Source organism: Solirubrobacter soli DSM 22325 (assembly GCF_000423665.1).
Classification (GTDB): Bacteria; Actinomycetota; Thermoleophilia; order Solirubrobacterales; family Solirubrobacteraceae; genus Solirubrobacter; species Solirubrobacter soli.
Genome location: NZ_KE384070.1, coordinates 498042 through 611020 on the forward strand (window position 1 = coordinate 498042; position 112979 = coordinate 611020).

At 72.0% G+C, this 112979-nt stretch carries 105 protein-coding genes, 1 tRNA gene and 3 pseudogenes (2 of these 109 cut by a window edge); 55 read left to right on the plus strand and 54 right to left on the minus strand.

Annotated elements, in window-relative coordinates; translation table 11 throughout:
- The 13 genes and pseudogenes from G569_RS66585 to G569_RS65720 form a co-directional block, all read left to right on the plus strand.
- A pseudogene (locus G569_RS66585) lies at positions 1-640 on the plus strand (sirohydrochlorin chelatase) (its annotated part extends 83 nt beyond the left edge of the window); the annotation flags it as partial.
- A 183-nt stretch (positions 641-823) separates the two neighbouring features.
- Positions 824-1597, plus strand: coding sequence for an energy-coupling factor ABC transporter ATP-binding protein (locus tag G569_RS66590; RefSeq protein WP_371683505.1), 774 nt, complete (start codon positions 824-826; stop codon positions 1595-1597).
- The gene (locus tag G569_RS54190; RefSeq protein ID WP_084286049.1) at positions 1594-2304 is read left to right on the plus strand and encodes a precorrin-3B C(17)-methyltransferase; all 711 of its coding nucleotides are present in this window, start codon (positions 1594-1596) and stop codon (positions 2302-2304) included. The genes G569_RS66590 and G569_RS54190 overlap by 4 nt, the downstream gene beginning before the upstream one ends.
- On the plus strand, positions 2301-3020 hold the full coding sequence (gene cobA, locus G569_RS54195; protein WP_037501571.1) for a uroporphyrinogen-III C-methyltransferase: 720 nt from the start codon (positions 2301-2303) through the stop codon (positions 3018-3020). The genes G569_RS54190 and cobA overlap by 4 nt, the downstream gene beginning before the upstream one ends.
- Positions 2996-3637, plus strand: coding sequence for an energy-coupling factor ABC transporter permease (locus tag G569_RS0135155; protein WP_028066889.1), 642 nt, complete (start codon positions 2996-2998; stop codon positions 3635-3637). The genes cobA and G569_RS0135155 overlap by 25 nt, the downstream gene beginning before the upstream one ends.
- Entirely contained in the window at positions 3634-4425 is a 792-nt protein-coding gene (gene cobM, locus G569_RS0135160) for a precorrin-4 C(11)-methyltransferase (protein ID WP_028066890.1), read from the plus strand. The genes G569_RS0135155 and cobM overlap by 4 nt, the downstream gene beginning before the upstream one ends.
- Positions 4422-5540: a precorrin-6y C5,15-methyltransferase (decarboxylating) subunit CbiE gene (cbiE, locus tag G569_RS0135165; protein ID WP_028066891.1), complete on the plus strand. Its 1119-nt coding sequence runs from the start codon at positions 4422-4424 to the stop codon at positions 5538-5540. The genes cobM and cbiE overlap by 4 nt, the downstream gene beginning before the upstream one ends.
- A 44-nt stretch (positions 5541-5584) precedes the next feature.
- Complete coding sequence (locus G569_RS61785) at positions 5585-6139, plus strand: cobalamin biosynthesis protein (RefSeq protein ID WP_211233174.1); 555 nt, start codon at positions 5585-5587, stop codon at positions 6137-6139.
- Positions 6136-6702 carry a precorrin-8X methylmutase gene (locus tag G569_RS0135175; protein WP_028066893.1) on the plus strand — a complete coding sequence of 189 codons (567 nt, stop codon included), beginning with the start codon at positions 6136-6138 and terminating at the stop codon, positions 6700-6702. The genes G569_RS61785 and G569_RS0135175 overlap by 4 nt, the downstream gene beginning before the upstream one ends.
- Positions 6699-8171 (plus strand): bifunctional adenosylcobinamide kinase/adenosylcobinamide-phosphate guanylyltransferase, encoded by a 1473-nt coding sequence (locus G569_RS59640; protein WP_053227448.1) that lies wholly within the window; start codon positions 6699-6701, stop codon positions 8169-8171. Before G569_RS0135175 ends, G569_RS59640 begins: the two co-directional genes overlap by 4 nt.
- Positions 8165-8869 (plus strand): adenosylcobinamide-GDP ribazoletransferase, encoded by a 705-nt coding sequence (locus G569_RS59645; RefSeq protein ID WP_053227449.1) that lies wholly within the window; start codon positions 8165-8167, stop codon positions 8867-8869. The genes G569_RS59640 and G569_RS59645 overlap by 7 nt, the downstream gene beginning before the upstream one ends.
- Positions 8866-9057 carry a CbtB domain-containing protein gene (locus G569_RS0135190; protein WP_028066895.1) on the plus strand — a complete coding sequence of 64 codons (192 nt, stop codon included), beginning with the start codon at positions 8866-8868 and terminating at the stop codon, positions 9055-9057. The genes G569_RS59645 and G569_RS0135190 overlap by 4 nt, the downstream gene beginning before the upstream one ends.
- Before the next feature lie 26 nt (positions 9058-9083).
- Positions 9084-9617 (plus strand): annotated as a pseudogene (locus tag G569_RS65720) (CbtA family protein); the annotation flags it as partial.
- 54 nt (positions 9618-9671) lie between these two features.
- Here G569_RS65720 and cobF read toward each other — a convergent pair.
- Positions 9672-10367, minus strand: a complete 696-nt coding sequence (cobF, locus tag G569_RS0135200) for a precorrin-6A synthase (deacetylating) (RefSeq protein ID WP_028066896.1) — start codon at positions 10365-10367, stop codon at positions 9672-9674.
- On the opposite strand from cobF, the gene G569_RS54210 reads away from it, so the two are divergent.
- A complete protein-coding gene (locus G569_RS54210) occupies positions 10368-11063 on the plus strand; it encodes a precorrin-6A/cobalt-precorrin-6A reductase (protein ID WP_064750515.1) in 696 nt (231 codons plus the stop codon).
- On the opposite strand, the gene G569_RS59650 is transcribed toward G569_RS54210, so the two are convergent.
- Positions 10984-12336, minus strand: coding sequence for a plastocyanin/azurin family copper-binding protein (locus G569_RS59650; RefSeq protein ID WP_084286053.1), 1353 nt, complete (start codon positions 12334-12336; stop codon positions 10984-10986). The genes G569_RS54210 and G569_RS59650 overlap by 80 nt on opposite strands.
- Here G569_RS59650 and G569_RS54220 point away from each other — a divergent pair.
- The 3 genes from G569_RS54220 to rpiA are packed head-to-tail and all read left to right on the plus strand — an operon-like array spanning position 12318 to position 14936.
- Positions 12318-13268, plus strand: coding sequence for an SGNH hydrolase domain-containing protein (locus G569_RS54220; protein ID WP_037501216.1), 951 nt, complete (start codon positions 12318-12320; stop codon positions 13266-13268). The two genes, G569_RS59650 and G569_RS54220, sit on opposite strands and share 19 nt — an antisense overlap.
- Before the next feature lie 4 nt (positions 13269-13272).
- Positions 13273-14301 (plus strand): M42 family metallopeptidase, encoded by a 1029-nt coding sequence (locus G569_RS0135220; RefSeq protein WP_028066898.1) that lies wholly within the window; start codon positions 13273-13275, stop codon positions 14299-14301.
- Positions 14298-14936 carry a ribose 5-phosphate isomerase A gene (gene rpiA, locus G569_RS0135225; protein ID WP_028066899.1) on the plus strand — a complete coding sequence of 213 codons (639 nt, stop codon included), beginning with the start codon at positions 14298-14300 and terminating at the stop codon, positions 14934-14936. The genes G569_RS0135220 and rpiA overlap by 4 nt, the downstream gene beginning before the upstream one ends.
- Here rpiA and G569_RS54225 read toward each other — a convergent pair.
- From G569_RS54225 to G569_RS0135245, 4 genes are read right to left on the minus strand one after another with little or no spacing between them, the layout of a single operon-like run.
- On the minus strand, positions 14933-16075 hold the full coding sequence (locus G569_RS54225; RefSeq protein ID WP_037501219.1) for an AlkA N-terminal domain-containing protein: 1143 nt from the start codon (positions 16073-16075) through the stop codon (positions 14933-14935). The two genes, rpiA and G569_RS54225, sit on opposite strands and share 4 nt — an antisense overlap.
- A gap of 7 nt (positions 16076-16082) precedes the next feature.
- Positions 16083-17003, minus strand: a complete 921-nt coding sequence (locus tag G569_RS54230) for a radical SAM protein (RefSeq protein ID WP_053227450.1) — start codon at positions 17001-17003, stop codon at positions 16083-16085.
- Complete coding sequence (locus tag G569_RS54235) at positions 17000-17725, minus strand: isocitrate lyase/PEP mutase family protein (protein WP_053227451.1); 726 nt, start codon at positions 17723-17725, stop codon at positions 17000-17002. Before G569_RS54235 ends, G569_RS54230 begins: the two co-directional genes overlap by 4 nt.
- 47 nt (positions 17726-17772) lie before the next feature.
- Entirely contained in the window at positions 17773-18501 is a 729-nt protein-coding gene (locus G569_RS0135245) for an SDR family NAD(P)-dependent oxidoreductase (protein WP_169542311.1), read from the minus strand.
- 28 nt (positions 18502-18529) lie between these two features.
- Between G569_RS0135245 and G569_RS0135250 the strand changes: the two genes are divergently transcribed.
- The 3 genes from G569_RS0135250 to G569_RS0135260 are packed head-to-tail and all read left to right on the plus strand — an operon-like array spanning position 18530 to position 20918.
- Complete coding sequence (locus tag G569_RS0135250; protein WP_028066901.1) at positions 18530-19699, plus strand: Tm-1-like ATP-binding domain-containing protein; 1170 nt, start codon at positions 18530-18532, stop codon at positions 19697-19699.
- Positions 19696-20517, plus strand: a complete 822-nt coding sequence (locus G569_RS0135255) for a phosphoenolpyruvate hydrolase family protein (RefSeq protein ID WP_028066902.1) — start codon at positions 19696-19698, stop codon at positions 20515-20517. Before G569_RS0135250 ends, G569_RS0135255 begins: the two co-directional genes overlap by 4 nt.
- On the plus strand, positions 20514-20918 hold the full coding sequence (locus G569_RS0135260) for a cupin domain-containing protein (protein WP_028066903.1): 405 nt from the start codon (positions 20514-20516) through the stop codon (positions 20916-20918). Before G569_RS0135255 ends, G569_RS0135260 begins: the two co-directional genes overlap by 4 nt.
- Here the strand turns inward: G569_RS0135260 and G569_RS0135265 are convergent.
- From G569_RS0135265 to G569_RS0135280, 4 genes are all read right to left on the minus strand, one after another.
- Positions 20902-21681, minus strand: coding sequence for a TIGR03619 family F420-dependent LLM class oxidoreductase (locus G569_RS0135265; protein ID WP_028066904.1), 780 nt, complete (start codon positions 21679-21681; stop codon positions 20902-20904). The two genes, G569_RS0135260 and G569_RS0135265, sit on opposite strands and share 17 nt — an antisense overlap.
- A gap of 71 nt (positions 21682-21752) precedes the next feature.
- On the minus strand, positions 21753-23669 hold the full coding sequence (locus G569_RS54240) for an ArnT family glycosyltransferase (protein ID WP_053227453.1): 1917 nt from the start codon (positions 23667-23669) through the stop codon (positions 21753-21755).
- A gap of 63 nt (positions 23670-23732) precedes the next feature.
- The gene (locus tag G569_RS0135275) at positions 23733-24479 is read right to left on the minus strand and encodes a hypothetical protein (protein WP_157592528.1); all 747 of its coding nucleotides are present in this window, start codon (positions 24477-24479) and stop codon (positions 23733-23735) included.
- Positions 24467-24958, minus strand: a complete 492-nt coding sequence (locus G569_RS0135280; RefSeq protein WP_028066906.1) for an RNA polymerase sigma factor — start codon at positions 24956-24958, stop codon at positions 24467-24469. Before G569_RS0135280 ends, G569_RS0135275 begins: the two co-directional genes overlap by 13 nt.
- 46 nt (positions 24959-25004) lie before the next feature.
- On the opposite strand from G569_RS0135280, the gene G569_RS0135285 reads away from it, so the two are divergent.
- Both G569_RS0135285 and G569_RS0135290 read left to right on the plus strand, forming a co-directional pair.
- Entirely contained in the window at positions 25005-25220 is a 216-nt protein-coding gene (locus G569_RS0135285) for a DUF2283 domain-containing protein (protein WP_028066907.1), read from the plus strand.
- On the plus strand, positions 25217-25741 hold the full coding sequence (locus G569_RS0135290) for a DUF6882 domain-containing protein (protein WP_028066908.1): 525 nt from the start codon (positions 25217-25219) through the stop codon (positions 25739-25741). The genes G569_RS0135285 and G569_RS0135290 overlap by 4 nt, the downstream gene beginning before the upstream one ends.
- Here the strand turns inward: G569_RS0135290 and G569_RS0135295 are convergent.
- From G569_RS0135295 to nthA, 4 genes are read right to left on the minus strand one after another with little or no spacing between them, the layout of a single operon-like run.
- Positions 25723-26706 (minus strand): hypothetical protein, encoded by a 984-nt coding sequence (locus tag G569_RS0135295; protein ID WP_028066909.1) that lies wholly within the window; start codon positions 26704-26706, stop codon positions 25723-25725. The genes G569_RS0135290 and G569_RS0135295 overlap by 19 nt on opposite strands.
- Complete coding sequence (locus G569_RS54245; RefSeq protein ID WP_053227454.1) at positions 26703-26984, minus strand: nitrile hydratase accessory protein; 282 nt, start codon at positions 26982-26984, stop codon at positions 26703-26705. Before G569_RS54245 ends, G569_RS0135295 begins: the two co-directional genes overlap by 4 nt.
- The gene (locus G569_RS0135305; RefSeq protein ID WP_028066910.1) at positions 26981-27583 is read right to left on the minus strand and encodes a nitrile hydratase subunit beta; all 603 of its coding nucleotides are present in this window, start codon (positions 27581-27583) and stop codon (positions 26981-26983) included. The genes G569_RS54245 and G569_RS0135305 overlap by 4 nt, the downstream gene beginning before the upstream one ends.
- Complete coding sequence (nthA, locus tag G569_RS0135310; protein WP_028066911.1) at positions 27580-28167, minus strand: nitrile hydratase subunit alpha; 588 nt, start codon at positions 28165-28167, stop codon at positions 27580-27582. Before nthA ends, G569_RS0135305 begins: the two co-directional genes overlap by 4 nt.
- 56 nt (positions 28168-28223) lie before the next feature.
- On the opposite strand from nthA, the gene G569_RS54250 reads away from it, so the two are divergent.
- The 4 genes from G569_RS54250 (at position 28224) to G569_RS0135330 (ending at position 30376) form a co-directional block, all read left to right on the plus strand.
- The gene (locus G569_RS54250; RefSeq protein ID WP_053227455.1) at positions 28224-28535 is read left to right on the plus strand and encodes an STAS domain-containing protein; all 312 of its coding nucleotides are present in this window, start codon (positions 28224-28226) and stop codon (positions 28533-28535) included.
- Positions 28536-28629: 94 nt separating this feature from the next.
- Complete coding sequence (locus G569_RS0135320; RefSeq protein WP_028066912.1) at positions 28630-29160, plus strand: YceI family protein; 531 nt, start codon at positions 28630-28632, stop codon at positions 29158-29160.
- A 4-nt stretch (positions 29161-29164) separates the two neighbouring features.
- Entirely contained in the window at positions 29165-29719 is a 555-nt protein-coding gene (locus G569_RS54255; RefSeq protein ID WP_037501229.1) for an NADPH-dependent FMN reductase, read from the plus strand.
- A gap of 66 nt (positions 29720-29785) precedes the next feature.
- Entirely contained in the window at positions 29786-30376 is a 591-nt protein-coding gene (locus G569_RS0135330; protein WP_028066913.1) for a TetR/AcrR family transcriptional regulator, read from the plus strand.
- Here G569_RS0135330 and G569_RS54260 read toward each other — a convergent pair.
- A complete protein-coding gene (locus tag G569_RS54260; RefSeq protein ID WP_037501233.1) occupies positions 30373-30645 on the minus strand; it encodes a cupin domain-containing protein in 273 nt (90 codons plus the stop codon). The two genes, G569_RS0135330 and G569_RS54260, sit on opposite strands and share 4 nt — an antisense overlap.
- 245 nt (positions 30646-30890) lie before the next feature.
- On the opposite strand from G569_RS54260, the gene G569_RS0135340 reads away from it, so the two are divergent.
- Positions 30891-31094, plus strand: coding sequence for a cold-shock protein (locus G569_RS0135340; protein ID WP_028066915.1), 204 nt, complete (start codon positions 30891-30893; stop codon positions 31092-31094).
- A gap of 54 nt (positions 31095-31148) precedes the next feature.
- Here the strand turns inward: G569_RS0135340 and G569_RS59655 are convergent, their stop codons facing one another.
- Positions 31149-32324 (minus strand): alpha/beta hydrolase, encoded by a 1176-nt coding sequence (locus tag G569_RS59655; protein ID WP_028066916.1) that lies wholly within the window; start codon positions 32322-32324, stop codon positions 31149-31151.
- 228 nt (positions 32325-32552) lie between these two features.
- Here G569_RS59655 and G569_RS0135350 point away from each other — a divergent pair, with 228 nt between their 5' ends.
- Positions 32553-33044: an RNA polymerase sigma factor gene (locus G569_RS0135350; protein WP_037501236.1), complete on the plus strand. Its 492-nt coding sequence runs from the start codon at positions 32553-32555 to the stop codon at positions 33042-33044.
- Here G569_RS0135350 and G569_RS54270 read toward each other — a convergent pair.
- Positions 33026-34045: a helix-turn-helix domain-containing protein gene (locus G569_RS54270; RefSeq protein ID WP_053227456.1), complete on the minus strand. Its 1020-nt coding sequence runs from the start codon at positions 34043-34045 to the stop codon at positions 33026-33028. The genes G569_RS0135350 and G569_RS54270 overlap by 19 nt on opposite strands.
- Positions 34046-34118: 73 nt before the next feature.
- Between G569_RS54270 and G569_RS54275 the strand changes: the two genes are divergently transcribed.
- The 4 genes from G569_RS54275 to G569_RS59665 all read left to right on the plus strand — a co-directional run bounded on the left by G569_RS54275 (position 34119) and on the right by G569_RS59665 (position 37306).
- On the plus strand, positions 34119-34580 hold the full coding sequence (locus G569_RS54275) for a rhodanese-like domain-containing protein (RefSeq protein WP_064750516.1): 462 nt from the start codon (positions 34119-34121) through the stop codon (positions 34578-34580).
- On the plus strand, positions 34520-34954 hold the full coding sequence (locus tag G569_RS59660; RefSeq protein WP_053227457.1) for an FHA domain-containing protein: 435 nt from the start codon (positions 34520-34522) through the stop codon (positions 34952-34954). Before G569_RS54275 ends, G569_RS59660 begins: the two co-directional genes overlap by 61 nt.
- Before the next feature lie 65 nt (positions 34955-35019).
- Positions 35020-35985, plus strand: a complete 966-nt coding sequence (locus G569_RS0135370) for a GlxA family transcriptional regulator (RefSeq protein WP_084286059.1) — start codon at positions 35020-35022, stop codon at positions 35983-35985.
- 64 nt (positions 35986-36049) lie between these two features.
- Positions 36050-37306: an alpha/beta fold hydrolase gene (locus tag G569_RS59665; protein WP_053227458.1), complete on the plus strand. Its 1257-nt coding sequence runs from the start codon at positions 36050-36052 to the stop codon at positions 37304-37306.
- Here the strand turns inward: G569_RS59665 and G569_RS64935 are convergent.
- A complete protein-coding gene (locus tag G569_RS64935; RefSeq protein WP_064750517.1) occupies positions 37303-39024 on the minus strand; it encodes a calcium-binding protein in 1722 nt (573 codons plus the stop codon). The two genes, G569_RS59665 and G569_RS64935, sit on opposite strands and share 4 nt — an antisense overlap.
- A 59-nt stretch (positions 39025-39083) precedes the next feature.
- Positions 39084-40784: a glycerol-3-phosphate dehydrogenase gene (gene glpD / locus G569_RS0135390; protein ID WP_028066919.1), complete on the minus strand. Its 1701-nt coding sequence runs from the start codon at positions 40782-40784 to the stop codon at positions 39084-39086.
- 19 nt (positions 40785-40803) lie between these two features.
- On the opposite strand from glpD, the gene glpK reads away from it, so the two are divergent.
- Both glpK and G569_RS63290 read left to right on the plus strand, forming a co-directional pair.
- Entirely contained in the window at positions 40804-42276 is a 1473-nt protein-coding gene (gene glpK / locus G569_RS0135395; RefSeq protein WP_028066920.1) for a glycerol kinase GlpK, read from the plus strand.
- Positions 42277-42349: 73 nt separating this feature from the next.
- Positions 42350-44083: a PKD domain-containing protein gene (locus tag G569_RS63290; RefSeq protein WP_157592531.1), complete on the plus strand. Its 1734-nt coding sequence runs from the start codon at positions 42350-42352 to the stop codon at positions 44081-44083.
- Here the strand turns inward: G569_RS63290 and G569_RS0135405 are convergent.
- Positions 44080-44451 (minus strand): VOC family protein, encoded by a 372-nt coding sequence (locus G569_RS0135405; RefSeq protein WP_028066922.1) that lies wholly within the window; start codon positions 44449-44451, stop codon positions 44080-44082. The two genes, G569_RS63290 and G569_RS0135405, sit on opposite strands and share 4 nt — an antisense overlap.
- 25 nt (positions 44452-44476) lie before the next feature.
- Positions 44477-45145, minus strand: coding sequence for a hypothetical protein (locus tag G569_RS0135410; RefSeq protein ID WP_028066923.1), 669 nt, complete (start codon positions 45143-45145; stop codon positions 44477-44479).
- Positions 45146-45218: 73 nt separating this feature from the next.
- Between G569_RS0135410 and G569_RS63295 the strand changes: the two genes are divergently transcribed.
- Complete coding sequence (locus tag G569_RS63295; RefSeq protein ID WP_157592532.1) at positions 45219-45395, plus strand: hypothetical protein; 177 nt, start codon at positions 45219-45221, stop codon at positions 45393-45395.
- A gap of 103 nt (positions 45396-45498) precedes the next feature.
- On the opposite strand, the gene G569_RS0135420 is transcribed toward G569_RS63295, so the two are convergent.
- Together G569_RS0135420 and G569_RS66180 are read right to left on the minus strand one after the other, a co-directional pair.
- A complete protein-coding gene (locus G569_RS0135420) occupies positions 45499-46200 on the minus strand; it encodes a hypothetical protein (protein WP_028066924.1) in 702 nt (233 codons plus the stop codon).
- A complete protein-coding gene (locus G569_RS66180; protein WP_306765348.1) occupies positions 46193-46321 on the minus strand; it encodes a hypothetical protein in 129 nt (42 codons plus the stop codon). The genes G569_RS0135420 and G569_RS66180 overlap by 8 nt, the downstream gene beginning before the upstream one ends.
- 104 nt (positions 46322-46425) lie before the next feature.
- On the opposite strand from G569_RS66180, the gene G569_RS0135430 reads away from it, so the two are divergent.
- Positions 46426-47157: a hypothetical protein gene (locus G569_RS0135430; RefSeq protein WP_157592533.1), complete on the plus strand. Its 732-nt coding sequence runs from the start codon at positions 46426-46428 to the stop codon at positions 47155-47157.
- Here the strand turns inward: G569_RS0135430 and G569_RS59670 are convergent, their stop codons facing one another.
- The 4 genes from G569_RS59670 to G569_RS0135450 form a co-directional block, all read right to left on the minus strand.
- Complete coding sequence (locus G569_RS59670; RefSeq protein WP_053227459.1) at positions 47158-49443, minus strand: bifunctional diguanylate cyclase/phosphodiesterase; 2286 nt, start codon at positions 49441-49443, stop codon at positions 47158-47160.
- Between the two features lie 83 nt (positions 49444-49526).
- Positions 49527-50207, minus strand: coding sequence for a hypothetical protein (locus G569_RS59675; RefSeq protein ID WP_053227460.1), 681 nt, complete (start codon positions 50205-50207; stop codon positions 49527-49529).
- Positions 50194-51396, minus strand: coding sequence for an alpha/beta fold hydrolase (locus G569_RS0135445; protein WP_028066926.1), 1203 nt, complete (start codon positions 51394-51396; stop codon positions 50194-50196). Before G569_RS0135445 ends, G569_RS59675 begins: the two co-directional genes overlap by 14 nt.
- Positions 51393-52412 (minus strand): alpha/beta fold hydrolase, encoded by a 1020-nt coding sequence (locus G569_RS0135450; RefSeq protein ID WP_028066927.1) that lies wholly within the window; start codon positions 52410-52412, stop codon positions 51393-51395. The genes G569_RS0135445 and G569_RS0135450 overlap by 4 nt, the downstream gene beginning before the upstream one ends.
- Positions 52413-52434: 22 nt before the next feature.
- Between G569_RS0135450 and G569_RS0135455 the strand changes: the two genes are divergently transcribed.
- Positions 52435-52956 (plus strand): GNAT family N-acetyltransferase, encoded by a 522-nt coding sequence (locus G569_RS0135455; RefSeq protein WP_028066928.1) that lies wholly within the window; start codon positions 52435-52437, stop codon positions 52954-52956.
- 83 nt (positions 52957-53039) lie between these two features.
- Positions 53040-55295 carry a xanthine dehydrogenase family protein molybdopterin-binding subunit gene (locus tag G569_RS0135460; protein WP_028066929.1) on the plus strand — a complete coding sequence of 752 codons (2256 nt, stop codon included), beginning with the start codon at positions 53040-53042 and terminating at the stop codon, positions 55293-55295.
- Here the strand turns inward: G569_RS0135460 and G569_RS0135465 are convergent.
- On the minus strand, positions 55279-56538 hold the full coding sequence (locus tag G569_RS0135465; protein ID WP_037501242.1) for an aminotransferase class V-fold PLP-dependent enzyme: 1260 nt from the start codon (positions 56536-56538) through the stop codon (positions 55279-55281). The two genes, G569_RS0135460 and G569_RS0135465, sit on opposite strands and share 17 nt — an antisense overlap.
- 38 nt (positions 56539-56576) lie before the next feature.
- Positions 56577-56858 carry a hypothetical protein gene (locus G569_RS54305; RefSeq protein ID WP_037501245.1) on the minus strand — a complete coding sequence of 94 codons (282 nt, stop codon included), beginning with the start codon at positions 56856-56858 and terminating at the stop codon, positions 56577-56579.
- Positions 56859-56929: 71 nt separating this feature from the next.
- Here G569_RS54305 and G569_RS0135470 point away from each other — a divergent pair, with 71 nt between their 5' ends.
- A complete protein-coding gene (locus G569_RS0135470; RefSeq protein WP_028066931.1) occupies positions 56930-57865 on the plus strand; it encodes a LysR family transcriptional regulator in 936 nt (311 codons plus the stop codon).
- On the opposite strand, the gene G569_RS0135475 is transcribed toward G569_RS0135470, so the two are convergent.
- Positions 57843-58367 carry an adenylate kinase family protein gene (locus tag G569_RS0135475; protein WP_028066932.1) on the minus strand — a complete coding sequence of 175 codons (525 nt, stop codon included), beginning with the start codon at positions 58365-58367 and terminating at the stop codon, positions 57843-57845. The genes G569_RS0135470 and G569_RS0135475 overlap by 23 nt on opposite strands.
- Before the next feature lie 2 nt (positions 58368-58369).
- Here G569_RS0135475 and G569_RS0135480 point away from each other — a divergent pair, with 2 nt between their 5' ends.
- Entirely contained in the window at positions 58370-59281 is a 912-nt protein-coding gene (locus G569_RS0135480) for a homocysteine S-methyltransferase family protein (protein ID WP_028066933.1), read from the plus strand.
- On the opposite strand, the gene G569_RS0135485 is transcribed toward G569_RS0135480, so the two are convergent.
- Positions 59278-59496, minus strand: a complete 219-nt coding sequence (locus tag G569_RS0135485; RefSeq protein ID WP_028066934.1) for a hypothetical protein — start codon at positions 59494-59496, stop codon at positions 59278-59280. The two genes, G569_RS0135480 and G569_RS0135485, sit on opposite strands and share 4 nt — an antisense overlap.
- Positions 59497-59513: 17 nt before the next feature.
- On the opposite strand from G569_RS0135485, the gene G569_RS0135490 reads away from it, so the two are divergent.
- Genes G569_RS0135490 through G569_RS54315 form a run of 4 tightly spaced genes read left to right on the plus strand, consistent with a single transcriptional unit; the run spans position 59514 to position 63943 of the window.
- Positions 59514-60173 carry an RNA polymerase sigma factor gene (locus G569_RS0135490; RefSeq protein WP_028066935.1) on the plus strand — a complete coding sequence of 220 codons (660 nt, stop codon included), beginning with the start codon at positions 59514-59516 and terminating at the stop codon, positions 60171-60173.
- Complete coding sequence (locus tag G569_RS0135495) at positions 60170-60433, plus strand: zf-HC2 domain-containing protein (RefSeq protein ID WP_211233175.1); 264 nt, start codon at positions 60170-60172, stop codon at positions 60431-60433. The genes G569_RS0135490 and G569_RS0135495 overlap by 4 nt, the downstream gene beginning before the upstream one ends.
- Before the next feature lie 34 nt (positions 60434-60467).
- Entirely contained in the window at positions 60468-63200 is a 2733-nt protein-coding gene (locus G569_RS59680) for an EAL domain-containing protein (protein ID WP_053227462.1), read from the plus strand.
- Complete coding sequence (locus tag G569_RS54315) at positions 63197-63943, plus strand: pyridoxamine 5'-phosphate oxidase family protein (RefSeq protein ID WP_084286062.1); 747 nt, start codon at positions 63197-63199, stop codon at positions 63941-63943. The genes G569_RS59680 and G569_RS54315 overlap by 4 nt, the downstream gene beginning before the upstream one ends.
- Positions 63944-64028: 85 nt before the next feature.
- Here the strand turns inward: G569_RS54315 and G569_RS54320 are convergent, their stop codons facing one another.
- The 11 genes from G569_RS54320 to G569_RS0135565 all read right to left on the minus strand — a co-directional run bounded on the left by G569_RS54320 (position 64029) and on the right by G569_RS0135565 (position 76821).
- Entirely contained in the window at positions 64029-64799 is a 771-nt protein-coding gene (locus tag G569_RS54320) for a G1 family glutamic endopeptidase (protein ID WP_053227463.1), read from the minus strand.
- Positions 64800-65018: 219 nt separating this feature from the next.
- Positions 65019-65888 carry a dimethylarginine dimethylaminohydrolase family protein gene (locus G569_RS0135520; protein ID WP_028066937.1) on the minus strand — a complete coding sequence of 290 codons (870 nt, stop codon included), beginning with the start codon at positions 65886-65888 and terminating at the stop codon, positions 65019-65021.
- Between the two features lie 10 nt (positions 65889-65898).
- Positions 65899-66474 carry a CAP domain-containing protein gene (locus tag G569_RS59685; protein ID WP_053227464.1) on the minus strand — a complete coding sequence of 192 codons (576 nt, stop codon included), beginning with the start codon at positions 66472-66474 and terminating at the stop codon, positions 65899-65901.
- 369 nt (positions 66475-66843) lie between these two features.
- A complete protein-coding gene (locus G569_RS0135530) occupies positions 66844-68187 on the minus strand; it encodes a hypothetical protein (RefSeq protein WP_157592535.1) in 1344 nt (447 codons plus the stop codon).
- Between the two features lie 100 nt (positions 68188-68287).
- Entirely contained in the window at positions 68288-69556 is a 1269-nt protein-coding gene (locus G569_RS54330; RefSeq protein WP_169542312.1) for a glycerophosphodiester phosphodiesterase, read from the minus strand.
- Between the two features lie 53 nt (positions 69557-69609).
- Positions 69610-69912 (minus strand): hydroxyisourate hydrolase, encoded by a 303-nt coding sequence (uraH, locus tag G569_RS0135540; RefSeq protein ID WP_028066988.1) that lies wholly within the window; start codon positions 69910-69912, stop codon positions 69610-69612.
- The gene (ade, locus tag G569_RS54335) at positions 69909-72020 is read right to left on the minus strand and encodes an adenine deaminase (protein ID WP_053227465.1); all 2112 of its coding nucleotides are present in this window, start codon (positions 72018-72020) and stop codon (positions 69909-69911) included. The genes uraH and ade overlap by 4 nt, the downstream gene beginning before the upstream one ends.
- The gene (locus G569_RS0135550; RefSeq protein ID WP_028066939.1) at positions 72017-74164 is read right to left on the minus strand and encodes a molybdopterin cofactor-binding domain-containing protein; all 2148 of its coding nucleotides are present in this window, start codon (positions 74162-74164) and stop codon (positions 72017-72019) included. Before G569_RS0135550 ends, ade begins: the two co-directional genes overlap by 4 nt.
- Positions 74161-75441, minus strand: a complete 1281-nt coding sequence (locus G569_RS0135555; RefSeq protein ID WP_211233176.1) for an 8-oxoguanine deaminase — start codon at positions 75439-75441, stop codon at positions 74161-74163. Before G569_RS0135555 ends, G569_RS0135550 begins: the two co-directional genes overlap by 4 nt.
- Positions 75442-75473: 32 nt before the next feature.
- A complete protein-coding gene (locus G569_RS0135560; RefSeq protein WP_028066941.1) occupies positions 75474-75932 on the minus strand; it encodes a (2Fe-2S)-binding protein in 459 nt (152 codons plus the stop codon).
- Positions 75933-75996: 64 nt separating this feature from the next.
- Entirely contained in the window at positions 75997-76821 is an 825-nt protein-coding gene (locus G569_RS0135565) for an FAD binding domain-containing protein (protein WP_028066942.1), read from the minus strand.
- A 39-nt stretch (positions 76822-76860) separates the two neighbouring features.
- Between G569_RS0135565 and G569_RS0135570 the strand changes: the two genes are divergently transcribed.
- From G569_RS0135570 to G569_RS0135580, 3 genes are all read left to right on the plus strand, one after another.
- Positions 76861-82386 (plus strand): ATP-binding protein, encoded by a 5526-nt coding sequence (locus tag G569_RS0135570; RefSeq protein WP_211233177.1) that lies wholly within the window; start codon positions 76861-76863, stop codon positions 82384-82386.
- Positions 82387-82447: 61 nt separating this feature from the next.
- On the plus strand, positions 82448-82804 hold the full coding sequence (locus tag G569_RS0135575) for a VOC family protein (RefSeq protein WP_028066944.1): 357 nt from the start codon (positions 82448-82450) through the stop codon (positions 82802-82804).
- A 10-nt stretch (positions 82805-82814) separates the two neighbouring features.
- Complete coding sequence (locus tag G569_RS0135580) at positions 82815-83780, plus strand: ArsR/SmtB family transcription factor (protein ID WP_028066945.1); 966 nt, start codon at positions 82815-82817, stop codon at positions 83778-83780.
- Here G569_RS0135580 and G569_RS0135585 read toward each other — a convergent pair.
- Both G569_RS0135585 and G569_RS0135590 read right to left on the minus strand, forming a co-directional pair.
- Entirely contained in the window at positions 83764-84201 is a 438-nt protein-coding gene (locus G569_RS0135585; RefSeq protein ID WP_211233178.1) for a hypothetical protein, read from the minus strand. The genes G569_RS0135580 and G569_RS0135585 overlap by 17 nt on opposite strands.
- 101 nt (positions 84202-84302) lie before the next feature.
- Positions 84303-84497 (minus strand): hypothetical protein, encoded by a 195-nt coding sequence (locus G569_RS0135590; RefSeq protein WP_028066947.1) that lies wholly within the window; start codon positions 84495-84497, stop codon positions 84303-84305.
- Positions 84498-84637: 140 nt separating this feature from the next.
- On the opposite strand from G569_RS0135590, the gene G569_RS0135595 reads away from it, so the two are divergent.
- Positions 84638-84710 (plus strand) — tRNA-His (locus G569_RS0135595).
- Between the two features lie 623 nt (positions 84711-85333).
- Here the strand turns inward: G569_RS0135595 and G569_RS0135600 are convergent.
- Positions 85334-87076 (minus strand): hydroxysqualene dehydroxylase, encoded by a 1743-nt coding sequence (locus G569_RS0135600; protein ID WP_028066948.1) that lies wholly within the window; start codon positions 87074-87076, stop codon positions 85334-85336.
- Positions 87077-87239: 163 nt separating this feature from the next.
- Here G569_RS0135600 and G569_RS0135605 point away from each other — a divergent pair, with 163 nt between their 5' ends.
- From G569_RS0135605 to G569_RS0135625, 3 genes and pseudogenes are all read left to right on the plus strand, one after another.
- A complete protein-coding gene (locus tag G569_RS0135605) occupies positions 87240-88196 on the plus strand; it encodes an NAD(P)-dependent alcohol dehydrogenase (protein WP_028066949.1) in 957 nt (318 codons plus the stop codon).
- Positions 88197-88715: 519 nt separating this feature from the next.
- Positions 88716-89300, plus strand: a complete 585-nt coding sequence (locus tag G569_RS54345) for a DUF2515 family protein (RefSeq protein ID WP_371683506.1) — start codon at positions 88716-88718, stop codon at positions 89298-89300.
- 261 nt (positions 89301-89561) lie between these two features.
- A pseudogene (locus G569_RS0135625) lies at positions 89562-90255 on the plus strand (VOC family protein).
- Between the two features lie 41 nt (positions 90256-90296).
- Here G569_RS0135625 and G569_RS0135635 read toward each other — a convergent pair.
- The 5 genes from G569_RS0135635 to G569_RS0135655 all read right to left on the minus strand — a co-directional run bounded on the left by G569_RS0135635 (position 90297) and on the right by G569_RS0135655 (position 97952).
- Complete coding sequence (locus tag G569_RS0135635; RefSeq protein WP_211233179.1) at positions 90297-93020, minus strand: helix-turn-helix transcriptional regulator; 2724 nt, start codon at positions 93018-93020, stop codon at positions 90297-90299.
- Positions 93021-93093: 73 nt separating this feature from the next.
- Positions 93094-93558, minus strand: a complete 465-nt coding sequence (locus G569_RS0135640; protein ID WP_028066953.1) for a hypothetical protein — start codon at positions 93556-93558, stop codon at positions 93094-93096.
- Positions 93559-93659: 101 nt separating this feature from the next.
- A complete protein-coding gene (locus tag G569_RS0135645; protein WP_028066954.1) occupies positions 93660-94517 on the minus strand; it encodes an alpha/beta fold hydrolase in 858 nt (285 codons plus the stop codon).
- Between the two features lie 5 nt (positions 94518-94522).
- Positions 94523-95089, minus strand: a complete 567-nt coding sequence (locus tag G569_RS0135650) for a hypothetical protein (protein ID WP_028066955.1) — start codon at positions 95087-95089, stop codon at positions 94523-94525.
- 235 nt (positions 95090-95324) lie between these two features.
- Positions 95325-97952 carry a helix-turn-helix transcriptional regulator gene (locus tag G569_RS0135655; protein WP_037501258.1) on the minus strand — a complete coding sequence of 876 codons (2628 nt, stop codon included), beginning with the start codon at positions 97950-97952 and terminating at the stop codon, positions 95325-95327.
- 82 nt (positions 97953-98034) lie between these two features.
- Here G569_RS0135655 and G569_RS54350 point away from each other — a divergent pair, with 82 nt between their 5' ends.
- Positions 98035-98916 (plus strand): MBL fold metallo-hydrolase, encoded by an 882-nt coding sequence (locus tag G569_RS54350; RefSeq protein ID WP_053227468.1) that lies wholly within the window; start codon positions 98035-98037, stop codon positions 98914-98916.
- Here the strand turns inward: G569_RS54350 and G569_RS0135665 are convergent.
- Positions 98913-101669, minus strand: coding sequence for an ATP-binding protein (locus G569_RS0135665; protein WP_037501260.1), 2757 nt, complete (start codon positions 101667-101669; stop codon positions 98913-98915). The two genes, G569_RS54350 and G569_RS0135665, sit on opposite strands and share 4 nt — an antisense overlap.
- A 67-nt stretch (positions 101670-101736) precedes the next feature.
- Here G569_RS0135665 and G569_RS0135670 point away from each other — a divergent pair, with 67 nt between their 5' ends.
- The 3 genes from G569_RS0135670 (at position 101737) to G569_RS0135680 (ending at position 108528) form a co-directional block, all read left to right on the plus strand.
- Positions 101737-104466 (plus strand): helix-turn-helix transcriptional regulator, encoded by a 2730-nt coding sequence (locus G569_RS0135670; protein ID WP_053227470.1) that lies wholly within the window; start codon positions 101737-101739, stop codon positions 104464-104466.
- The gene (locus tag G569_RS54355; protein ID WP_053227471.1) at positions 104459-107191 is read left to right on the plus strand and encodes a helix-turn-helix transcriptional regulator; all 2733 of its coding nucleotides are present in this window, start codon (positions 104459-104461) and stop codon (positions 107189-107191) included. The genes G569_RS0135670 and G569_RS54355 overlap by 8 nt, the downstream gene beginning before the upstream one ends.
- A gap of 116 nt (positions 107192-107307) precedes the next feature.
- The gene (locus G569_RS0135680; protein WP_084286069.1) at positions 107308-108528 is read left to right on the plus strand and encodes an epoxide hydrolase family protein; all 1221 of its coding nucleotides are present in this window, start codon (positions 107308-107310) and stop codon (positions 108526-108528) included.
- Between the two features lie 55 nt (positions 108529-108583).
- Here the strand turns inward: G569_RS0135680 and G569_RS0135685 are convergent, their stop codons facing one another.
- From G569_RS0135685 to G569_RS0135695, 3 genes are all read right to left on the minus strand, one after another.
- Positions 108584-109285: an alpha/beta fold hydrolase gene (locus G569_RS0135685; RefSeq protein WP_028066960.1), complete on the minus strand. Its 702-nt coding sequence runs from the start codon at positions 109283-109285 to the stop codon at positions 108584-108586.
- Positions 109286-109379: 94 nt separating this feature from the next.
- Positions 109380-112097: an ATP-binding protein gene (locus tag G569_RS0135690; protein ID WP_028066961.1), complete on the minus strand. Its 2718-nt coding sequence runs from the start codon at positions 112095-112097 to the stop codon at positions 109380-109382.
- A 21-nt stretch (positions 112098-112118) separates the two neighbouring features.
- Positions 112119-112979, minus strand: partial view of a catalase family protein gene (locus G569_RS0135695; protein WP_028066962.1) — the 3' portion only. It continues 258 nt past the right edge of the window; the window shows 861 of its 1119 coding nt (coding positions 259-1119); the start codon falls outside the window, past its right edge; it ends in the stop codon at positions 112119-112121.

A 112979-nucleotide genomic window follows, 5' to 3' on the forward strand; every position in this document is an offset into this window, starting at 1 on the left:
GCGGGCGGCCGCGGCCGATCTGCCCGTCGGGTTCGGGTTCATCGAGCTCGCCGAGCCGCTGGTCGACGCCGGCATCGACGAGCTGGTCGCCCGCGGGAACACGGACGTGGTCTCGATCCCGCTGGTCCTGCTCGCCGCCGGCCACCTGAAGAACGACGGCCCGGCCGCGCTCACACGGGCGCGGCAGCGGCACCCGGGCGTCGCGTTCCGGATGGGGCGGGACCTCGGCATCGATCCCGCCGTGCTCGCCGTCGCCGAGGACCGGGCGCGCGAGGCACTCGGTGACTTCGATCCCACGACCTCCGCGGTCGTGCTCGTGGGGCGCGGCTCGAGCGACCCCGATGCCGGGTCGGACCTCTACAAGGTCGCGCGGCTGCTGGCCGACGGGCGCGGGCTCGGTCTGGTCGAGCCGGCGTTCGCCGGGGTGACATGGCCGAGCGTCGCCGATGCCCTCGAGCGCTGCCGCCGGCTGGGCGCGACGCACATCGCGGTCGTGCCGTTCTTCCTGTTCACGGGCGTGCTCGTGCCGCGCATCCAGGCGCAGGCGGCGGAGTGGGCGGCGGCGCACCCGGAGCTCACGGTGGTGGCGGGCGAGCACCTCGGCCCGGACCGGCGGCTCGCGCGGCTGGTCCTCGAGCGCTACCGCGAGGCGCTGACCGGGCCGGTGCGGATGAACTGCGACCTCTGCACCTACCGCGTGCGGCTGCCCGGCTACGAGGACAAGGTCGGCACGCCGATCTCACTCACGCCGCACGGCGACGGGCCCGCGCGCGGGTCGCGCCGCTCGCGGCGGGCGACGCGCGCCCCGCTGGTCGCGCCGGAGATCCGCCGGCCGGCGCTGCGGCCCGCACCGCGGGCGACAGCGGATGGGCCGCCCGCGCTCGCATTGACGCAGCTCGCGTACGCGTACCCGGACGGGACGAGCGCGCTCGCCGGGGTCGATCTGGAGATCGCTCGCGGCGAGCGGGTGGCGGTACTGGGGCCGAACGGGGCGGGGAAGACGACGCTCGCGCTCGCCGCGTGTGGGGCGCTGGACGACGTGGCCGGCGGCGTGCGCGTCGGTGGCGAAGCGCTGGAGCGAAAGGCGCTGCGTCGCCGCGTCGGCATCGTCTTCCAGGACCCCGACGACCAGCTCTTCATGCCGACGGTCGAGGCCGACGTCGCGTTCGGTCCGGCCAAGCAGGGGCTGCGCGGCGACGAGCTGCGCGCCCGCGTCGGCGAGGCACTCGACGCGGTGCGCGGGACCGAGCTCCGCGACCGGGCGCCGCACTCGCTGAGCGCGGGTGAACGGCGGCGTGTGGCGATCGCGGGCGTGCTCGCCTGCCGCCCCGACGTGCTCGTGCTGGATGAGCCGACCGCGGCGCTGGACCCCGCGGGCCGCCGCGAGCTCCTCGACGTGCTCGTCTCACTGCGCCTCGCGCTCCTGCTGATCACCCACGATCTCCCCTACGCGCTCGAGCTGTGCCCGCGCGCCGTGGTGCTGGATCGCGGCCAGCTCGTCGCCGACGGCGCCACTCGCGAGGTGCTCGCCGACGAGGGTTTCATGCGCGCGCATCGGCTCGAGCTTCCTGCCGGCTTCAACCCCCTCGTCGCATGACGCTGTCGATCGTGGGACTGGGGCCGGGCGGCCCGGAGCACCGCACCGCGGCGGCGGAGCGCGCCATCCGCGAGGCCGACGTCGTAATCGGCTACGGCCCGTACGTCGACCAGTGCGCTGACCTGCTCGACGACCAGGAGATCGTGCGCGGGCGGATGGGGGAGGAGACGGCGCGCGCGGCCGAGGCGGTCGAGCGCGCCGCCGCCGGCGCGCGGGTCGCGCTGGTGTCGTCCGGCGACGCGGGCGTGCACGGCATGGCGGCCCGGACGCTCGCGGCATCGCCCACCGGGTTGCGCGTCGAGGTCATCCCCGGCGTCACCGCGGCGCTCGCCGTCGCGGCGCGCGTGGGCGCGCCGCTCGCGGACGACTGGGCGACGTTGTCGCTCTCCGACCTCCACACCCCGTGGGCGACCGTCGAGAAACGGCTCACGGCGCTCGCCACGTCGGGGATCGCGCTCGCGCTCTACAACCCGCGGTCGCGCACACGCGTCGAGCCGTTCGAGCGCGCGCTCGCGATCCTGCGGGCGCATCGCGCGGGCGACACGCCCGCGGTCGTCGCCACCGACGTCGCGCGAGCGGACGAGCACATCGTCAGCACGACCCTCGAAGCGCTCGACCCGGGCACGGTGACGATGCGGTCGCTGGTGCTGATCGCGGGGGAGACCGCGGAGTGGGCGTCGTCGCACCTGATCGCGAGGCGCGGATGACGGTGCATCTCGTCGGCGCCGGGCCGGGTGACCCGAGCCTCCTCACGCTGGCGGCCGCTGAGCGCATCCGCACGGCCCAGGTCGTCGTCTACGACCGGCCGTCGATGGACGCGATCGTCGCGCTCGCGCCGCCGGACGCCGAACGGCACTGCGTCGGCCGCGCACCCGGGCGAAAGGCGTTGCCGCAGCATGAGGTGAACGCCCTGCTGATCGAGCTCGGCCGGACAAGGGACGTCGTGCGGCTCAAGAGCGGCGACCCGTTCGTGGCCTCGCGCGGGGCGGAGGAAGCGGTCGCCCTCATGCACGCCGGCATCGAGGTGGACATCACGCCGGGCGTGTCGGCGGGGCTGGCCGCGCCCGCCGCGGCAGGCATCCCACTGATGCTGCGCCAGCTGTCGGTCACGGCGACGTTCGTCGACGGCAACGACGACGACGAGCACGCCGAGCCGCCGGACTGGGCCGCGCTCGCCCGCCTCGGCGGGACGCTCGTAGTCCTCACCGGCCGTGGCCATATTCGCCGCACAGCAGCAGCGTTGATCGCGGGCGGACGTGACCCGCAGACGCCCGTCGCCGCGATCAGCGCCGCCGCACGCTCAAGCCAGCAGGTGCTCCGCGGCACGCTCGAGGACCTTCCCGCCCCGTTGCCCCCGCCCGTGACCTTCGTCGTCGGCCCCGCCGCCGCACTCGAGCTATGCACATCCCCGACGGCTTCCTGACCGGCGAAGCAGCCGCCCTCGGTACCGCCACCGCCGTGGCGGGCCTGGCCGTGTGCCTGCGCGGGGCACGCCGGTCGATGCGCGAGAAGGACCTCCCGCTCGCGGGCCTCGCGGCAGCGTTCTTCCTCGTCGCCGAGGCGCCGATGGTGCCGATCACCGTCGGCACGCAGGGCCATCTGCTCGGCGGTGCGCTCGCCGTCGTGCTGCTCGGGCCGTGGGCGGGGGCGCTGACGATCGCGGTCGTGTGCGCGATCCAGGCGCTCGTGCTCGGCGACGGCGGCATCACGACGCTCGGCCTGACGATCACGAACCTCGCGCTCGTGCCGGCCTTCGTCGGCTACCCGCTGTTGCTGGCGCTCCGGCGCCCGCTCGGTGTGGCACCGGCGGCGGGCGTGACCGCCGCCGTATCCGTCCTGCTGGCCGCCTCGATCTTCCTGCTCGAGGTCGAGCTGGGCGCGGCGGTCGAGATCGACCGCACCACGATCGCGGTCTCGATCCTCGGCTCCTACGCGGTGATCGCCGCCATCGAGGCCGGGTTGACGTTCCTGATCGTGCGCGCGCTGCTGGCCGTGCGGCCGGACCTCGTGCGGGCGGCGCCGAGACGGGTGGCGGCATGAACGGGCGGGTGTGGTTCGTCGGCGCGGGCCCGGGTGCGGCCGACCTGCTCACGCTGCGCGCGGCCCGCGTGCTGGGGGAGGCGGACGTCATCGTGTGGGCGCGCTCGCTCGTCGATCCCGCCGTGCTCGAGCACGCGCGACCGCAAGCGGAGCTGATCGCCTCCGACGACAAGACCTTCGAAGACGTCCTCGCGATCTATCGCCGCGCGGCGGAGCGCGGTCTCGGCGTCGCGCGGGTCCACTCGGGCGACCCGACCCTCTACGGCACGCTGAACGAGCAGCTCCGCGCGTGCCGCGAGCTCGGCCTGACGTGCGAGATCGTCCCCGGCGTGTCCTCGCTCGGTGCCGCCGCGGCGGCACTCGGGCAGGAGCTGACGATCCCCGACGTCTCCCAGTCGCTGATCCTCACCCGCCGCGCGCAGCGCACGTCGATGCCGCCCAACGAGGAGCTGAAGGCCTTCGCCGCCCACGGGACGACGATGGCGCTGTTCCTCTCGGTCCGCCGTCCGCGCGAGTTGCAGGCCGATCTCCTCGCGGGCGGCTACGCGCACGACACGCCGTGCGCGGTGGTCTACCGGGCGAGCTGGCCGGACGAGATCGTGATCCGTTGCCCCTTGAACGAGCTCGGCGAGCGCGTGCGGGCCGCGAAGATCACGACCCAGGCGCTCGTGCTCGTCGGCCCGGCGCTCGGCGTCGAGGCGGGCCGCTCGCACGTCTACGACGCCGGCTACGGCCACCGCTTCCGCCCGCTCGGCCGGCCCGACCGCTACCGGAAGAAGGGCGCATGATCACGGTGCTCGGGGTCTCCGGCGGGCGCGTCCCGCCCGGAACGGAACCGCTGCTCTCGGCGGCCGATGTCGTCGCGGGCGGCCGCGCGGTGCTCGACGAACTGGCGCCGCCCACCGCTCGCCGCGTCGTCCTCGGCAAAGGGATCGAGGCGACGGTCGCGGCGCTCAAGCAGGAGACCGGGCGGGTGTGCGTGCTGGCGTCGGGCGACCCCGGGTTCTTCGGGATCGTGCGCGCGCTCGGCGACGCGCCGCTCGAGGTGCATCCCGCGCCCTCGTCGGTCGCTCTGGCGTTCGCGCGGCTCGGGATCCCGTGGGACGACGCGCTGGTCGTGTCCGCCCATGCGCGCGACCCGCGGCCCGCGATCCACACCGCGCTGCGCCACCCGAAGGTGGCGATCCTCACCGACGACAACGCGGCGGCGATCGTCGAAGCCCTCGACGGTCGCCGCGTGACGGTGGCGGAGGCGCTCGGCACGCCGGACGAGCGGATCGGGAGCGAACCGCCCTTCGCGCGGCCCAACGTCGTGATCGTGGAGGGGGACGAGCGGGCGCCGCGGGCGACGAGCTGGGCGCTGCCCGAGGACGCGTTCGACCACCGCGCCGGGATGATCACGAAGGCCGAGGTGCGGGCGGTCGCGCTCGCCGCGCTCGGCCCGGGCACCGGCGACCTCGTCTGGGACGTGGGCTGCGGCAGCGGCTCGGTGGCGATCGAGTGCGCGCGCCTCGGCGCGGCGGTGATCGCGGTCGACGACGACCCGGAGGCGATCGCGCTGACCGCAAGCAACGCGGCCGCCCACGACGTCCCGGTCCGCACGGTCACCGGCAGCGCGCCGGCGGCACTGCGCGACCTCCCGGACCCGGACGCGACCTTCGTCGGCGGCGGCGGCGCGGACCTGCCCGCGATCCTCGACCACGTCGCGCCGCTCACGCGTCGCGCCGTCGTGGTGACGATCGCGCTGATCGACCGCGTCGCCCCGACGATCGATGCCCTCGCCGGCCACGGCCTCCAGGTGAGCGCGACGACGCTGCAGGCGAACCGCGTCCGCCCGCTCGCCGGCGGCCACCGCCTCGCGGCCGAGAACCCCGTGACCGTCGTCGTGGGGAGGCGCGCGTGAAGCCGGGCGGGGCGGTGGGGCACGGCGTGCGGGCCGTAGCAGCTGTGCGCGGCGCGGTGCCGGCGGGCGCCGCGGCGGCGCCCGAGCCCGGCGTGGCGCCGGCGGGGGCGGCGGGTCGCGTCGCCGCCCGGACACGCGGTGTGACCCGTTTCGCCCGCGAAACGCCCGTTTCTGCGGGTTCGTGCGGTTTCGTGCACGTTTGGGCTCGAGAGACAAGCACGCGTGTTCATTCCGGGGCCCGGCTCGTGGTCGGCGCGGGGTGCAGCCTTGGGTGCGCGCCTGAGGAGCTTGCGGCGCTCGTCGACGAAACGCTCGACGGGCTCGACGGGATCGTCGTCGCCGTGGCCAGCGTGGACCGGCGCAGCACAGAGCCGTGCGTCGTCGCGCTGGCGGAGCGGTTCGGTGTGCCGCTGCGGACATTCGGTGCGGCGGAGCTGAAACGCGTCGTCGTGCCCACACCGTCGCCGGTGGTCCTCACCCACGTCGGCACGCCGAGCGTCGCCGAGGCGGCCGCGCTGCTCGCCACGCGTGGATCCCTGATCGTCCCCAAACGGCGTTCGGCGCACGCGACATGCGCGATCGCGGAGGAATCACGTTGACCCGAGCGATCCATCCGATCGAGCAGGAGAGCTACCGGATCCTGCGCTCTCGCATCGACCTCGGCCATCTGCCGCCGCTGTCGCGGGCGGTCGCCGAGCGGGTGATCCACGCGGCGGCGGATCTCTCGTTCGGCGACTCGCTGCAGCTCGACGAGGACGCGCTGCAGCGAGGCCGCGAAGCGCTCCGCAGCGGCGCGCCGATCTACACCGACGCGCGGATGGTCGCGGCGGGGATCACCACGCGCCAGGCGATCGTCCCCGCCCCGCTCAGCGGTGGTCTCCCCACCCGGACGGCGGCGGCGATGCGGCTAGCGGCGAGCGAAGCACCCGCCGGCGCGGTGTGGGTCATCGGCAACGCACCCACCGCGCTCCAGCAGCTCATCGAGACGCCGCCGGATGACCCGGCGTTGATCATCGGGCTGCCGGTCGGCTTCGTCGGCGCCGCCGAGGCGAAGCAAGCGCTGCACGCCTCGCCGCTGCCGTCGATCTCCAACCGGGGCGAGCGGGGCGGGTCGGCCGTCGCGGTCGCCGCCGTCAACGCCCTCCTGTACTTCGACGCATGAGCCTGACCCTCGTCATCGGCGGCCGCCGGAGCGGCAAGAGCGCGGTCGCGGAGCGGCTCGCGGGCGACGGCGGCACGTACATCGCCACCGGCGCCGACACCGACCCGGAGATGGCCGCGCGCATCGACGCCCACCAGGCCCGGCGCGGCCCGCGATGGACGACGATCGAGGCCGCGGACGAGCTGACGATCCCGCGCGGCACCGTGCTCCTCGACGGCCTCGGCGCGTGGATCGCGGGCGTGATGCACCGCCACGACGCGTTCCACACGCCGGCGCCCCAGATCGACGCGATCGTCGCAGCCGGGATCGCCGCGCTCACGCAGGAACGCGACGACCCGCTGATCGTCGTCTCGGAGGAGGCGGGACTGGGACCGGTGCCGGTCGAGCCCGCGACGCGCCGGTGGCTGGATCTGGCCGGCGACGCGACGCAGCGACTCGCGAAGCACGCCGACAAGGTCCTGCTCGTGGTCGCCGGACGCGTGCTGCCGCTTCCGACCGAACCGGCGAGGCCCACGCGGGTCGTGCACGGCGACAAGCTGGTCCGTCCCGGCGACGAGGACTTCGCCGTCAACGTCGTCGACGCGCCGCCGCCGGAATGGCTGACCGACGCCGTCGCGAACGCCTGGGCGTGCATCGGCTCCTATCCGGACGAGCGTGTCGCGACCGCCGCGGTGGCCCAGCGCCATGGGGTGGACGCGCGCAACGTGCTGCTCCTCAATGGCGCCGCCGAAGGCTTCTGGCTGCTCGCCGCGGCGCTCCCGCCCACGGCGACGACCGCCATCGTCACACCCGTGTTCGGGGAAGGGCCGGCGGCGCTCAAGGCCCACGGCCACACGCCACGCCTCATTCGACGCGACCCGAACGACGGCTTCGCGCTGCCGCCGCTGCCGGACGCCGACATGGTGCTGGTCACGAACCCCTGCAACCCCACCGGCGTGCTCCACCACCTAAGGCCTCAGCGCGGCCTCGTGGTCGACGAGTCGTTCATGGACTTCGTCGACGGCCCGCACCCGAGCCTCGCCGGGCACCCGGACACCGTGGTGCTCAGGAGCCTGACCAAGCTCTACTCGGTCGCGGGCCTGCGGGCGGGCTACCTGATCGGGCCGCCGGACCTCGTCGAGCGGCTTCACGCGCGGCGTCAGGCCTGGCCCGTCAACGGTCCCGCGCTCGCCGCGATCACCGCCTGGGCGACACGTGCGCCCGACGCCGACGAAGAACTCGTCAAGACGATCGCGCAGCGTCGCGAGCGCCTGACGCGGCGACTGAACGACCTCGGCATCCACACCTACGAAGCCACCGCGAACTTCGTCCTCGCGAAGGTCGAGCCGCACGTCGCGCAGCGGCTCAGAGACCAGCGCATCGCCGTGCGTCCCACCCAGGATCTCGGGCTCGACGACGAGCACATCCGGATCGCCGTCCGCGACGACGCCGCCACTGACCGCCTGATCGAGGCCCTGAAGCGATGCTGACCGCGGTCGCCTTCCTCACGCGCATCCCGGTCCGCGGCGGCTCGGACCTCACCCGCGCCGCGCTGTTCTTCCCGCTCGTCGGCGCGCTCGTCGGCGGCATCGCGGCGGGAACGCGGGCGCTCGCGGACCAGGCGCTCCCGCCGCTGCCGGCGACGCTGCTGGCCGTCACCGCCGCGATGATCGTCTCCGGCGCGTTGCACGAGGACGGCCTGGCCGACGTCGCCGACGCGCTCGGCGCCCACACGACGCGAGAACGGCGCCTGGAGATCCTCAAGGACCCGCGGGTCGGGACGTTCGGGGCGCTCGCGTTGATCGTCGCGATCGGCATCTCCACCACGACCATCGCGACGCTCGATACGGCAGACGCCGTGAAGGCCCTGATCATCGCGCACACGCTCAGCCGCTGGGCGATCCTGCCCGTCTCCAAGCTGCCGCCCGCCAAACCGGGCGGCTCCGGCTCCCTCCTGCGGGTCACCACCCCGGGCCTGATCGCGGCGACGGTCCTCGCCGCCGTCATCGTGACCCCGCTCGGCGGCGCACCCGCCCTGCTCGCGGCGGCCATCGCGGCCGCCGTCACCGGCTTTGTCCTGCACCACACGCTCGGCGGCATCACGGGCGACGGCTATGGCGCCACCGCCAAAGTCGCCGAGCTCGCCGCCGGCACGACCGTCGTAGCCCTAACAGGAGGTACCGCATGACCGACGTGACCGCGCCGCCCGCCACCACGCAGGCCCCGTCGATCCCGATCGACGACATCGCGCCCTACGCGATCTTCTTCGCGCTGATCGCGGTGCTGCTCTTCTACTTCGTGGGAGCCAACGAGGGCGCCACCGTGCACGAGTGGCTCCACGACGGCCGGCACCTCCTCGGCTTCCCCTGCCACTGATGGTCCGCGGACTCCTGATCCGGGGGATGCTCGTCGGGCTCGCGGCGGGCATCCTCGCGTTCGTGTTCGCCAAGCTCTTCGGCGAGCCCCAGGTCGACAAGGCGATCGCCATCGAGGGGCCGACGGGCGAGGCGCCGCTGGTGAGCCGCGGGGCGCAGTCGACCCCGGGCCTGCTGACCGCGACGGTCGTGTACGCGACCGCGCTCGGCGGGATCTTCGCGCTCGTGTTCGCGATGGCGTGGAACCGCACGATCAAGGCGAATCCGAAGCGCACGGCGGCGGTGCTGGCGCTCGCCGGCTTCACCGTGATCTTCCTCGTCCCGTTCCTGAAGTACCCGTCCAACCCGCCCGCCGTCGGCGACCCGGCGACGATCGGGGAGCGCACGCAGCTCTACTTCACGATGCTCGCGATCTCGATCGCCGCCGCCGTCGCCGCGGTACGCCTGCGACGCGTCGTGGCGTTCCTCGCACTGGTCGTCGTCGCGTATGTCGTCATGCCCGGCGTGAACGAGGTGCCGAACGGCTTCCCCGCCGATCTGCTGTGGGATTTCCGGCTCGCCACGGTCGGGATGCACGCGGTGATCTGGGGGACGCTGGGCTTCGTGTTCGGAGCGCTAGCGACGAAGCAGATAGGTGTCGAACATCCAACCCTTGCGGGCACGGGCCTCGGCGCGCACCCGCACGATCTCGTCAGCGACCTCGCTCAGCCGTCCCGCGATCAGGATCTCGTCGGGGGTGCCTAGGTAGGCGCCCCAGTAGATCTCCCAGTCGCCCTCCAGAGCCGTGAACGCCAGGCCGGAGTCGAGCATCACGACCACGTCGCGCGCGCCGTCGGGCAACCCGGCGGCGACGCGCCGGCCGGTGGTGATCAGCACGTCGCCCGCGACGCGGTTCAACACCACGCGATGCCGCGCCGCAAGCGCTGACACCGCGCTGATCCCGGGGATGACCTCGTACGGGACCGCGAGGCGCTCCATCAGGTCGATCATGCCGTCGTACAGCGACGGGTCGCCCCAGACGAGGAAGGCGCCGACGCCATCGGTCTCGAGCAGCCCCGCGACGAGGTCGGCACGGGCGGCGCGCCATGCCTCGACGTCGCGGCCGCGGGGCGGGTCGTCGGCGACCACAAAGCGAAACGGACGCTTTACGTATCGATCGACGATCTCACGACGCAGCGCGACCAGATCGTCCTGCTCGGCGGCCTTCTCCAGGACGAAGAAGACGTCGACCGAATTGAGCGCCTCGACCGCCTGGGCCGTCACGTACGACGGGTCACCCGCGCCGATGCCGATGAGCAGGACCTTCTCCATATGCGGGTGCTGATCCTAGGCGGGACGACCGAGGCGAGAGAACTCGCCGAGGCGCTGCACGCCCGCGGCGACGAGGTCACGACGAGCCTCGCCGGGCGCACCGAACCCGCGGCGCTGCCGGGCGTGACGCGAATCGGCACCTCAGACCTCACCGGCTTCGACGCCGTCGTCGACGCCACCCACCCGTTCGCCACCCGCATCTCCGAGAAGGCCAAGGGTGCGCTGCGCCTCGAGCGTCCCGGGTGGGAGCCGAAGGCGGGGGAGATCTGGGTCGCGAGCGTCCCCGATGCCGCGGCGCATTGCGACGGCAGACGCGTCCTGCTCACCACCGGCCACACAGACCTGCACGCGTTCGAGGAAGTCGACGCCTTCATCGTCGTCCGGGCCATCACGCCACCGGACACGCGCCACGCCGCGCTCCTCGCCCGCGGCCCGTTCACGCTGCAGCAGGAGCGCGAGTTGATGCGCGAGCACGCGATCGACCTCCTCGTCACCAAGGACAGCGGCGGCCCGGCGCCCAAGCTCCAGGCCGCCCGCGAGCGCGGCGCCACGATCGTCATCGTCCGCCGCCCGCGACCACGCCCACCCGGCGCGGTCGCGACCGTCGAAGAGGCGCTCAGTCGACTACGTCGACGACCTGGTGCATCGCCAACGGGTGCAGGTAGCAGAACAGCTCGTAGCGCCCCGCGCGCGTGAACTGCGTCGTGAACGTCCGCCCGCCGGAGAGCGTGGGGCTGCCCTGCAGCATCGGCCCGCTCGCGAAGGTCACGTTGTGGGCGATCTTGTCGTCGAAGCTCCAGGTCAGCTTCGACCCGCTCTTGAGCTGCACGTACGGCGGGTCGAACGCGTTGTCCTTCAACGCGACCGTCGCGGGATTCCCCAACGGCGTCAGCGGCCACGGCAGGGACGTCAGCTCGTGCGTGTGGCCGTCGTCGCCGAGGACGTTCAACGGCACGGAGACGTCCGGCGGGTCGAGCCGCACCGGCCGGTCCTTCACCAGCTGCTGCGCGTCCGCCGGCAACGGCGCACAGTCCTGGACCGCCGGCGCCGCGTGCTTCGCCAGATAGATGTGCATGATCGACATCACCCGCGTGTGCGGCTTGGAGGAGTCGTAGATGCCGGTGAGGCGCAAGGTCTCACCGCGCCGCACCTGGATGCCGGTCGCCGAGAGGAAGTAGCGCGTGTCGATCGGGCCGGGCTCGTGCAGGATCGGGCGGGCCGTGTAGTACAGGTCGTCGGGCATGCCGTAGCGCGGCGTCGTGTCCAGCAGCCGGCGTCCGCCGCACTCGGGCTGCGAGAGGAACATGTCCTTGGAGCCGCCGTGCAGGTGGCCGCCGACGGCGACGATCCGCGCGTCGAACGGGACCCGCCAGTCGTACGTGCGGGTGTCGAGGCCGCCGGGTCCGCCGCCGCCCCACACGGGGTAGCTGACGGCGTCGCCGCAGCCGTTGGCTCGTACCCACAGCGGGATCACGGGCTCGAGCTTGCGCGACGTCTCGATCGTCACGGTGTACTCGACGCGCACCTTCAGCGACCGCAGCGAGTGCGACATGAGCATCGCGTTCATCTTCCAGCGCTCGCCCTTGGCCGTCGGGTAGCCGTAACCGGCGGGGAGCCGGAGCTGCTGGAGCTCCTCGCCGCTGCCGTAGAACGCCTCCTGCGACTTGCCCGCGCAGACCGACTGCGACGCGGGGCGGATGCGCTTGTAGAAGACGACGTGGTGCAGCATCAGGTCGCGGATCGTCACCGGCTTCCCGCGCTCGTCGACGAGCCGGGCGTCCATCCCCACGACGTAGCCGTCGAGCTTCGGGGTCGGGACCCAGAGCTTCGGGAACTCGACGTTGAACCCCGCCATCGCGACGGGCGCGGACCGCAGGACGACGGTCTTGCGGGCGGCCTGGGCGGTGCCTTCAAGCGCGCCCGCCAGGATGCCTGCAAGGATCAGGAGCAATGCGGTTCGGCGGAGCATCGCGCGTACCCTACGGCGTCGTCGTGACGGTGGCGGCGCTGCTTGTCGGCTGCGCGACAGCCCACGCGGCGGCGCCCCGCTGCTTCGGCGCGGCGGCGCGCGATCCCCTCAAGCCGTGCACGAACCCCGAGCTGAGGCTCTCGGTCACGCCGACGCCGGACGACGCGCTGCTGGAGGCGAGCGCCGCGTGCGCGCCCGTCACCTCGAAGGCGCCGCCCTCGCGCTGCCTGTTCGGGACGCCCAAGGCGAAGGCACGCCGGACCGTCGCCCTGATCGGCGACAGCCACGCCGTCCACTGGCGCGCCGCCCTGCAGCACGTGTTCAAGGTGCACCGCTGGCGAGGCGTGACGCTCTACCGCAGCCAGTGCCCGTACACCGGCGCCCGCACGAGCCTCCCCGAGCCCGACGGCTCCGAGTGCGAGCAGTTCAAGCGCGACACGCTCGGCTACCTGACCGCGCATCCCGAGATCGACACGATCTTCGTCTCCGGCAACACGGGGGCGGGCGTGGTCGTCCCGAAGGGCCAAGAGCGCTTCGAGGCCAAGACGAACGGCTACATCGCCGCCTACACGGGCCTCCCGGCCTCGATCCGCCACGTGATCGTCCTGCGCGACCCCCCGCACAACCGCGAGTCGACCAACGCGTGCGTGGCCCGCGCGGTCGAGCGCCGTAAACCGCCCGGGACGACGTGTCAGGTCCCGGTCGCGACCGCGCTCGCGCCAGATCCGGCGATCGAAGCCGCGACGCGACTCAACGATCCGCGGGTGCAGACGATCGACCTGACGCCGTTCATGTGCGATCGCGCCAACTGCTTTCCGGTGATCGGCGGCGCGCTCGTGCACAAGGACGTCGGGCACCTCTCGACGACGTTCTCGACGACGCTCGGCCCGTACGTGTTGCGCGAGGTGAACGCCCACATGGCAGAGTGGTGACCTCATGGAGGAGTTGCTCGCCGAACTCTGCGCGGTACCCGCGCCATCGGGCGCTGAGCATGAGCTCGCCGCGCTCCTGACCGCCCGCTGGGGACCGCGCTGCGCGGAGCTGCGCCGCGACCCCATCGGCAACGTGATCGCCCGCGTCGGCGGCTCCGGCCCGCGTGTGCTGCTGCAGGCGCACATGGACCAGGTCGGCTACGTCGTGCGCCACATCACCGACGACGGCTTCGTTCTGCTCGACACCGCTCAGGGCGACCGCCGCACGGGCCCCGAGCGTCGCCACCCCGTCGGGCAGCCGGTTCGCATCCTCACCCGTGGCGGGAGCTGGCTCGACGGCATCCTCACCGCCTCGTCCGGCCACGTGCTGACCGCCAAGCAGCGCGACACGCACGAGCTCAGCTTCAACGACTTCTGGGTCGAGCTGGGGATGTCGCGTGCCGCGATCCTCGCCGCCGGCGTGCACGTCGGCGCGCCCGTGATCTTCTCCGCACCCACCCGCCGGGTCGGCGGCCTGCTGATCGGGCCCGCGATGGACAATCGCGTCGGGCTCGCGCTGATGGACGCCGCGCTCGACTTCAGTGACCTCGCGTGCGAGCTGTGGCTGATCGCCACCACGCAGGAGGAGAACGGCCTGCACGGCGCGCGGGCGCTGATCCGCGAGGAGGGCTTCGCGGCCGCGATCGCGCTCGACGTCGGTCTCGCCGGCGACATCCCCGCGGTCGAGGAGCGCGAGTACGGCACGCGGCTCGGAGCCGGCCCGATCGTCGTGCACCGCGACACCGGGATCATCTACGACCGCATCCTCACCCAGCACCTGCTGGGGCTCGGCGTCCCCGCCCAGGACGGCCTGTTCGCCGGCTACGGCTCGGACGGGCTCGCGCTGGCCGAGGCGGGCTCGCCGACCGCGCTGGTCACGGTGGCGACCCGCTACACGCACACGGCGTTCGAGACGATCGACCCGCGCGACCTCGACACCACAGTCGAGCTGCTGCGCGCCTTCCTCACGTCACCCTTGCCGGACCGCCCATGAGTACCGAGTCCGACAAGCGCGCGGCCGCGGAGTTCGCGGCGCAGCTGGTCGAGGACGGGATGCGCGTCGGATTGGGGACCGGGTCGACGGTCGCGCCGCTGCTGCCGGCACTGGCGGCACGCGGGCTGAGCCTGCGCTGCGTGTCCACGTCGCCCGCCACTTCGGAGGCCGCGATCGCGCTCGGGTTGGACGTCGAGCCGTTCGACGAGTTCACCGACCTCGACATCGCGATCGACGGCGCCGACCAGATCGGTCCGGGGCCGTGGCTGGTGAAGGGCGGCGGGCGCGCGCACACGCGCGAGAAGGTCGTCGCCGCCGCGGCCGCGCGGTTCGTCGTGATCGCGTCCGGGGAGAAGGTGGTCGAGCGGATCGTGGCGCCGGTGCCGATCGAGCTGCTCGCCTACGGCGCGGCCGCGACCCTGCGGCGGCTGGAGCACGCCGTCGTGCGGCCCGGCCCGGCGAGCCCCGACGGCGGCGTGATCGCCGACTGGATCGGGCCGGTCGGCGACCCGCTCGAGCTGGCGCTGCGGCTGGACGAGGAGCCGGGCGTCGTCGCTCACGGGCTCTTCGGACCCGAGCTGGTCACGGACGTGGTGGTCGCGCGCGAGGGCGCGATCGATCACGCCACGTACTAGACGGGGATCTCGTCGAGGCTGCGCCAGAGCGCGGCGATCGCGTAGGAGCCGTAGGGACTCCAGCGGTCCGGATCGGGAGCGTCGCCGTGCAGCGCCCGGGTGAGGCGGTCGCAGTCGTCGAGGTAGACGTCCTTCTCGCCCAGGGCGCGCATCGCGACGTAGCCGGCGATCCAGGGGCTGATGCCCGGGATCGCCTGCAGCGCCTCGACCTCCTCGGCGATGTTCGAGCCGGCGTCGAGATACAGGCCGGCGTGGGCGAGCTCCTTGATCGCGTGCGCTCTGCGTGTGTCGACGCCGAAGGTCTCCGGGTCGGCGTGCGCCAGCGCGTGGGGCGTGGGGAAGCGGTGGGTGACGGTGTCGGTGGGATCCGTGAGCGGGGCGCCGTAGCGGCGGATCAGCTCCGCGGTGGTCGCACGCGCGAACTCGTACGCGTTCTCGCGGCGGATGATCGTCCGCACGGCGAGCTCGAAGCCGTCGACGGCGCCCGCGATCCGGATGCCGGGGTCGCCGTCGATGACGCCTTCGAGATGCGCGTCGATCGCCCGCGAGTCCGCGTCCAGGTCGAACAGGCGGCGGCAGCGCGCGACCGCCGCGGTGAGGTCTCTGAGGTCGTCGAGCTTGAGCTCGCAGATCAGCGCGTCGGGCTCGGGGGTGAGCGTCGCCCGGCCGCCGCCGTGCTCGAGCGCGAGGGCGCGGGTGTATGCGCCGTCCTCGACGTGCTCGAGGCCGGGGACCTCGTGGCGCTGCAGGAAGCGGACGACGCCGGGGCCGTCGAACGGGGGCCTCGTAGGGAGTCGCAGGCGGATGCCGCTGGCGGGCCTCGGCCCGGCGCGCAGGTTCGTCGGCGTGGTGCCGTACACCGTGCGCATCGTGTCGTTGAACTGGCGGATCGAGCCGAAGCCGGCCGCGAGCGCGATCTCCGCGAGCGACAGACCGCACTCGTCGAGCAGCAGCTTGGCGGCGTGGGCGCGTTGCGCGCGGGCGAGCGAGATGGCGCCGGCGCCGAGCTCGGCGACGAGGATCCGGTGCAGCTGGCGCTCGCTGTAGCCGAGGCGGCGGGCGAGACCGGGGACCCCGTCGCGGTCGACGAGGCCGTCGGCGATCAGGGCGAGGGCGCGGCGGGCGACGTCGGCGTGCATCGTCGCCTCAGAACAGTGGCAGCTGGGACGGCGTGTCATAACGCTCTCGCATGCGTTCCTCCCAGGTGCGGCCGCGCGGCTTGACGAGCTCCGTGAGGCGGTGGTGCTCGTCGCGGCGCATCTCGGAGCCCTTGCCGTACAGGCTCTCATAGCGGCGGACGAGCTCCGGCCGTGTGGTGCGCAGCCACTCCAAGAACACCTGCTTCGTCGAGCCGCGCAGGTGCAGCGGGAGCGCGTCGATGCTCTCCGCGCCCGCTCGCTCGGCCGCGGCGACGATCTCTTCGATCTGCTCCGGCGAGTCGTTGATCCCGGGCATCAGCGGGGCGATCACCACGCCGACGTCCAGGCCCGCGCCGGCGAGTTGCTGGAGCGCCTCCAGGCGTGCGCGCGGGCTGGGCGTGCGCGGCTCGGACTCGCGCCACGCGCGCTCGTCGATCGTCGGCACCGAGAGATACGCCGTGAAGCGGGTGCGCTCGGCGATCTGCAGCATCAGGTCGATGTCGCGGGTCAGCAGCGGGGACTTCGTGAGCACGCTGCAGGGGTTCGCGGCGTCTCGGAGGGCTTTCCAGATGCCCCGCATCAGCTGGTAGCGGCCTTCCACCCACTGGTACGGGTCGGTGTTCGTCCCGAGCGCGACGTGCTCGCGCTTCCAGCTCGGCTTCCCCAGTTCTGTGCGCAGGACCTCGGCGACGTTGACCTTGACCACGATCTCGCGCTCGAAGTCGTCGCCCGCGTTCATGCCGAGGTACTCGTGGGTGGGGCGGGCGAAGCAGTACGTGCACGCGTGGGTGCAGCCGCGGTACGGGTTGATCGTCCAACCCCACGGCATCCGCCCCTGCACCCGGTTCAGCGCCGACTTGGCCTGCACCTCGTGAAAGCGCGTCGTCAGCGCCTCCGGCCCGTCGGCGATCTCCGCCTCCCACCTCACGCGAACAGCGCGTCGAACCGCCCGTGGGTGAGGAGGTCGGTCGCGATCCGCTCGACCAGCCGCAGGCACGCGTCGTAAGGCGCGTTGCCGACGGACACGCGGCGCACGCCCAGCGCTTCGAGCTCGGGAATCGAGGGCGTGGCGGGGCTGACGTAGGCGTTCAGCGGCCCGTCGAGCCGGTCGACCACGCTGCTCACGTCGCTGATGCCGGGTGCGAAGACGCAATCGGCGCCGGCCGCCAGGTAGGCGTTCCCACGCTCGACCACGACGTCGGCGTCGTCGCCGGGGTCGAGCCACGAGTCGACGCGGGCGTTGATCACGAGGTTGCTGCCCGCGACCCGTCGGATCGCCGCGATGTTCGCGGTGGCGTCCTCGACGGAGAGCAGCGCGCCTTGCCGCGCGTCCTCGATGTTGAGCCCGATCACGCCGATCTCGAGCAGCCGCTCGGCGGTCCCGGCCGCGTCGCCGTAGCCCGCCTCGACGTCGGCCGTCACGGGCACGTCGACGCCGTCGACGATGCGCTTGATCGCACCGAGCATCTCGTCGCGCGGGATCCTCTCGCCGTCGTCGTAGCCGAGCCCGCGCGCGATCGCCATGCTGCTCGTCCCGATCGCGACCGGCCGCAGTCGCGCCATCACCCGCGCGCTCGCGACGTCGAACGCGTTGGGTACCACCACGATCGGCCCGTCCTTGTGGCGCGCCGCGAACTCCGCTGCCGTCATGGCGTTCAGCGTGACGGCGGCGGGTGGGTCTGTCTGGCGGTTTTCGGTCAGGTGACGCTGAAGCCGCCGTCGACGTCCTGGATCGTGCCGGTCACCCAGCCGGCACGGTCCGACGCCAGCCACGCGATCGCCGCGGCGACGTCCTCGGCCTCGCCGAGGCGGCGGAGCGGGTACATCCCCGCCATCGCCTCCGCGCGGTTCTCGAAGTCCGGGCGATCCGTGTGCGCCAGCGCCGTCTTCACCACCGCGGGCAGCACCGCGTTCGCGCGAATCCCGTCGGGGCCGTAGTCGACCGCGAGCTGCTTGGTCAAAGACACGATCCCGCCCTTGGCCGCCGCGTACGCGCCGTGGCCGGGGACGACCTTGTGCGACAGCGTCGAACCCACGTTGACGATCGAGCGGTCACCGGTTGCAGCGAGCAGGTGTGGGAGCGCCGCTCGGAGCACGCGGAAGTGGCCGGTGAGGTTGACCGCGAGCTGTTCGTCCCAGCACGCGTCGTCGATCTCGTGCACGCGCAGGTTGCGGCGGATCGCGCCCGCGTTGTTCACCACGACGTGCAGCCCGCCCAACGCGTCGACGGCGTCGCGCACGATCCGGTCCGCCTCGGTGGTGATGTCGCCCACGACGACGACCGCGTCGGGGAGCCCGGAAGCGATCTCCTCGAGCGGCTCGCGGCGGCGGCCCACGAGCGCGACGCGCGTGCCGTCGGCGGCGAGCGCTCCCGCGGTGGCGGCGCCGATCCCGGTTCCGGCCCCGGTGATGAGTGCAGTCCTCACGAGCCGCGGAAGGTACAGTGCGCCGGGCATGGCCGTCCTGCTGATCGGGACCCTCGACACCAAAGGCGAGGAGCTCGCGTTCCTGCGCGCCCGCCTGCAGCAGGCGGGAGTCGAGGTGCTGCTCGCCGACGCGGGGACCGTCGGTCCGCCGAAGGTCGAGCCGGACGTCGCCCGCGACGAGATCGCCGACACCTCAGGCCTCGGCGACCGCGGCGCGGCCGTGACCGCGATGGCCGAAGGCGCCGCCAGGCTCGCGAAACGCCTCCACGAGGAGGGGAGGATCGACGGGGTGCTGGGCGCGGGCGGCTCGGGCAACACGGCGATCGCCACCGCCGCGATGCGCGCTCTGCCCGTCGGCGTGCCGAAGCTGATGGTCTCGACGATGGCCGCGGGCGACACGAGCGACTACGTCGGCGGCACGGACATCACGATGATGGCCTCGGTCACCGACGTCGCGGGCCTGAACTCGATCTCCGCCCGCGTGCTGGCGAACGCCGCCGCGGCGATGGCGGGCATGGTGGGCGCAGCGCCGGTCGAGCACGACGACTCCAAGCCGCTGATCGGCGCGACGATGTTCGGCGTCACCACGCCGTGCGTCGACCACGCGCGCGCCCTCCTCGAGCAGCGCGGGTACGAGGTGCTCGTCTTCCACGCGACCGGCACCGGCGGGCGCGCCATGGAGGCGCTGGTGGACTCGGGCTTCCTCGCCGGCGTGCTGGACGCCACGACGACCGAGCTCTGCGACGACCTCGTCGGTGGCGTGCTCTCAGCAGGCCCGGATCGGCTGGAGGCGGCGGGCCGCAAGGGCATCCCGCAGGTCGTCTCGCTCGGCGCGCTCGACATGGTGAACTTCGGGGCAAAGGACACCGTCCCGCCGCAGTTCGCCGACCGCAACCTGTACGTGCACAACCCGTCGGTGACGCTGATGCGCACGACGCCCGAGGAGTGCGCCGAGCTGGGCCGGAGGATCGCGCGCAAGCTCTCGGCGGCCACGGGTCCGACGGTGCTGTTCATCCCGAAGCGCGGCGTCTCGCTGATCGACGCCGAGGGCCAGCCGTTCCACGACCCCGAGGCGGACGCCGCGCTCTTCGAAGCGGTCCGCGAAGCTGACGTCGAGGTGATCGAGCTGGACAACGACATCAACGACGAGGCGTTCGCCGCAGCGATGGCGGACAAGCTCGACGAGCTGCTCTCATGACGGGCGACGAAGCCCGTAGGCGCCTCCGCGCGACGGTGCGCGACGGCGGCGTGATCATCGGCGCCGGCGCGGGCACCGGCCTGTCCGCCAAGTGCGCCCAGGATGGCGGCGCGGACCTGATCATCATCTACAACTCCGGCCGCTACCGCATGGCGGGCCGCGGCTCGCTCGCCGGCCTGATGCCCTACGGCGACGCCAACGCGATCGTCCTCGACATGGCCCGCGAGGTTCTGCCCGTCGCCCGCGACACCCCCGTGCTCGCCGGCGTCTGCGGCACCGACCCCTTCCGCCTCATGGACCGTTTCCTCGACGAGGTGCAGCGCACGGGCTTCGCCGGCGTCCAGAACTTCCCCACGGTCGGCCTGATCGACGGCACCTTCCGGCTCAACCTGGAGGAGACGGGGATGAGCTACGCGCTCGAGGTCGAGATGATCCGCGAGGCCGCCGGGCTGGGCCTGCTCACGTGCCCGTACGTCTTCGACCCGCGGCAGGCCGCCGCGATGACCGAGGCGGGTGCCGACGTGCTGGTGCCGCACATGGGCCTGACCACGAAGGGCACGATCGGCGCCCAGACCGCCAAGACCCTCGACCAGTGCGTCGAGGAGATCCAGGCGATGCGCGACGCCGCGATCCGGGAGAACCCCGACGTCCTCGTCCTCTGCCATGGCGGCCCGCTCGCCGAGCCGGCCGACGCCCAGTACGTCCTCGAGCGCACCGAGGGCATCGTCGGCTTCTTCGGCGCGTCGAGCATGGAGCGCCTCCCGACCGAGGTCGCGATGACCGAGAACATGCGCCGCTTCAAGGAGCTGACCCTGTGAGTTCGAAACTGATCGACCCCGCCGAACTACCCACGATGTCCTTCGACTGGGGCGTGATCAAGCCGCTCGTCGCGGGCGTCTCGGACAACGTCAGCCTGATGCACGTCGTGCTGCTGCCCGGCCAGGGCCACGAGCGCCACAACCACCCTGACGCCGACGAGATCCTCTACGTCCTGAGCGGCACCGGCGAGCAGATGGTCGACGACACGACCACGTTCGACGTCCGCCCCGGCCACACGATCTGGATTCCGAAGGCCGCGTTCCACTCGACGTTGAACACGGGCTGGGAGCCGCTCGTCCTGCTCGCCGTCTACGCGCCAGGCGGCGCCGAAGACGCGTTGAAAGGTCTCCCGGACTACCGCGAACTGGCGCCGGGCGAGGCGCCTAGATTGACGCGATGAGCTCGTCCATCGCCGCCCCGGTCGTGACCGGCGGCTGCAGGACGAGCCGCGCCACACCCGCCTCCTCGTAGCGCGTCACGACGTCCGGGTCGATCGGGCCCGGCGGGCCTGGCGTGATCGTGATCTCGACGTCCGGGCCGAGGCGTTCGCGCACCGCGCCGATCTCCTCCGGCGCGAGCTCCCACCCGTACCACCCGCCCGCCTCGCGTGCCCGCCGCATCGCCGCGGGCGAGTCGCCGCCGATCGTGATCGGCGGGTGCGGAATCTGCGTCGGCCGCGGCCGTTGGATCACGTTCGAGAAGGAGACGAAGCGCCCGCTGAACTCCGGCATCGGCTCGTCCCACAGCATCCGGATCGCGGCGAGCGACTCGTCGGTGCGTGCGCCCCGCTCGGCGAGCGTCGAACCGAGGGCGCCGAGCTCCGCCTCCAGGTAGCCGACGCCGAACCCCGCGATCAGGCGCCCGCCGGAGAGCCGGTCGATCGACGTCAGCTGCTTCGCGAGCAGCACCGGCTGACGCTGCGGGAGGATGATCACGCCCAGACCGAGCCGCACCCGCTCCGTGACCGCGGCGAGATACGACAACGCGACCAGCGCCTCGAGCCGTGGGTCGTACGCGTCGTCGGGCGCGTCCGGCGGGAGCGCGATGTGATCGCCCACCCAGATCGACTCGAAGCCGGCGTTCTCGGCCGCCCGCGCCCGCCGCGCGAAGGCCTCCGGCTCGGTGTTCTCACCCTTGTGCAGCCCGTAGAGCCCGAACTTCATGCGGGCGAGGCTACAGGGGGTGGGCGACACGGAGGTCCACAGTGGACCTTGTTGTCGCCCACCCCCTAGGGTCAGGCCAGCGCCCGCAGGGCGGCGGCGGTGCCCTGGAGGTCGTAGAGGCCGTCGACGGAGCTGACCGCCTGGCCGACCTGCGCCGCCGCGTTCATCGCCGCGGTCGAGCCGGCGCGGCCGTCGCGCATGCCGGTGTTGCCGTCGGAGGAGACGATGATCCAGCGGATCTTGCCCTGCGCGACCATGTCGGCCAGCCAGTCGATCGAGACGGTCGTCTCGCTGCCGGAGAAGCCGCCGAGGGCGGCGACGTCGGCGCCGGAGGAGATGATCGAGTTGGCCGCCCCGGACTGGCTGGAGATGACGAGCGTGCCGCCGCCGTTGGCCTTGATGTAGGTCAGGGCGGAGGTGAGCGACGAGGTGTCGCCGCCGAGCATGCCGCCTCCGGCGCCGGGCGCGCCCGTCGGCGGCGTGCCGCCGAACCCGCCGCCTCCGATCCCGCCGCGGCCGCCGCCCGGGCCGCCCATCGTCTGCGCGGACTGCGGGCCGCCGGCCGGGAACGTCGAGCTCGTCGCGTGGCCCAAGGTCTGCACCGACCAGGACGCCGGCGCGAGCAGGAGCACGGTCACCCCGGCCGTGGCGACGATCCGCCGCACCCGTTGCGACCGCGCCACTACCAGGCCGAGCGCGGCGGCGAGGGTCGCGCCGACGATCAACCAGCGCGCCCACTCGAGATCGGTCGCGCTGCTGCCGATCACGATCGCCTCGGTCACCGCACCGCCGAGCAGGATGAACGGACCCGCGGTGCGGGTGAGGAGCGACCAGCCGCCACCCACGAGCAGCGCGGTGAACGGCGCCAGCGCGGCGACGTAATACGGGTGGAAGATGCCGGAGGCGCGAGAGAACGTGATCGCGGTCACGGCGAACGCGCCGCCGACGGCGATCAGCCAACCGGTCCGCGCGTCGTCCCGGCGCAGCCGCGTCGAGACGGCCAACGCGACCGCGGCCACCACCGCGAACCCGAGGAACCAGCCCGCCTGTCCGCCGAGCGCCTCGTTCAGCAGCCGCAACGGTCCGGTGGAGCCGCCGAACGTCGAGCCGCCGCCTCCGCCCATGCCGCCACCCGGCCCACCGTCCTGCCCGAAGAGCCGGCCGAGGCCGTTGTAACCGAGGATCAGCGACCAGATCGAGTTGTCGTCGGTGCCCGAGACGTAGGGGCGGGAGTCCGCGGGCGTGAGCCACACGAGCACCGGCCAGGCGAGCCCGACCGCGGCCATCACAAGCCCACCCGCCAACAGCTGACGCGACGCGACGAGCCGGCCGCGCGGCGCCACCCACATCCACGCCGCGACCATGCCCGGCACGACCAGCAGCGCGGCGGCCATCTTCGTCTCGAACCCGAGGCCGACGAAGGCGCCCGCCAGCATCAGCCAGCGCACCGAGCCGCCCTGCCGCAGGCCACGATCCAACGCCCACACTGCCGCGGTGACGCACAGCACGAGCAGCGCGTCCGGGTTGTTGTGGCGCGAGATCGCGACGGTGATCGGCGTCAATGCCAGCACCAGACCGGCCACGAAGCCGGCCGAGCGCCCGAACCGCGACCGCGCCAGGTCATACACGAGCCCGACCGTCGCGACCCCCATCAGCGCCTGCGGCACGAGGATCGACCACGAGTTCAAGCCGAACGCCCGCGCGCTCAAAGCTTGTATCCACAGCGCGAGCGGCGGCTTGTCCACCGTCTGCAGCGCGGCCGAGTCGAACGCGCCGTAGAGGAACGCGTGCCATGAGGTGGTCATCGAGCGCACGGCGGCCGCGTAGTAGTCATTGGCCCAGCCGTTGAGGTCGAGCGCCCACAGATTCAGCACGCCCGCGATCGCCAACAGGACGATCAGCTCAGGACGGGCGGTCAGTGCGGCGAGCGAAGGGCGGGCGAGCGCCGTGCGACGGCGCCGGGGGTGGTCAAAGGCCAGGGTCGACATGCGACCACCATCGACGCCCGCCCCGAGCGGACGCTGTGCGTTGGCTTGGCGTTCGCTGAGGGCCTACCGCCCCGGGGTCATCTCCAGCTGCTTGAGGTTCTCGGGCGTCGCCGGGAGGGTCTTGAACTCGAGGATCTGCTCGGTGTAGGTCTGGTCGAACGGTTTGCCGTTGACGTCCTGGCCCCAGCTGTGGTCGGTGAACTTCAGCGGCGCGTACGTGTCCTTGTCGATCCACATCGTCAGCTCGATCTTCGGCCAGTGCGGCGGGCCGGACTTCTCGCGCCAGGTCAGGACGTACGCCTCGTCGGACTCGGTCATCGACACACCGCCCTTGGCGGCGCGCGCGGCCTCCAGCAGCGCCCCCGCGCGGAAGATCTCGTTGGGGACCATCGTCACCTCGGGGAACTTCTCGACCTTGCCCTTCCACCAGCGAGTGGTGCCTTGGCCCTTGGTGTAGACCTCCTCGTTGTCGGGCTCGAGCCAGCGCATCTGCTGCGTGCCGTACACCCACACCTGGCGCTCGCCGTAGTCGGTGCCCTCGTCGGAGGCATGCGACTTCGCGTAGAGGATCTGGTCCGACGGCACGGCCATCGTCTGGATCGCCCGCTGCACGACCTCGCTCGCCGCCGGGGCGCCCGACGGCACCAGCACCAATGCCGTGATCACCGCACCCACCGCCGGCAGCGACAGCCAGCGGCGCCGCCAACGCCGCCGCGGCGCCAGCTCCAAGGCGTCGAAGTCCGCAAGGCCCGCGAACTCCTCCACCGACACGGGGTCCGCCGCGCGGACGCGTTCCATCACAGGGTCCATGAGGTCTCCAGGTTCGTGGGGGTCTCGAGCAGGCGCGCCAGCCGGGCGCGCGCTCGTGAGAGCCGGACGTTGAAGGTCGCCGTCGAGCAGCCCGCGGCGCGCGCCGCATCCGGGATCGACAGCCCTTCCCACGCGACGAGGCACAACGCCTCGCGGTCGCGCTCGCCCAATTGCGCGAAGGCGACAGCGAGCCCGCGGTCACCCCCGAACCGCTCGGCGGGATCGCCGGTCGATGGATCGAGCGCGAACTCGCCGCGCCGCGCCAGCCGGCGCCGGTGATTGGCGAGCACGTTGCCGGCGACCGCGTACAGCCACGGCAGCGGATCCGAGACGCGCCGCGGCAGCTTGCGCCATGCGATCGCGAAGGTCTCCGCGGCGAGGTCCTCGACGTCGTCGCGCGCGGCCCGCCGGGCGAAGTACGCGCAGACGGCGGCGTGGTGGGACTCGTAGATCGAGCGGAACTGTTGCTTGTCGCTCACACCCCGCTTCTGTCGCGACCCGCGCACGACTTACACTCTGGCCGCCATGCAGATCACGCGCAACGACGACGGCGGTGCCTACATCGCGCTCTCCGACGGCGAGGTGCGCGACTCCGTGCACCTCGACGAGCTCGAGGACGCCGGCCGGCTGGCCGCGCTCGAGTCGATGGTCCTGCACTTCGACTTCTACGGCCGGCTGATCGGGATCGAGGTCACGAGCAGCGCCGAGTCGGCGCTGCCGCCCGGGCTGCTCGACGAGTGAGCCTCCAGCCGCACGTGGACCGCTACGCGATCCGCGCGTTCGAGAAGCAGCTGCACGCCTACGACGTGGTCGGCGACCGCGGCTGGGAGGTCGATCTCGAGAACGGGACGATCGAGTTCGACGACGATCTCACGATGAAGGTCGCGCTGCTCGGCACGACCGACGACCACACCTGGCTGTGGGGGTGGGCGGACGAGGAGGAGTTCCCGGACGCCGTCGTCGCGCCCGGCCGCGCGCTGGGCGCGTACGGGCACGAGCACGGCCTCCCGGCGCTCTACGAGCCCGAGACCGACCTGGACGACGACGTCACGCTGGACCGCATCGGCGTGATCGCCTCCGGCGTGCTCGACCTCCAGGCCACCTACCACGCGCCCCTGGACGGCGGTGGAAGGGTGCTGTTCGCGCTCGAGCACCCGTCGCTCGTCCTCCCGGAGCCGGACATCGACCGCCTGTTCAAGATCGTGCGCGAGTCCGGCTTCGTCGAAGACTGGGACGCCGCGCTCTACGGATACAAGCGGTGATACGTGGCCCAGATGTTGTCGCCGTAGCCGGTCTCGTTGGGGTTGTTCTTGGCCCCGACGGTCTTGACCAGCTCCTCCTCGGTCGGCTTCGGGTCCTTGGCCAGCTCGGCGTCGACGCGCGAGCGGACGACCGGCCCGGCCAGAGCCGTTCCGCCGCTTGACGTGGCGACCGAGTTGACCCGCGCGCCCACCTGGCCCGGCATGTTGTCGACCGCCAGCCGCTGCCACGCGGCGCGGTTCTCGCCCCACTTCTTCGGGTCCTTGATGTAGGCGCTCAGCGAGCCGACGCCGAGCCCTAGCCGGTCGGCCTCGGGGATCTCCTCGGCGAGCGACTTGCCGGTCTTCTTGTCCTTGCCCTTGCCCTCGCCGACGTGGGTGTGCTTCTCGTCGATCGTCTTCTTCAGCTCGACGCCGGAGAACATCGTCTTGACGTTGTCGTCGCTCAACCCGGACGGCGTGATCGTCCCCTGCTGGGCCTTGATGAAGTCGTCCGCGGTGGTGCCCGCGTCCGCCGCGGTCTTGACCGCGTCGAGCAACGTCTTGACCGCGGTCGTGCGCGCGATCGCGTCGTTGATCTCCTCCTTGGTCAGCTCGGGCGAGGCGAGCTTGCGCAGCGAGGCGTACTTGCGCAGCGCGTCGAGCGCGTAGGGCATCGTCGCCTGCTCGATCGTCGCCATGCTCGCCTTCACGGTCGCCAGCGTGTCCAGGGACGACTCCGTGGGCGAGGGAGCGTCGCCGCCGCGGTTGGTCTCCCAGACGCCGATGCAGTTCGTGATCCGGGTCGTCAGGACGTCGGCCGCCGGCAGGGTCGGCGCCGCCGCCTCGCGTGCCAGCCAGGAGACGACGCTGGCGTTCCCGGCGGTGCGCTGCATGGACAGGACGGCGACGACCGGCGTCGCCTCGGCGAGCGCGGGCTTTGCGGTGTCTGCTTCCGCGCCTGGTGTGCGCGCCGTGCGCTGCCTCATGCGAAGTCCGTTTCGTCGAGTTCGATCGGTGTGCCGTGCGGGGTGCGCTCCGCCGCATGCTGCCATGCGCCTCGATATCGCTCCAGCTGGGTGTCCGAGACCAGTCCGCGGGCGGACAGAACGCGTTCGAGGGTCGCCAGCCAGCGCTCGTAGTACCCGTCCTCGGGCGCGGCGGCGACCGCCTCGGTCCACTCGTTCCAGGTGAACACGCCGCGCTCGTTCAGCGCGACGACGAGCGCGAACGTCTGCGCCTGCCAGGGCTCGTCGAAGCTGTTCATGCGGGTGACAGGTACGGCTCGAACGCGTCGATCGTCACCGAGTCGGCCGAGTCGCGCCCCCACAGCTCCTGCGCCGTGAAGCGCACGGTGTAGAGCCACTGCGGGTCCTCGCCCGCGAACTGGGGGTTGCTGTCGGGGAAGACGTGGGTGCCGTGGACGAGCTCGACCGTGCCGACCTTGTCGCGGGCATAGCGGGGGAGGCGGGTGTGGGTGTGCGGGTGCGTATTGCGGGTGCGGACGCGGTCGCCGACCGCGAAGCGCGCCGGGCGGTCCGACTCGCGCGTGGCCGGCCCGCCGCGGGCGAGCATCGGCGCGACGTCCTCCGCGCCCAGGACCTTGTCCGGATAGCCGCGCTCGGCGAGCAGCCGTTCGAGGCCGGCGAGCCACAGCTCGTAGTAGGTCATCCCCAGGTACTCCGCCGGCGGACGGTCCTCGCGGGCGAAGCGCGAGGCGTCGATGTTCCACTTGCCGCCCGCGCCCATCGCCAGGACCATCGCGAACACACGCCGCTCCCACTCGCCGTGGAACCACGGCTCGTCAGGCTCGGGGACGACCGGCCCGAAGCCGTGCGCGCCGCCCATGTCGTGCGCGCCGTTCACAGCACGCCCGTGCCGATCATCGCGTCGCGGGTCACCAGCCCGGCGAGGCGCTCCTCGTCCCAGTCCTCGGTCCCGGGTGGGCGCATCGGCACCACCAGATAGCGCACCTCGGCGGTCGAGTCCCAGACGCGGACCTCGACGTCGTCGCCCAGCGTGACGCCGAAGTCGGCGAGCACGGCGCGTGGCTCGCTCACCGCCCGCGACCGGTACGGCGCGCTCTTGTACCAGACCGGCGGCAGGCCGAGCACGGGCCACGGGTAGCACGAGCACAGCGTGCAGACCACCATGTTGTGGACCGCGGGCGTGTTCTCCAGGGCGACCATGTGCTCGCCCTGGCGGCCGATGTAGCCGAGGTCGGCGATCGCGGCCGTCGCGTCCTCGAACAGGCGGGCGCGGTACTCGTCATCGACCCACGCGCGGGCGACGACGCGCGCCCCGTTGTGCGGGCCGACCTTCGTCTCATAGGTCTCGATCAGCGCGTCCAGCGCGGCCGGATCGACGAGCCCTTTCTCCATCAGGACGCTCTCGAGCGCCCGCACGCGGACCTGCGTCTCCGACAGCTCGGAATGGTGCTCGTGAGCCATGGACGCACTGTATCTCTGGTTGAAGCTACGGGCTCACGGGTACCGGCACGGCTCGAATGGACGACGAGCTGAAGATCCGCACCACGCGTGAGGGGAACACCGCCACGGTCGTGGCCACGGGGGAGATCGATCTGTCGACCGCCGACGAGCTGCGCTCGGCGGTCACCGGGGCCGTGGACGACGACGTAGAGAAGCTCCGGCTGGACCTGACCGCCGTCGAGTTCATCGACAGCGCCGGCCTCGGTGGGCTGCTCGAGCTGCGTTCGACGCTGCGGGCGAGCAACGTGAGGTTGGAGATCAGCGCGGGTGAGGGGCCGGTACGGCAGGCGATGGAGATCACCGGCCTCTCGGAGCTGCTGGCGCGATAGTTGCATCTGAAATCGGTTGCGCTACAGTGGTCGAGGCGTAACCGGAACCCCCTCCGGTTACAGGTCAGCAACACCTACTGGAGGGCACCACCCCATGAGCACCACCACCGCGCTCCCCGGCACCTTCAACGCCGATCCGGTCCATTCTTCTTTTGGCTTCGCGGTCAAGTACCAGAACGTCTCGATCTTCCGCGGCACGCTTGGTGAGGTCAGCGCGACGCTCGCCGACGGCAAGCTCGAGGGCTCCGCGAAGGTCGAGTCGATCTCGATCGTCTCGCCCGAGCAGTTCCGCGCGCACGTCCTGAGCCCCGACTTCTTCGACGTCGAGAACCACCCGACGGTCGACTTCACCTCGACCGACGTCGACCTCTCCGACGACGGCACGGCCACGGTCGCGGGCGACCTGACGCTGCGCGGCGTGACCAAGCCGGTCACCGCGGCGGGCACGTGGCAGGCTCCGTCGGTCGACGCGTTCGGCAACACCCGCGCGCACCTGCAGCTCGAGGTCACGATCGACCGCACCGACTTCGGCCTGAACTGGAACATGCCGCTTCCGTCGGGTGGCGACGCGCTCGCCAACGACGTGACGCTGACGGTCGACATCGCGCTCGTCCAGCAGGCCTAGTCCGGTGCGGATCCTCGGCATCTCCGGCAGCCTCCGCCGAGGATCCCACAACCGCAAGCTCCTCCGGGCGGCGAGCGCGCTGCTCCCGCCCGAGGTGGAGTTCGTGGAGTGGGACGGCCTCGCGACCCTGCCCGCCTTCGACGAGGACCTCGAGACGACGCCGCCCGCTGCGGTGCGCGCGTTCTTCGAGGCGGTCGAGGGCGCCGATGCGTTGCTGATCGCGACGCCGGAGTACAACGCCTCGCTGCCGGGTGCGCTCAAGAACGCGATCGATTGGGCTTCGCGGCCGTTCCCCGAGAACGTCCTGCGCTACAAGCCGACCGCGGTCGTCGGCGCCAGCACCGGCCTGTTCGGCGCGGTCTGGGCCCAGGCTGAGGTTCGCAAGACGATGAAGGCCTCCGGCGCCCACGTGCTCGAGTCCGAGCTGCCCGTCGGGATGGCCGACTACGCCTTCGTCGAGGGCGAGGACGCCCTTGCCGACCCGGAGCTCACCCAGCGGTTCAAGGACCTGCTCGGCGACCTCGTCCGCGAGGTCACCGCGCCCGTCGAAGCCTCATGATCGGGCCCGGCCGGCGGCTGCGGCGGCATCATGCCCGGGTTTCGGGCATCGCGAGGCGGTCGCGTGATGCTTGAGCTCCCGCTCATCCAGCCCACGCCCGGGCAGAAGGAGCGGGCGGATGCCGCGCGCAACCGTGCGCGGATCCTCGAGGCGGCGGGAGCGCTCGTCGCCGAGCAGGGCATCGAGTGCATGTCGATGGACGCCGTCGCGCGTGCCGCGTCGGTGGGCACCGGAACGCTGTACCGGCGCTTCGGCGACCGTGCCGGGCTCGCGTTCGCGCTGCTCGACGAGCAGACGCGGGACTTCCAGAACGCGCTGATCTCCGGGCCGCCGCCGCTCGGGCCGGGTGCGCCGGCCCGCGAGCGCCTGAAGGCGTTCGGCGCGGGCTATCTCGAGCTGCTCGAGACGCACGCCGACCTGATGGTCGCCGCCGCGCCGTCACCGAAGGACGGCTCGGCCGTCTACGCGCTGTACACGACGCACCTGGCGATCCTGCTGCGCGAGGCTGCTCCCCACCTCGACGCGCAGTTCACCGCGGAGGCGCTGCTCGCGATCTTCGCGCCGCTGCAGCATGTGCGCCTGCGCGCCGGACTGGGCTGGTCGGCCGAGCGGCTGCGCGAGGGCTGGGACGCCCTCGTGGAGTCGGTCTCGGCTTAGAAGCGCGCGGCGCGGAAGCCCGTGACGATGCGCGCCTGGCCGGACACGGCGCAGAGCGTGTGGTGGTAGCCGGCGGGCACGATGGCCTCGCCGCCCGGGCCCAAGAGATGCTCCTCACCGTCGAAGCGCAGCTCCGCAACGCCGTCGATCACGCGAAGCAGCGTGTCCTGAAGCGGCTGAAAGCGAAGAGAAGCCTCGTCCGTGAGGGTCTCGAAGTTGAGCTGGGCGCCGTAACTGACGGTGGCGGGGGAGGAGATCAGGGGAGCCATTGCCGTGAATATTCCCGGGGTCAGCCGGTCAGAGAAACGGAGCAGGCTCCCGTGCCGGGGTGTGGTTATCCGAAGGCTCCGATCCAGATTCTCGACCTGGCTACAAATCTGGCCGCACACTCTGTAAAATCCCTCGGGTAAGGGCCGGATCAAAGGGATTCGGTCATGTAGTGCCAGCGCCCGCAAGTTGCTACATCGGCTCCTCCGCGTTCGCAGCACACATACCCGTGGAGGACACGAAGCACATGGCAACCGGAACCGTCAAGTGGTTCAGCGACGAGAAGGGCTTCGGCTTTATCACGCCCGATGACGGTGGGAAGGACCTGTTCGTCCATCACACCGGCATCAACAGCAACGGCTTCCGCACCCTCGCTGAGGGCGCGAAGGTCTCCTTCGAGGCCGAGAACGGCCCGAAGGGCCCGAACGCCGTAAACGTCACGGCGATCTAGACCACTTGCGTTGCGGGCGCCCGTCGCACTCCGGTGCGGCGGGCGCTCTTGTCGTTAAAGGCTCCGGTCGAAGAACCCGGCGACCCGGCGCTCGTACTCCGTCGCGTGGGTCGCGATGCCGTTGACGTGCCCGGCGCCGGGGATCTCCCAGAGCGCCTTCGGCTCGCCCGCCCGTTGGATGTAGAGGCGGTTGAGGGTCTCGCCGTTCGGGCTCTTCGGGTCCGCGATCAGCAGGAGCGGGCGCGGAGCGATCCGCGGCACGAGCGCCTTGAGGTGCGTGGGTGGCGTGTGGCCGGTGCTGATCGCCACGGTCGCGTCGCGCAGCCCGTAGCTCACGCGCCCCAGCAGACGGTCCACACCGGAGAGGCCATCCGTGTCGATCTCCTCGCGCATCGTGCGCGCGCCGGCGCCCTCGGAGACGACGGCGGCGAGTCCGGTGTCCTCGGCGGCGGCCTCGAGCATCAGCTCGCCGCCCACCGACAGGCCGATGCCGCCGATGCGTGCCGGGTCGACGTCCCCGCGTCGCTTCAGGTAGCGGACCGCGGCCTTGATGTCCTCGTCGCCGCCCCAGCCCCAGGCGTTCGGGTCGCCCTCGCTGCGGCCCTCGCCGCGGCGGTCGAACAGCAGCACGCCGTAGCCGTGCCGCGCGAGCATCCGGGCCTGTCGCTGCGGGCCCTTGCGGCCCGGGAACGCGATCACGGCGGCGCCGTTGCGGGACGGGATGTACCAGCCCTCGAGCGTCAGGCCGTCCGCGGTCTCGAACGTCACCGTCTCATGCGGCACCCCGAGCTGGTCGGCGGGCACGACGGCGCGGGCCACGTGGGTCTCCACGTACCCGATCGTGATCGGCATGAGGACCACCGCCGCACCGACGAGGCCGCCGACGGCGAGCGCCGCGCGGCGCGGGTGGCGCCAGCGATCCGTCCGCCGCGCGGCGAACAGCGTGCGCGCGCCGTCACCGATCAGCACGGCGCCGGCCGCGAGCGCCAGCCAGCCCGTGACGTCACCCGCGCCGAGCCCGAGCTCGCGGGTGTAGTAGACGGCATCGACGCCCGTGGCCAGGCCCAGGATGCCGACGACGATCGCGATCGTCCCCCGCGCCCCCGGACGCATCCGCGGAGCGCGCCAGGCCAGCAGGGCGAGCAGCGCGAGCGGGACGAGGCCGCCGACGAGGTGGAAGCGGTCATCGACGAGACGCAGGGCGATGACGGCGAGGGCGAGACGGAACATGCCATCAAGGTCGCGCCCCCGAAGGGCCGCCCCCATGCGGCCCTCATCCCTCTTCGAGGTACGCAAACGCGCACCCGCCCAACCTAAAGGGTCAGACCCCTCAACATGCGATTTGGCTCTGCGCGGTCGTTTGCCATGTTAAGGGGTCTGACCCTTTAAGGAAGTTCAGGGTCGATTCAGGGGAGGTCCCCCATATGGGGAACGGGGCCGAATCGGGAGTCTCATCGCATGGCCTCCGAACTCCGCCCCGAGACGCTCCCGGTCCACATCGATTCGCTGCGCCGCGCCGCTCGTGGCATGACCCGCAATCGCGAGGACGCGGAGGACCTGGTGCAGGACACGCTGCTCAAGGTGCTCGCCAAGCCGCGCACGGTCGGTCCCGCCGGCCCCGGCCCGTACCTGCACCAGGCGCTGCGCAACACGCACGTCTCGTCGCTGCGGACCCGCGACCGCCGCCCGGTCCTCGCCCCGCTGGAGCCGGAGGACACCCGCCTCGTCGCCCCCGCCGGCGGCGAGCCCGTCGAGATCCTGCACACCCGCGAGGTGATCGACGCGATCCGCGCGCTCCCGCAGCCGCAGCGCGAGGTCGTCGCCGCCGTCGACGTCGCCGGCCTGGGCTACACCGAGGCCGCCACCCACCTGCAGATCCCCGTCGGCACCGTGATGAGCCGCCTGCACCGCGGCCGCGCGCGCCTCGCGACCTACGCCGAGGCGGCGTAGAACGCGCGCCGATAGGCGGTTGGCGATGTGTGCATGATCGCCGCGAAGTGATGTCTGAAGGTCGCCGCACTGGCGAAACCGACCGAGCCGGCGACGGTCTCGATCGACGCGTCCGACGTCTCCAGCAGCACCAGGCTCGCGCGCACGCGCTGCTCGAGCAGCCAACGGCCGGGCGTGGTCCCGGTCGCCTTGCGGAAGCGCCGGGTGAACGTGCGGACGCTCATGTACGCGCGGGCCGCGAGCGTGTCCAGGTCGAGCGGGTCGTCGAGGCGCTCCAGCGCCCACGCCATCACGCCGGCGATCGGATCGTCGTCGGGATGGGCGGGCATCGGCAGCTCGATCAGCTGGGCCTGCCCGCCGTCGCGGTGCGGCGGGATCACCAGCCGCCGCGCGACCGAGTTGGCGACCGCGCTGCCGTGGTCGCGGCGCACGATGTGCAGGCACAGGTCGATCCCCGCGGCGCTGCCCGCCGACGTCAGCACGCTCCCGTTGTCGACGTAGAGCACGTCGGCGTTGACCCGGACGCGCGGGTGCAACTCGGCCAGCCGCGCGGCGTAGCGCCAGTGCGTCGCCGCCTCCCGGCCGTCGAGCAGGCCCGTCGCGGCGATGAGGAACACCCCGCTGCAGATCGACACCAGCCGCGCGCCCCGTTCGTGGGCCGCCCGCACCGCGTCGACGACCTCCTCTGACGGCTCGCCGTGCCAGCCGGGCACGATGATCGTGTCGGCATCGTCCAGTGCCTCGAGCCCATGCTCGACGTAGAAGGAGAACCCGCCCGCGGTCGCGGGCAGCGGCCCCGGGATCTCCGCCGCGACTCGCAGCTCGTACCACCACGGGACGTCGAGCTCCGGCCGGCGCAGGCCGAACACCTCGACCACGCAGCCGAGCTCGAACGGCGCGACGCCGAAGGCGGCGAGCGCGACGACGCGATGCGGCGGCGCGAGCTCGCGCGTCGACGCGTGGCGAGCCGGCGCGGCGGCGGGGGCGGGCGGGACGGTCATGTGGCCAGATCTTGACGCATGTCGTCATTCAGGCCACTGGTCGGATGTCGGGAACTCCTGGACGCTGTGCGCCATGAACTACTTCGCCCAGCGCCTGCAGCACGAGACCGACGCCGACGACGTCGGCGCCGCCCTCTTGGACGGCTCCGCCGACTTCACCCTGATCGACGCCCGCTCCCCCGCCGCGTACGCCGCCGCCCACCTGCCGGGCGCGATCTCGTTGCCCCACCGCACGATGACGGCCGAGGCGCTCCCAGACGGTCCGCTCGTCGTCTACTGCTGGGGCCCTGGCTGCAACGCCGCGACGAAGGCGTGCGCGAAGATCGCCGGGTTCGGCCGCGACGACGTCAAGGAGATGCTCGGCGGCTTCGAGTACTACGTCCGCGAGGGCTACCCCGTCGAGGGCGAGCAGGCGGACCGTCACGACAAGGACCAGAGTGGCCTTGTGGTGCTCCCAGGTGAGACGATGCGCGGGTGCAGCCTCCCGAGCGAGCGCTCCGCGCCCTCCGCGACGCCTATGGTGCCGGCCATCTGAGCACGGCCACGCTCGAGTCGCGCGCCGAGTGGGTGCTCGGCGGGCGCATCGACGACGCGCTCTGGGACCTTCCCAAGCGCTGGTGGCGTCCCGCCCCGCCGGTCCGCTCCCTCGTCGCGGGCGATCGCGAGTGGCCGATCGGCGACCGCGGCCGCTGGGTGCTCGGCCGCGGCTCCGGCGTCGACGTGATCCTCGACGGCGACGACGCCGTCTCCCGCAGGCACGCCGAGATCGCGGTCCGGGCGGGGCTCTGCCTGATCCGCGATCTCGACTCCTGCAACGGGACGCTGCTCAACGGGCGGCTGGTGCGGCGGGCACGGCTCCGGCGCGGCGACGTGCTCGTGCTCGGCGAGACCGTCGTCCGCGTCCGCTGACGCTGGCAGAAATCGTGGGATATCGGTCCTAGGCGCCACGGCGTGTCGGTGGCAGGATTGTCCGCATGCCACCGATCCGCCGAGTCCTCGTCCTCGCCGTCGACGGCGTCCAGTCGCTGGACGTGATGGGTCCGATCGAGGTCTTCTGCGACGCCAACGACCAGGCGCCCGGGACCTACCGCATCGACGTGGTCGGGCCCACCCACGGCGGCCAGATCACGATGAGCAACGGCCTCAGGCTCGGTGTCGATCCGTTGCCGGAGCCGCCGCCGCGCATCGACACGCTCGTGGTGGCCGGCGGCGAGGGCGCCCGCCGGGCGGGCGACGACCCCGCGCTCGTGGACTGGATCGCGCGGGCCTCGCGCCGCGCGCGGCGCACGACGTCGATCTGCACCGGCTCCTACCTGCTGGCGGCGGCCGGTCTGCTGGACGGACGCCGCGCGACGACCCACTGGAACTACTGCGCGGTCCTGGCGCAACGCTACCCCGAGATCGACATCGACCCCGACCCCGTGTTCGTCCGCGACGGCGACGTCTGGACCTCGGCCGGGGTGACCGCCGGGATCGACCTCGCGCTGGCCCTGGTCGAAGAGGACCTCGGGGCGGAGGTGGCGCTGACGGTGGCGCGCCTGTTGGTCGTGTTCTTCAAGCGCCCGGGCGGCCAGTCGCAGTTCAGCGGCGCCCTGTCGGTCCAGCAGGCCTCGCGGCCGGCGCTGCGCGAGTTGCAGGCGTGGATCGCCGGCCATCTCGACGAGGATCTCTCGGTCGCGGCGCTGGCCGATCGCGCCGGCCTCAGCGAGCGCTCGTTCGCTCGCGCCTTCCGGGCCGAAGTCGGCCAGACCCCGGCGGCCTACGTCGAGGCGCTGCGCGTCGAACGCGCCCGCGACCTGCTCGAGGACGGCGCCCAGTCGCTGGAGTCCGTCGCTCGCGCCGCCGGGTTCTCCAGCGCCGAGGTGTTGCGCCGCGCCTTTCACCGGCGGGTGGGCGTGAGCCCCGCCGCCTACCGCGAGCGCTTCCGCCTCGCGGCCTGAGCACCGCCCGACCGCTCACCCCCGCACCGCGGGGTCCCGACACGCTGCCCGAAAGGACCGCAGGATGCTGCATGCACAGACGACGGCCGGCGCCGAGTACGACCTCGCGCGCGAACGGCCGACCAGCGCGCGGCGACGCCCGGCGGCGATCGTCGCCGGCTCGCTGCTGACCGGACTCGCCGCCGCGGCGGCGCTCGTGGCCGGGCCGTTCGCGGGCGGCCGCGAGGCCATCATCACCGGGGCGCTGCTGCTCGGCTTCGCCGTTGGCTGGGCGCTGCTGGCGGCGCTCTCGGAGCCGTGGGCGAGGGTCCCGGCCGCCGCGATGGCCATCACCGGCGCATTGCTGATCATCCTCGCGCCGGAGCCTGCGGTGATGTCAGCGCTCGGGTGGATCTGGCCGCCGTTGCTCCTGGCGCTCGTGGCGTGGATGGTCGTGCGCGCGCGGCGCGGCCGTTGGCTGCTGTACCCCGTGTTCGCCGTGCTTGCGCTGGCGGCCGCCGGCGGTGGCTACGAGACGCTGCGCACGGCGACCGACCCGGCCGTGGCACAGGCCGGATCCCGGCTCGTCGACATCGGCGGCGGCCGCCGGCTGAGCATTCGCTGCACCGGCTCGGGCAGCCCGACGGTCGTGCTCGAGCCCGGCCTGGGCGAACCCGCGTCCGCGATGGCGCGGTTGATCGCCCCCGACGTCGCGCGCACCACGACCGTCTGCGTCTACGACCGCGCAGGTCACGGGAGGAGCGACGCGGCTCCCGCGGGCGGCGCCGACCCGGCCCGCGACCTGCACGCCCTGCTCGAACGCGCCCACGTCCCCGGCCCGTACGTGCTCTCCGGGCACTCGCTGGGGGGCGTCCTCGCGCTGGACTACGCCCGCCGCTACTCCGGCGAGGTGGGTGGCATCGTGCTGCTGGACTCGATGCACCCCCACCAGACCAACGTCTTCGCCCACACGGACCGTCTGCTGGCCATCGTGCCCACGCTGGCACGCACGGGTCTCGGGCGGCTCCTGCTCGATCCCAAGGAGGGCGAGCCGACGACCCAGGCCACGCAGCTCGTGCGCGACATCGAGGAGATGCCGGCCGAGCTCGACCGCGCGGCCGAGCTGAGAACGCTCGGCGACCGCCCGCTGGCCGTCGTCACCGCCGCCCGTGGCTCGAGGCCGAACTGGGCGGCGCAACAGGACGACCTCGCACGGCTGTCGAGCACCACCGTCCACCGCACCGTCCCCGGCTCCACGCACGCCTCGCTCGTCGAGGACCCGACCGATGCGGCCGAGTCCAGCCGGGCGATCCGTGACATCGTGAAGGCGGTCCGCGGCTAGTCCGTGAACGACACGCCGATCGCGTTCTGCGGCGGTGCGTCGAGGGTGTCCTTCCCGCCTGCGCCGGTGATCGCGAGGGTGTCGGTGGGCTCCGGGTGGGAGATGTTGACCGTCCACGGAAGGCCGGTCAGGCGGGTGCCGGTCAGCTTGAACGCGTCGGCGCGGTTCGTGCCGGTCACGGTCACGCGGTCGGCGAAGCGGTCTCCGAGCGGGGTGATCGGGAGGCCGGCGAGGCTGACGTCGACGAGCTCGACGCCCGTGCGCGAGAGATCGCCGACGGCCAGCGTGTCGTCCCCGGCGCCGAGCACGGGGTCGAGCTCCTCGACGTCGTCGAGCAGCAGGCCGGCGAAGCGGACGGAGCGACCCTCGGCGGCCATCGTGTAGTCGTCGTTCTCGTTGGTGGCGGTGAAGGAGAGCGAGTCGCGGCTCGCGCCGCCGTCGACGCGGTCGGCGCCGTCGCCGGGCTTGTAGGTGAAGCGGTCGAAGTCGCCGCCCATCGCGACGACGTCGTCGCCCTTGCCGCCGCTGACGTCGTCGAAGCCGGGGCCGCCGATCAGGCGATCGGCGAGCGGCCCGCCGATAAGCACGTTGTCACCGGGGCCGCCGATCAGCGTCACGCCGAGCGTGGCGGAGGAGGCGCTGACGATGTCATCGCCGCCGCGGCCGTCGACGGTCAGGTCCTGGACGCCGTCCGGGCGCACGAAGGTCGGACCGAGCACGCCGAAGGAGGAGACCGAGATCTGGTCGTCGCCGTCGGACCCCGCGACGCGCAGCTTGGGCGCCTTGGCGTCGACCTGGAAGGCATCCGTGGCCGAGAGGTCGCCGACGAACACGTCGGACCCGGTGAGCTGCAGGATCTCGACGCCGTCGATGTCGGCGTCGCCGACGCGGACGTGGTCGCCCGCGGCCACCGCGCTCGCACCCTCGAGCGCGAGCGTGTCGTTGCCGTCGCCGCCGTCGATCCGCACCCGCTCGGCCTTGCGGGCGGGGAAGGTCTTGCCGTTGAGCGTCACCTCGATCCGCCCGCCACGCCGCAGGACGGAGATCGCGTCGTCGTCGGCCGAGCCGGAGACCACCAGCGTCCCGCGCTCGACCCGCACCTGCAGCGGCGCGTTCACGAACTCGCGCCGGCCGTACTTGATCTTCGCCCGTCTGACATCACCGCCGATCTTCTTGGCGAACGCTCGGGCGAGGTCGGCGTCCTCGAGCGAGGCGACGAGCAGCAGGTGCTGGTCCTGCGTGACCGAGCCGCCGAACAGCCGCTCGCGCGCCTGGGCGTCGTCGAGCAGGCCCTGGCGCAGTGCGCTCGCCGTCACGCGCGGCACGTCGAGCAGCACGCCGTCGACCTCCTCGGCATCCTTGTCGAACGTCAGCACCGACTGCTGCGCGAAGCGGGCGCGGATCGTGTCGGCGATCGTGTGCAACTCGTCGTCGTCGACGTGGTCGACGTCGAACCTGCGGGAGCGCTCGAACGTGGTGGTCGTTCCGTCCGAGAACACGCCGTCGAGCAGTTCGGAGCCTCGCGGTGCGCCGCCGCCGTCGTCGATGATGCGCTCGACCTGGCGCGCGAAGCCCTTCAGGTCGTCCTTGAGCCGCGGATCGGCGGGGTCGGTGATCACCGCGGTGTTGTTGGTGGCGAAGATCTGCGCGTCGGACGCGGAGGCAGCGGGCGCGGCGACGGCCAACAGCGCCAGCGCCCCGAGCAGTGGCCGGATCATGCCCCTCCGGACGTTCCGCGACCCCCCGCCCGTCCCGCGGCGCCTCCTACTTAAAGGGGTCAGGCCCCTTTAGGAACGGCGAGGATGTCCGGGGCGGAGGTGCGCTCGAGGTCGGCGGCGTGGTCGTCGGGCTGCTCCTGGGAGCGGCGTTCGGCGGCGACGCGCTCGCGGTAGATCTCGATCTCGGCCGCGGTCGTGATGTCGTCCCAGCCGAGCACCTCGGCCATCAGGAGCGCCGCCGGCTCCGAGGCCTCCAGGCCTCGGTCCCAGGTCTCGATCGAGATCCGCGTGCGGCGGGTGAGGACGTCGTCGAGGTGCAGCGCGCCCTCGTGGGTGCACGCGTAACGGACCTCGACGCGCAGGTAGTCGTCCGCGCCCGGCAGCGGCTCGCCCAGCTCGGGGCGCTCGGCGATCATCGCCAGCAGGTCCTCGATCCGTGTGCCGTAGCGGCGCAGCAGGTGCTCGATGCGGGCGACGTGAACGTCGGAACTGAGTCGCTCGCGGCGGTTCCACATCGCCTGGAAGCCGTCGGCGCCGAGCAGCGGCGTGACGTGGGTGGCGGAGGGCGGGACCGCGCGGTCGAGGCCGCGGGCGACGGCGTCGATCGCGTCGCGCGCCATCACGCGATAGGTCGTGTACTTGCCGCCCGCGACCGCCACCAGCCCAGGCACGGGGACGGCGACCGTGTGCTCGCGCGAGAGCTTGGACGTCGACTCGGACTCGCCGGTCAGCAGCGGGCGCAGGCCGGCGTAGACGCCCTCGACGTCCTCGCGCGTCAGCGGCTGATTGAGCACCTGGTTGACGGTGTCCAGGACGTAGTCGATGTCGGTAGCAGAGGCCGCCGGGTGCGCCTTGTCGAGCGCCCAGTCGGTGTCGGTGGTGCCGACGATCCAGTGCCGGCCCCACGGGATCACGAACAGGACGCTCGTCTCGGTGCGCAGGATCAGCCCGGTGTCGAGCTGCAGCCGGTCGCGCGGGACGACCAGGTGGATGCCCTTCGACGCGCGGACCTTGAACTTGCCGCGCTCGCCCACGAGGTCCTGGACGTCGTCGGTCCACACGCCGGTGGCGTTGACGACCTCGCGCGAGCGGACCTCGCGCGTCCCGCCGGAGAGCTCGTCGCGGACGCGCACCCCGGTCACCCGCTCGCCCTCGCGCAGGAACCCGACGACGCGGGCGTTGGAGACCGTCGCGGCGCCCAACGCCGCCGCGGTGCGGGCGACGGTGAGCGTGTGGCGGGCGTCGTCGACCTTGGCGTCGTAGTACTGGATCGCGCCCACGAGGGCGTCCTTCTTCAAGGCGGGCGCGATCTTCAGCGCGCCTCTGCGCGTGAGGTGGCGGTGGCGGGGGAGACCCCCGTGCCCGCCGAGCGTGTCGTAGAGCGCGAGGCCCGCGCCGATGTAGGCGCGCTCCCAGTGCTCGGTCAGCGGCAGCAGGAACGGCACGGGCGTGACGAGGTGCGGCGCGAGCACGTTGAGCAGCAGCCCGCGCTCGCGCAGCGCCTCGCGCACCAGCCCGAAGTCGCGCTGCTCGAGGTAGCGCAGGCCGCCGTGGACGAGCTTGGAGCTGCGCGACGACGTGCCCGCGGCGAAGTCGCGCGCCTCGACCAACGCCACGTTCAGGCCGCGCGTCGCCGCGTCGAGCGCGCAGCCGGCGCCGGTGGCCCCGCCGCCGATCACGACGACGTCGAAGACCTCGGCCGCCAGCCGTTCGAGCGCCTCGTGGCGCTGCTGCGGACCGAGCTGGCTTGCGTCGGGCATCAGGCACTAGCGTACGCGCATGGCGGACTACATCGGCGCGATCGATCAGGGCACCACGAGCACGCGCTTCATCGTGTTCGACCGCGACGGCCGGATCGTCACCTCCGACCAGCGCGAGCACGAGCAGATCACCCCGAAGGCCGGCTGGGTCGAGCACGATCCGAAGGAGGTCTGGACGCGCACGCGCGAGGTGATCGGCGGCGCGCTCGCGAGCTCGCGGCTGGAGGCGGGTGACATCGCCGCCGTCGGCATCACCAACCAGCGCGAGACGACCGTCGTGTGGGACCGCGAGACCGGCGAGCCCGTGTACAACGCGATCGTCTGGCAGGACACGCGCACCGACGCGATCGTGCACGAGCTGGGGGACGTCGACCAGCTGCGCGAGGCGACAGGCCTGCCGCTGTCGACCTACTTCTCCGGGCCGAAGGTCAAGTGGATCCTGGACAACGTCGAGGGTGCGCGTGCCCGGGCGGAGGCGGGCGAGCTCTGCTTCGGGACGATCGACACGTGGGTCACGTGGAACCTGACCGGCGAGCACGTGACCGACGTGACCAACGCGTCGCGGACGCTGCTGATGGACCTGGAGACGCTCGACTGGCACGAGCCGAGCCTTGCGCTGATGGGGATCCCTCGATCGATGCTGCCGGCGATCCGGTCCTCGAGCGAGGCGTACGGCGAGGCGCGCGGCACCGCGATCGGCGGGACGCCGGTGGCGGGCATCCTCGGCGACCAGCAGGCCGCGCTGTTCGGGCAGACGTGCTTCGAAGCGGGCGATGCCAAGAACACGTACGGCACCGGCTCGTTCCTGCTCGTCAACACCGGCACCGAGGTCGTGCGGTCCGACGCGCTGCTGACGACCATCGGCTACCAGCTCGGCGAAGGCGACGCCACCTACGTGTTGGAGGGATCGATCGCCGTCACGGGCGCGTTGATCCAGTGGCTGCGCGACCGGTTGCAGATCATCGACTCCGCGCCGGAGGTGGAGGCGCTCGCGCGCTCCGTGGACGACAACGGCGGCGTGTTCTTCGTCCCCGCCTTCAGCGGCCTGTTCGCCCCGTACTGGCGCGACGACGCCCGCGGGCTGCTCATCGGCCTGACCGCCTTCGCCGGGCGCGGCCACATCGCCCGCGCCGCGTTGGAGGCGGCCGCGTGGCAGTCGCGCGAGGTCGTCGACGCCGCCAACGCCGTCGCCGACGTCCCCTTCACCGAACTGCGCGTGGACGGCGGCATGACCGCGAACGAGCTGCTGATGCAGTTCCAGGCCGACGTGCTCGGCGTGCCCGTGATCCGCCCGGCGGTCACCGAGACCACCGCGCTGGGCGCCGCCTACGCGGCCGGGCTGGCGACCGGGTTCTGGGCCGACCAGGCGGAGCTCAAGGAACGCTGGGCCGAGGACAAGCGCTGGGAGCCGGCGATGGACGTCGCCGAGCGCGAGGCGCAGTACGCGCGCTGGAAGAAGGCCGTCCAGCGCTCGCTCGGTTGGGTCGACTAGGGGGTTAACCGGTGAGTGGTCCGCCAGCGGCCACGAATGTGAGAGCCGCGTGGCGCTGGCAGCCTGCTCAGCCATGCGATGGATCGCGATTGCACTTCTTGGCACGGTTGCCGCGTTTGCCGCACCGGCCTCCGCCCAGGTTCAGCCCGCCGGCACCGGTGAGCCGTTGTTCACGAACTCGGCGCAGAACACGCAGTGGTTCGAGTGGCCGGCGACGTCGGGGATCGACGCGTACCGGGTCCGCTACGACTACTACGAGAACAACACGCTCAAGGCGTCGCCGACCGTGAACGTCCCGCTCGGCTCCGGGTCGAGCTGGGCGAACTGGAGCGGCGTGGCCAACCTGCAGCACGGCGGCCAGTACGGCGTGTGCGCGCAGGGTCAGTACTCGTTCCCGAACGACTCGCTGTTCTTCTCCGACGGTCCCAACTCGTGCTCGATGGGGACCATGCTCGGGCGCCGGGCGTACACGACGATCGACCGCTCCAAGCCGACGGCGGCGATCTCGCTCGCGGGCGGCGCCGCTTACGTGAAGGACACGAAGGTGCCGGTGAAGATCGACTTCGCCGATGACGTCGCCGGGCCGTTCCCCGCGAACTTCCTCTGCTTCCAGGTCGGCGGCGACGGCCAGGGGTTGTGCGACAAGAACACCGGTGCGATCTACGGCCACAACCCGGCGTGTTCGGTGCCGGGTGGTGCCGGCAAGACGACGACGTTCCTCTGCACCGCCGACTACGGCACGGTGGCGGACGGGAACCTGTGGGCGTGCGTGATCGCGGCCGACGCGTCGATCCCCGACAACCCGAACGGCCCCGACCAGCGGCAGAGCGCCGAGAAGGCCAACCTGTCGGCGCCGAGCTGCGACGGCGTCACGGTCGACCGCACGGCGCCGACGGTCGCGATCCAGGTCGCGTCGGCCGCCGTCAAGGTGGGGGACCTCGTCTCGTTCGGTATCGCGGCCACCGATGCCACTTCGGGACTCGCCGGTGCCGCGACGTGGGCGTGGGGCGACAACACCGCCGGCGGGAGCGGCGACGCGGCCGCGCACACGTACACGCAGGCGGGGACGTACGAGGTGGCGGCGAGCGTGGCGGACGCGGCCGGGAACGTGGCGGTCGCGAAGAAGACGATCACGGTCGCGCCCGCGGGCGGCGGCGACACGTCCGGCGGCGGTGGCACTCCGGGCGGCGGCACCGGCGGCGGCGACACGTCCGGCGGCGGTGGCATCCCGGGCGGCGGCGGCACCCCCGGCGGCGGCACGCCGAGCGGCGGCGGCACGCCGAGCGGGGGCGGCACGCCGGGCGGCGGTGGCACGCCGAGCGGCGGTGGCACGCCGAGCGGCGGCGGCACGCCGAGCGGCGGTGGCACGCCGGGCGGCGGCGGCACGCCGCCCGAGGCCGGCGAGGGCGACGATGCGCCCTCGCTCGAGCTCGCCGCGCCGCGCACGGCGCGGGCCCGCGCGACGTCGATCCCGGTCGAGCTCACCGCGAGCGGCACCGGGCGCGTCCAGCTCACGCTCGTCAGCGGCAAGCGCGTCGTCGCCCGCGCGAACGTCCGGCTCGACGCCGACGGGACCGCCGATCACCGCTTCAAGCTGCCCAAGGGCATGAAGCCGGGGCGCTACACGCTCAAGGCGACGTACGGGACGGTCACGGTGTCGCGGAACCTGACCCTGACCGGCAAGGCGTCCGCCCGCCGCGCGAGCGCGAGCTCGGTGCCCGGCGTGGCGCTCGGCGCCGGCCCGCTCGGCCTGCCCGACGGACGCTTCCACGGCGCCCGTCCGAACCGCACCTTCGAAGTGGGCTAGCGCGGCACGTAGCGGCCGTGCAGCATCAGCGGGTTGCCGTCGGGGTCCGCGAAGAAGGCCATGTGGCACACGCCGGTGTCGAGCGTGTCCCCGAAGAACGTCACGCCGCGGCTGCCGAGCAGCTCCCGCATCCCCTTCACGTCATCGGTGTGCAGCGCGACCGCGTTCGTGTTCGCGTTGAACTCCAGGCCCGCCGTCGTCGGGTCCCACACGCTCAGCGTGGTGCCGCCGAGGTCGAACTCCGAGAAGGGCTTGTCGACGGTGTGCTCGGACTCAGCGAGGCCGAGCGTGTCGCGGTAGAACTCCGTGGCGCGCGCAGCGTCCTGGGTCGGGATCGGGACGAAGTCGACGCGGGTGATCGAAGGCATGTCCGCACCCTACGCGCGGTTGCGGTCAGGTTCTGTCCGCGACCAGCAGAAGAGCGCACTGCCACGGCAGCGCCGTCACGGCCGCGACGAGAAGGATCGCGGCCCCGTAGGCGCCCACGCCATATCCCAACAACCAGCCGAGATGGGCGATGGCCACTCCGCAAAAGGCGACCGCGGCGCCCAGGAACCCGGCATGCTCCGGCCGCGCACCCGGCCGGAGCCAGTGGTCGGCCGCGAACGCGACCGGGATCCCGAGGTAGAACGACGTCACGAACAGGAACTGCCAGTCACCGCCGATGTAGCCGACGATCGCGCCCCCGACGGCGAGCGCGAGCGTCGTGACCGCGGTCAGGCGCAGCCACGAGGGAACGACGGGCCATCGGCGCAGCGTGGCGCCGAACACGCCGAATCCGAGCAGCAGCGCCCCGGCGAACGCCGCCCACGAGCCGGTGCGCCCGTGCTCGCGCGGGCCGACCGCGTCCGCGAAGACGTCGCTCGTGTCTGCGCCCGACGGGCCGCCGAAGATGCAGCGCATGCCCGGCGGGGTCCACTGGCGAGACGACGTCGCCCAGGATCCCTCCGCCATCGGGGTGCAGAAGGAGTCGTTGACGAGGAATCCCGAGTACCCGACGGCGGCGTAGAACAGCAACGCCACGAGCGCGGCCGCCCCGACCGCGCGCGCGGCGATTGACATGTCCTGAGTATATGTGTCCACGGGCTGACAGCGCGGGCTTGAGCGCCGCAGACGGCCCGCCGATGCGGTTCCCATGTTCCGCTCACGCATCCTGCCGGCCGTCATCGCCCTCTGGGGCGCCGCGATCGTCCTTCGTCTGCTGCTGAACGGCCCCGGGGGAAGCGGCTCCTACGCCGTCGGCGGATTGTTCGCGGGGGTGATCGGCCTCGTGATGGTCGCGGCCGGGGTGCGCTCGCTGCTGCGCTCGTGAACGCCCGCGCTCACGCGGTGGCGACGCGCGGGAACAGCTGCGCACGGCCCACGAGGCGTTCTTGCGGATCGAGATGGAGGCCTTCGCCGAGCGGGCCCGGGGTCTAGATCGCCATGCGGCTGCTGTGCTCGACGCCGGCGGCGTCGCGCCACGTGACGCGTTCGAAGCCCTTCACCTGGAACAGCACCGCGTTGTCCTGGACGCGCTTGGTCAGCACCTCGCCGGACTTGAGTCGCACATCCACGCGGTCGACCCCGTCGGGGAGGAGCAGTGCGTAGAGCGCGGCGGGGCGGAGGAAGAGCTTCTGCCAGTGCGGGCGCACGTTCACCGCGGCGGGGTCGAAGGGGCCGCAGCCCTGTCCCGCGGGTTTCGCTCCGCGGGTGATCAGGACGCAGAGCGCGACCTCCCCGTTCTCGACACCCGGGATGACGTAGAGCCCGTAGGCGCCGGAGACGGCGAGCCGCCGCACGGCGGCGGGGTCGAACGTCAGCTGGTCCGCGACGTGCTCAAAGCGCAGCGCCGGCGTGCGGTCCGAGGCCCGTTGCGGACGCCGGAACACCGCGAAGACGCTGCCCAGCGACGCCTGCACGCCGTCGGTCGTCGAGGTCGGCGTGGGCGTGGCCGTCGGGGTGACCGTGACGGCGGGGACCTCGTCGTCCGCGGTGCGGGAGAGCAGGACGAGCGCGAGGACCACGGCGGCCGCGGCCGCGACGAGCGGCGCCAGCCTCCATGCCGGCCGGCGGCGTGCGACGCGCCGCTCGGCGCTCGCGCGGACCGCGGCGCGCAGTTCAGGGACCTCAGCCATCGTCGGACTCCACCAGTGTTCGCAGTGATTGCAGGTACGCGAGGAGCTCCTCGGCGGGCCGTAGTCCGAGGCGGTCGACCCGCTCGAGCCACTCGTCGGACAGGTGCGCGTAGTCGCTCACTACAACCCTTGTTCCGACTTGTCCGGAGAACGTGACCAGGGTGGAGGCGAACGTCACCCTTTGGGGGACTGGCGCCTCGTCGCGCGGCGAGGGACCATACGATCATGCGCTGGCTGGTCGTACTCGCGGCATGCGGTGTGCTCGCGGGCTGCGGCGGGAGCGAGTACGTCGAGGAGGCGGCGCCGACACGGGCGCCGACGTTGCACTTCGTGAAGCTGCCGCTCGTCCTGACGAGCAAGGGCAACGGCGTGTCCGTGTGGTTCCGGCTGAACCGGCCGCTGGGCGACAACGAGGGCGCGCTCGGTGAGCATCCGGACTACGCGGCGAGCATCGAGATCGACGGGACGACGCCCGACATCCCGCTGCTCTACCGCGACGACCTGCACCCGACGTGTTACGGGCAGTTCCTCGACGGAGACGTCACCATCGGCCAGGACGTGAACGTGGGGCTGAGGCTCGGACCGGACGAGCGGATCGTGGCCACGGCGACCGTCCAGGAGGAGACCGGAGCGAGCGGCGACGCGCAGGCCGTGCGCCGGCTGCGTTGCCCCTCCGATCACGGCGCGACCCGTCGCTGCAAGGGCGTGGTGGACGGCAGGTACATCTTCGGCATCGACGTCCGCAGCGCCACCAACACGTCCTGCCGGACGGCGCGGGCGGTGATGCGCAGCGCGGGCCGCTGGGCCGACTCCCGGCGCTGCTACGAGACGCTCTGCGCGGGCAAGCACCGCATGAACCGCGGCTACCGCTGCGACGCCGAACTGGTCGGCGAGGCCGCGTGGCAGATCACCTGCACCCGCGGCGACAAGATCGTCCGCGGCTTCACCGCCGACTGATCAGGCCGTGACGCTGAACTGCTCGGCCAGCAACCGCTCGAGCGCGGCGACCTCGAGCGGCGGCGCGAACAGGTAGCCCTGGCCGGTGTCACAGCCCAGCTCGCGCAGGTGGGCGAGCTGGGACTCGTCCTCGATGCCCTCGGCGACCGTGCGCAGGCCCAAGGAGCGTCCGAGTTGCACGAGGGTCTGGATCAGCGGGTCCGACTCGCGCGAGCGGGCGGACGCGGCGATGAACGTCCGGTCGATCTTCAGCGAGTCGACCGGCAGCTGCTGCAGGTAGGCGAGCGAGGAGTAGCCGGTGCCGAAGTCGTCGATCGCGACCCGCAGACCGGTGGTCTTCAACGCGCGCAGCAGCTCGGCGGCGCCCGCGGGGTCGCGCATCAGCGCGGTCTCGGTGATCTCCAACACCAGCTGGTCGCCCTCGAGCCCGGAGACCCGCAGCGCATGTCCCACCGCGGCCTGCAGACCGGGATCGTCGAGCTGGCGGGCCGAGACATTCACCGACATGCGCGTCGGCGTCCCGCGCGCCACCCACGCCGCGGCCTGGCGGCAGGCGGTCTCGAGCACCCACGCGCCGATCTCCACGATCAGCCCGCTCTCCTCGGCGAGCTGGATGAACTCGGTGGGCGGGACGAGCCCACGCGTCGCGTGCTGCCAGCGCAGCAGCGCCTCGACCGCGGCGATCTCGCCCGTGTCGAGGTCGAGGATCGGCTGGTAGACGAGGAACAGCTCCTCCCGCGCGATCGCGCCGCGCAGGTCGTTCTCCAGGGCGAGCCGGTCGTGCGCGGCGATGTGCATCTCGTGGCGGAACTCGGCGTAGCGGTTGCGGCCGGCGCCCTTGGCCTCGTACAACGCGATGTCAGCGTCGCGCAGCAGGTCCCTGGCCGCGTCGCGATCGCCGGTGGCGATGCCGATCGAGGTCGTGATCGAGATCGGGCTCCCGGTGCCGAGGTCGAACGGCTCGCGCAGCACTGCGAGGATGCGCTCGGCGATCCCGGGCGCGCCGCCTTCCACCAGGACGACGAACTCGTCGCCGCCGAGGCGTCCGATCGTGTCGCCCTCGCGCAGCACGCCGATGATCCGCGCGGCGACGTTGCGCAGCAGCTCGTCGCCGACGGGATGGCCGAAGGTGTCGTTGACGCCCTTGAAGCCGTCGAGGTCCATGAACATCGCCGACGCCTGGCCACCCGTGCGGCGGGCGTGGACGAGCATCTGCTCGGCCCGGTCCATGATCAGCGCGCGGTTCGGCAGCCCGGTGAGCGCGTCGTGGAGCGCCTGGTGGCGCAGCTGGCCGGTCTTCTCCTCGACCATCTTCAGCGCGCGGGCGCGGCCGCGCGCGAGCACCTGCACGAGCACGAACGCCAGCACGCCCATCGCCAGCCACACCGACAGCACCAGCCACGCCTGCAGCGCGGGCGAGGAGAACCCGCTCGGCGCGGCGCGCGTCACGGTGACCGTCCAGCGCCCGTCGGCTTGGACGGTGATCCGGCGGGTCAACGTGTCGCCGACCGGGAACGGCCCGAAGCGCGCCGTCGACGGGCTGCCGAGCGTCTCCGACAACGTGCGGAACGCGGCGCCGGCGCCGGTGGGGATCCGGTTCTCGGGCACGGCCGAGTGCTCGCGCTCGAGTGACACCGACACGCCGCGCTGACCGGCGACGGCGGAGCGCAGGATCGGCTCGGAGTCGAACAGGCCGATGATCCATCCGGTCGCCCGCGCGCGGCGGGCCTGCAACGTGGGCGGGACGCCGCCGCCGCGATAGACCGGCGCGACGACCTCGAACATCTCGTGCCCGTGGCCCGAGCTGGTCACGTACGCGCTGAACTGGCCCGTGTCGCGGGTCTGGACGAGCAGCTTGGATATCTGGCAGAGGTCGTAGCCCGGGATCGCGGCGTCGGTCAGCGCCTCGTTCATCCCCGGTCCGGCCACGCCGATCCGCGGCAGGCAGTAGTAGGGCCGATCCCCCGGCGGGTAGACGTTGGGCACCGGCTTGCGGACGATCTGGGTGAACGCGAACCCGGCGACGCCCTTGAAGCGCTTGTCGACGCCCATCGACGTGTACCAGGCCGCGAAACGCTCGTTGGTCAGCTGCGGGTCGTCGGCCACCAGCGTCCGCGCGGCGAGCGTGAGGTCGTCCATGCGTCGCACCGCGGTCGTGACCGACGCGCCGACGGACGCGGCCTGCGCGGCGAACGCCTGGTCGTTCTGGCGCTGGACCTGGGTGCGCCAGAGGCCGGCCGAGAGGCAGGCGAGCGCGGCGAACACGGCGAGCAGCAGCCAGGACATCCAGGTCCGGGGTCCGCCGATCGATCCGCGCTTGGTTCGCACCGTCCCGGGTGATCGGCCCCGGCACGGGCGCTCTTGATCGTCTAAGCGTCGAGAGACGCCATCTTCGCTCTAGCCTGCTGCAGCGCGAGCTCGGCGTCCTGACGCAGCTCGAGCAGCAGGTCGCGGCCCGCCATGCTCGCCTGGAAGGCCTGCTCCATCAAGCGGGCGAGGTCGGAGTCGCGGGCGTCCGCGAGCCTCGTCTCGGCCTGGGCGATCGCGGCCACGAGCGCGGGAGAGGCGCCGGTACCGATCGGTCGCGCGGTCGCGTACGGGGAGGTCTCCCACTGGCGGACGAGGTTGCCGATCCCCTCGGCGTCCCCCGCCTTGTACGCCTGGTTGAGGCGCTTCATGAACGCCTCGGCGTGCCCGCGTCCGGCGTCGTCGGCGACCAGGTCGGGGTGCATGCGCTTGGCGGCGTCGCGGAAGAGGGTCTTGAGGTCGTCGTCGGGCGGCGGGCCGGCCGGGGCGGGGATCGCGCCCATCGCGGTGGTCGTCTCGCGGAAGCGCTGCTCGGCGGCGTCGGCCGCCGCGGCGTCCTCGACGGCGCCCGTGCGGACGGCGACGATCGCGAGGATCTTCGCCTCGAGCTCCTGCACCTGCAGGTCGACGACGCCGACCATCCGCAGGTAGTCCGACTGGAACGCGGCGAGCTCGGACCGCAGCGTCGCGTGCTCCTCCTCGATCTGCGCGAGCCGGTCGCGCAGCGCCTCAGGCGCGTCCACGTGCAAGGTCGAGAAGCCGGTCGAGGATCCGCTCGCCGTCGGCGCGCAGTCCGTTGTGGTCGTATTCGCTGGTCACCCACGCCCGCATCCCGGGCACGAACGCCGCGGTCTCCTCGGAGAACTGGCGCTCGACGTAGAGGTCCTCGGTGTAGATCGCGGCGGCGATCGGGACCGTGTTGGCCCGCAGGACGTCCTCGTCATACAGCCGCGGCCACTCGACCGCAGCCAGCTCATCGGCCACGTCGCGCGCGGGAGCGAGCGCTCCGTAATCCTCGAAGAGCCACGGGAAGATGTGCTCGCCGGTGAACCACTCCGGGTGCTCCTCGAACTCCGCCGGGCGCGTGCGCGCCGCCGACCAGTTCGTGACGCGCCCGTCGGCGTAACAGGCCTCGTGCAGGATCGCGTAGATCGGGTTGCGGGCGATGCCGAGCTCGTCGGCCCCGTCGTGCAGGAACGCGGGCGAGCCGAACGGCAGCTCGAGGATGTAGTGCAGCGCCTCCGGCCCGTCGCTCATCCCGAGCTTGTTGCCGTGGGTGCGGAAGCGGCGCGAGGTCAGCCGGTCAAGACCCGGCAGCCGCACCTCCTCGGCGTCGAGGCGGGCGACGATGTCCAGCATCCTTGCGCGATCCTCGGGAAACCGCGCGTAATAGCGCCGGTTGCGCTCCGCCATCCGCTTCCACGTCGCGCTGTAGACGTCGTCCACGGGCCGCGCGATCGGCGGCGTGCCGCCGGTCACCAGCGCCTCGCGCAACGAGTCGGGGGCGATCGACAGGTACGCGAACGAGCAGAACCCGCCGAAGCTCTGCCCGAGGATGCTCCAGCGGTCGACGCCGAGGGCCTCGCGCAGCAGTTCGGCGTCGCGCACGATCGAGTCGGCGCGGAAGTGCCGCAGGTACGACGCGCTCTCGGACCCGTCGACCGGTGTCGACCGGCCGGTGCCGCGCTGGTCGAGCAGCAGCATCCGGAAGTCCTTCAGCGCGCGGTCGAGGAAGCCTGGCCCGCGCGGGTTGCCGGTCACCCGGAACGCCTCGAACCCCGGGCCGCCCTGGAAGAAGACGAGGAACGGCTTCTCGCGCCCCTCGGGCTCGGCGACCTCGCGCGCGTAGACCGTGATCTGCTCGCCGTCCGGTGCCGCGTGGTCGAGCGGTACGCGAAGCTCGTGGTCGATCAGGACGAGCCCCGGGATCACGCCACGGACTCCAGGAAGCCGAAGAACCGCGCGCTCCAGCGCTCGCGCGCGTCGATCGGCGGGAAGTGGCCGGACTCCTCGAACCACTCGGTCTCGACGCGCCCGTCGTAGCGCTCGAGCAGGTCGCGGATCTGCGTCACCATCGGCTGCGGCGCGAACGTCTCCGGCCAGCCCGGCACGACGCCGAGCGACCCGAGCGTCCCCATCTCCCACGGCGAGCCGTCGGCGACGACGATGTCCTGCGCGCCGTGGGTCCACAGGATCGGCGGCTTGACGTCCAACTCGAGGATCCCCGCCCAGTTGCAGTACTTGGGGGAGAGCGCGTTGAGGATGCCGCGCGTACCCGGGGCGACGCCCGGCCAGTTCTCCGACGGGACCATGTCACCCGGGTAGCCGTCGTCGCCCGTGACCGATTTCAGGATCTCGCCGACCAGCATGTCCTCGCGCTCGGGCGGCTCGCGGTGCCCGGCGGCCCAGTAGGAGCTGTTGAGCACGTTGCGGGGCGCCAGGTCGCCGTCGGAGGAGCGGTCGCCGGCGCGCAGGCGCTCGACGAACCGCGAGTTGCCGGTCCCGCCGCCCGAGCCCGCGAAATCGGGGAAGTGCGGCGTCCCGTCGCGCGCGACCCCGCCGTAGCCGTACGGTCCGACCGGGTCGATGAAGGTCAGCGAGGCGACCGGGCGCTCGAGCGCGAACGCGGCGATCGCCGCCCCGCCCGTCGACCAGCCGGCGAGGTGCGGAGGCGCCTCGATCCCCAGCGCGGCGAGCAGCGATGCCGTGTCGTCGGCCCAGTCGCGCAGACCTCGGGTGGCGTCCAGCGGCAGCGGGTCGGTGTCCCCGAACCCGCGCATGTCCGGGGCGATCAGCCGGAAGCGGGCCGGCGCGTCGTCGAAGAGGTGCTCATAGAAGCGCCCGGTCGAGAGGTTGCCGTGGATCAGCACGACCGGGATGCCGTCCTCGGGCCCGGACTCGACGACCTGCATCGTCAGCCGGTCGGTCTTCACACGATGAGAGCGCATCGACCGCGAGACTATCTGCGACATGGCGCGAGTGGAGCTTTCGACACCCGGAGAAGACGACGAGGCGGAGTTCATCGCCACGATGGCGGCGAGCGCGGAGGTGCATCGGCCTTGGCTGTTCCCGCCGATCACCCGCGAGGCCTATCGCGAGTACCTGGGCCGCCTGATCCCGGAGCGCAAGCACGGCTTCCTCGCCCGCCGGACCGAGGACCGCGCGCTCGTCGGCTGGTTCAACGTCTCCGACATCGTGCGCGGCGCGCTCCAGGGCGCCAATCTCAGCTACGGCGGCGTGGCGGCGTACCGCGGCCAGGGCTACATGTCCGAGGCGCTCCAGCTCGTCCTCCACGAGGCCTTCGAGACGCTCGACCTGCATCGCCTGGAAGCCAACATCCAGCCCGGCAACGCGGGGTCGCTCGCGCTCGCCCGCCGGGCCGGATTCCAGCTCGAGGGCTTCTCGCCCGCGTACCTGAAGATCGACGGCGACTGGCGCGATCACGAGCGTTGGGCACTGCGAAAGGAGGCGTGGACTTCCCGTCGCCGTTAACGTTCCGCGTCTCGCGGTTTCGTATGACGATGGAGGACCGGATGTCGGGATCGAACGGAGCGGGTGAAGGCCACGGAGCCTCAGTGCGGCGGGTCGAGGATCCGCCCTTCCTGCGTGGCGCGCGGCCGTACACGGACGACCTGCGGGAGCCTGGGGCGCTGTACGCGGTCTTCGTGCGCTCCGCGTCCGCTCACGGCACGATCACGTCGATCGAGACCGACGAGGCGAAGGACATGCCGGGCGTCGTCGGCGTCTACACCGCGGCCGACCTGGACCTGGCGCCGTTCGGCACCGCCGGGCCGCCCGTGGACACGCCGGAGGAGATGCGCCGCCCGGTGCTGGCCAAGGACAAGGTGCGCTTCATCGGCGAGCCGGTCGCGGTCGTGGTCGCCGAGTCGCGGGCGCAGGCCGTCGACGCCGCCGCGCAGGTCTGGGTGGAGACCGACGACCTCGACGTGCTGGTCGACATGACCAAGGCGCTGGACGCCGACGCGCCGCAGCTGTTCGAGATGGGCAACCTCGCCGCCGCCGGCCCGCCCGGCGCGGAGGCGCTCGACGGTGCCGAGGTCCGCGTGGGCGGGCGCTTCGTCAATCAGCGGATCGCGGCCGTGCCGATGGAGCCGGGGGCCGCGCTGGCCAAGGCCGACCCGGACGTCGAGGGCGGCTTCATCCTCTTCACGCCCAGCCAGGGCCCGCACGCCATCCAGGGCGCGGTGAGCAAGTCCACCGGCATCCCGGCCGAGCAGCTGCGGGTGGTCTCGACCGCGACCGGCGGCGGCTTCGGCGCCCGCATCGCCACCTACCCGGAGCAGATCGTCGTCGTCGCGCTGGCCCGCGAGCTCGGCCGCGCCGTGCGCTACATCGAGACGCGCTCGGAGACGATGCTCGAGATGCAGCACGGCCGCGCGCAAGTGCAGGACGTCGAGATCGGCGGCACCCGCGACGGCAAGATCACCGGCCTGAAGGTGCGCGTGATCGCCGACTGCGGCGCCTACCCGGCCGACGCGGCGCTGATGCCGATGCTCACCGGCCTGATGTCGACCGGCGTCTACACGATCCCCAAGGTCGACTTCCACTTCGACGCGGTCGTGACCAACACGACCCCGATCGGCGCCTACCGCGGCGCGGGCCGCCCTGAGGCGACCGCGCTCGTCGAGCGCGCTGTCGACATGTTCGCGGCCGAGATCGGCATGGACCCGGCCGAGGTCCGGCGCAAGAACTTCATCGCGTCCGACGACTTCCCGCACCAGACCGTCACCGGCGCCAACTACGACTCCGGCGCCTACGTGGAGGCGATGGAGCTGTGCCTGCGCAACGCCGGCTATGACGAGCTGCGCGCGGAGCAGAAGGCCCGCCGCGACCGTGGCGACGTCGTCCAATTGGGGCTCGGGCTCTGCTCCTACGTCGAGTGGACCGGGTTCGGCGCCGAGCTCGGCACCTGCGAGGTGCTCGAGGACGGCACCGCTGTCGTCACCGCCGGCACGTCATCCCACGGCCAGGGCCACGAGACCGCCTACGCGCAGCTCGTGACCGGCACGCTCGGGATCCCCTTGAAGGACGTCAAGGTCATCCAGTCCGACACGAAGCTGGTCAAGAGCGGCATGGGCACGATGGGCTCGCGCTCGCTGCAGGTCGGCGGCACCGCCGTGCAGGGAGCGACCGACGAGGTGCTCGAGAAGGGCCGCCGCCTGGCCGCGCACCTGCTCGAGGCCGACGCCGGCGACATCGAGGTCGTCCCCGGCCAGGGTCTGGGCGTCGCGGGCTCGCCCGCGAGCGCGATCCCGTGGGCGCAGCTCGCCGCGGCCGCGAAGGACCCGTCGCGCGCGCCGGAGGGCTTCGACGGCGGCCTGGCGGGCGAGAACACGTTCGAGACGCCGGACGCCACGTACCCCTTCGGCACCCATCTCGCGGTCGTCGAGGTCGACACCGAGACGGGCCTCGCGCAGCTGGTCCGTCACGTCACCGTCGACGACTCGGGCCGCATCCACAACGAGCTGCTGCTCGAGGGCCAGGTCCACGGCGGCATCGCCCAGGGCGTGGCCCAGGCCCTGTTCGAGGAGATCGCCTACGACGACGCGGGGAACAACGTCACCGGCTCGCTCGCCTCCTACGCGATCCCGAGCTCGAGCGACCTGCCGAGCTTCGAGACCGTGCGCACCTCGACCCCGACGCCGCGCAACGCGCTGGGCGCCAAGGGCGTGGGGGAGTCCGGCGCGATCGGCTCGACCCCCGCCGTCTGGAACGCCGTCGTCGACGCGCTGGCGCCGTTCGGGGTCCGCAACATCGACCTGCCCGCGACGCCGCAGCGGGTCTGGCAGGCGATCAACGCCGCCGGCTGATCTCGGCCAGGGCGCCCGTCAGGGCGTCGATGTCCTCGATCGTCGTCCCGAGCCCGATGCTCGCCCGGACCGCCCCGGGCAGCTCGGGCTCGCGGCCGTGGCGGAGCTCGTTCTGCAGCCAGAGGGCCTCGGCCTCGGGCACGCCGAGCAGGCGCGTGATCAGCGGGTGCGCGCAGAAGCAGCCGTGGCGGACGCCGATCGCGTACTCGTCGCTCAGGCGCGCCGCGAGCTCCTGCGCCTTGTGGCCGGCGAGCGTGAAGCTGGCCACGCCGACGCGCTCGTCGTGGACCGGCCACAGCGCGAGCCGCGTGAGGCCTTCGACGGCGTCGAGGCCGGTTTGCAGGCGGGCCGAGAGTGCGCGCTCGCGGTCGGCGACCGCGTCCATGCCGATCTTCTCCAGCGCCTCGCAGGCGGCGGCGAAGGCGACCGCGCCGATCACGTTCGGCGAGCCGGCCTCGAAGCGGTCGGGAGCGTCGGCCCAGATCACGTCGTCGAGCGTCACGAGCTTGATCGCGCCGCCGCCGTGCAGGAGCGGGTCGCCGTCGAGCGGAACGCGGCTGACGAGCGCGCCGGCGCCGAACGGCGCGTAGAGCTTGTGGCCGGAGAGCGCGAGGTGATCGATGCCGGTGGCGGTCATCGCGATCGCGCGGTGCGGGGCGAGCTGCGCGGCGTCGACGAACAGCTGCGCGCCGTGCTCGTGGGCGAGGCCGGCCAGCTGCGCGAGCGGCCAGACCTCGCCCGTGACGTTGGAGGCGCCGGTGACGGCGAGCAGATCGATGCGCGCGGAGCGGAGCGCGTGGCGGGTGACCTCGAGCAGCTCGTCCGCCGAGGTGGTGAACGGGAGCGTCCGCAGATCGTGGCGGCGCCAGGGCAGCATGTTGGCGTGGTGCTCGACGGGCGTCGAGAGCACGCGGGAGCCTTGAGGGAGGGCGCTCGCGAGGACGTTCACGGCCTCGGTCGTGTTGCGCACGAAGACGACGCTGCCGCCGTCTGATCCGACGAAGTGGGCGACCACTTCCCGCGCCTTCTCGTACGCCGCGGTCGAGATCTGCGACTTCGCCCCGGTGCCGCGATGGACACTGCTGTAGAAGGGGACGAAGGCCTCGACGACGTCCCACACGGCGGACATCACCGGTGTCGATGCCGCGTAGTCGAGGTTGACGTATCGGCGCGCAAGCCCGTCGGCGCACGGCACCTCGACTTCTGAGCCGATCAGGTGGGCCGGGGGCACGAGGACGCTCATCAGGCGATCCTCGCGCCCACGTGTTGGGAGAACCTTGGCTACACACTGGCGACGCGCGCCAGCGAGAGGTGGCGGCGCTGGGCGGGCCGGCCGGCGGCTTGGCGGGCGCGACGGCGGAGCAGCTCGACGGCGTCGGCCGAGCGGGTGAACGGGTCGGCGATGGCGGCGCCGTCGCGGGCCGAGACCGCGGCGATCAGCAGGTCGTCCTGCTCGGCGAGGAACAGCGGGCCAGCAGGGATCGCGGCGCTGTCGAGCGCGGCGAGGCGGGCGAGAGCGGCGGTGTCGGCGGCGGTGGCGGGGCGGATGGTGAGGTTGGTCATGGACAGGATGGTGCCGTGGGGTATTGATCATGTCCAATGATGAGTTGCTGGCTATGGCATAATGTCCGCTAATGCTCGACCTCAAGCTGCTCACCACCTTTCGTGAGGTCGCCGTGCGGGGCTCGTTCTCCGACGCCGCCGCCGCGCTGGACTTCACCCAGCCCGCCGTCTCACAGCACATCTCGCGCCTGGAGTCCGCGCTCGGTGTGCGCGTGCTGGAGCGCAACGCCCGCGGCGTGTCGCTGACGCCCGCGGGCGAGGTGCTCGTGCGCCACGCGTCCGCGCTGCTGGACGCCGCGCGCAAGGCGGAGGAGGCCGTGCGCGACGCCGCCGGCATCGGCCGCGCGCAGGTGCGCGTGGCGGCGTTCCCGTCGGCCGCCGCGGGCGTGTTGCCCGGTGCGACGCGGGAGCTGCGCCAGCGGCGCCCGGATGCCGAGCTGACCTTGCAGGTGCACGAGCTCGAGGCGGCGCTGGACGCGCTGCAGGCGGGCCGCGTCGACGTGGCGGTGATCGTGGACTCCGCGCTCTCGCCCGCCAAGCGCCGGACGGGCGTCGAGTACCTGCCGATCTGCGACGACGAGATGCGCATCGCCGTCGCTGCCGACCACCCGCTGGCCACCCGCGCGTCGGTGGCGCTCGAGGAGCTCAGCAGCGAGCCGTTCCTGATCACCGAGGTCGCGGGCACGTGCGCGGACTCCAACGTCGTCCTGCACGCGTTCGCCGACGCGGGCTTCGAGCCGACGGTCGCCTTCGAGTCCGAGGACTACCAGGCGCTGCAGGGCATGGCCGCGTCCGGGATCGGCGTGGCGATGATCCCGACGATGGCGCTGACCAGCTCCCGCAGCGACGTCGTCGTGCTGCCGTTGCGCGGCCAGGCGCCGTCGCGCCAGATCCTCGCCGCCGTGCGCGCCGGGACCGACGATCCGCTCGTCGACCACCTGATCGAGGCGCTGCGCCGTTCCGCCCGCACGCTCGCGGGCATGCCTACGTTGGTGGCTGTGGCCTGACCAGCCGCGTCTGGAGATCGGCGGCGATCGTGTCCTCGTCACGCTCGCCGTCGACCTGGACCAGCACGTCGCGGTAGTGGTCGATCAGCGGCTCGGTGTCCTCGGCGTACTCGCGGAGCCGTTCCTGGATCACGTCGGCCTTGTCGTCCTCCCGCCCGCGGGCGAGCAGGCGCCGCATGACGACCTCGTCGCCGACATCGAGGTACACGACCGCATCGAACGCGAGGCCCTCGGCCTGGGCGAGCGTGCGCGGGTAGCCGTCGAGGATGTAGCCGTCCAGCCGCGCGATCACGGGCAGGACGGCGCGGGAGACGAGCTCGTCCGGCGCGAGCCGCCCGGCCGCCATGTGCGCCTTGACCTCGCGGCCCAGCTCGGTGTCCTCGGCGACCTCTTCGCGCAGGACGTCCCCGGAGGAGATGTGCGGCACGCCCAGCTCCGAGGCGAGCCGCACGCCCTGTGTGCCTTTTCCCCCACCCGGCGGGGCGAGCATGAGAACCTTCACACGTGCGAGGCTACCTGCCGCAGGCCGATGGGCGCGTGTTCCTCACCGACGGTGGGATCGAGACGGTCCTGATCTTCCACGAGGGCCTCGATCTCCCGGCGTTCGCGGCGTTCCCGCTGCTGGCCGACGAGGCGGGCACCGAGACCCTGCGGCGCTACTACGCGCCGTTCGTCGCCGAGGCGGCCTCGCGGGGGCTCGGGTTCATCGCCGAGAGTCCCACCTGGCGGGCGAGCCCGCGCTGGGCGGCCGATCTGGGCATCGGCGCGGAGGAGCTCGACGCGCTCAACCGGCGCGCGATCGCGCTGATGGAGGAGCTGCGCTCGGACCACCCGGAGGTCGTCATCAGCGGCTGCGTCGGGCCGAGCGACGATGGCTACAACCCCGCTGAGCTGCTGTCGGTGGACGCCGCGGAGGCCTACCACTCGACGCAGATCGCGACGTTCGCCGACACCGCCGCCGACTTCGTCACCGCGGTCACGCTGACCTACGCCGAAGAGGCGATCGGCATCGTCCGCGCGGCCCGCGCCGCCGACCTGCCGGTGGTCATCTCGTTCACCGTCGAGACCGACGGGCGGCTGCCCAGCGGGCAACCGCTGCGCGAGGCTCTAGCTCAGGTCGACGCTGAGACTGACGCGTATCCGGCGTACTACATGCTCAACTGCGCGCACCCGACCCACTTCGAGGCGATTCTCGACGACGAGTTGCTGCGGGAGCGCGTGCGCGGGATCCGCGCGAACGCGTCGATGCTGAGCCACGCGGAGCTCGACGAGGCGGACGAGCTGGACGAGGGCGATCCGGCCGACCTCGCGGTGCGCTGCTCGGCGCTGACCGCGCAGCTGCCGAACCTGAACGTGTTCGGCGGCTGCTGCGGCACCGACCACCGCCACGTGGCCGCGATGGCTGCCGCGCTTTAGCGCCGGCCTGCCCAGCCGGACCAGAGGCTGTCCTCTGGACCCTCGGGGCGCTTGCGCTCGACGTCCCACACCGGCTGCGGGCGGGGCGGCTCGGGGCGGTAGACCGGCTCGGGGTCGACGGTCGGCGTCGCGGCGCGGCGCTGCCAGCTGTCCAGCAGGACGAAGATGATGCCGCCCGCCACGGCGGCCAAGATGATCGAAGCGGCCACGGTCATGGTTGAATCCCAGGGTAGTGGCCGCTCCAGAAGACGTCACCGTCGATGCCGATGCGGCGCTGCTCGAGCGGCTGCGCGCCGGCGACGAGGACGCGTTCATGACCCTGGTCGACAAGTACGGCCCGCTGATGCTGCGCATCGCGCTCACCCACGTGCGCACGCGCGCGGTCGCGGAGGAGGTCGTCCAGGAGGCGTGGCTGGGCGTCCTGAAAGGGATCGATCGCTTCGAGGGCCGGTCGAGCCTGAAGACGTGGATCCTGCGGATCGTGGCCAACATCGCCCGCACCCGCGGGGAGCGTGAGGCACGATCGGTCCCGCTCTCCTCGCTGGCGCCGGACACGGGCGAGGACGAACCGGCCGTCGACCCGGAACGCTTCTTCGGGGCCGATCACCCGATGTACCCGGGTGGCTGGTCGTCCGCGCCGCACAGCTGGGCGCAGATGCCGGAGGAGCGGCTGCTCGCGGCCGAGACGCTCGAGCAGGTCAAGACGGCGATCGCGAAGCTGCCCGCGCGCCAACAAGAGGTCATCGTGCTGCGCGATGTCGAGGGCTGGGAGCCCGAGGAGGTCTCGCAGGCGCTCGACGTCACCGCGGGCAACCAGCGCGTGCTGCTGCACCGCGCACGCTCGAAGGTGCGGGCCGATCTCGAGCGCTACTTCGCCGGGACGGACGTTTGAAGGGCCCGATCATCCCGGGCGGCATCAGCTGCCGCGAGGTCGTCGAGCTCGTGACCGCCTACCTCGACGGTGCGCTGGATGCGGAAGTCGTCCAGCGGATGGACGCGCACCTGCAGCTCTGCCCTCCATGTGTCGAATACGTGGAACAAGTGCGCACCACCGCCCGTCTCGCCGCTGCCGCAGCGACCGCCGAGCTCGAGTTGCGCCCGGACCGCGACGCACTTCTGACCGCCTTCCGGGAGTTCAAACACAGCGACTAAAGAGTTCCGGGACGGGTCCGATGACCCCGTACAAATGTCCGGAACCTCGAACAAGCCGAACCGCCTCGCCCATTACGCTGCCCTCATCGGCGCGGGCGCGACGGCCGCGACGGTCGCCCATCTGGCGGCCGGTCGCAAGCCCTCGGCTCCACCGGCGGCCCCGTCTGAGCCGCGCGGCGGGATGCCGTTCGCGACCGACTCGGCCTTCGTCGGCCTGATCGAGTCCGTCGCCGCCGCCACGGCCCACGCCGACAGCATCGAAGATGCGGTCCAGGCGTGTGTCGAGCACGTCTGCCGCTGGACCGGATGGCCGGTCGGCCACGCCTACTTCTGCGGCAAGAGCGAACACGACTTCCTGCAGCCGTCGCACGTCTGGTACCTCGGGCACCCGACGAAGTTCGAGGCCTTCCGCGCCGCGACGCTGGGCATGCCACTGGCCCCGGGCATCGGCCTGCCGGGCCGCGTCGCCGCCACCGGCCGTCCCGCCTGGATCGTCGATGTCACCTGTGACGCCAACTTCCCGCGCGCCGAGGCCGGCGCCGAGGTCGGTCTCCGCGGCGCCTTCTCCTTCCCGATCCCGATCGGCGACAAGACGTTCGCCGTCGTCGAGTGCTTCTCGCTGCAGGCCGTCACGCCCGACGACCGCCTGCTCGAGGTCACCGCGCACATCGGCCGCCAGCTCGGCCGCCAGATCGCCAGCCAGCAGCTCGGCGACGCCCTGCGCGAGTCCGAGAACCGCTTCCGCTCGGTCGCCGAGTCCGCGACCGACGCGATCGTCGCCGCCGACCAGAACGGCGACATCATCTCCTGGAACCGCGGCGCCGAGCTGATGTTCGGCCACGGCGAGTCCGACGTCGTCGGCAAGGCGCTGTCGATCCTGATGCCCGAGCGCTTCCGCCCGATGCACGACGCCGGCATCGCCCGCGTCGCCGAGGGCGGCATGGCCGCGGCGCGCCTGATCGGCCAGACCGTCGAGGTCGTCGGCCTGCGCAAGGACGGCCGCGAGTTCCCGCTCGAGCTCTCGCTCGCCATGTGGGAGACCGCCGGCAAGCGCTTCTTCAGCGGCATCATCCGCGACATCTCCGAGCGCAAGAAGGCCGAGGAGAAGCTCAAGGCCGTCCTCGAGACCGCGCCGGACCCGATCGTCGAGGTCAACCACGACGGCACGATCGGCTTCGCCAACGCGCGGACCGACAAGCTCTTCGGCTACGACCGCGAGCAGATCCTGGGCCGCCCGGTCGAGGAGCTCTTCGCCGAGCGCACCCGCACGCTGGTCGCCGAGCGCTTCGCCGCGGTGCTGGCGTCGACCGAGAGCGACTCGCAGGTCGCCCTCGGCATGGGCCTCGAGCTCTGGGGCCAGCGCAAGGACGGCACGGAGTTCCCGGTCGACGTGATGCTCTCGGTGCTGCACACCGACGACGGCGTCGTCGTCACGAGCATCATCCGCGACATCACGGAGCGCAAGCGCTTCGAGAACCAGTTGCAGCACCTGGCCGACCACGACGCGCTGACGGAGCTCTTCAACCGTCGCCGCTTCGACCAGGAGCTCGCCGAGTACGTCTCCTACACCGCCCGCTACGGCGGCCAGGGCTCGGTCTTCCTGCTCGATCTCGACCGCTTCAAGTACGTCAACGACACGCGCGGCCACAAGGCCGGCGACGAGGTCATCCGCGCGGTCGGCCGTGCGCTGCACGACAGCGTCCGCAAGACCGACGTGGTCGCCCGTCTCGGCGGCGACGAGTTCGCCGTGCTGCTGCGCGACGCCGACCAGGACACCGCGGAGCGCATCGCCGAGGGCATGCTCGAGACGATCCGCGAGCGGCGCCTGCCGCTCGAGGGCCAGCGCATCTCGATGACGACCTCGATCGGCATCGTCTGCTTCGAGGACGAGGAGCCCTCCGTCGAGGACGTCATGGTCTCCGCGGACCTCGCGATGTACGCGGCCAAGGAGGCCGGCGGCAACCGCTACCACGTGGCCACGGCCGATGGCGGCGAGTACGTCTCCGGCATGCAGGTCCGGCTCAACTGGGCCGACCAGATCCGGCGCGCGCTCGACGAGGACCGCTTCGTCCTCTACTGCCAGCCGATCCTCGAGCTGGCGAGCGACTCGATCACCCAGTACGAGCTGCTGCTGCGCATGATCGGCGACGACGGCGAGATCATCATGCCCGCCGCGTTCATCGACACCGCGGAGCGCTTCGGCCTGATCCAGGAGATCGACCAGTGGGTGGCGCGCAAGGCGATCCACCTGCTCGCCGAGCACGACGTCCGGCTCGAGGTCAACGTCTCGGGCAAGTCGATGGGCGACCTGGCGATCCCGGAGCTCGTCGAGCGCGAGATCGCGCTGACGGGCATCGATCCCAGCCGCCTGGTCTTCGAGATCACCGAGACCGCCGCGATCGCCAACATGGAGCAGGCGCGGGCCTTCGCCGAGCGCCTGACGCGGCTCGGCTGCCGCTTCGCGCTGGATGACTTCGGCGCCGGCTTCTCGAGCTTCTACTACCTCAAGTACCTGCCGCTCGACTACCTCAAGATCGACGGCGACTTCATCCGCTCCCTCACCTCGAGCGTCACCGATCAGCTCGTCGTCAAGTCGATGGTCGACATCGCCCGCGGTATGGGCATGAAGACGATCGCCGAGTTCGTCGAGGCCGAAGAGACGGTCTGCATGCTCCGTGAGAAGGGCGTCGACTACTCCCAGGGCTACTACCACGGCGCCCCGCGCCCGGTGGCCACGGAGTTCAGCAAGCTGGAGGTTCCGCGATGAGCGGTCCTGGACGGCCGGGCTCGGCCGCTGAGCATGTGCTTCAGGAGAAGTACGGCAACGTGAAGCGCGCCAACGCCTTCTACGACAACCAGGTGCTCGCGTACCTGACGCCGGAGATGCGCGAATTCATCCTCAAGCAGAAGATGATGTTCGTCGCCACCTCCGACTCGCACGGCGAGTGCGACAACAGCTTCCGCGCCGGCCCTCCCGGGTTCCTCCGGGTGCTGGACGAGAAGACCGTCATGTGGCCCGAGTACAAGGGCAACGGCGTGACGGCGTCGATGGGCAACATGGTGGAGAACCCGTACGTGGGCATCCTCATGGTCGACTTCTTCGAGACCGCCGTGGGCCTGCACATCAACGGCGTCGCGAGGATCGTCGAGAACGACGCGATCGAGGCGTTCAGCGCGCTGTTCGACCGCCTGCCGTTCGCGACGGGCTTCGTCAACTCACCCGAGGTCAAGAAGACACCGGAGCGCTGGGTCGTGGTCTCGATCGACGAGGCCTACGTCCACTGCTCCAAGCACATCCCGATGCTGCGCTACCTCGAGGGCGAGGAGGCCACCGAGGCCGAGACCACGCGCCGCGCCGGGGACGTCTTCAAGGCCAAGAACGGCGAGCGCGCCTGGCTGCAGCCCGCCTGCGAGGTGCCCGCGGTCGTCGAGCCGGAGCCGGAGATCGGCACCGTCCGCTTCGCGCAGCCGCCGGCCCGCCGCCACACCCCCCAGCCGGTCCGCAAGTAGACGCATCTAAAGGGGTCAGGCCCCTTTAGGTTCACGCGGTTGGGGCCGCCTCGGAGCGGCCCGGACCTAAAGGGGCCTGACCCCTTTAGAAACGGCGCCAGGGTGGCCGGTCGTACTGACCGGTCGCTTGGTCGTAGCTGACGCTGAACGCCGTACCGGACTGCTTGAGCGAGGACGTCGTCGCCGCGCTCATGTCACCCGCGAGGTCCACCTTCTCGGTGGTCCAGTTCGCGTCCGTGATGCCGCCGGTATGGCCGTTCGCTGTGGCGCTCGCGCTGGTGAAGGTCACCTTGCCGAAGTCGCTGAGCGGCAGCACCTGCGTGCCGAACCGGGACTGCGCCGACGGCGCCTCCGCGACCCATTCGGCGCTCGAGGTGTCCGGGTCGGACATGTGCAGCGTCCTGCTGACCGACTTGCCGGTAGTGGTGTTCGCCAGCGAGACCTTGACGGTCGTGCCGGTCACGGTGACCTTGGCGGTGATGTGGTCGCCCGGGTGGACGGCGAGCTTGAGCGTCACCGGCGCCTTCGGGACGAGCTCGTACCAGGCCGAGTAGGTCGCCTCGCCGTTGACGTAGTCGGACTCGGTGCCGACCTGCTCGAGCGCCTCCGAGGAGTCGCCGGCACCGCCGAGGCCGACCCAGGTCGCCTCGTAGCCCTCGCTCGCCTCTTTGGCGGTGGGCACGACCCAGCTGCCGGAGACGCTGCTGAACGTGGTGCCGGTCGCGACGTAGCCCGCCCAGTTACTGCTCGTCGCCGTCGTGGTGGTGGTTGCGGCCGAGGCCGCCGGCGCGCTCACGAGCAGCGCCGCGGCCGCGATGCCTGCCGCCAGCCGGCGGCGGAAGGTCTGTCGTCTCATGCCTCAACCGTGGGGCTCCCGGCTGGGTGTTGCCTGTGAGGCGGCTGAGCATCCGACCTCAAGGAGAAGCCACTGGCGACGCCTTGCTGCCGGCGGCCGCCGCCTCCGCGGCACCGATCCGGCCGTCGACGATCGCGGCCGGCAGCCAGCACAACCGCGCGATCAAGGCCGACGACCACGCGGCTGAAGATCAAGATCCGGAGGCTCGACGGCTGAGCGTCAGCTGCGCAGCAGCGGGGCGGTGAGGCACGTCGGGCCGCCGTCGCCCTTGAGGGAGAGCTCGGAGCCGTCGTAGGTGTGGACCTCGACGCCGCGCTGCTCAAGGGCCGCGCGCACCTTGTCGGCACCGTCGACCATCACCACGACGCCCGGGCGGACGGCGAGGATGTTGCAGCCCATCGCGTCATAGCTGTCGCGGTCGATCGCGATGTACTCGATGCCGCGCTCGGCGATGTCCTGGAGCAGGCGCACGGGGGCGAGCGGCTCGTAGACCACGAACAGGCTCTCGGTCGCGGCGCTCAGGAACGACTGCAGGTGCAGGACGTACTCGGCGCCCTGGTCGTGCGGCATGTCGTAGGTCTCGACATGGATGCCCTCGGGCTCGAGCAGCTCCTGGATCCGCGCCGCGCCCTTGCGGTTGGTGCGGTATCCGAGGCCGATCAGCGCGGTCTTGTCGTCGAGCCAGAAGCGATCGCCGCCGTCGGCGTAGGCGTCGCCCTCGAGCGTGCCGAGCACGGGGACGTCGATCGCTTGCAGCGCCTCGGCGGCGTGGCCCGGCTCGCGCATGCGGGCGGGCTTGGCCATGTTGAGCGGGATGCCGCCGCGGCCGGAGACGATCAGCGGGTCGTGCATGTAGACGGCGTCGACCTGGCCGTCGAGCGCGTCGGCGACCTCGACCGTGTCCACGAGCCCGTCGAGCAGCTCGACGAACGCCTCGTGCTGCGCGCGCAGCTTGTCCGGGTCGGGCGTCCGCCAGCCCGCGTCGTCCCAGTCGCCTGAGAGCGCTGGGCGCCGGACGAGGACCCGCTGGAGCGGCGCGACCATGGACGTGACGCCATAGCGGGCGCCGGACGGAGCGGTGGCGGTCATGCCGCCAAATCTATCCGCGCCGGATCGTCGCCAGGTCCATCGCGTAGGTCGCGCCCGGCAGGCCGGAGCTCGTCGCCGTCGGCGCGCCACCGGCGACGCCCACGCCGATCTCCCGGTACGTGGGGGAGAGGAGGATGCGTTTGTGGTGCTCGCTGTTGAGCCAGGCGTCGACGAGCGCGTTCGGCGAGGACCGGTCGCCGGTGCCCCAGCCGAGGTTCTCGCCAGCGCGCCAGCCGTCGCCGGGCTCGCCGTACCCGGCCGCCTCGAGGCGGTCGTTGAGGCCCTCACCGCTCGGGCTCGTATGGGCGAAGAACTGGTTCTGAGCCATGTCCGTGGCGTGGCCGCGGGCCGCGCGGGCGAGGTCGGCGTCGCGCCGGAGCGGGTCGATGCCGCGTGCCTCGCGCTCGATGTTGACGAGACATATGACCGCACTGGACGCGGTCGCGAGCTCGCTCGGCGCCTGCGGGATCTCCAGCGATCCGTTGCATTGGTAGACGCCGCGCGATGCGCTGGCGGGCGTGGCGGCGAACGTGAACGCCGTCGTCATGGCAACGGCGAGCAGCGGCCGCAGAGCGGTCGTGGGCATTGCAGAGCCTCCCGGCACGCGCCGTCGCCCCTGATCGCGGCGCGCTTGATCGATTCGTGGGCCCGGGTTCCCGTCGGGCCTGTCCTCGGAGCGGCGACCAAAGCTCCCCAGCCGGTCAGCGCATCTCGTGCATTGGCGGTTACCCGCTATCTGGACGGGTTCACATAAATCTCGCGTGCGTCCAGCTCGCGCGACGTCAGAATCGACGTCGTTCGCGCGTTAACTCGACGGTCGTACGCCTTGCGTGGCCCCGGGCGACGCTGGGGGGAACACCGTCCAGGGACGGACCCGCGTGCCCGGGGCCACGCAAGACGCACGTCGGCCGGCGGCGGCGAAGTATGACGACAATGTCGATGTGATCGACATTCTCTACCCGCAGGGGGACGGACCGTCGGCGCTCGCGCGCAGCCCGGTCACGACCCACTCGCCGGCCGGGTGCCCCAGCGTCCACGTGACGCTGTAGGTCCGCGCGATCGAGCAGCCCTGTTCGAGGGCGCCGAGCTCCAGCGACACGAGCACGCGGTCGCCCTTGGTGCTCGTCGTGATGTTGCTCGGAGTGTTCGAGAGGGTCTTCGCGTAGCCGGCCTTCCAGCGGTCGAAGCCGCCGAACTGCGCCCGCAGCCCGGCCGGCAGGACCGCCCAGGCGTCGTCGAAGCGCTGCTCGTCGATCGCGGTGTAGTAGTCGCGGACGAAGGCCTCGGCGCCGTCGGTGCTGGGCGGCTTGACGGTCGGCTCGGGCGACGCGGTCGGGACGCCGTCGCCGGAGCTCGGCAGATCCGACGACGCCGGGGTGTCGGACGACTTGGGGAGGTCGGACGTGCGAGGGGCGGCGGACTTGTCGGAGGAGCCGGGGAGACCGGGGGCGACGAAGATGCGCGGATCGTCGGGCGCCTTGCCCTTGCCGGCCGGCGCGTCGTCGTCGCCGGTCGCGGGCGTCTTGCTCTTGCCGGTCGGCGTGTCGCCGCCGGACGCCGGGGCCTTGCCGGAGCCGGACGCCGGCGCCTTGCCCGAGCCGGACGGCGCGTCGTCGGCGGCGGGCGTCTTGCTCGCGTCGGCGCCGCCGGCGGGTGCCTTCTTGCCCGAATGGGCGGGCGTTTCGGCCGCGATCGGGGTCGGGTGCTCCGGGCGGGCCTCGGCGAGGGCGACGCCCGCGATCCCGGCCACGGCGGCGACGGACACGAGGGACACGGAGAGCGGCCAGCTCGTCGCCCGCGCTCCGCCGGGGGCGAGGCGGTCATACGCCAGCGCGAGGCCGACGATGACGATCGCCACGAGCGCGGCGAGGAACGCCACGCCGGACAGCGGCCAAAGGGCGGTCAGGAGGGTCGCCACGCCGAGCGTCAGCGGACGGCGCGCCGGCCACGGCCAGAGCGGCGCGGCGAGGGCGCCGGCACAGGCGATCGCCAGCCCGCTGACGATCAGCACGCGGGAGGTCTCGCCGAAGGTCAGGCGCACGTCCCCGCCGAAGGCGAGCCGCATCGCGGCGATCAGCAGGATGAGCGCGGCGGCGGCCAGCAGCGCGCCGGCGGAGAGGAGGACGCCGGCCGCCACCGTGCGGGCGATGGCGGCCGACGTCGGGAGGGTGGGCGACGGCTCCGGCGCGTCGGTCGACGCACCCACCGGGTCAGCGGCGGGGAGCGCCGGCGCGCCGGCGGACCGGTTGCCCTGTGCCGCATCGCCGTTCCGGGGGGGAGGGGCGACAGTGAGCGGCACCGAGCGAGCCTCTCAGCCTCGCGCGCGGGAAGCCATGGCCGCCCGCGCACACTTGTGCGAAGACCGGTTGCCCTTTCGGGCAACCGGTCGCTGAAGCGCTTTACGGGGTCGTCGTCGAAAGCGTGAGCGTGAGCGTCTTCGCGTAGGTGCCCGTGCGCAGCGCGTCGCCGGCGCTCACGTGCTGCTTGAAGTTCACGTTCACCGTCTCGTTGGACACCGGGGCGGTCCACGCCGACTTGCTGAACTCGACGACCAGGGGGGACGGCAGCGCGAACGTGCCGTTCATCAGGTGGCCCGGGTCGCTCGTGGTGAGCGTGGCGTCGCCGGCGCTCGAGATCACGGTGGCGGTCGTCGACGCGGTGTAGTCCTTGTCGACGCCCGGGGTGAACGCGCCGAAGGAGGCCGGAGCGCCGAGCGTGAGCGAGAGCGTGGCTCCGACGGTGCCGCCGACGCCGCTCTTCTGGTTGCGGGCGAGGCAGGCGTCATGCGAGTTCTTGGCGTCCAGCGCGCCCTGCAGGCCGACGGCCTTGCGCGGCCCGAGGATCCCGATCAGCACGTCGGAGAAGTTGGTGAACATGCCGTCCACGCCGACGTTCAAGGCCGCGTTCATGTTGGCCGCGGTGTTGATCGTGTACGGGTGCACGTCCAGGCAGTTGGCGTGCGCGGTGTTGACCCACGCGGCGTTGATCGAGGAACCGAACGACGGCCCGAGGCCGACGGCGTAGTCCGCGTAGGACGGGATGTTCGCGACGGTCGGGTTGCCGAGGAAGATCAGCGGCAGGCGGGCATCCATGGCGTGGATCGTCTTCAGCGAGTCGGCGCTGAAGGACTGGATCAGCACCTGCCAGCGGGAGATGGCGGGCTCGCGCAGGCCGTACTTGTCGAGCAGCGCGAGCAGGCGCTCCTCCATGTGGTCCTCGGGGTCCGGCGCCTTGGTCTCGATGTAGTAGTTGACCGACTTGCCGTAGCGCTGGAAGACCTCTTCGAGCGTCGGGATCTTCTGGTCGGCCCACTCGGCGCCGAACCACGCGCCGGCGTTGCAGGTCTTGATCTGCTCGAGCGTCTTGGTGTCGACGGCGCCGGTGCAGTTCTCCGCCGGACCGCGGGCGGTGCGATTCAACGTGGTGTCGTGCATGACGACCAGGACGCCGTCCTTGGTCACCTGCAGGTCCTGCTCGATGTAGTCCGCGCCCATCTCGATCGCGCGGTCATAGGAGGCGAAGGTGTGCTCAGGACGGGTGCCGGATGCGCCGCGGTGCGCGACGACCAGCGGAGCGGCCGCCTGCTCCGGGCCGGACTGCGCCTGAGCGGTGGGTACGAGGCCAGAGAGCATCAACGTCGCCGCGGCGACGGGGAGTAGGTAACGCATGCGCGCCACCCTCACCGAACACCCACACAACGGAGTGATGGATTCGTGAACGGTCAGCTGCCGCGATACGTGCTGTACGCCCAGGGCGAGACCAGCAGCGGCACGTGATAGTGCGCGGAGGGATCGGTGATCCTGAACCGCACCGGGACGCGGTCGAGGAACTCGTGCGATTCGAAGTAGTCGCCGACCGCGAACTCGAGCTCGAAGTCGCCGCCGCCGACGTCCCCGAACGACACGCGGCCGTCCGCGTCGGTCGAGACCGAGGCGAGCACCTCGTCGCCGCGCCGCAGCACGATCGCGACGCCCGCCGCCGGCCGCCCGTTCGCCGTGTCCAGGACATGCGTGGAGAGGCTCAGAACGCGTCCTCCAACCGCAGCCGCGCGATCTTGCCGATCTCGCCGAGCGCGGTGTCGATCTCCTGCTCGACCGTGTTGCCCAGACGGGCATCCGCGTTGGCGAGGATCGAGTCCTTGGTGTGCTCGCGGACGCAGATCACGAACGGGATGCCGAACTTCGACCGGTAGGCGGCGTTGGTGGCGGCGAAGCGGTCGTAGTCCTCGCCGGAGAGCTTCAAAGTCGCCTGCTCGGCGCGCGAGTGGTCGGTCAGCGGCGCGACCTTCTCGCCGAGGTCCGGGTGGGCGCGGATCAGCGCGAGCTGCTCGTCGCGCGACGCGCCGTACATCGCGGTCCGCAGCGCGGCGTCGATCTCCTCGATCCCCTCCAGACCGTCGCGCCATGCCCGCTCGGCCACCCACGGCGAGTGCTCGTACAGGCCGCCGAACCGGGCGACGAAGGCCTCGTGGGGAGTGAGCTCGAGCGGCACGAGCGCGAAGGCGTCGACGTCGACGAGGCCGCGATCGGTGATCTTCAGCGACGGGATCACCGACAGCGCCAGGAACGACAGCGTCATGAACGGCGCGCCGATCTCCACGCCCTGCTCGGCGAGCAGGTCCTGCAGGTGCTCGAGACCTTCCGCCACCTCCTCGAGCGGCCGGTCGGAGAGCAGGCCCGCGATCGGCAGCGCGAGCTCGCCGCGTACCTCGCCGCCGCGCGCGACGACGATCCCGCCGCCGAGCTCCTGCGCGCGCGCCGCGCACAGCGCCATGTCGTCGTCGGACACGCCCACGACGACGAGGTTGTGCGCGTCGTGGGCGACGGTCGAGCAGAACGCGCCCTCCCGCAGCCCGAAGCCGCGCACGAGGCCGAGGCCGACGCGCCCCGTTGCGTGGTGGCGCTCGATCACCGCGATCTTGGCGAGGTCACGCGCGGGATCGGCGACGACGTGCCCGTCGAGGATGCGCGGCTCGGCGGACCCCGCGCCCGTGATCAACTGCCCCGGGTTGATGTCGATCACCCGCACCCGCTCGGGCGTCCCGGGGATCCCGAAGGCGACGGGAACGGCGCGCATCGTGTCCTGCAGCCCGGCGGCGACGGCCTGCGGGTACACCGGCTCGCGCCCGTCCTTGAGCACGCGCGCGACCGAGAACGAAGTCAGGTCGTCGAGCAGGACGAGGTCGGCGGCGTAGCCGGGCGCGATCGCCCCGCGGTCGAGCAGCCGGTGCGCCCGCGCGCCGTGCAGCGACGCCATCACGAGCACGTCCTCGGCGGCGATCCCGGCCTCGACCGCCCGCCGGCACATCTCGTCGATGTGGCCTTCGCGGTGCAGGTAGTCGGGCTCGCGGTCGTCGGTGCAGAACGCGCAGTAGTCCGGCCCGTGCTCGCGCACCAGGTCCAGCAGCGCGAGCAGGTTGCGGGCGTTGGAGGCCTCGCGGATCAGCACCCACATGCCGCGGCGGCGCTTCTCGAGCGCCTCGTGTGCGGTGAACGCCTCGTGGTCGGTGGAGATGCCGGCGGCGGCGTAGGCGTCCAACGCGCGCCCGAGCACCCCCGGGGCGTGCCCGTCGACGTGCGGCGCGACGATCCGCGCGAGCACGTCCGGATCGCCCGCGATGACGCCCGGGAAGTTCATCATCTCGGCGACGCCGAGCGCCCGCGGGTGCTCGAGGATCACCCGCATGTCCTCTGGGCCGAGCGGTCCGATCGGCGACTCGAAGTGCGACGCCGGCACGCACGAGGACGCCATCACGAACACGTCCAGCGGCAGGCCCTCGGTGGCGTCGAGGTACCAGCGGACGGCGTCGAGCCCGCCGACGTTGGCGAGCTCGTGGGGGTCGCTGATCACCGCGGTCGTCCCGCGCGGGACGACGGCCCGCGCGAACTGCGCCGGCGTGAGCTTCGACGACTCCAGGTGCACGTGGGCGTCGATGAACCCGGGCACGAGCCACTTCCCGCGCCCGTCGATCCTCTCGCCGCCCTCGTAGGACCCGACGCCCGCGATCTTCCCGTCGGCGATCGCGACGTCGCCGTCGAGCCACTCGCGGGTGAACGCGGAGAAGACCTTCGCGCCCTCGATGACGGTGTCGGGCTCCGCGTCCCCGCGGGCGACGGCGATGAGGTGACTCACAACCCGATCATGTCATCGGGGCGCAGCGGGACACGCGTCAGCGGCCTGCCGGTCGCCGCGCGGACCGCGGCCACCACCGCGGGCGTGGAGGAGATCGTCGGCGGCTCGCCGATCCCGCGCAGCCCGTAGGGCGAGTCCGGGTCCCCGAGCTCGAGCACGTCCAGCTCGACCGGCGGCATGTCGAGCACGGTCGGGATCAGGTAGTCGGTGAACGACGCGTTGCGCACGAGCCCGTCGACGACCTGGATCTCCTCCATCAGCGCGAGCCCGAGCCCCTGCGCGATGCCGCCTTCGATCTGCCCCTCGACCGCGAGCGGGTTCATCGCCTTGCCGACGTCCTGCGCGGTCGCGATCTCGACCACCCGCACCAGCCCGAGCTCGGTGTCGACGTCGACGACCGCCCGGTGCGCGGCGAACGCGAACGTGACGTGGGCGTCGCCCTGGCCGAGCTCGTCGAGTGGCACGGTCGGCCGGTGGCGGTACTCGCGGGTGCACTCGATCCCGTCGCCGATCTCGCCGCGCCGCTCCCACTCCTCGCGCACCGCGCGGCACGCGGCCTGGACCGCGCCGCCGGTCATGTGGGTCTGGCGCGAGGCGGACGAGGACCCGGCGGAGCCGACCTGCGTGTCGGCCGGCAGGACCAGCACGTTCTCGACGCCCAGCTCCGTGCGGGCGATCTGCCCCAGCACGGTGACGAGCCCCTGACCCACCTCGGCGGCGGCAGTGTGAACCTCGACCAGAGGTCCAGGTGTCAGCCTCACGCGGGCGGTGGAGAAGTCGTCGAAGCCCTCGGAGAAGCCGATGTTCTTGAAGCCCACGGCGTACCCGACACCGCGGACGACGCCTTCGCCGCGGGTGACGTTGGCGATCCCACCGGGCACGCCGTCGCCCTCCGGCATCGGGCGACGTCTCACCGAGTGGAGCAGTTCGGCGACCGGCGCCGGGCAGTTAATCGGCGCGCCGGTCGGCATCGACGTGCCGGTGACCATCGCGTTGCGCAGCCGCAGCTCGACCGGGTCGATGTTCAGCGCCGCGGCGAGCTTGTCCATCTGCGCCTCGTGGGCGAAGCAGGTCTGCACGGCGCCGAAGCCGCGCATCGCGCCGCACGGCGGGTTGTCGGTGTAGACGACGTAGGAGTCGATGCGGGCGGACGGGACCTCGTACGGCCCGAGCGCGAACGAGGCGGCGTTGGAGACCACCGCGCCCGAGGAGGACGCGTAGGCGCCGCCGTCGAGCAGGATGCGGGCCTTGATGTAGAGCAGCTTGCCGTCCCGCGTGGCGCCGTGCTCGTAACGCATCCACGCGGGATGCCGGTGCACGTGGCCGAAGAAGGACTCCTCGCGCCCGTAGACCATCTTCACCGGCCGGCCGGTGTGCATGGCGAGCAGGCAGGCGTGGGCCTGCATCGAGACGTCCTCGCGCCCGCCGAACGCGCCGCCCACGCCCGCGAGCGTGAACCGCACCTTCTCCACGGGCAGGTCGAGGCACGCGGCGACCTGGTCGCGGTCGACGTGCAGCCATTGCGTCGCGATCCACAGGTCGACGCCGCCGTCCTCCGCGGGCACGGCGAGCCCGGACTCCGGCCCGAGGAACGCCTGGTCCTGCATCCCGACCTCGTACTCCCCGCTGACCACCACATCGGCTTCACCCGGCTCGTCGCCGTGCGCGATGTGGACGTGGCGCAGCAGGTTCCCGCCGGGGTGCAGCGGGGGAGAGTCCTCCGAGAGCGCGTACTCGGGGTCGGTGATCGGCTCGAGCTCCTCGTACTCCACTTCGATCCGGTTCGCCGCCCGGCGCGCGGTCTCAGGGTGGTCGGCGGCGACGATCGCCACCGGCTCGCCCTGGTAGCGCACCTGGTCGATCGCGAGCACGGGCTGGTCGATGTGCTCGAGCCCGTAGAACTTGCGCCCCGGCACGTCGGAGTGGGTGAGGACGGCGTGCACGCCCGGCACCACGAGCGCCGCGCCGAGGTGGATCGCCTTGATCCGCGCACGTGGGTGCGGCGAGCGCAGCGTCGCGCCCCACAGCATGTCCTCCGCCCACATGTCCGACGAGTAGGCGAACTCGCCCTTGACCTTCGGGATGCCGTCCGGCCGGCGCACCGACACGCCGACGCCGTTCTTGACCTCGGTGATCGTGGTCACAGCCGCACCTCCGCCAACTCGTGCGAGATCTCTTCGACGTCGCCTGTCTTCAACTCGCCGCCCTCGACCACGATCTTGCCGTCGACGATCACGGTGTCGGCCAACGGCCGGGCGCCCAGGACGAGCGCCGCGACGGGGTCCTCGATCCCCGCGTGGTCGAGGTCGTCGAGCCGCCACACGACGATGTCCGCGAGCTTGCCGGCCTCGAGCGTGCCGAGCTCGTCCTCGCGGCCGAGGCAGCGCGCGCCGTGCAGCGTCCCCAGCTCGAGCGCCTCCGCGCAGGTCATCGCCGCCGGGCCACCGCGCAGGCGCGCCACCAGCAGCGCCTGCCGCAGCTCGCCCCCGAGCTCACCCGCCTCGTTGGACGCGGCGCCGTCGACGCCGAGCCCGACGGGAGCGCCGGCGCGCACGAGCGGCACGACCGGCGCCATCCCCGCGCCGAGCCGCGCGTTGGAGGACGGACAGTGCGCGACCCCCGTCCGCGTCGCGCCGAAGAGCGTGACCTCGTCGTCGGAGAGGTGCACGCAGTGCGCGAGCCAGACGTCGTCGCCGAGCCAGCCGAGGTCCTCGAGGTACTCGACCGGCCGGCAGCCGAACAGCTCCAGGCAGAACGCCTCCTCCTCGACCGTCTCGGCCATGTGCGTGTGGAGGCGCACGCCGCGCTCGCGCGCGAACGCGGCCGTCTCGGCCATCAGCTCGCGGGTGACGCTGAACGGCGAGCACGGCGCCAGCGCGATCCGGCACATCGCGCCCGGCGACGGATCGTGGAAGCGATGCAAGGCGTCCTCGTACGCCGCGAAGATCGCGTCGCGGTCCTCGACCACGCTGTCCGGCGGCAGCCCGCCCTGCGAAGCGCCGAGGTCCATCGCGCCCCGGCACGGGTGGAAGCGGATGCCCAGCTCCCGCGCGGCCGCGACCTCGACCCCCAGCAGGTCACCCCCGGGGAAGACGTAGTGATGGTCGGAGGCGGTCGTGCAGCCCGAACGCAGCAGCGCCGCCAGCCCCGCCCGCGCCGCCACGCGCTCCACGCGCTCGTCGATCCGCGCCCACGTCGGATACAGCTCGACCAGCCACTCGAACAGCGTCGCCTGCTGCGCGAACCCGCGCGTCGCCCACTGGTAGAGGTGGTGGTGGCAGTTGATCAGGCCCGGCGTGATCAGGAAGCCCGGTCCGCCCAGCGCCGGCCCGTCGCCCGGACCCTCGCCGATCGACACGATGCGATTGCCCTCGACGACGACGTGCCCGTCGGCGATGACGGGCCCGGCGACGGTCGCCACCGCGCCCCGCAAGATAAAGGGGTCAGGCCCCTTTAGGTCGTGCACGCGCGGACGGCGTCGAGGATCTTCTCGTAGCCCGTGCAGCGGCACAGGTTGCCCGCGAGCGCCTCGCGGATCTCCGCATCGCTCGGCGACGGGTTGCGCGCCAGCAGGTCGTGCGTCGCGACGATCAGTCCCGGCGTGCAGAACCCGCACTGGACCGCGCCCGCGGCGAGGAACGCCTCCTGGATCGGGTGCAGCTCCTCCTCCGACGGAGCGAGCCCTTCGACCGTCACGACGTCGCGTCCCTCGGCCTGCCCCGCCGCGACCAGGCAGGAGCACACGAGCACGTCGTCGAGGTACACGGAGCACGACCCGCACTCGCCCTGCTCGCAGGCGTTCTTCGAACCCGGCAGCTGGAGCCGCTCGCGCAGCACGTAGAGCAGCGACTCGCCCTCCCAGAGGCCGTCGACCTCGCGCGGCTCGCCGTTGACGCTGCACATCAATCGCATATGCGTTCCCTCATCGGCCACATCCACGTGCGGCGAGCGAACACGCACAGGTTGACGCTGCACATCAATCGCATATGCGTTCCCTCCACGCCCACGTCAACGTCCTCCGGGCCAGCACCGAGAGCGCATGGCGCCGGTAGGCCGCGGTTCCGCGCACGTCGTCGATCGGCGAGGCCGCCGCCGCGACGAGTTCGCCGAACCGTTCCGCGGTGCCGTTCGAGATCTCGTCCTGCTCGGCCAGGAACGCCTCGGCGTCGTGCGCCCGCAGCGGCCGCGGCCCGGCGGAGCCGATGCACGTCCGCCCCGTCCCGAGGTCCAGCGCGAACGAGCAGACGGCGATCACCATCGCGTTGCGCGTGCCCACCTTGGCGAACTGCTGCGGCCCGCTCGCGCGCGGCATCCAGACCGCCGCGATCAGCTCGTCCGGGGCGAGCGCGTTGCGCTTCGGGCCGACGATGAAGTCGTCGATCGGCACCCGCCGCGACCCGCGCACGGACCACAATTCGACGTCGGCGCCACCCGCGTACAGCGGCGGCAACGCGTCACCCGCGGGCGAGCTCGACCCCAGGTTCCCCCCGATCGTCCCCCGGTTGCGGATCTGCGGCGAACCGACGGTCCGCGACGCCATCGCCAACCCCGGCAGCGCCTCGCCGAGCTCCGCGATCACGCGCGTGTACGACACCCCCGCGCCGATCCGGAACCACCCGTCCTCCGCACTCCAGCGCGAAAGCTCGTCCACCCGCGTGAGGTCCAACAACGCCTCGGGCCGCTTGCGGGCGAAGTTCATCTCGACCATCACGTCGGTGCCGCCCCAGATCGGCAGAGCGTCCGGATGGGCCACCCGGGCTTCCAGTGCCTCCCGCCACGTGGGGGGTTGCAGGAACTCCATCCCATGAGAGATACACCCCGAGGCCCTAACGTGCCACCTGTGCCTTCTGTGACCCAGCGCACGTTTCGTCGTCTCGCCGTCGTCAATCGCGGCGAACCCGCGATGCGTCTCATCCACGCCGTCCGGGAGCTCAACGCCGAGCGCCCGGAAGATCCCATCACGGTCATCGCGCTCCACACCGAGCCCGAACGCAGCGCGATGTTCGTCCGCCACGCGGACGAGGCCTACAACCTGGGGGCGAACCCACGTGCGGCCTACCTCGACTACGAGGGCCTCAAGCGCGCGCTGATCGCGACCAGCGCCGACGCCGTCTGGCCTGGCTGGGGCTTCGTCTCCGAGCACCCGGCGTTCGTGGACATGATCGAGGAGATGGGTCTGGTCTTCGTCGGCCCGAGCGGCGACGTGATGCGCAAGCTCGGCGACAAGATCCAGTCCAAGCTGATGGCCGAGCAGGCGGGCGTGCCGGTCGCGCCCTGGTCCAACGGCCCGGTCGAGACGATCGAGGAGGCGCGTGCGCACGCGGAGCGCATCGGCTTCCCGCTGATGATCAAGGCCGCCGCCGGCGGCGGCGGCCGCGGCATCCGCAAGGTCACGGACATGGACGGCCTCGAGCACGCGCTCACGACGAGCCGCCGCGAGGCGGCCGACGCGTTCGGCGACGGCACCGTCTTCATGGAGGCGATGGTCGGCAACGCGCACCACATCGAGGTGCAGCTGATCGCCGACGGGCAGGGCACCGCCTGGGCGGCGGGCGTGCGCGACTGCTCCTGCCAGCGCCGGCACCAGAAGGTCATCGAGGAGTCCTCCAGCGTCGTCCTGACGCGCGAGCAGGAGGAAGAGGTCAAGGCCGCTTCCGTGCGCCTCGCGCTGGAGTCCGGCTACCGCAACGCCGGCACCGTCGAGTTCCTCTACGAGCCGGTCCAGCAGCGCTTCTCCTTCATGGAGGTCAACGCGCGCCTGCAGGTCGAGCACCCGGTCACCGAGGCGGTCACGGGCCTCGACCTCGTCAAGCTCCAGCTGCACGTCGCCGCCGGAGGCAAGCTCGAGGGCACGCCGCCCGAGCCCGTCGGCCACGCGATCGAGGCGCGCCTGAACGCCGAGGACCCCGCGATGGGCTTCTCACCCACGCCCGGTCGCGTCCAGGTGCTGGATCTCGCTTCCGGCCCCGGTGTGCGCGTCGACCGCGGCATCGCCGCCGGCGACGTCATCCCGCCCGACTTCGACTCGATGGTCGCCAAGGTCATCGCCTACGGCCGCACCCGCGATGAGGCCGCCGCGCGCCTGCGCCGCGCCCTGCGCGAGAGCACCGTGATCATCGAGGACGGCACGACCAACCGCGCCTTCATCCTCGCGATCCTCGACCGGCCGGAGTTCAAGAGCGGCACGATCGACATCCAGTGGCTGGACCGCATGGGCGTCAGCGGCGAGATGGAGGCCGAGGGCGGCGCCGACGTCGCGCTGCTGCAGGCCGCGATCGAGCTCGCCGACCGCGAGACCGCGCTCGAGCGCGCGAGCTTCTACGCGTTCGCCCGCCGCGGCCGCCCGGAGGCCAGCCCGCAGGTCTCGCGCGCCGTCGAGGTGCGCCACCGCGGCCAGGCATACCGCGTCATCGTCTCCCAGCTCGCTCCGAGCCGCTACCGGGCGGATGTCGACGGCACCGCCGTCGAGGCCACCGTCGAGCGCCTGAGCGGCCACGAGCGCCGGATCACGATCAACGGCGTCACCCACCGCACGATGATCTCCCGCCAGGGCGCCGACCTGCTGGTCGAGGTCCACGGCGTCCCGCACCGCATCACCCGCGACGACGGCGGCTTCGTGCGCTCGCACGGTCCGTCGGTGGTCGTCGCGATCCCGGTCAACGAGGGCGACGAGGTGGCCGAGGGCGACGTCGTCGCGGTCGTCGAGTCGATGAAGATGGAGACGTCGCTGACGGCGCCGTTCGCCGGCCGGGTGCGCCGCGTGCTGACCGGCACCAACGTGCAGGTCCCGGCGCAGACGCCGCTGCTGCAGCTGGAGGCGATCGAGGACGACGCCGCCGAGCAGTCCGCCGAGCGGGTGAGCTTCGATGCCGACGCACCCGCCGCCGAGGTGCCGTGCACGGCGGCGCTCGACCGCCTGCGCTGGATGCTCCTCGGCTACGACGTCTCGGGCGACGAGGTCCGCGGCGCGCTGGCGACGCTGCGCGAGCGCGCCGGCGATCCCTCGCTGATCGCGGGCGAGCACCAGCTGCTGGACGTCTTCAGCGACGTGCGCGCGTTGAGCCGCGCCCGCCACGATCCGGAGCGCGAGCTGCTGCACAGCCCGCAGGAGTACCTGCACGCGTTCCTGCGCTCGCTCGACGCCAAGGCCGAGCGGCTGCCCGAGCGCTTCGTCTCGCTGCTGCAGCGCGCGCTGTCGCACTACGGCATCGACTCACTCGACCGCACGGCCGCGCTCGAGGAGGCCTGCTACCGCCTGTTCGTCGCCCAGGAGCGCGCCGACCTCGCCCGCGCGGCCGTCACGTCGATCCTCGAGCGGCGCCTGCAGAGCGCCGACGAGCTCGTCGGCAAGGTGGGTGACGAGTTCCGCGGTGTGCTCGACCGGCTCGAGCTCGCCACCGAGCGCCGCGACCCGGTCCTCGCCGACCAGGCGCGCCAGCTGCGCAACCGCTTCTACGACCAGCCGCTGATCCTCGAGCGCCAGGCTGCCGCGTACGCGGTCCTGGACCGCCACCTCGGCGCGCTGATGGAGGACCCGGAGCGTTCCGATCGCGCCGAGCAGATCGACGCGGTCGTGACCGCGCCGCAGCTGCTCGCGCCGCAGATCATCGCCCGGATGAAGAACACCACGGCGCGCGAGCACCCGGCGCTGCTGGAGATCATGACCCGCCGCTGGTACCGCCAGCGTGAGCTCACCGGCTTCTGGGACGGCGTCACGACCGACGGCACCGCGTACGTCACGACGTCCTACGAGGAGAACGGCAAGCGCCATCACCTCGCCGCGGCGTTCGTCGACACGCAGGATCTGGATGACATCGCGGGCGCGATCTCGCGTCGCGCCGCACAGTACCCGCAGGGCGAGTCCGTCTTCGTCGACCTCTACGCGGCCGCGACGGCGGGCGAGGAGCTGGCGAACGACCTGAAGGCCGCCCTGGAGCGGGCGAACGTGCCGACGCTCGTCCAGCGGATCGTGCTCGACGTCCCCGCGCCGGTGCGCGGCGTGTCCGCCGCTGACGCGATCACGCTGTGCCGGTCGCTGGACGGCGGCTGGGAGCTCGACCGCGAGCTGCAGTTCGTGCACCCGGAGATGGCCGAGCGGCTGAACCTGTGGCGCATGAGCGAGTTCGTGCTCGAGCGGATCGCCTCGCCGGCGGACGTCTACCTGTTCCGCGGCGTCGGTCGCTCCAACCCGAAGGACGAGCGGCTCTTCGCCCTGGCCGAGGTGCGCGAGATCAGCGTCGTGCGCGACGAGAACGGGCGCGTCGTGTCGCTGCCCGAGCTCGAGCACGCGCTGGCGGAGGCGCTGGAGTCGCTGCGGCGCTTCCAGGCCCGCCGTTCCCCGCGCGAGCGGCTGCTGTGGAACCGCGTCCGCCTGAACCTGTGGCCCGAGATCGACCTCGCGCCGGACGAGGCGGGCGCACTGATCGACCGCTACGCCCGCGAGACCGAGGGCCTCGGCATCGAGACCGTCATCATCCGCGGCCGCATGCGCGACCCGCGCGACGGGGTCATCCGTGATTCTGAGCTCCGTCTGTTCGCGCCCGCGGGCCGCGGCGTGATCGTCGAGATCGACGAGCCCGCGACCCGTCCGCTGCAGCCGCTGGACGAGGGCGCGCGGCGGATCGTCCAGGCCCGGCGCCGCGGCTCCGTGCACCCGGCCGAGCTGGTCAAGGTGCTGGCGCCGGAGCGCCGCGATCCCGCCCGCGCGATCCCGCGCGGCGAGTTCATCGAACACGACCTCGACGACGACGGCAACCTCGTCCCGGTCGACCGTTCGCCGGCGATGAACGAGAGCGGCATCGTGGTCGGCGTCACGCGTTCCTTCACCTCGCGCTTCCCCGAGGGGATGGCGCGCGTGGTCCTGCTCGGCGATCCCACGAAGTCGCTGGGTTCGGTCGCCGAGCCCGAGTGCCGCCGGATCATGGCCGCGCTCGACATGGCCGAGGAGCTGGGCGTGCCGGTCGAGTGGTTCGCGCTTTCGAGTGGCGCCCGCATCTCGATGGACTCCGGTACGGAGAACATGGACTGGGTCGCCGCCGCGCTGCGCCGGATCATCGAGTTCACGCAGAACGGCGGCGAGATCAACGTCGTCGTGACCGGCATCAACGTGGGCGCGCAGCCGTACTGGAACGCCGAGGCGACGATGCTCATGCACACGCGCGGCATCCTGATCATGTCGCCCGAGAGCGCGATGGTGCTGACCGGCAAGCAGGCGCTGGACTTCGCGGGCGGCGTGTCGGCCGAGGACAACTTCGGCATCGGCGGCTATGACCGCATCATGGGCCCGAACGGCCAGGCGCAGTACTGGGCGCCGGACCTCGCGGGCGCGTGCAGCGTGCTGCTGCGCTACTACGAGCACTCCTATGTCGCGCCCGGCGAGCGCTTCCCGCGCCGCGCCGAGACCCGCGACGGGCTGGAGCGCGACGTGCGCTCCGCGCCGCATTCCGCGCCGGGCTCCGAGCTCGCGACCGTCGGCGACATCTTCTCCGACGAGACGAACCCGGGCCGCAAGCAGGCGTTCGACATCCGCAGCGTCATGCGCGCCGTGGTCGACAACGACCACCGGCCGCTGGAGCGCTGGGAGCGGATGCGCGACGCCGAGGCCGCCGTCGTCTGGGACGCCCACCTGGGCGGCTGGCCGACGACCGTGATCGGCATCGAGTCGCATCCGATCGACCGCTTCGGGCCGACCCCCGCCGACGGTCCCTCGCAGTGGACGTCCGGCACACTGTTCCCGCGCTCGTCGAAGAAGGTCGCGCGGGCGATCAACTCCAACGGCGGGCGGCGTCCGCTCGTGGTGCTGGCGAACCTCGCCGGGTTCGACGGCTCGCCGGAGTCGATGCGCCAGTGGCAGCTCGAGTACGGCGCCGAGATCGGCCGCGCGATCGTCAACTTCCGCGGCCCGATCGTCTTCTGCGTGATCTCGCGGTACCACGGCGGCGCGTTCGTGGTCTTCTCCCAGCGGTTGAACGAGGGCTTCGAGACGATCGCCGTCGAGGGTGCCAAGGCGTCGGTCATCGGCGGTTCCGCCGCCGCCGGCGTGGTGTTCACGCGCGACGTCACCGCGGCGACGCGTTCGGATGCCCGTGTGGTGGAGATGGAGGAGCGCATCGAGGCCGCCGAGGACGCCGCTGCCGCCCGCCGCTTGCGGAGCGAGTTGTCGTCGCTGCTCGACACCGTCCGCGCCGAGAAGATGGGCGAGCTGGCCGCGAAGTTCGACTCGATCCACTCGATCCAGCGGGCGGTCGAGGTCGGCTCGGTCTCGTCGATCGTGGCCGCCGCCGAGCTTCGCCCGTACCTGATCGGGGCGATCGAGCGCGGCATGCAGAAGGCCGAGGCCACGCACACCGAGGTCATCACCGCGTAGACGTTTCGACCTGGGTCGAATCGTTGGCGCGCGGGTGGGTCCGTGCCGGAAGCTCTCCGGCATGGACCTGATGCGCCTGCACCGGATCGACCACGTCTCCCTCGACGTGGCCGACCGCGACCGTTCGATCGTGTGGTACGAGGACGTGCTCGGCGCGCGCGCCGCGCGTCGCAGCTGCCCGCCGGAGGAGCCGATCTTCATCGGTCCGGTGGGTGCCCGGCTCGGCCTGTTCGCCGAGCGCGCTCCCGGCCTGCGTCACATCGCGCTGGCCACCGACCTGCGCGGGCAGGACGAGGTCGTGGAGCGGCTCTCGCGGCTCGCGATCCCCTATCGCCGCGAGCGCCACTCCGACCATCACTCGGTCTATTTCGCCGATCTGGACGGCAACACGCTCGAGGTGATGGTCAGCCGCCCCTAGGCTTGCGGCCGTGGTCCGGTTCGTGTTCGCGGTCGAGGACCTGGTCCGCACCAGGTTCGCGATCTCGCCGATGTGGGAGCTCGTGCGCTCGCTGGTCGTCCTGCGCGACCCGGCGCACGCCGCATTGCACGTGCCGTGGCTGCGGACGTTGGACGGCCGCGTGGACGGAGCCGCGCTGGCGGGGGCGATCGCGCTGCTCCCGCCGCAGGGCTACACACCCGATCTGCTCACGCCGCCGCCCGCGGGTCCGCTCGGGAGCATCGAGGACGATCTGCACGCGCTGCGCGCGACTCGTGAGTCGGTGATCCGCTCGGAGCTTTCGCTGTTCGCCTCGCAGCACCCGCGGGTCGATGTGTCGGCGTGGCTGGCGGATCCGGTCGGGGAGGTGTCGCGGCTCGCGGATCTGCTGGCGCGCTACTGGGCCGATGCCGTCCTGCCGGTCTGGCCGCGGGTGCGCGCGTTCCTGGACGCGGACCTCGCGTATCGCGCCCGTCAGCTGGCCTCAGGCGGGCCGGCGCTGTTGTTCTCGGAGCTGCACGGGCTGGTCGACTGGTCCGAGGGTGCTTTGCGGGTGAGCGTGCCGGAGCACTCCGCGACGGTCGCGTTGGACGGTCGCGGGCTCGTGTTGATGCCGTCGGCGTTCGCGGCGACCCGTGTGCACGTGATCGACCGCCCGCCCTGGCAGCCGACCCTGATCTACCCGGCGCGCGGGATCGCGACGTTGTGGGAGGACGCTGTCGTGGCTTCGGACGGCCTGGCACGGCTGTTGGGCGCGACACGCGCTTCGGTGCTCATGAACCTCCCGGCGCCGCGGTCGACGACCGAGTTGGCCGAGCGGCTGTCGTTGAGCGCGGCAACGACCTCGCATCACCTGGCGGCGCTCCGCGACGCCGGTCTGGTCGTCGGCCGGCGCGAGGGCCGCGCGGTCCTGTACGTGCGCACGCCGCTCGGCGACGCGCTCACGGCCGCGACATGACCGCCACGGGCGCCTCGAAGAAGTCCCCGCACGCCGGGTGCCCGCATTCGCACGCGAAGCGCTGCACGACCTTGCCCGGGTCGCCTTCCGCGTCGCCGCGGGCGTAGAAGGCCCGCACCTGGTTCGCGATGTCGAGATTCGCCTCGCGGATCAGCGCGATCCGCTCCGCGTGGGTGGTGACGCCACCGGAGAGGTCGAAGAATCGTTCGAGGTGATCCGGCGTCGTCGGGTGGACGAGAAAGACCCGCGGGTGGGGGATGACCGTGCCCTCCGCGATCACCGGCGGGTGGTCGGGCAGACATTCGAGGTCCTGCCGGACCAGCTCGGCCCGTTCGTGATGCAGCGCGAACCGGTCGCGAGGCGGCTTGGTCTCGTTCCAGCGCTTTGCCTTGCCGCTCCCGGCCGCGATCAGCCGATCCACGTGATCCCACGTCCGCGTATCCGACGAGTAGAGCCGCAGCCCATGCCGCCGCGCGAGCAGCGACGCCACCGTCGTCTTACCGACCCCGGACGGGCCGCCGATCAGGAGGACTCTAGGTGCGATGCGTGGATACTCGCGTACCGCTTCGCGATCTGCGCCCGCCTTGCAGCCAGCGCCACCAGCTGCTTCTCCCGCGCCTGCAGCTCGAACGTCACCGACCGGATCTCCGCATCGATCGCGTCGATATTGCGCTGGGCGAGTTCCATCAGGATCAGGTCGGGAGTCGTCTGGTTCATGTGCCGTAGCGTCCCGCTTGGACGGCCTGCCGTCGCGCTCATCCGCGACACAAGGACTGTCAAGCCCGCGACACTCGACCGTGTTCGAACCCGTCTTCCCGATTCGCGGGCGGATCGCCGCTAGACTGCGGGGTCGCTTGGTGGGCGTAGCTCAGTTGGTAGAGCTCCGGGTTGTGGTCCCGGCGGCCGCGGGTTCGAGTCCCGTCGCTCACCCCTCACGCATGCCCCGCAAACGCAGGGTTTCCGTGTAGAAGCGGACCGGGCGGTCCCCCGCGACGGGGACAATTCGGGGACAGTTCTTGCTGCAACTACCCCCGGGACCACGGGGGAAGAGGCAGGCGATGAGCTCCCACTACGCCCGTGCCGCGACGACCTGGACCTCTACGGCGAGTTCCATTTCGAGCTCGTCAAGACCATCCGGGGCGCCGCGCGCGAGCAGTGAGATCGTCGACGACGCGTGCGCGCACGCCTGGGTCGAGTTCCTGAAGTACCAGCCCGATCGCGAGCTAGTGCCTGGGCGTGCACGTCCATACAACCAACAGCGCGGCGGCTGGCGTCCCCTTCACGACGCGATCCGGGGCGTTCTGTTCGAGATTCCCGCCAAGGGCTCTCCGGCCGCGTGTCTGACATCACGCGAACGGAGCAGCGGCCGCGCCACGGCTTGGTGTTGGTCCTACCCTCTGGGGCTCTCTTGGGGGTGACAAACGTCGTGTGGGTCGACGCCCGGACGGGCTTAGACAGGGTTACGACAACGTTCCCGTCCAGCGGTACGGAAACCACTGTCGCTCGCCCGTCGTGACGTGGGCGGGGGCTGCGTGATCGCAGAACCGGTGACGTTAGGGAAGGAAGTCGCGGAGGCGGGCGAGCGGGTCGCTCATGAGCTGGTCGCCCTCCACGGCGAGTGTGCGTGGTGGGCCGAGCCGCGGCCCGCAGAGTTTGTAGAGCACACGATCTGCCTCCCGCGCGAGCCGGAATGGCAGGCCGCCTGGGTTGTGGAGCGGCCAGAGGCGGCAGCGATCGGCGTCGGAGCCGATCGCGTCGAGTACGGCGTTGACGGCGCGTCGTGCGGCCTCGTTGGCGCCTTCCATGGTGGCGAGGTCGGTGTAGGTCTGGACGTAGTCAGAGGCGAGGAAGAGGTTCTCGACCTCGGGCAGGGCCGCGGGCGGCCGATGGTCCCACGAGCCAGCGGTGTTGACGAGGAGCGGCTCGAGGTTCGTCGCCTCACTCGGGTTGGGATAGACGATCGAGGGGTCGAGGAACCAGGCGGCCCGCATGGCGTCGTCGAGCACGGTCGTGCCGTTGTTGAGCCCGGCCTTGAGCTGGTCCCAGACCTCTTCAGCGACCTCCTGGCGCGTGCAGTCGCGCGCGATCTTGCCGTTGGCCGAGAACTCGCCGGGGGCGAACCAGTCGGAGATGTCGACCGAGAGGATGCCGCCGACGGTACCGTCGCCCATGTCGTGCGGGTTGAATGACGGCCAGAACTGCCGTTGCGAAATCGATGTCAGTGCCCACGCCGAGTCGATGAAGATCGTATGGCCGTGGATGAGCGGGGCGTCGCGCGTCAGGTAGTACATGATCCCGTTCATCCAGCGCACCTGAAGCCGGTCGAGGCCGGCGAGCGCCGGGCTCACCTGTTTGAGCGGGTTCATCGCAATCGCGTCGCGCAGCACCTCGACCGGCACGGCCGCGATGTAGTGGTCGGCCGTGGCGTCGAAGGCGGCGCCGACGGGTGCGAACGCCTCATCGACCGCCTGGACGCGCACGCCGGTCACGCGCGTACCCTGATTCGAGATCGCGTCCACACGGCAACCGACGCGGAAGTCGACGCCGATACGCCGGAGCTCGTTCAACCAGGGGTCGATCCAGACGTCGCTCGTCGGGCCGTTGAGCACCCGGTCGGCCTGTCCCGCCGGGCTGGCGAGGTCCTGCAGCAGTTGCAGCAGGATGTAACCGCCGGTGCGCGCGCTCATCTCGCGTGCCCGTGCCGCGACGAGTGAGCGCGTCAGCCCGTCGGCAAGGAACTTCTGGAAGGCCGGCGAGCGATGCTCGGCATCGGAGAACTCCCACCAGCTCAGCTGCTCGTACTGCCCGAATCGGCGCGCCTCACAAGCCGAGAGAAGGTCGCTCAGGAGCCGGACGAAGTGCAGTTGGTCCTCGACGGGGATGTCGAGCTGCGTGGCGAGCTCCAACGCGAAACGCAGCGTCGCCTCCCATTCACTCGCAGAGGTCGGCAGATGGGCCGGTGCCACGAGCTCGTTTCGCGCGTCATCGCGCGCGATCTGTATCTGCGTGGACATCACAAGGTTGTCGAGCACGCCGTGGAGCTGATGCCGGTATGGGATCCGGCTCATTGTGTCCGGCACGTGCTTGTAGAACCCGGGGAAGAACCGGAACCCGTGCTCGCCGGGCAGCGCGCGCCGGCCTCCAACGCCCGCGATCGCGTCCATGCTGCGAGCCTTCCCGCCGGCCACCGGCCGCTGCTCGAACACGACAACATCGAAGCCGGGCCGGCTCGCCAGCTCATGCGCCGCGGTCATCCCCGCCACGCCACCGCCGATGACGATCACCTTCGTAGCCATCGCAAGACCGACTCTGCCAGACGCGCGCGCCCCGCGCTCAGGAATCAGCGCGGCGCCAGGCTCCGCCGACCGATCCGATGCCTGCCGTTCGCTGTTGCGACGCCGGCGGCGCGTAGGATCTGCGGCTCATGATCCTGCGGACCGTCAGGGGAGGCCCTTCGCGGTGAGGGCGGCGATCTACGACCGCTACGGGTCGCCCGAAGTGTTGCGGATCGAGGATGTTCCGACGCCGTCGCCGGGCGCCGGACAGGTGTTGATCAAAGTGGCCGCCACGTCGATCAACCTCAGCGACTGGGAGTGTCTGCGCGGATCACCGCTCTACGCGCGCATCGGCGGGTGGCGCGCGCCGGCACGGCGCACGCTCGGCTCAGACATCGCCGGCCGGGTCGAGCGTGTCGGCGCAGATGTGACCCGGTTCCGACCCGGCGACGATGTCTACGCTGACAATCTCGCGCTCAAGGGCGGCTTCGCGGAGTTCGCCATCGCCCCCGAGGCGGCGCTGGCGCACAAGCCGCAGGAGCTGACGTTCGCGCAGGCGTCGACGATTCCCCAAGCAGGCGCGATCGCTCTGCAGGGAACCGATGGTGCCGCGGACGGCGTTCGGGTGTTGATCAACGGGGGCGGAGGGGGCACCGGCTCCTTCGCAATCCAACTCGCCAAACGGTGTGGCGCGCGCGTGACCGGAGTCGACAACGCCCGCAAACTGGACTTCATGCGTTCGCTCGGCGCCGATGAGGTGATGGACTATCGCAACGAGGACTTCACGCGCTCAGACGACCGCTACGACCTGATCCTCGATCTCGTCGCGCATCGGTCGGTGTTCGCCTACCGAAGGGCGCTCGCCCTCGGTGGCCGCTATCGCTGTGTCGGTGGATCCGTCAGCACGCTGTTGCGCATCCTGACCGTCGGCTTCATCGCCGGTCGGCTCACGCGACGCCGCATCGGCGTCCTCGCCGTACGAGAGGGGCCGACCCGCTTCGAGCCGTTGACCGACCTCTGCATCGCCGGCGAGATCGGCATCCACATCGACCGGACATTCCCCCTCGAGGAACTTCCGTCGGCACTCGCCCACGTAGGCGAGGGCCATGCCCTCGGCAAGGTCGTGGTCACCCCGACCTGACCGACCAGCGCCGACCGGCAGGACCTCTAATAAGGTCTGAGGCATCAGCCTCGAAGCAAGTGGAACAAGATCGTGTCGTGCACGAACTTCGCCTTCTCGTGACCCCGGAAATCGCACTCGTGCTCCTTTGCGCCCACGAGGATGGCGATCTCTCCGGATGACGCCCACTTGCCCTGCGGTCGTACTGGTCCTGCTTATCGAATGGCAGGGGCGCACGGCTCGCGGCGTGCCTCCTCCGCTCGCACGCCGGTCGTCCAAGCTTGGTGGCCAGAAGGGGCGTCGCGACGCGGCAAGCAACGTCGCGACGCCGGTCTGAAGCGCCTTGAAGGCGAGGTAGTCCGGGTGGTGCGACCAACTCCACTCGTTGACGGGCGTCGCCACCTTCGGCCGACCCATGAGCGATTCGCGAAGGTGCTGAAGCGACTGACGCATCGCACCCAGCAGATCGATGTCTCGAGACTCAAGACGCCGCTCACACGAGATACGAACCAGTAGCGCCTCGAGTTCCCCCTTCTGGAGATCTCGTCGCGCTACGCCTGGCTGTACAAGTTCCTGCCCGAGTACTTCAAGTGGGCGGGCATGGCCGCGTTCGCGTCGCACCACGTCCGGCTCGCGCTGTTTCCGTTCCGGCTGGACACCGATCGCACCGGCTACGTGGACATCCCGCACAGCCTGCGGCGCCAGAGGGCGTTGCTGCTCGCGGACGTGAACACTCTCCGCGAGACCAACAATGCGATCTTCGACGACATCTTCTGGGCTCACCTCGCGTACGGCACCGCGGATGACGGGCTCGCCTGTCTGCGCGGACTCGTGGGCGGGGAGCGTCATTACGCGACGGTGCTCTCCGACTTTGAGACGATCGATCAGGGGCGCCGCCTGGTGGAGGCCGATCCGACGTCCCCGGATGCCCGGCGCAGGGCCGACGAGCTGATCTGGCAAGGAAACGTCCAACTCCTCGAGCACGAGCAGCGGGCGCTGGTGCAGCCCAACCTCGATCGCCTCTCGTGCGCGTTCGCCCGGCTCTTCTCGATCGGTTCGGCGCTTCACCCGGGGGATTCCGCCGGCTCTGCGCGCCAAAGCGTGGCCGAGGATCACCCGCTATGACGACCGGTGGCGGTGGATCGTGACGAGCATCGTCCCCCGCTTCCGGAGGTTCGATGCCGACACCCGGCTTGCCGATGCCAGTCTGCGCCACATCTTCGACGAGGCGCGCGACTACGCATCGAACCCCTGCGTCCTCCCGAGCCCACGGAAGGGGGTGCTGAGTCGCTCCACACCCGGGGACGTGTGACCAGGGTGGTCCACGGGTGCGAAGACGGCTGCTCCGGAGGATGGTGGGGACGCAACCAAACCGGAGACACCCACATGAGCACTTCCATCGATCAAAGCGAACGCGCGGTCCAGGCGCCCGCCCCGGGCACCGTCGACTACAAGCTCGAGGTCCTGACCATCCCCGTGTCGGACGTCGACCGCGCCAAGGCGTTCTACGGCTCGCTGGGCTGGCGCGAGGACGCGGACTTCCCGATCCGCGAGGGCTTCCGCGTGATCCAGATGACCCCGCCCGGCTCGCCGGCGTCGGTCATCTTCGGTGAAGGCGTGACCGCCGCCGCGCCCGGCACCTACGAGGGCCTCGTCCTCGCCGTCTATGACATCGAGGCCGCCCGCGAGGATCTCATCGCCCGCGGCGTCGAGGTCTCGGACTTCTTCCACTCGAGCGCGTTCGATCGCTACGGCGAGCGGGTGGACGGGCTCGATCCGGAGCGCCAGTCCTACGCATCCTTCGTCTCCTTCCAGGACCCGGACGGCAACACCTGGTACCTGCAGGAGATCCAACAGCGACTCCCAGGACGGTAGAGCCATGAACATTGCAGAGTTGGCAGACCTGCTGCACGAGACGGCCGAGCATCACGACCCGTTCGAGAAGGCCTCGCAGCCGCACAACTGGTGGGACTGGTACGCGGCCTACATGGTCGCCCGCCAGAACGGTTCCACACAGGACGAGGCGTCCGCGAGCGCGGGGCGCTACATGGAGGACGTCCTCGGCGTCGTCGCTCGATGACCGACCCACGGGGCCGCTCCGGGAAGCCGGAGCGGCCCTGATCACGCGCCGATGAGATCGGGCAACGCCCGCGCGAGCTCTCCGCGCGAACGGACACCGAGTTTCGCGAACACCTTGCGCAGGTGCCACTCGACCGTGCGCTTGCTGAGGAACAGCCGCGCAGCGATCTCGGGGTTCGAGAGTCCGTCGCAGGCGAAGCGCGCGATCTGGCGCTCTTGCTCGGTCAGGTCGTCGCGTGTGTCATCGGTGCGCCGGCGGACGTGCTCCCCGGTGGCCGCGAGCTCTTGGCGGGCGCGCTCCGCGAACGCCTCCATGCCGATCGTCGTGAGCATGTCGTGCGCCGTGCGCAAGTGCTCGCGAGCTTCGAGGCGGCGCCGCTCGCGCCGCAGCCACTCGCCGTACAGCAGGTGGGTGCGTGCGAGATCGGTGCGCATGCGCGCGCGCCCGAAGTGCTCCAGCGCCGAGTGATAGAGCGAGTCGGCGTCCGCGGCGTCCGCGACCAGCGCACGGGCGCGCAGCTCGGCGCCGCGAGCCCAGTCGGTGTCGCATCCGCGAGCGGCCCCGCCAAGCCGTTCGAGCGCGCCGGTCGCCGCGTCCGCTCGGCCGCAGCGCACCGCCGCCTCCGCGAGCTCGCCGAGCGCCCAGAGCGACGTGTGCATGTCAGGCGGATACGCGGCGCCGTCCTGGGCGGCGGCGAGCGCGTCCTCGTAGCGGCCGAGGCCGTTGTTCAGCACTGCTGTCGACCAGTGGCGCACGGGCATCCAGCTGCCGTCACCGCGGGCGAGCGCGGCGGGGGTCGCGGCCGCGTCGAGCTCCGCGACCTCGGGCGCGCGACCTCGGAAGGCAGCGAGCGCGATCCGCGATCCGGACGCCCGCGGGCCCCCGATCGCCTCACTGACGGCGTCCTGCTCGGCCGCATGCGATGCCGCCGCGCCGAGATCGCCGGCCTGCAGCTCCCACGCCACGCGGGCCGCACACGCGAGCGGCACCAGCGCGAGCACGCCGGCGCTGCGCACCTGGTCGAGGTTCCGGGCACTGAGCACGCCCCACGTGTCGGTGTCCAGGATCCAGATCGCCATGTAGGCGGCGAACCAACGCCACTGCAGGTCGAGTTCGGCCTCGCGCGCCGCGTCCAGCGCGCGCCGCATGGCCGGCGCACCGGTCGTGAACCCGGCGTCGATCAGCAGTGCGGCCGCGTCGAGGAGCGCATCGCTCGCGCTCGGCGGGTCGGTCGACGATGTCGCGGAGCGGATCGCCGCGGCCACCTCCGGCAGCCCCGTCTCGCCGGCCAGGCGGCCCGCGACGATCCCGGCGACGAACGCGTCTCGATAGGTGTCACGTGCGGCACGCGGGTCGAGGCGTTCGAGCCGCCGGGCCGCGGCGAGGAGCAGCGGCGGCGCGTCGCGGCCGCGGCGTTGCACGACGGCTACGCGCCCGCGCAGCACGTCGACACGAGCGCTGTCGCGTTCCGCGAGCGGCGCGCTCGCGGCCACAGCGGCGAGCCGGAGCGCGTCGTCCGGGGCGCCGGCGAGGTGTTTGGCCTCGGCCGCCGCCAGCGCGCGCTCGGCGCGGCGGGCGGGGTCGAGCGTGAGCTCCATCGAGCGTTCCAGGAATGCCGCCGCGGCGGCCTGGCCGCCACGGGCCCGCGCACGAGCCGCCGACCGTTCGAGCTCGTCCGCGACGGCGGCGTCCGGACCGGCGGCTGCGCGAGCGCGATGCCACGCCCGGCGGTCGGGATCGACCGCGGCGTCCGTGAACTCGGCGATCGCTGCGTGGGCCTGGCGGCGTTCCTCCGCCGTGGCCGCGCGGTAGGCGGCGGCGCGAACGAGCGGATGACGAAAGCGGACGCGGTAGTCGAACTCGCAGAGACCGGCCTCCACGGCCGGCGCGGCGGCTCCTGGACCGACACCCAGGCGCTCGGCGGCGCGCCAGACGAGGGTCGGCTCTCCGAGGGGCTCGGCTGCGGCGATCAGCATCAGCCGCCGCGTCGCCTCGGGCAGCTCGTCGAGGCGCCGGCGGAAGCGCTCCTCGATGTCGCTCGGCGACGCCGAGAAGCTCCCGTTGCCGAACCCCGCGAGCTCGGCCGCGCTCAGCCCGCGCGGCAGCTCGAGCAGAGCCAGCGGGTTGCCGCGGGTCTCGGCGACGATGCGGTCGACGACGTGCCGCTCGAGCTTGAAGCGCACCGCGGAGCTGAGCACCGCGCGCGCGTCGCCGTCGCGCAGACCGCCGAGCTCCAGGGCCGGCAACTCGCTGAACGCGCCACTCGGTTCACGCACGGCGACCACCAGGCCCACGCGCTCGGCCAGCAGACGACGTGCGACGAAGGTCAGCGTCAGCGCCGACGTCTGGTCGAGCCAATGGCCGTCGTCGATGACCCACAGCACCGGTCGCTGCTCGGATGCGTCCGACAGCAGGCTCAGGATGGCCAGGCCGACGAGGAACCGGTCCGGCGCATCACCCGCGTCCAGGCCGAACACGGTCTCGAGCGCTTGACGCTGCGGAGGAGGCAGCGACGAGCGCCGGTCCAGCAGCGGCAGACAGAGTTGATGCAGGCTGGCGTAGGCGAGCTCCATCTCGGACTCGACGCCGAGCGCGCGCACGAGCAGCATGTCCGGCGCGGAGTCGGTCAGGTGTCCCAGCAGCGCGGTCTTGCCGATCCCCGCTTCGCCGTGCACCACCAGCGATCGGCTCTCACCGCGGCGGACATCGCGCAGCAGCGCATCGAGCAGCGCGCATTCCTGATCACGCCCTCGCAGGCTCGGCACTGCCTCATCGTAAATGAGACCCGCCAGACGCACCCGGGTGTGCGCGGGTGCGTCTGGCGGGCGGTTGGGCGGGTCAGCAGACGAGCTCGGCTTCTGCGGCGCTGCGGACCTCGACGGCCGCGAGGGTGTTCTCGAACGCCTTGCGGAGCTTGCTCTTGCCGATGCTGCCGAGGACGAGGCCAAGCAGCTTACCCTTGAGGTTCTTGCCCTCGCGGACGACGACGGCGTGCACGACCATCGTTCCCTCCGGCAGCGTCAGGAGGGTGTAGGTGTGGCCTGACCGCCCGCCCCAGACGTTGGAGTCGGTGGTCGTCATGACGATGCGGTAGGGATCGGACCAGTCGTAGCGCAGCCGTTCCCAGACGCCGCCGGACCCTTCCGTGACATCGGCCCAGTCGGGTCCGCGGTCGTGGACCTGGAGGTATTCATCGGCGCTGTTGGCGAAGATCTGCGAGCGGCCCGGTCCGAAGTCGGTGAGCGCTGCGAGCAGTTGCTCGGGCGTCGCGGTGGTCTTCTTGGAGAAATGCAGGGTGGCCATGGTGTGCTCCTTGTCTGGAAGTTCTTCTTGCTGTCTTCACGATCTCGCTTCGGTGTCCCGGTCGCACCCGTGCGGGACACTGGTCTGCGACCCCGGGTCCCTCACCTGGCGAGGAACCCGTGCACGTCCGCGGCCACCTCGCGTGGGTACTGGAACAGGAAGGCGTGCGCGGCATCGGGGTAGATGCGGATCTGCGCATCGGGGATGAGGCCGGCCAGCAGGTGGCTGAGCTTGGTCGGGATCATCTGGTCGTCGTCGCCCTGGATGACCAGCGTCGGGCTCTGGATGCCCGTGAGCCGCTGGAGCGCGCCGTGGTCGGGGATCCCCCACTCGACGATCGCGTCGTACTGCGCGTCGCGGGCGGCGAGGCTGGTCGGCGCGTCGCGGTCGTCGCGACGGGCCATGAAGCGCGCGAGGAACTGGCCGCCGAGCGCGCGGCTCGTCTCCGTCGGCGCGAAGAAGATGTGCAGCAGGCTGTCCGCGGTGCTCTGGTCGAGGCGTGCCGCCCGCGCGATGTCCTCGCGCCAGCGGTGCATGCCGGGCGCGCCCTTGGGCCCGGTCGCGGCGAGCACGAGCCGGCGCACGAGCGCCGGGCGGATCAGCGCGATCTCCTGGGCGACGAAGCCCCCGATCGAGAACCCGAGCAGGTCGATCTTCGACAGCTCGAGCGCCTCCAGGAACGCGATCATCGCGCGGCCGGTATCGGCGATCGACGGACCGAACGTGCCGCTCGAGCCGCCGACGCCGGGGTAGTCGACCAGGATCACCTCCCGCTCGCCGGCGAGCGCGTCGATCAGCGCGGGATCCCAGTTGTCGAGGTTGCCGCGGAAGTGCTGCAGCAGCACCAGTGGAGTGGCGCCGAAAGCGCCGAAGCGACGGTACGCGAAGCGCACGCCGGCGGCGTCGACGAATCGCGTCGCCGCGGTCTGGTGGGTCGTGGGCGTGTCGAGAGTGCTCATGGCGATCAGAACTGCGTCGCGGGGACGGGGGTCGGGCGGCGACGGCGCCGCAGGAGCAGGTAGGCCTCGACGATGAAGTCGATACCGCCGGTGGCGGCGTAGACCGCGAGCCGGTTGAGCTCCGGGGTCGTGGTGGCCGCGGCGATCAGGAACATGACGCCCAGCAGCACAGACACGCCGCCGGCCGCCAGCATCGGGACCTGCAGGCCGAGCTGCGCCCGCCGGCGAAGCGCGGTGATCAGCTGCGCCGCGCCGCTGACCGCGGCCCAAACCCCGAAGACCGCGTAGACGTTCGCGACACTGCCGGTCGCGGCGATGCCGAGAGCGATCGCGGCGAGCGCGCTCGTCGCGGCGCCGGTCAGCAGGACCTGGCGCGCGGACCCGTGCGCCGTCCGTGCGTCGATCAATGACGCGACGACGTCGATCAGCGGATAGGCGACGAGCAACACGCCGGCGCCGACCGTCAGCGAGTCCGCCACGACCGCGAAGACGGTGGCCCAGGCGATCGCGATCAGACCGCGGATCAGGAACACATTGAGCGTGCGTGAGGTGCTTGGTTCGGTGGGGTTCATGACGACCTCCGTTTGGTTTCGTTGTGCCGTCACCGTCTCGCGTGCGGGCACTGGTCGCACCTGGGCACGCACGGGTCCGGGCACTGGCCCCGGGTCCCCGCGTCGCCACCAGTGGGCACCCTGGCGCGAGCCCAGGGGTGGCGGAGGAGCATCCCGGCTATGAACTCCACCTCCGCCCGCCGCCCCCGCAGCGCCTCGCTTCGTCCGCGCAACTGCCGCGCGCAGCATCCGCCTCTCAGCCCAGGGCGCCGCGCAGCTCCTTGCGCGACGCGATCCCGAGCTTGGTGAAGACGTTCTTGAGATGCCACTCGACGGTGCGAGGGCTGATGAAGAGCTCGGCGCCGATCTCGGGATTCGTATGGCCGGCGAGCGCGAGGCGCGCGATGTGCTGCTCGTGCGGGGTGAGATCGCCGCGCGTGTCGTCGCGGCGCTTGCGGACGGTCTCGCCGGTCGCCAGCAGCTCGTGGTGCGCGCGCTCGGCGAAGCCGTCGGCGCCGACCGCCAGGAACATGTCGTGCGCGGTCCGCAGCGGCTCGCGTGCATCGGCTCGGCGGCGATTGCGGCGCAGCCACTCTCCGTACAACAGGTGAGCGCGCGCGAGCTCCGTGCGCAACCGGGTGCGCTGGAGGTGCGCGACGGAGGCGCGATAGTCGGCCTCGTCGCCGGTCAGCAGCGCGCGCACGCGCGCGGTCATGCCGTGCCGCCACGCACTATCGACGTCGCGGGAGGAGACCCAGTCGTGGGCGGCTTCGAGCAGCGGTTGATCCCCGGTGCGCGACGCCGACTCGGCCAGCTCACCGACGACGAACATGCCGAGGGCGACATGGTCACGGTGCTCGAAGGCCACTCGTGCAGCGTCCAGCGCCGCGTCGTAGCGGCCGATGCCGTTGTAGAGCACGGCCTTCGCGTAGGTGGCGACGTCGACCATGCGGCCCAGCCCGCGCGCGCTCGCTCCCGCCACCATGCGCTCGATCCGCTCGCTCGCCTGCGCCTCCTGTCCGCGCCAGGCTGCGAGCAGCAGCTCGTTGTAACCGACGGCTGCGCCGCCTGTGGCGTCGGCGAGCGCGCGCTCTTCCTCGATGAGCACCTCGGCGTCGGCCAGCTCACCGCAGGCCAGCGTGCAGCGGGCGAGGAAGTTGAGCGCGAACTGCAGCTGCACGAGCGCGCCGGCCTCGCGGGCGACGCGCACCTGCCGCGAGGCGAGCTCGTGCCATGCGTCGATGTCCCAAAGGTCGAGGGCGATGAGCCCGGTCGCGCGGAACCCGGTCAGCCACAGCCAGCGGCCGAGCTCGCCGTCCGGAGCCGGCAGAGCGAGGACGTTCTCCAGTGCGGGGCGCATCGCCGGCGAGAATCCGTCTCGAAGCCGGGTGGCGAGCGCGTCGAGGACGACATCGACCGCGGTCGCCGCAGGGGGCGCAGGCGCGACGTGGGCGGCGGCCAGGATCGCGTCGTCATCGGCCGACCAGATCGCCGCGCCCAGCGCTTCGAGGTGCGTCGTGCGGGCGAGCGCCTCGTCGAGCGGCTCCAGGCGCGTGGCCGCGTCGAGCAGCAGTCGGGCGGCATCGCCCGCTCGGCGGTCGTCGAAGGCGATCCGTCCCCGCAGATGCTCCGCCTCGGCCGCCTGCAAGGCTGAGAGCGGCCCGGCCGCGCCGATCAGCCGCAGCGCCTCGTCCAGCGCTCCCGCGTCGCGCTTGGCGTGCGCCGCCGCGAGCAGGCGGCGGGAGCGTTCGGCGGGGTCTGGAGTGAGCGTCGCGGCGCGCGCGAGAAATGCGGCGGCCGCCGCGACGCCGCCGCGCGCCTGGGCGTCGGCGGCCGAGCGCTCGAGCTCCGCGGCCACCGCCTCGTCAGGGCCCGGAGATGCCTTGGCGCGATGCCACGCCCGCCGGTCGGCGGCCTCGGTGACCGCGGCCAGCGCCGCGTGCAGCGTGCAGCGCTCGTCGGCCGACGCCGAGCGGTACGCCGCCGCGCGCAGCAGGGGATGCCGGAAGCGGATCTGCGCGCCGACCTCGACCAGATCGGGATCGAAGTCCGCGGCGATCCCGAGCTGCTCGGCCGCGCGCCTCACCAGCGACGCGTCGGCCTCCGGGTCCGCGGCCGCGAGCTGCAGCAGCGTGCGGCTCCCCGCGGAAAGCGCCTCGATCCGCCGGCGGTAGCCGTCCTCGACGTCGATCGGCGCGGGGACGGCGAAGCCCCCGTCCGCGGACATCCAGCGCGGCAGCTCGAGCAGCGCGAGCGGGTTGCCGTGGGCCTCGGCGACGATCCGCTCCCGCACGCCCGCGTCGATCGGCCCCGGCACGACGCTCTGCAGCAGCGCGTGTGCGTCCGCGTCGGCGAGACCGCGCACCGAAAGCTCCGGCAGGCCGCCCAACACCCGCTCCTCCCGCACCGCGAACACGAGCGCGAGCGGCTCGGCCAGCGCACGCGCGGCGACGAACTCGAGCACACGGGCGGAGGCGTCGTCGAGCCACTGGAAGTCGTCGATCAAGCACAGCAACGGCTGCTCGTCGGCGGCCAGCAGACCGAGCGTCGCCAGCCCCACGACGATACGGTCGGGCGGGTCGCCGGCGGCGAGCCCGAGCGCGACCTCGAGCGCGCCTCGCTGCGCCTGGGGGAGGGTTCCCAGCCGGCTCAGCAGCGGCGCGCACAGCAGGTGCAGGCCCGCGTAGGCGAACTCGAGCTCGGACTCGACGCCGGCGATCGACGCGACGCGAAACCCGGACGCATGCTCGGCGGCGTAGCGCAGCAGGGCTGTCTTGCCGACACCCGCTTCCCCCCGCAGCACGAGCACGGCGCTGCCGCCCTCGCGTACCTGCGCGAGCAGCTGGTCCAGCCGCTCGCACTCGGCGGCGCGTCCCCGCAGCATGTCTGCGGAGCCTAATACCAGTGCACGGACCAGGGACCCCACCGGTACGACCCGGGGTGGAGCGCGCGATCGTGGCGGCACCATGAGCCTCCACTACGACATCTTCATCAACCAGCCGCCGGCCCAGGAGGGCGTCCTGCCCAACGGCGAGCCCAAGCTGTTCTCGCCGATGGCCAGCACGCTGATCTACGGCGAGCGGGACGCGGTCCTGACCGACCCCGCGATGACCACCGACCAGGCACACGCGCTCGGCGACTGGGTCGCGGGCAAGGGCCGCAACCTGACCGACATCTTCGTCACCCACGGTCACGGCGACCACTGGTTCGCGGCGAACGTGCTCGCCGAGCGCTTCGATGCCCGCGTCGTCGCCAGCGCGGGCACGATCGCGCAGATGCGCGGCAACGTCGCCGCGCGGCCGGTCCTCTGGGACAAGGTCTACGCGGGCATCCCCGACTCGCCCGTCACGGCGGTGACCGTCCCGGACAACCGCTTCGCGCTCGAGGGGCACGAGCTCGTGATCGTCGAGGTCGGCGACACCGACAGCGCCGACACGACGGTGCTCCACGTCCCGGCTCTCGACCTCGTCGTCGCCGGCGACTCGATCTACAACGGCGTGCACATGTACCTCAGCCAGACCGTGCTCGTCGGCGGGTTCGGCCCTTGGCGCGCCGCGATCGACACGATCGAGGCGCTGCACCCGCGACGCATCGTCGCCGGCCACCAGAACCACGAGCTCGACGACGACGCGGACCGCCAGATCGCCGAGACCCGCCAGTACCTCGACGACGCCGAGGAGCTGCTGCAGACCGAGGACACGGCGGAGGGCTTCTTCAACGCCAAGCTCGAGCGCTACCCCGGCCACCTCGGGCGCACCGTCCTGTGGGCCGGCGCGCGCGGGATCTACGGCGTCCGCGAGCACCCCGACGCGGACGTGCGGCAGATCATGGCCGGCTCCTGGCTCTAAGGAACGGGCATCAGCTCGGCCTCGCGCTCGGGCAGCGCATCCGCGAGCTCGCGGCGCGAGGTGATGCCGAGCTTGCCGAGGATCTTGCGCATGTGCCACTCCACGGTGCGGTGGCTGAGGAAGAGCTGGGCGCCGATCTCCGGGTTGGTCAGGCCGTCGCGGGCCATGCGGGCGATCTGCGCCTCCTGCGGGGTGAGCTCGTCGCGCGTGTCGTCGCTGCGCTTGCGGACGGTCTCGCCGGTGGCGGCCAGCTCGCGGCGCGCGCGCTCGGCGAAGGCGGCCGCGCCCATCCCATCCAGCGCGGCGTAAGCGGATTTGAGTTGGGCACGCGCATCGACGCGACGCCCCTCGCGGCGCAGCCACTCGCCATACACGAGCTCGGCGCGCGCGTGGTGGACGACGACCTTCGAGCGGCCGAGCTGCTCGATCGCCTCACCGTAGAGCGCGTCGGCCTCGTCGCCACGGGCCAGCAACGCACGCGAGCGGGCCTCGATCCCGCGCGCCCACGGCGTGGTGCTCAGCGACGAGCGCTCGAGCAGGTGCGAGAGGGCAAGCTCGGCCGCGGCCGTGTCGCCGTTGCACACCGCGGCCTCGATCAGCTCGGGCAGCACCCACACGTTGAAGCCGAGCCCATCGTGGTCGTATGCGCGCCGCGCGGCCGCCTGCGCCTCGCCGTATTCGCCGTATCCGAGGTGCAGGGTGGCGACGGCCCACTCGCCGACCTCCACCGCGAACCCCTCGCCGCGCGCCGTCCCACCGGCGATCGCGGCCTCGCGCAAGGCGTAGGTGCGTTCGCGATCGCCGCGCCAGGCGGCGAGCAGCACGGCGAAGTCGGCGATCGGGACGCTCGAGGTCGCCGTCGTGATCGTGTCGGCCTCGTGCACGAGCTGCTCGCAGACGCCGAACGCGCCGGCGAACAGCTGGTGGGCCGCCGAGTAGTTCAGCGCGAACGGGAGGACGCCGAGCGCGCCGCGGTCGCGAGCGGTCGCGGCCAGCCCCGTGGCGATCGCCGCGCAGGCGTCGTCGTTCCACAGATCCATCGCGAGCTGACAAGCGAGCCAGCACCAGACGATGTTCTCGTGCCGGAAGCCCTCCTCCTGGAACACGTCGAGCGCGTGTGCGACCGCGGGCAGCGCGGGCTCGTAGCCGCGCGCGAGCCTGGTGGTGAGCCCGCGGAGCAAGAGGTCGATCGAGCGCGGAGAGCCCGTGGCGGCGGCTGCGTCGGCGGCTTCGAGGACTCCCTCGGCGCGTGCGAAGCGCCCGCTGCGCACGGCCGCCCAGAGCGCTTCGAGGTGGGTCTCGCGGGCGAGCTCGGGGTCGAGCGGCTCGAGCCGGCGCGCGGCGGCGCTGAGCATCGCCGGCGTGTCGCTCCCGCGTGTGCGGGTGAACGCGATCCGCGCCCGGAGACGATCCACACGCGCGCGCTGGAGCTCGTCGAGCGGGCAGCTCAACGCGACGATCAGCAGCGCCTCGGCGGCGTCCGGCGCGCCCGCGTCGAACTTCGCGTGCGCGGCTGCCAGCGCACGCGTCCCGCGCTGCCCGGGGTCGGGCGTGAGCTCGGCCGCACGCTCCAGGAACGCCGCCGCCGCGGTCATACCGCCTCGGGACCGGGCGCGCGAGGCCGACTGCTCGAGCTCGACCGCGATCTCCTCGTCGGGCACGGCGGTCGCGTGCGCGCGATGCCACGCGCGGCGGTCGGGATCGGCGGCTGGATCGGTGGCATCGGCGAGCGCGGCGTGCACGCGACGGCGCACGGCCGCGGGCGCGGCGCGGTACGCCGCCGAGCGCACGAGCGGATGCCGGAAGCGCACGCGCGCTTCGAGCGAGATCAACCCCTCGGTCTCGGCGGCGCCGATGGCATCGGGCCCGATCCCGAGCCTCTCGAGCGCACCGAGCAGGAGGGTGACGTCCCCGACAGGTTCGGCCGCGGCGGCGACGAGCAACTGCCGCGTCGCCTCGGGCAGCGCCTCGATGCGGCGCAGGAAGCTCGCTTCCACGCGGCCCGCGACGGCCTGCTGCGGGAGGCCGAAACCGCCGGCGAGCTCGGCCGGCGTCAGCCCCCGCGGCAGCTCCAGCAGCGCCAGTGGGTTGCCGCGGGTCTCGGCCACGATCCGATCGCGCACCTGCTGGTCGAGACCGCCGGCGAGGGCCGAGTCGAGCAGTTCGCGAGCGTCCTGATCGTTGAGTCCTCCGAGCGTGAGATCCGGCAACCCGCCGAGCACCCGCTCCTCGTTCGGCTCGCGGACGGCGAACACGATCGCCAGCCGCTCCGCCGTCAGGCGCCGGGCGACGAACGACAGCACTTGGACCGACGTCTTGTCGAGCCATTGCACGTCGTCGACGAGGCACAGCAGCGGCTGCTCGTCGGCGGCGTCGGCGAGCACGCCGAGCGCCGCCAGCGCCACCAGGAACGGATCCGGGACCGGGCCTTCGAGCAGCCCGAACGCGACCCGCAACGCGTCGCGTTGCGGCGGCGCGAGCGCGGCGGCGCGGTCGAGGAGCGAAGCGCCGAGCAGCTGCTGCAGGCCGGCCAACGGCAGTTCGAGCTCGGACTCGACGCCGGCCGCCCGCGCCACCGCGAACCCGGTGCCGACGGCGGCCGTGTAGTCGAGCAGGACGGACTTGCCGACGCCGGGCTCGCCGCGCAGGACGAGCACCGATCCGTGGCCGCCGCGCGCCTCGTCGAGCACCCGCTGGAGCGCGGCGCACTCGGCGTCCCGGCCCAACGGCGCACTCACCTTGGCCACGTCCATCGCAGCGTCCCGATCGCCGACGTTACCGCAACGCCCCGAACGCGGCACGTAGGATGCGTCATTGCCGATGAGTAACCGCGCTCCCGGACTGGGTCGGCGTGCAGGCCTGCGCGGGCGGGCGAACGAGCTTGTGCTTCTCGACGGCGTTCTGTCGGCGATCCGCGCGGGCGAAAGTCGCTCATTGGTACTGCGGGGCGAGGCCGGGATCGGGAAAACGGCGCTTTTGGAGTGCTTGGTCGAGTCGGCGGCGGATGTGACGGTCGTCCGAGCCGTCGGCGTCGAGTCTGAGATGGAGCTCGCGTTCGCCGGTCTGCACCAGGTGTGCGGGTCGTTGCTCGACCAGTTGGACCGCCTGCCCACACCACAGCGGGACGCGCTCAGCGTCGTCTTCGGCTTGAGCGCCGGCCCTCCACCGGACCGGCTGTTGGTCGGCCTGGCACTACTGACACTGCTGTCCTACGCGGCCGAGGACCGCCCGTTGCTCTGCGTCGCCGACGACGCACAGTGGCTTGACCGAGCCTCCGCGCTCACGCTGGCGTTCGTCGCCCGGCGCCTGCGCGCGGAGTCGGTCGCGATGGTGTTCGCCTCGCGTGAACCCGGCGAGGAGCTGCGGCAGCTCCCACAGCTCGAGGTGATGGGTCTGAGCAAGGCGGACGCCGGCGCACTGCTGGGCGCCGGCGCGCGGTTCACGGTGGAGGACCGAATCCGGGATCGGTTCCTCGCCGAGGCGGCCGGCAATCCGCTGGCGCTCCTCGAACTTCCACGAGGTCTGACGACGCTGCAGCTGGCAGGCGGCTCCGCGCCGTCGGGCGATCACGGGCTGAGTCGGAGGATCGAGGAGAGCTTCGTGCGGCGGCTCGGGACGTTGTCCGACCAAGCACGGCGTCTGGTCTTGCTCGCGGCGGCCGAGCCGGTAGGCGACCCTCGCTTGCTCGAGCGGGCGGCCGCGCGACTCGGGATCACGGCCTCGGCGGTCGACGCCGAATCCGACGGCCTACTGACGATCGGCGAGCGCGTCAGCTTCCGTCATCCACTGGTGCGTTCCGCGGTGTACCGATCCGCCGCGGCGGCGGAACGACGAGCGGCTCACCTGGCCCTGGCGGAGGCGACCGATCCGACCATCGATCCGGACCGCCGGACCTGGCATCTGGCTGCCGCCGCAGCGGGACCTGACGAAACCATCGCTTCGGCGCTCGAGTCCGCGGCCGCCCGGGCGCAGGCACGCGGAGGTCTCACCGCAGCGGCGGTCTTCCTGCAGCGCGCGGTGGCGCTCACCCACGACCCGGAGCGGCGGACGGAGCGCGCGCTGGCCGCGGCCGACGCCAGTCGTCAGGCCGGCTCGTACGACGCCGCGCTCGGGCTGCTGGTCACGGCTGAGGCGGCGATGCTCGACGCGTCGCAGCGCGCCCGGGTGGAACTCGTGCGCGGCGAGATCGCCCTCGCCGCCGGTCGTCTCGAAGAGGCTCCCCGACTGCTGCTGACCGCGGCCAGGCAGCTCGCGCCGTTCGACTTGGACCTCGCCCGCGAGACCCATCTGACGGCATCGGTGGCTGCGAGTGTCGGCGGGCAGAGCGATGTCGTCCTGGAGATCTGGCGGGCGGTTCGAACGCTTCCGGTCCATCAGGGCGCGCCCCGTCCGCTCGACCTGCTGCTGGATGGGCTCGCCCTGCTCGCGCTGGAGGGACACCCCGCTGCGACGCCGACGTTGCAGGACGCCGCACGCGCGCTGGCCGAGATCTCCGTCGAGGACGTGCTGCGGTGGGGCTGGGCCGCCACCGGCCCGAGCGCAGCCGTGTGGGACGACGAGGGGTATCGAAGGATCTCGGCACGCCTGGTCGCGCTCGTCCGCGACGCCGGTGCGCTCGCCCAGCTCCCGCTCCACCTCTTCTCGCTGGCGATGGGAAGCGCGTGGGCAGGAGATTTCGCACACGCCGCCTCGCTCGTGGCGGAGGCCGATGACGTGCTGTCGGCGACCTCAAGCCGGCTCCCGAACAATGCGGCGACGAGACTCCTTGCCCTGCAGGGCAGGGAATCCGAGGCTCTGGCCGCGATCGCGAGCGACGTCGAGCAGGCGGCGGCAGGCGGGCCGGGGATGGCGGCCAGTTGGGCTCACTGGTCGGCAGCGGTGCTCTACAACGGGCTCGCCCGCTACGAGCAAGCGGCGTCGGCCGCGAGGCAGGCGTCGGCGAGCTCGTTCGACCCGTGGGCAGCGATGTGGGCGCTGCCGGAACTCGTGGAGGCGACTGCACACACGGGTGACCTCGAACTCGCACGCGACGCGTTCGACCGCTTGGCCGCGACGACACGGCCCAGCGCGACGGCCTGGGCGCGCGGTGTCGAGGCTCGCTGTCGCGCTTTGCTGAGCGATGGGGACGAGCCTGACGCGCTCTATCGCGACGCGATCGAACTGGTGCGTCGCACCGAGCTCCGCCCCGAGCTCGCGCGCTCGCATCTGCTCTATGGCGAGTGGCTGCACCGTAGGGGTCGCCGGCCCGAGGCCCGGAAGCACCTCCATGCGGCGTACGACCAGCTCGTCTCGATCGGGATGGAAGCGTTCGCAGAGCGTGCGCGCGCGGCGCTCCTGGCGACGGGCGAGAACGTACGGCAGCGGGCGGCCGGGACCCAAGACCCGCTCACATCGCAGGAGCGGCAGATCGCGCGGCTCGCCGGCGAGGGCTTGTCCAATGCGGAGATCGGTACGCAACTCTTCGTCAGCCCGCGCACTGTGGAATGGCACCTGCGCAACGTCTTCACCAAGCTCGGGCTTCGCTCTCGGCGAGAGCTCGCGGATGTCTGAGCTTCGCGGGCGCGCCGAAGAATGCGCGCGGCTCGACGCGCTCCTCCGGGACATCCGCCGCGGCGACAGCCGGTCATTGGTGTTGCGCGGCGAGGCCGGCGTCGGTAAGACGGCGCTGCTCGAGTACGTGGTCGACGCGGCGGCGGACGAAACGGTCGTCCGCGCGGTCGGGGTGGAGTCCGAGATGGAGTTGGCTTACGCCGGCCTGCATCAATTGTCGGCTCCGCTGCTCGATCGGCTCCCGCGTCTCCCCGTTCCTCAGCGTGAAGCGCTCGAGATCGTGTTCGGCGTGCGCGCGGGCCTGGCGCCGGATCGGTTTCTCGTGGCGTTGAGCGTACTGAGCCTGCTCTCGCTGGCCGGCGAACGCCGTCCTCTGCTGTGCGTCGTCGATGACGCGCAATGGCTTGATCAGGCCTCGGCGGTGACACTGGCCTTCGTGGCTCGTCGTCTGTTGGCGGATCCGGTCGGGATCGTGTTCGCGGCGCGCGACCCGGGAGAGCTGTTGCGGCAGCTACCGGAGCTCGAGGTGCGAGGTGTCAGCCGGTTCGAGGCGCGTGCGCTTCTGAGCACGGCGGTCCGCTTCAAGTTGGATGAGCGCGTTCGCGACCGGATCGTGGACGAGACGCGTGGGAATCCGCTGGCGTTGCTCGAGCTGCCGCGAGGGTTGACGGCCGTACAACTCGCGGGCGGCTTCGGGTTGCCCGAGGCGCAGGCGCTGACGGGACGGATACAGGAGAGCTTCGTGCGCCGGCTGGAGACGCTGTCGGGCGACGCGCGGCGGTTGTTGCTGCTGGCCGCGGCGGAACCGCTTGGAGACTCGTTGCTGCTGTTGCGGGCATGCGATCGACTTGGCATACCGAGTTCGCTCGTCGACACGGAGATCGAGGGATTGCTGACGATCGGCGAACGGGTGACCTTCCGACATCCACTGGTCCGGTCGGCGGTCTACCGAACGGCGACGGCGCATGAACGACGGGTGGTTCACCTGGCGCTGGCCGAGGCCACCGATCGAGACGTCGATCCCGACCGTCGAGCGTGGCATCTCGCCGCTGCGGCGATGGGCCCCGACGAAGAGGTGGCGGTGGAGCTGGAGCGGTCCGCCGCCCAAGCGCAGGGCCGTGGAGGCCTGGCCGCCGCCGCCGCGTTCCTGCAGCGCGCGGCCGCGCTCACGCAGGACCCGGCGCAACGCGCGGCGAGAGCGCTGGCTGCGGCTCACGCGAGCTTTCAGGGCGGCGCATTCGACACGGCGCTGGAACTCTTGGCGACGGCGGAGGACGGCCCGCTCGACGCCCTGCAGCGTGCGCAGGTGGACCTACGGCGCGGCCACGTGGCGTTCGCCTCGGGGCTTGGCCGCGATGCTCCCGCGTTGCTCCTGGGGGCAGCGAGGCGACTTGAGGCGCTCGACCTCGATCTCGCCCGCGAGACCTACCTGACGGCCTGGGGCGCCGCGGCGTTCGCCGGTCCCGCCGCCGGCGGCGTGCTCATGGAGACCTGTCGCGCGGTCCGGGAACTCCCCCCGCCGAGCGGGGCTGCTCGTCCCCTCGCCCTGCTGTTGGACGGCCTCGCTCTGTTGACCACCGACGGCCATGCCGCCGCCGCACCGACCTTGCAGCATGCGGTGCGGTTGCTCAGCCGCATCCCCGTGGGCGACGTCCTGCGCTGGGGGTGGGCGGCGACAGCCGCGAGCGACGCGATCTGGGACGAGGAAGCCACACGTCTGCTCTCCGCGCGACACGTCAAGCTCGTTCGGGATGCTGGCGCGCTCTCCGAGCTGCCGATCCACCTCGCTGCGTCGGGACTGGCGAAGGTGTGGGTCGGCGACTTCGGAGGCGCTGCCTCGCTGATCGCAGAGAGCGAGGGCGTGGCAGCGGCGACCGGCAGTCCGATCGCGCCCTACACGCTGCTGAGGCTGCGGGCATTGCAGGGCCGCGAAGCCGAGGCTCAGGCATCGATAGCGAGCGCGATCGACCGGGCCACAAGCGAAGGTCAAGGCTTGGCGGCGGCCTGGGCGCATTGGGCGGCCGCCGTCCTGTACAACGGTCTCGGCCGCTACAGCGAGGCAGCGTCGGCTGCGTCGCAGGCGACCTCGTACAGGTTCGAGCCATGGGTCTCGAAGTGGGCACTGCCAGAACTCGTCGAGGCGGCCGCACGAGGGAACGATCGTGAGCTCGCGCGCGACGCGCTCGCACGGCTCATGGAGACGACGCAACCGTGCGGCACCGACTTCGCGCTCGGCATCGAGGCTCGCTGTCGAGCGCTGCTGACCGACGGCCCGGCGGCCGATGCCTCGTATCGAGAGGCGATCGATCGGCTGGGCCGCACTCAGCTGCGGCCTGAGCTTGCCCGGGCGCACCTGCTGTACGGCGAGTGGCTGCGACGCGAGAATCGCCGGCGGGACGCCCGCCGGCAGCTCCGCGCCGCTCACGACCAGTTCGCGGCGATCGGCATGGCGGGGTTCGCTGAGCGCGCCCGTGGCGAGCGTCATGCGACCGGCGAGAGGGTGCGCGAGCGAACCGTCGCGACCCGCGACGATCTGACCGCGCAGGAGCGTCAGATCGCGAGCCTGGCCGGCGACGGGCTCTCGAATTCCGAGATCGGTTCGCGCCTGTTCTTGAGCTCGCGCACCGTGGAGTGGCATCTGCACAACGTGTTCACCAAGCTCGGGATCAGGTCCCGTCAAGAGCTGCCTCGGACGGAACGATCCACGGGGATCCGCACCCCGTGATCGCGAGACACGGGGACGAACCCCCGGGGCCGAATACCAGGGTTTCACGGGCGCCATCTCGCCGCGCGTCGACCAGCGTTGTCGTCGCACGGTTCAGCAACCCGAGGAGGGCGAGCATGGCTGTTACGACCGCGTCGCAGGTGGACGCCACGGCAATCCGGCCGTTCACGATCGAGACCCCCGAAGCCGAGGTGGAGGATCTGCGCGCACGTATCCGGGCGACGCGCTTTCCCGAGAAGGAGACGGTCGCGGACGCTTCGCAGGGCGTGCAGCTCGCGACGATGCGGGCGCTCATGCGCTACTGGGGCACCGAGTACGACCTGCGGTCGGTCGAGACGCGGCTGAACGCGCTTCCGCAGTTCCTGACCGAGATCGACGATCTCGACATCCACTTCATCCACGTCAAGTCGCGTCACGCCGACGCGCTGCCGATGATCCTCATCCACGGCTGGCCCGGGTCGGTCGTGGAGATGCTGAACGTGGTCGGCCCGCTCACCGATCCGACGGCCCACCAAGGCCGCGTGGAGGACGCGTTCGACGTCGTGATCCCGTCGATCCCCGGTTACGGATACTCCGGCAAGCCGACGGCGAAGGGGTGGGGTCCCGACCGGGTCGCCCGGGCCTCGCTCGAGCTGATGAAGCGCCTCGGCTACACGCGTTTCGTGGCGCAAGGCGGCGACTGGGGCGCGGTGATCGTTGACCTGATGGGCGCGCAGTCGCCGCCGGAGCTGCTCGCCATCCACTCCAACATGCCGGGCATCCTCCCGCCGGAGATCGCCTCGCGGTTCGCGCCGGTCAACGTCGCTCCCGCGCCGGCGGGGCTCTCCGCCGAGGAGCAACGGTGCTATGACGACGTCAGCGACGTCTACACCAAGGGCATCGGCTACGCGATCCAGATGCTGCTGCGTCCGCAGACGCTCTACGGCATCGCCGACTCGCCCGCCGGGCTGGCCGCGTGGATGATCGACCATGACGCTCGCAGCTACGACGACATCACCCGCGCGTTCGTCGATGGGGCGCCCGTCGGCAACCTCACGCGGGACGAGGTGCTGGACAACATCACGCTCACGTGGTTCACGAACACGGGCATCTCGTCGGCGCGCCTGTACCACGAGAACGCGTTCGGGTTCTTCGACGCCAAGGGCGTCTCGACCGTGCCGGTCGCGGTGAGCGTCTTCCCGCGCGAGCTCTACCAGGCGCCGCGGAGCTGGACGGAGCGCGCCTACCCCAACCTCATCCACTACAACGTGCTCGACCGCGGCGACCACTTCGCGGCCTGGCAGGAGCCGCAGCTCTTCTCGGAGGAGCTCCGCGCCGCGTTCCGGTCAGTCCGCTAGCGCCATCGCACACAGAATGGCCCGCGAGAACGCGGGCCATTCTCCTCGTGGCGCTTTACACCGTCGCCGCGACCTCGAGGCGGGCGGCGCGCTTGATCGCGTCGGCGGTGACCTGCGGCTGCGAGACGTAGATCGAATGGCTGCCGGCCGCCTCGTCGACCGTCGCGCCGATGCGGGCGGACATCGTCCGCTGCGCCGGCGGCGGGATCATCCGATCGTCACGGGCGATCAGGTACCAGCTCGGCTTGTCGCGCCACGCCGGCTCGGTGATCGCGCCGGTGAGCGCCTCGACGCCCCACGGAACCTGTGAGTCGGCCATGAAGGCGGCGTCGTGCGCCGGCAGGTCCGCCGCGAACGAGCCCGCGAACTTCTGACGGTCGAGGAACAGGAACCCGTCGACGGGAGGCAGGATCGGCGGCTGCGGACCGTCCTGGGGGAAGCCGGCGATCAAGGTGTTCACCGACTCCGCGGCGTCCGGCGCGAAGGCCGCGATGTAGACGAGGCCGGCGACGCGCTCGTGGCGTCCGGCTTCGGTGATCACGGCGCCGCCGTAGGAGTGGCCGACGAGGATCGCCGGACCGTCCTGTTGGTCGAGCGCGTTGTGGGTGGTCTCGACGTCGCTCTCCAGGGAGAGCGTCTGGTTCTGCACGACGCTCACGTTGAACCCGTCGGCCGTCAGCAGGTCGTAGACGCTCCGCCAGCCGGACCCGTCGACGAATCCGCCGTGGACGAGCACGACGTTGCGCACATCGGTCATGGATGACCTCCTCGTTGTTGGCTTGGCCGGCTCCCACCTTGGTGGGGGAGGGCGTCTGTCGCATGCGTCAGGTGACGACGCTTCTCGGCGGCGCTTACGTACGTCGTGGCGGCGTGAGCGCGGCGCCGAGCTCGGCCCGCGAGGTGATCCCGAGCTTCGGGAACACGCGGTACAGGTGCGTGCTCACGGTGCGGTGCGAGAGATAGAGGCGTTGCCCGATCTCACGGTTGGACAGGCCTTCCGCCGCCAGCTGCGCGATCTGCAGTTCCTGTGCCGTCAGCTCGTCGCGCGCTTCGGGGACCCGCCGGCGGCTGCGCTCCCCGGAGGCGCGCAGCTCCTGGCGCGCCTGCTCGCTCCATGGCGCACAGCCGAGCGCGTCGAACGTGTCGCGCGCGGAGCGCAGGACCGCGCGCGAGTCGCCGACCCGGCGCCGGCGCCGCAACCACTGCCCGTAGGCCAGCTCGATCCGCGCGCGCTGGTACGGCCAGCGGCTCAGGTCGCTCGCGAGGACCGCTTCGAAGCGCTCGCCGGCCTCGGCCGGTTCGGCCACGAGCGCCCGGGCGTGCCCGAGGACGAGCGCGATCCAGGTCCCGGGCTTGCGGCCGGCACGCGCCTCGACCTCCGCCACACGCCGCCGAGCGGCATCGTGGCGATCGATGTGCAACGCCGCTTCAGCCAGGTCCGCGATGAGCCAGGACGAGATCACGGGGTGATAGGCCGAGTCGCCGACCGCGAACAGCCGCTCGGCGCAGGCGTACGCATCCGCGTGACGACCGTCGGCCAGAGCGGCCAGCACCTTGCCGAACTGTGCGAATGCGACCGTGATGTTCGCGCCCACCGGCTCCGCCACCAGCTCCGCCTGGACCGACAGACGTTGTGCCTTCTGCTGGTCGCCGCGCATGGCGGCGACCATGGAGAGGGCCGTGTCGGCCGCCGCCGCCCACTGCGGTTCGCCGATCTCCTCGGCGAGCCGCCGCGCTTCCTCTCCGGCCGTGATCGCCACGTCCCAGTCCCCGAGCCGGGCAGCCATGCTCGCGTGCAACACGAGCAGCCGCGGAAGGTGCCCGAGCCGCCCTTGCGTGCGCGATTCGCCGACCGCCGCGGCCAGGAAGTCGTCGCCGAGGTCGAACGCACCCGCCACCAGCGCGGCCGGCCCGTAGAAGCGCGCGGCGTCGGCATCCAGCCGGTCCGGTCCCGCCGCGCACCTCAGGCGCGCCAGCACCCCGGCCGCGTGACCGGTGGGATCGGCGTAGGCGTGAACCGCGAACACGCGCGGGTCCTCGGCCGTGGCATCGCCCAGCCGCCGCGCGGCCGCGATCAGGAGTCGTCTCGCCTCGGGTCCCGGGTCGGCCCACCAGGCGCGCGAGGCGACCAGCCACAGCAGATCGACGTGCAGGTCGTGATCGCCCTCCTCGCCCGCCCGCTCGGCGGCGGCGATCAGCGACGTGAACCGTTCGATGTCCCCGAGCGGGCGCGTGAACGCGGTCTCCTCGACCCAGACCGCGCGGGCGCGCTCGAGCTCTCCGAGCGCCAGCTGGTTGACCTCGCCCAGCAGCCGCTCGACGATGTCACGGCGCCCGAGCTCGACGGCCAACGCCGCCGCGGTGAGCAGTCGCCGGCTGCGCCCGGCGGACTCGCCCAGCTGGGCGGCGCGGCCGATCGCCGTGACCGCGACGGCCAGCGCACCGCGACGGCGCGCCCGGTCCCCGGCCGCCTCGAGCTCGAGCGCGACGTCCTCGTGCTCGCCCGTGAGCAGAGCCGCACGATGCCAGGCGCGGCGGTCGGGCTGCTCGTCCAGCACGACCGCCAGCGCTTGGTGGACCGCGATCCGCTCCGCCAGGCTCGCGCTCTGCGCCACGGCGGAGCGGATCAGCGGGTGCCGGAATCGCAGCGCGTGTAGATCGACGCTGACCACGTCGGCGTCGACGGCCGGCGTGAGCGCGTCGACCTCCACGTCCGCCGCCCGGAGGATCTCGTCCAGGCCATCGCCGTCGTTGAGCGCGGCCACGAGCAGCGCGCGGCGCGCCGGCGCGGGCAGATCCGCCACGCGACCGGCGAACGCACGCTCGAGCCGTTTGGTCAAGGGCGTGCCGCCACCGTCCTCGTTCCCGTGCGCGGTCGCCGGGAGCTCGAGCAGCGCGAGCGGGTTGCCCGCGGCCTCGCGCAGCACCTGGGCGCGCAGGACGAGCGAGAGCCCGGGCGCGCTCGCGTCCAGCAACGCGTTGGCCGCCGCCTCGTCGAGTCCGGCGAGACGATGCTCGGACAACCCGACGTCGGCCAGCACCGCGTCGTATCCGTCGCGCGTCGCCGCCACCACGACGATCGGATCGGCCTCGATCCGCCGCGCGACGAAGGCGAGCACGTCCAGCGTCGGCCGGTCGAGCCATTGCGCGTCGTCGACGACCGCCAGCACCGGCGCGACCTCGGAGAGCAGATCGAGCACCGCCATGGCGATCCGGAAGTGCTCTGGCGCCTCCTGATCGGTCAGACCGAACGCGGCATCGAGCGCGGCGCGCTGGACCGCCGGCAGCTCCACGACCCGCCCGCGCACGGGACGCAGCAGCTGGTGCAGGCCGGCGAACGGCAGATGCGCCTCCGACTGCACTCCGGCGGTGCTCAGCACGCTGATGTCCCGGACGTGCGCCGCCCGCGTCGCCTCGGCCAGCAGCGCGGACTTGCCGATCCCCGGCTCGCCTCGGAGCACCAGCGCCTGCCCGCGGATGGCGACCTCATCCAGCAGCGACACCAGCAGCTGCTGCTCCTGCTGACGGCCGATGAGCGGCGCCTGCGCGCGAAACGTGTCGGCGGGCACCGCTCGAGCGTATCCGGGTTCCTACGCCAGCACCTCGTCCGCGCCGGCGGGTTCGCGCTGCGGCTGGTGGTTGAGCTCGCGGCGGATCCTGGCCGAGGCGCTGTAGATGCGACGCACCTGCATCATCTCGCCAAGCGGCCGGTGCGCGTCCGTGACCCGCCACTGGTTGAAGGCGAGCGCGTCGGCCCGCTCCACGTTCTCGGGCCGCGTGATGTCCTGCTGCGGGAGATGCACGCGGCCGACGGTGACGAAGGGGGACAACGTCTCAGGCCATTCCACGGTGAGCACGTTGACGGGCATCGCCTCGAGGTCGGTGGACAGCTGGACCTGGAGGTCGAAGTCGAAGGCGCGTGCTCGAAGCTCGTCGGCGAGCACGGGCCCGAACACGTCCGGTCCGGCGGTGACGTCGACCTCGGGGTGGAGCGCTTGCGCGGCGCTCTCCGCGACGGGCGCGACCCGGACCTTGGCGACATAGTCGCCGTGGCGGACCGCGCCCATCGACCAGTACGTGCTCAGCAGCGGGTTGCGCACCGGCAGCTGCGCGGCCTTCGCGAAGGCGAAGACCTCGTCCCACGCCCAGTCCGACTGCTCGAACGTGCCCTTGCCGGTGAGCAGGTCCGTCAGGAGCTCGTGGAAGCCGGCCCTGCCGCGCGCAAGGTACTTGCCGCTCTCGTTGCCGACCTCCTGGAGCACCAGATAGTGCCTGGCCGTGTTCGCGACGAAGGTCGGGTTGTTCTTGAGCACGAGGTCGAACGTGGTGCTGTCCGGCTCGTCGTCGACGAGCTTGGGCCCGTCGATGTCGAACAGCTTCATCGCGAAGCCGAGGACCGGTCCGAGGTGCGCGTCGGGACCCAGATGGTTGGAGGCGCTGGAGAAGCGGAT

Coding starts and splice junctions, on each gene's coding strand:
- G569_RS0135470 (WP_028066931.1), top strand. CDS start 56,930: ATGCTCGACCTCAAGCTGCTCACCACCTTTCGTGAGGTCGCCGTGCGG.
- G569_RS0135340 (WP_028066915.1), top strand. CDS start 30,891: ATGGCAACCGGAACCGTCAAGTGGTTCAGCGACGAGAAGGGCTTCGGC.
- G569_RS59680 (WP_053227462.1), top strand. CDS start 60,468: ATGTCCGGAACCTCGAACAAGCCGAACCGCCTCGCCCATTACGCTGCC.
- G569_RS63290 (WP_157592531.1), top strand. CDS start 42,350: ATGCGATGGATCGCGATTGCACTTCTTGGCACGGTTGCCGCGTTTGCC.
- G569_RS0135320 (WP_028066912.1), top strand. CDS start 28,630: ATGAGCACCACCACCGCGCTCCCCGGCACCTTCAACGCCGATCCGGTC.
- G569_RS0135455 (WP_028066928.1), top strand. CDS start 52,435: ATGGCGCGAGTGGAGCTTTCGACACCCGGAGAAGACGACGAGGCGGAG.
- cbiE (WP_028066891.1), top strand. CDS start 4,422: ATGATCACGGTGCTCGGGGTCTCCGGCGGGCGCGTCCCGCCCGGAACG.
- G569_RS0135370 (WP_084286059.1), top strand. CDS start 35,020: ATGCCACCGATCCGCCGAGTCCTCGTCCTCGCCGTCGACGGCGTCCAG.
- G569_RS0135685 (WP_028066960.1), bottom strand. CDS start 109,285: ATGACCGATGTGCGCAACGTCGTGCTCGTCCACGGCGGATTCGTCGAC.
- G569_RS54260 (WP_037501233.1), bottom strand. CDS start 30,645: ATGGCTCCCCTGATCTCCTCCCCCGCCACCGTCAGTTACGGCGCCCAG.
- G569_RS54270 (WP_053227456.1), bottom strand. CDS start 34,045: ATGACCGTCCCGCCCGCCCCCGCCGCCGCGCCGGCTCGCCACGCGTCG.
- cobA (WP_037501571.1), top strand. CDS start 2,301: ATGACGGTGCATCTCGTCGGCGCCGGGCCGGGTGACCCGAGCCTCCTC.
- G569_RS54315 (WP_084286062.1), top strand. CDS start 63,197: ATGAGCGGTCCTGGACGGCCGGGCTCGGCCGCTGAGCATGTGCTTCAG.
- G569_RS0135430 (WP_157592533.1), top strand. CDS start 46,426: ATGCGCTGGCTGGTCGTACTCGCGGCATGCGGTGTGCTCGCGGGCTGC.
- G569_RS59655 (WP_028066916.1), bottom strand. CDS start 32,324: ATGTTCCGTCTCGCCCTCGCCGTCATCGCCCTGCGTCTCGTCGATGAC.
- G569_RS59645 (WP_053227449.1), top strand. CDS start 8,165: ATGCTGACCGCGGTCGCCTTCCTCACGCGCATCCCGGTCCGCGGCGGC.
- G569_RS0135190 (WP_028066895.1), top strand. CDS start 8,866: ATGACCGACGTGACCGCGCCGCCCGCCACCACGCAGGCCCCGTCGATC.
- G569_RS0135465 (WP_037501242.1), bottom strand. CDS start 56,538: ATGAGCGTCCTCGTGCCCCCGGCCCACCTGATCGGCTCAGAAGTCGAG.
- G569_RS0135645 (WP_028066954.1), bottom strand. CDS start 94,517: ATGAGCACTCTCGACACGCCCACGACCCACCAGACCGCGGCGACGCGA.
- G569_RS54220 (WP_037501216.1), top strand. CDS start 12,318: ATGCGGTTCGGCGGAGCATCGCGCGTACCCTACGGCGTCGTCGTGACG.
- G569_RS54245 (WP_053227454.1), bottom strand. CDS start 26,984: ATGAACAGCTTCGACGAGCCCTGGCAGGCGCAGACGTTCGCGCTCGTC.
- G569_RS59640 (WP_053227448.1), top strand. CDS start 6,699: ATGAGCCTGACCCTCGTCATCGGCGGCCGCCGGAGCGGCAAGAGCGCG.
- G569_RS54305 (WP_037501245.1), bottom strand. CDS start 56,858: ATGACCAACCTCACCATCCGCCCCGCCACCGCCGCCGACACCGCCGCT.
- G569_RS0135275 (WP_157592528.1), bottom strand. CDS start 24,479: ATGGACCCTGTGATGGAACGCGTCCGCGCGGCGGACCCCGTGTCGGTG.
- G569_RS0135155 (WP_028066889.1), top strand. CDS start 2,996: ATGCACATCCCCGACGGCTTCCTGACCGGCGAAGCAGCCGCCCTCGGT.
- G569_RS0135350 (WP_037501236.1), top strand. CDS start 32,553: ATGGCCTCCGAACTCCGCCCCGAGACGCTCCCGGTCCACATCGATTCG.
- G569_RS0135650 (WP_028066955.1), bottom strand. CDS start 95,089: ATGAACCCCACCGAACCAAGCACCTCACGCACGCTCAATGTGTTCCTG.
- G569_RS0135565 (WP_028066942.1), bottom strand. CDS start 76,821: ATGGAGTTCCTGCAACCCCCCACGTGGCGGGAGGCACTGGAAGCCCGG.
- G569_RS54350 (WP_053227468.1), top strand. CDS start 98,035: ATGAGCCTCCACTACGACATCTTCATCAACCAGCCGCCGGCCCAGGAG.
- cobM (WP_028066890.1), top strand. CDS start 3,634: ATGAACGGGCGGGTGTGGTTCGTCGGCGCGGGCCCGGGTGCGGCCGAC.
- G569_RS0135410 (WP_028066923.1), bottom strand. CDS start 45,145: ATGTCAATCGCCGCGCGCGCGGTCGGGGCGGCCGCGCTCGTGGCGTTG.
- nthA (WP_028066911.1), bottom strand. CDS start 28,167: ATGGCTCACGAGCACCATTCCGAGCTGTCGGAGACGCAGGTCCGCGTG.
- G569_RS0135265 (WP_028066904.1), bottom strand. CDS start 21,681: ATGAAGTTCGGGCTCTACGGGCTGCACAAGGGTGAGAACACCGAGCCG.
- G569_RS0135640 (WP_028066953.1), bottom strand. CDS start 93,558: ATGGCCACCCTGCATTTCTCCAAGAAGACCACCGCGACGCCCGAGCAA.
- G569_RS0135655 (WP_037501258.1), bottom strand. CDS start 97,952: ATGCTGCGGGGACGCGCCGCCGAGTGCGAGCGGCTGGACCAGCTGCTC.
- G569_RS54330 (WP_169542312.1), bottom strand. CDS start 69,556: ATGCGTTACCTACTCCCCGTCGCCGCGGCGACGTTGATGCTCTCTGGC.
- G569_RS54210 (WP_064750515.1), top strand. CDS start 10,368: ATGCGGGTGCTGATCCTAGGCGGGACGACCGAGGCGAGAGAACTCGCC.
- G569_RS0135670 (WP_053227470.1), top strand. CDS start 101,737: ATGAGTAACCGCGCTCCCGGACTGGGTCGGCGTGCAGGCCTGCGCGGG.
- G569_RS0135560 (WP_028066941.1), bottom strand. CDS start 75,932: ATGCGATTGATGTGCAGCGTCAACGGCGAGCCGCGCGAGGTCGACGGC.
- G569_RS63295 (WP_157592532.1), top strand. CDS start 45,219: ATGTTCCGCTCACGCATCCTGCCGGCCGTCATCGCCCTCTGGGGCGCC.
- G569_RS59685 (WP_053227464.1), bottom strand. CDS start 66,474: ATGCCCACGACCGCTCTGCGGCCGCTGCTCGCCGTTGCCATGACGACG.
- G569_RS0135255 (WP_028066902.1), top strand. CDS start 19,696: ATGACGGGCGACGAAGCCCGTAGGCGCCTCCGCGCGACGGTGCGCGAC.
- G569_RS0135665 (WP_037501260.1), bottom strand. CDS start 101,669: ATGGACGTGGCCAAGGTGAGTGCGCCGTTGGGCCGGGACGCCGAGTGC.
- G569_RS0135250 (WP_028066901.1), top strand. CDS start 18,530: ATGGCCGTCCTGCTGATCGGGACCCTCGACACCAAAGGCGAGGAGCTC.
- G569_RS54235 (WP_053227451.1), bottom strand. CDS start 17,725: ATGACGGCAGCGGAGTTCGCGGCGCGCCACAAGGACGGGCCGATCGTG.
- G569_RS0135575 (WP_028066944.1), top strand. CDS start 82,448: ATGGACCTGATGCGCCTGCACCGGATCGACCACGTCTCCCTCGACGTG.
- G569_RS0135405 (WP_028066922.1), bottom strand. CDS start 44,451: ATGCCTTCGATCACCCGCGTCGACTTCGTCCCGATCCCGACCCAGGAC.
- G569_RS0135420 (WP_028066924.1), bottom strand. CDS start 46,200: ATGGCTGAGGTCCCTGAACTGCGCGCCGCGGTCCGCGCGAGCGCCGAG.
- G569_RS54225 (WP_037501219.1), bottom strand. CDS start 16,075: ATGCACGCCGACGTCGCCCGCCGCGCCCTCGCCCTGATCGCCGACGGC.
- G569_RS0135680 (WP_084286069.1), top strand. CDS start 107,308: ATGGCTGTTACGACCGCGTCGCAGGTGGACGCCACGGCAATCCGGCCG.
- G569_RS0135590 (WP_028066947.1), bottom strand. CDS start 84,497: ATGAACCAGACGACTCCCGACCTGATCCTGATGGAACTCGCCCAGCGC.
- G569_RS64935 (WP_064750517.1), bottom strand. CDS start 39,024: ATGATCCGGCCACTGCTCGGGGCGCTGGCGCTGTTGGCCGTCGCCGCG.
- G569_RS0135485 (WP_028066934.1), bottom strand. CDS start 59,496: ATGACCGTGGCCGCTTCGATCATCTTGGCCGCCGTGGCGGGCGGCATC.
- G569_RS59670 (WP_053227459.1), bottom strand. CDS start 49,443: ATGTCCTGGCTGCTGCTCGCCGTGTTCGCCGCGCTCGCCTGCCTCTCG.
- G569_RS59665 (WP_053227458.1), top strand. CDS start 36,050: ATGCTGCATGCACAGACGACGGCCGGCGCCGAGTACGACCTCGCGCGC.
- glpK (WP_028066920.1), top strand. CDS start 40,804: ATGGCGGACTACATCGGCGCGATCGATCAGGGCACCACGAGCACGCGC.
- G569_RS0135600 (WP_028066948.1), bottom strand. CDS start 87,076: ATGGCTACGAAGGTGATCGTCATCGGCGGTGGCGTGGCGGGGATGACC.
- G569_RS54355 (WP_053227471.1), top strand. CDS start 104,459: ATGTCTGAGCTTCGCGGGCGCGCCGAAGAATGCGCGCGGCTCGACGCG.
- rpiA (WP_028066899.1), top strand. CDS start 14,298: ATGAGTACCGAGTCCGACAAGCGCGCGGCCGCGGAGTTCGCGGCGCAG.
- G569_RS0135450 (WP_028066927.1), bottom strand. CDS start 52,412: ATGCGCTCTCATCGTGTGAAGACCGACCGGCTGACGATGCAGGTCGTC.
- G569_RS54240 (WP_053227453.1), bottom strand. CDS start 23,669: ATGTCGACCCTGGCCTTTGACCACCCCCGGCGCCGTCGCACGGCGCTC.
- G569_RS54190 (WP_084286049.1), top strand. CDS start 1,594: ATGACGCTGTCGATCGTGGGACTGGGGCCGGGCGGCCCGGAGCACCGC.
- G569_RS0135330 (WP_028066913.1), top strand. CDS start 29,786: ATGCTTGAGCTCCCGCTCATCCAGCCCACGCCCGGGCAGAAGGAGCGG.
- glpD (WP_028066919.1), bottom strand. CDS start 40,784: ATGCCCGACGCAAGCCAGCTCGGTCCGCAGCAGCGCCACGAGGCGCTC.
- G569_RS54275 (WP_064750516.1), top strand. CDS start 34,119: ATGAACTACTTCGCCCAGCGCCTGCAGCACGAGACCGACGCCGACGAC.
- G569_RS54250 (WP_053227455.1), top strand. CDS start 28,224: ATGGACGACGAGCTGAAGATCCGCACCACGCGTGAGGGGAACACCGCC.
- G569_RS59650 (WP_084286053.1), bottom strand. CDS start 12,336: ATGCTCCGCCGAACCGCATTGCTCCTGATCCTTGCAGGCATCCTGGCG.
- G569_RS0135285 (WP_028066907.1), top strand. CDS start 25,005: ATGCAGATCACGCGCAACGACGACGGCGGTGCCTACATCGCGCTCTCC.
- G569_RS0135295 (WP_028066909.1), bottom strand. CDS start 26,706: ATGAGGCAGCGCACGGCGCGCACACCAGGCGCGGAAGCAGACACCGCA.
- G569_RS0135520 (WP_028066937.1), bottom strand. CDS start 65,888: ATGACCGCCACCGCTCCGTCCGGCGCCCGCTATGGCGTCACGTCCATG.
- G569_RS0135220 (WP_028066898.1), top strand. CDS start 13,273: ATGGAGGAGTTGCTCGCCGAACTCTGCGCGGTACCCGCGCCATCGGGC.
- G569_RS54320 (WP_053227463.1), bottom strand. CDS start 64,799: ATGAGACGACAGACCTTCCGCCGCCGGCTGGCGGCAGGCATCGCGGCC.
- cobF (WP_028066896.1), bottom strand. CDS start 10,367: ATGGAGAAGGTCCTGCTCATCGGCATCGGCGCGGGTGACCCGTCGTAC.